General features: G+C 62.8%; 83 protein-coding genes. 49 read left to right on the top strand and 34 right to left on the bottom strand.

The features are described from left to right. The 4 genes from P3T43_RS31240 to P3T43_RS31225 all read right to left on the bottom strand — a co-directional run. Nucleotides 1–1,022, bottom strand: a 1,022-nt coding sequence (locus P3T43_RS31240; protein ID WP_429284863.1) for an efflux transporter outer membrane subunit, incomplete at its 3' end; no start/stop codon positions are given. A gap of 46 nt (nucleotides 1,023–1,068) precedes the next feature. Continuing rightward, nucleotides 1,069–2,631 carry a DHA2 family efflux MFS transporter permease subunit gene (locus P3T43_RS31235; protein WP_429284862.1) on the bottom strand — a complete coding sequence of 521 codons (1,563 nt, stop codon included), beginning with the start codon at nucleotides 2,629–2,631 and terminating at the stop codon, nucleotides 1,069–1,071. A 120-nt stretch (nucleotides 2,632–2,751) separates the two neighbouring features. Further along, entirely contained in the window at nucleotides 2,752–3,348 is a 597-nt protein-coding gene (locus tag P3T43_RS31230) for an FMN-dependent NADH-azoreductase (protein ID WP_429284861.1), read from the bottom strand. A 180-nt stretch (nucleotides 3,349–3,528) separates the two neighbouring features. After that, entirely contained in the window at nucleotides 3,529–4,410 is an 882-nt protein-coding gene (locus tag P3T43_RS31225; RefSeq protein ID WP_429284860.1) for a LysR family transcriptional regulator, read from the bottom strand. 327 nt (nucleotides 4,411–4,737) lie between these two features. Here P3T43_RS31225 and P3T43_RS31220 point away from each other — a divergent pair, with 327 nt between their 5' ends. Further along, nucleotides 4,738–5,379 (top strand): DsbA family oxidoreductase, encoded by a 642-nt coding sequence (locus tag P3T43_RS31220; protein ID WP_429284859.1) that lies wholly within the window; start codon nucleotides 4,738–4,740, stop codon nucleotides 5,377–5,379. 51 nt (nucleotides 5,380–5,430) lie between these two features. Here the strand turns inward: P3T43_RS31220 and P3T43_RS31215 are convergent, their stop codons facing one another. The 6 genes from P3T43_RS31215 to P3T43_RS31190 all read right to left on the bottom strand — a co-directional run bounded on the left by P3T43_RS31215 (nucleotide 5,431) and on the right by P3T43_RS31190 (nucleotide 12,298). Beyond that, the gene (locus tag P3T43_RS31215) at nucleotides 5,431–6,483 is read right to left on the bottom strand and encodes an ABC transporter ATP-binding protein (RefSeq protein ID WP_429284858.1); all 1,053 of its coding nucleotides are present in this window, start codon (nucleotides 6,481–6,483) and stop codon (nucleotides 5,431–5,433) included. Nucleotides 6,484–6,512: 29 nt separating this feature from the next. Beyond that, a complete protein-coding gene (locus P3T43_RS31210; RefSeq protein WP_429284857.1) occupies nucleotides 6,513–7,517 on the bottom strand; it encodes an ABC transporter ATP-binding protein in 1,005 nt (334 codons plus the stop codon). A gap of 1 nt (nucleotide 7,518) precedes the next feature. Next, the gene (locus P3T43_RS31205) at nucleotides 7,519–8,418 is read right to left on the bottom strand and encodes an ABC transporter permease (protein ID WP_429284856.1); all 900 of its coding nucleotides are present in this window, start codon (nucleotides 8,416–8,418) and stop codon (nucleotides 7,519–7,521) included. A gap of 50 nt (nucleotides 8,419–8,468) precedes the next feature. Continuing rightward, a complete protein-coding gene (locus P3T43_RS31200) occupies nucleotides 8,469–9,407 on the bottom strand; it encodes an ABC transporter permease subunit (protein ID WP_429284855.1) in 939 nt (312 codons plus the stop codon). 44 nt (nucleotides 9,408–9,451) lie between these two features. Then, complete coding sequence (locus P3T43_RS31195; RefSeq protein ID WP_429284854.1) at nucleotides 9,452–11,068, bottom strand: peptide ABC transporter substrate-binding protein; 1,617 nt, start codon at nucleotides 11,066–11,068, stop codon at nucleotides 9,452–9,454. 771 nt (nucleotides 11,069–11,839) lie between these two features. Next, nucleotides 11,840–12,298, bottom strand: coding sequence for an Lrp/AsnC family transcriptional regulator (locus tag P3T43_RS31190; protein ID WP_429284853.1), 459 nt, complete (start codon nucleotides 12,296–12,298; stop codon nucleotides 11,840–11,842). Nucleotides 12,299–12,585: 287 nt separating this feature from the next. Between P3T43_RS31190 and P3T43_RS31185 the strand changes: the two genes are divergently transcribed. Beyond that, entirely contained in the window at nucleotides 12,586–13,659 is a 1,074-nt protein-coding gene (locus P3T43_RS31185) for a Leu/Phe/Val dehydrogenase (protein WP_429284852.1), read from the top strand. Between the two features lie 40 nt (nucleotides 13,660–13,699). Here P3T43_RS31185 and P3T43_RS31180 read toward each other — a convergent pair whose 3' ends face one another. After that, entirely contained in the window at nucleotides 13,700–14,503 is an 804-nt protein-coding gene (locus P3T43_RS31180; RefSeq protein WP_429284851.1) for a hypothetical protein, read from the bottom strand. 316 nt (nucleotides 14,504–14,819) lie between these two features. Between P3T43_RS31180 and P3T43_RS31175 the strand changes: the two genes are divergently transcribed. Beyond that, nucleotides 14,820–16,457 carry a methyl-accepting chemotaxis protein gene (locus tag P3T43_RS31175; protein WP_429284850.1) on the top strand — a complete coding sequence of 546 codons (1,638 nt, stop codon included), beginning with the start codon at nucleotides 14,820–14,822 and terminating at the stop codon, nucleotides 16,455–16,457. A 52-nt stretch (nucleotides 16,458–16,509) separates the two neighbouring features. Here the strand turns inward: P3T43_RS31175 and P3T43_RS31170 are convergent, their stop codons facing one another. The 7 genes from P3T43_RS31170 to P3T43_RS31140 all read right to left on the bottom strand — a co-directional run bounded on the left by P3T43_RS31170 (nucleotide 16,510) and on the right by P3T43_RS31140 (nucleotide 23,156). Then, nucleotides 16,510–17,322, bottom strand: a complete 813-nt coding sequence (locus P3T43_RS31170) for a c-type cytochrome (protein WP_429284849.1) — start codon at nucleotides 17,320–17,322, stop codon at nucleotides 16,510–16,512. Beyond that, a complete protein-coding gene (locus P3T43_RS31165; RefSeq protein ID WP_429284848.1) occupies nucleotides 17,319–18,944 on the bottom strand; it encodes a b(o/a)3-type cytochrome-c oxidase subunit 1 in 1,626 nt (541 codons plus the stop codon). The genes P3T43_RS31170 and P3T43_RS31165 overlap by 4 nt, the downstream gene beginning before the upstream one ends. Next, entirely contained in the window at nucleotides 18,931–19,503 is a 573-nt protein-coding gene (locus P3T43_RS31160) for a cytochrome C oxidase subunit II (protein ID WP_429284847.1), read from the bottom strand. The genes P3T43_RS31165 and P3T43_RS31160 overlap by 14 nt, the downstream gene beginning before the upstream one ends. Before the next feature lie 2 nt (nucleotides 19,504–19,505). Continuing rightward, nucleotides 19,506–19,682 carry a hypothetical protein gene (locus tag P3T43_RS31155; protein ID WP_429284846.1) on the bottom strand — a complete coding sequence of 59 codons (177 nt, stop codon included), beginning with the start codon at nucleotides 19,680–19,682 and terminating at the stop codon, nucleotides 19,506–19,508. Between the two features lie 99 nt (nucleotides 19,683–19,781). Next, nucleotides 19,782–21,098: a c-type cytochrome gene (locus P3T43_RS31150; RefSeq protein WP_429284845.1), complete on the bottom strand. Its 1,317-nt coding sequence runs from the start codon at nucleotides 21,096–21,098 to the stop codon at nucleotides 19,782–19,784. Then, nucleotides 21,095–21,814 (bottom strand): c-type cytochrome, encoded by a 720-nt coding sequence (locus P3T43_RS31145; RefSeq protein ID WP_429284867.1) that lies wholly within the window; start codon nucleotides 21,812–21,814, stop codon nucleotides 21,095–21,097. The genes P3T43_RS31150 and P3T43_RS31145 overlap by 4 nt, the downstream gene beginning before the upstream one ends. 439 nt (nucleotides 21,815–22,253) lie before the next feature. Next, the gene (locus P3T43_RS31140) at nucleotides 22,254–23,156 is read right to left on the bottom strand and encodes a LysR family transcriptional regulator (RefSeq protein ID WP_429284844.1); all 903 of its coding nucleotides are present in this window, start codon (nucleotides 23,154–23,156) and stop codon (nucleotides 22,254–22,256) included. A 97-nt stretch (nucleotides 23,157–23,253) separates the two neighbouring features. Here P3T43_RS31140 and P3T43_RS31135 point away from each other — a divergent pair, with 97 nt between their 5' ends. From P3T43_RS31135 to P3T43_RS31110, 6 genes are all read left to right on the top strand, one after another. After that, nucleotides 23,254–24,546: an MFS transporter gene (locus P3T43_RS31135; RefSeq protein WP_429284843.1), complete on the top strand. Its 1,293-nt coding sequence runs from the start codon at nucleotides 23,254–23,256 to the stop codon at nucleotides 24,544–24,546. A 221-nt stretch (nucleotides 24,547–24,767) separates the two neighbouring features. Next, a complete protein-coding gene (locus P3T43_RS31130) occupies nucleotides 24,768–25,418 on the top strand; it encodes a response regulator (RefSeq protein ID WP_429284842.1) in 651 nt (216 codons plus the stop codon). A 164-nt stretch (nucleotides 25,419–25,582) separates the two neighbouring features. After that, nucleotides 25,583–26,263 (top strand): response regulator, encoded by a 681-nt coding sequence (locus P3T43_RS31125; RefSeq protein WP_429284841.1) that lies wholly within the window; start codon nucleotides 25,583–25,585, stop codon nucleotides 26,261–26,263. 125 nt (nucleotides 26,264–26,388) lie between these two features. Next, the gene (locus P3T43_RS31120; protein ID WP_429284840.1) at nucleotides 26,389–27,033 is read left to right on the top strand and encodes a response regulator; all 645 of its coding nucleotides are present in this window, start codon (nucleotides 26,389–26,391) and stop codon (nucleotides 27,031–27,033) included. 239 nt (nucleotides 27,034–27,272) lie between these two features. Beyond that, on the top strand, nucleotides 27,273–28,025 hold the full coding sequence (aqpZ, locus tag P3T43_RS31115) for an aquaporin Z (protein ID WP_429284839.1): 753 nt from the start codon (nucleotides 27,273–27,275) through the stop codon (nucleotides 28,023–28,025). A 15-nt stretch (nucleotides 28,026–28,040) separates the two neighbouring features. Then, a complete protein-coding gene (locus tag P3T43_RS31110) occupies nucleotides 28,041–31,847 on the top strand; it encodes an ATP-binding protein (RefSeq protein WP_429284838.1) in 3,807 nt (1,268 codons plus the stop codon). Nucleotides 31,848–31,976: 129 nt separating this feature from the next. Here the strand turns inward: P3T43_RS31110 and P3T43_RS31105 are convergent, their stop codons facing one another. Next, a complete protein-coding gene (locus tag P3T43_RS31105) occupies nucleotides 31,977–32,894 on the bottom strand; it encodes a LysR substrate-binding domain-containing protein (RefSeq protein WP_429284866.1) in 918 nt (305 codons plus the stop codon). A gap of 494 nt (nucleotides 32,895–33,388) precedes the next feature. Between P3T43_RS31105 and P3T43_RS31100 the strand changes: the two genes are divergently transcribed. The 3 genes from P3T43_RS31100 to P3T43_RS31090 all read left to right on the top strand — a co-directional run bounded on the left by P3T43_RS31100 (nucleotide 33,389) and on the right by P3T43_RS31090 (nucleotide 36,121). Then, complete coding sequence (locus P3T43_RS31100; protein WP_429284837.1) at nucleotides 33,389–34,510, top strand: porin; 1,122 nt, start codon at nucleotides 33,389–33,391, stop codon at nucleotides 34,508–34,510. Between the two features lie 178 nt (nucleotides 34,511–34,688). Beyond that, nucleotides 34,689–35,123 (top strand): CHRD domain-containing protein, encoded by a 435-nt coding sequence (locus P3T43_RS31095; RefSeq protein WP_429284836.1) that lies wholly within the window; start codon nucleotides 34,689–34,691, stop codon nucleotides 35,121–35,123. Nucleotides 35,124–35,149: 26 nt separating this feature from the next. Continuing rightward, nucleotides 35,150–36,121, top strand: a complete 972-nt coding sequence (locus tag P3T43_RS31090) for an alpha/beta hydrolase (protein ID WP_429284835.1) — start codon at nucleotides 35,150–35,152, stop codon at nucleotides 36,119–36,121. Here the strand turns inward: P3T43_RS31090 and P3T43_RS31085 are convergent. Beyond that, on the bottom strand, nucleotides 36,091–36,933 hold the full coding sequence (locus P3T43_RS31085; protein ID WP_429284834.1) for an EcsC family protein: 843 nt from the start codon (nucleotides 36,931–36,933) through the stop codon (nucleotides 36,091–36,093). The genes P3T43_RS31090 and P3T43_RS31085 overlap by 31 nt on opposite strands. Nucleotides 36,934–37,073: 140 nt before the next feature. On the opposite strand from P3T43_RS31085, the gene P3T43_RS31080 reads away from it, so the two are divergent. Both P3T43_RS31080 and P3T43_RS31075 read left to right on the top strand, forming a co-directional pair. Beyond that, nucleotides 37,074–38,669, top strand: a complete 1,596-nt coding sequence (locus P3T43_RS31080; protein WP_429284833.1) for an MDR family MFS transporter — start codon at nucleotides 37,074–37,076, stop codon at nucleotides 38,667–38,669. 29 nt (nucleotides 38,670–38,698) lie between these two features. Next, nucleotides 38,699–39,154, top strand: coding sequence for a MarR family winged helix-turn-helix transcriptional regulator (locus P3T43_RS31075; RefSeq protein ID WP_429284832.1), 456 nt, complete (start codon nucleotides 38,699–38,701; stop codon nucleotides 39,152–39,154). Nucleotides 39,155–39,193: 39 nt separating this feature from the next. On the opposite strand, the gene P3T43_RS31070 is transcribed toward P3T43_RS31075, so the two are convergent. Beyond that, on the bottom strand, nucleotides 39,194–40,471 hold the full coding sequence (locus P3T43_RS31070; protein WP_429284831.1) for an amino acid deaminase: 1,278 nt from the start codon (nucleotides 40,469–40,471) through the stop codon (nucleotides 39,194–39,196). A gap of 176 nt (nucleotides 40,472–40,647) precedes the next feature. On the opposite strand from P3T43_RS31070, the gene P3T43_RS31065 reads away from it, so the two are divergent. From P3T43_RS31065 to P3T43_RS31055, 3 genes are all read left to right on the top strand, one after another. Further along, nucleotides 40,648–41,538 (top strand): MurR/RpiR family transcriptional regulator, encoded by an 891-nt coding sequence (locus P3T43_RS31065; RefSeq protein ID WP_429284830.1) that lies wholly within the window; start codon nucleotides 40,648–40,650, stop codon nucleotides 41,536–41,538. A gap of 3 nt (nucleotides 41,539–41,541) precedes the next feature. Continuing rightward, nucleotides 41,542–43,023 carry an N-acyl-D-amino-acid deacylase family protein gene (locus P3T43_RS31060; protein ID WP_429284829.1) on the top strand — a complete coding sequence of 494 codons (1,482 nt, stop codon included), beginning with the start codon at nucleotides 41,542–41,544 and terminating at the stop codon, nucleotides 43,021–43,023. A 92-nt stretch (nucleotides 43,024–43,115) separates the two neighbouring features. After that, the gene (locus tag P3T43_RS31055; protein WP_429284828.1) at nucleotides 43,116–43,502 is read left to right on the top strand and encodes a RidA family protein; all 387 of its coding nucleotides are present in this window, start codon (nucleotides 43,116–43,118) and stop codon (nucleotides 43,500–43,502) included. Between the two features lie 795 nt (nucleotides 43,503–44,297). Here the strand turns inward: P3T43_RS31055 and queF are convergent. Genes queF through ilvA form a run of 3 tightly spaced genes read right to left on the bottom strand, consistent with a single transcriptional unit; the run spans nucleotide 44,298 to nucleotide 47,578 of the window. After that, nucleotides 44,298–45,122 carry an NADPH-dependent 7-cyano-7-deazaguanine reductase QueF gene (gene queF, locus P3T43_RS31050; RefSeq protein WP_429284827.1) on the bottom strand — a complete coding sequence of 275 codons (825 nt, stop codon included), beginning with the start codon at nucleotides 45,120–45,122 and terminating at the stop codon, nucleotides 44,298–44,300. Further along, nucleotides 45,119–46,036 carry a 5'-nucleotidase gene (locus P3T43_RS31045; protein WP_429284826.1) on the bottom strand — a complete coding sequence of 306 codons (918 nt, stop codon included), beginning with the start codon at nucleotides 46,034–46,036 and terminating at the stop codon, nucleotides 45,119–45,121. The genes queF and P3T43_RS31045 overlap by 4 nt, the downstream gene beginning before the upstream one ends. Before the next feature lie 18 nt (nucleotides 46,037–46,054). Then, complete coding sequence (gene ilvA, locus P3T43_RS31040) at nucleotides 46,055–47,578, bottom strand: threonine ammonia-lyase, biosynthetic (RefSeq protein WP_429284825.1); 1,524 nt, start codon at nucleotides 47,576–47,578, stop codon at nucleotides 46,055–46,057. A gap of 521 nt (nucleotides 47,579–48,099) precedes the next feature. On the opposite strand from ilvA, the gene P3T43_RS31035 reads away from it, so the two are divergent. The 18 genes from P3T43_RS31035 (at nucleotide 48,100) to P3T43_RS30950 (ending at nucleotide 70,421) form a co-directional block, all read left to right on the top strand. After that, nucleotides 48,100–52,194 carry a DUF3683 domain-containing protein gene (locus P3T43_RS31035; protein ID WP_429284824.1) on the top strand — a complete coding sequence of 1,365 codons (4,095 nt, stop codon included), beginning with the start codon at nucleotides 48,100–48,102 and terminating at the stop codon, nucleotides 52,192–52,194. A gap of 34 nt (nucleotides 52,195–52,228) precedes the next feature. Further along, nucleotides 52,229–52,657 carry an HIT family protein gene (locus P3T43_RS31030; protein ID WP_429284823.1) on the top strand — a complete coding sequence of 143 codons (429 nt, stop codon included), beginning with the start codon at nucleotides 52,229–52,231 and terminating at the stop codon, nucleotides 52,655–52,657. A gap of 8 nt (nucleotides 52,658–52,665) precedes the next feature. Beyond that, nucleotides 52,666–53,079: a gamma-butyrobetaine hydroxylase-like domain-containing protein gene (locus tag P3T43_RS31025; RefSeq protein WP_429284822.1), complete on the top strand. Its 414-nt coding sequence runs from the start codon at nucleotides 52,666–52,668 to the stop codon at nucleotides 53,077–53,079. Between the two features lie 67 nt (nucleotides 53,080–53,146). Then, the gene (gene ubiE / locus P3T43_RS31020; protein ID WP_429284865.1) at nucleotides 53,147–53,878 is read left to right on the top strand and encodes a bifunctional demethylmenaquinone methyltransferase/2-methoxy-6-polyprenyl-1,4-benzoquinol methylase UbiE; all 732 of its coding nucleotides are present in this window, start codon (nucleotides 53,147–53,149) and stop codon (nucleotides 53,876–53,878) included. A gap of 37 nt (nucleotides 53,879–53,915) precedes the next feature. Next, a complete protein-coding gene (locus P3T43_RS31015; protein WP_429284821.1) occupies nucleotides 53,916–54,917 on the top strand; it encodes a Tim44 domain-containing protein in 1,002 nt (333 codons plus the stop codon). 113 nt (nucleotides 54,918–55,030) lie between these two features. Then, nucleotides 55,031–55,675, top strand: a complete 645-nt coding sequence (locus tag P3T43_RS31010; RefSeq protein WP_429284820.1) for a ubiquinone biosynthesis accessory factor UbiJ — start codon at nucleotides 55,031–55,033, stop codon at nucleotides 55,673–55,675. 15 nt (nucleotides 55,676–55,690) lie between these two features. Beyond that, a complete protein-coding gene (ubiB, locus tag P3T43_RS31005) occupies nucleotides 55,691–57,268 on the top strand; it encodes a ubiquinone biosynthesis regulatory protein kinase UbiB (protein WP_429284819.1) in 1,578 nt (525 codons plus the stop codon). Continuing rightward, entirely contained in the window at nucleotides 57,258–57,908 is a 651-nt protein-coding gene (locus tag P3T43_RS31000) for a methyltransferase domain-containing protein (RefSeq protein WP_429284818.1), read from the top strand. The genes ubiB and P3T43_RS31000 overlap by 11 nt, the downstream gene beginning before the upstream one ends. Nucleotides 57,909–58,044: 136 nt before the next feature. After that, a complete protein-coding gene (locus P3T43_RS30995) occupies nucleotides 58,045–58,416 on the top strand; it encodes an FmdB family zinc ribbon protein (RefSeq protein ID WP_429284817.1) in 372 nt (123 codons plus the stop codon). A gap of 73 nt (nucleotides 58,417–58,489) precedes the next feature. Then, nucleotides 58,490–59,143, top strand: a complete 654-nt coding sequence (locus P3T43_RS30990) for a DUF502 domain-containing protein (protein ID WP_429284816.1) — start codon at nucleotides 58,490–58,492, stop codon at nucleotides 59,141–59,143. A 71-nt stretch (nucleotides 59,144–59,214) separates the two neighbouring features. Continuing rightward, nucleotides 59,215–61,014 carry an aspartate--tRNA ligase gene (aspS, locus tag P3T43_RS30985; protein ID WP_429284815.1) on the top strand — a complete coding sequence of 600 codons (1,800 nt, stop codon included), beginning with the start codon at nucleotides 59,215–59,217 and terminating at the stop codon, nucleotides 61,012–61,014. 205 nt (nucleotides 61,015–61,219) lie between these two features. Further along, nucleotides 61,220–61,696 carry a dihydroneopterin triphosphate diphosphatase gene (nudB, locus tag P3T43_RS30980; RefSeq protein WP_429284814.1) on the top strand — a complete coding sequence of 159 codons (477 nt, stop codon included), beginning with the start codon at nucleotides 61,220–61,222 and terminating at the stop codon, nucleotides 61,694–61,696. Further along, nucleotides 61,693–62,949 carry a cardiolipin synthase ClsB gene (gene clsB / locus P3T43_RS30975; RefSeq protein ID WP_429284813.1) on the top strand — a complete coding sequence of 419 codons (1,257 nt, stop codon included), beginning with the start codon at nucleotides 61,693–61,695 and terminating at the stop codon, nucleotides 62,947–62,949. The genes nudB and clsB overlap by 4 nt, the downstream gene beginning before the upstream one ends. A 247-nt stretch (nucleotides 62,950–63,196) precedes the next feature. After that, entirely contained in the window at nucleotides 63,197–63,796 is a 600-nt protein-coding gene (locus P3T43_RS30970; protein WP_429284812.1) for a TetR/AcrR family transcriptional regulator, read from the top strand. A gap of 97 nt (nucleotides 63,797–63,893) precedes the next feature. After that, on the top strand, nucleotides 63,894–65,681 hold the full coding sequence (locus P3T43_RS30965) for an acyl-CoA dehydrogenase C-terminal domain-containing protein (RefSeq protein ID WP_429284811.1): 1,788 nt from the start codon (nucleotides 63,894–63,896) through the stop codon (nucleotides 65,679–65,681). Nucleotides 65,682–65,851: 170 nt separating this feature from the next. Beyond that, nucleotides 65,852–68,287, top strand: coding sequence for a 3-hydroxyacyl-CoA dehydrogenase/enoyl-CoA hydratase family protein (locus P3T43_RS30960; RefSeq protein WP_429284810.1), 2,436 nt, complete (start codon nucleotides 65,852–65,854; stop codon nucleotides 68,285–68,287). A gap of 26 nt (nucleotides 68,288–68,313) precedes the next feature. Then, the gene (locus P3T43_RS30955; RefSeq protein WP_429284809.1) at nucleotides 68,314–69,513 is read left to right on the top strand and encodes an acetyl-CoA C-acyltransferase; all 1,200 of its coding nucleotides are present in this window, start codon (nucleotides 68,314–68,316) and stop codon (nucleotides 69,511–69,513) included. Nucleotides 69,514–69,650: 137 nt separating this feature from the next. Further along, nucleotides 69,651–70,421, top strand: coding sequence for an enoyl-CoA hydratase (locus P3T43_RS30950; RefSeq protein WP_429284808.1), 771 nt, complete (start codon nucleotides 69,651–69,653; stop codon nucleotides 70,419–70,421). 17 nt (nucleotides 70,422–70,438) lie between these two features. On the opposite strand, the gene fdhD is transcribed toward P3T43_RS30950, so the two are convergent. Then, nucleotides 70,439–71,260, bottom strand: a complete 822-nt coding sequence (fdhD, locus tag P3T43_RS30945; protein ID WP_429284807.1) for a formate dehydrogenase accessory sulfurtransferase FdhD — start codon at nucleotides 71,258–71,260, stop codon at nucleotides 70,439–70,441. Nucleotides 71,261–71,411: 151 nt separating this feature from the next. Between fdhD and P3T43_RS30940 the strand changes: the two genes are divergently transcribed. The 4 genes from P3T43_RS30940 (at nucleotide 71,412) to P3T43_RS30925 (ending at nucleotide 76,149) form a co-directional block, all read left to right on the top strand. Then, nucleotides 71,412–71,888, top strand: a complete 477-nt coding sequence (locus P3T43_RS30940; protein WP_429284806.1) for a nitrate reductase associated protein — start codon at nucleotides 71,412–71,414, stop codon at nucleotides 71,886–71,888. 240 nt (nucleotides 71,889–72,128) lie between these two features. After that, complete coding sequence (locus tag P3T43_RS30935) at nucleotides 72,129–75,233, top strand: sensor domain-containing protein (RefSeq protein WP_429284805.1); 3,105 nt, start codon at nucleotides 72,129–72,131, stop codon at nucleotides 75,231–75,233. A gap of 37 nt (nucleotides 75,234–75,270) precedes the next feature. Then, the gene (locus P3T43_RS30930; protein WP_429284804.1) at nucleotides 75,271–75,519 is read left to right on the top strand and encodes a hypothetical protein; all 249 of its coding nucleotides are present in this window, start codon (nucleotides 75,271–75,273) and stop codon (nucleotides 75,517–75,519) included. A 78-nt stretch (nucleotides 75,520–75,597) separates the two neighbouring features. Next, nucleotides 75,598–76,149 (top strand): GNAT family N-acetyltransferase, encoded by a 552-nt coding sequence (locus tag P3T43_RS30925; protein WP_429284803.1) that lies wholly within the window; start codon nucleotides 75,598–75,600, stop codon nucleotides 76,147–76,149. Between the two features lie 5 nt (nucleotides 76,150–76,154). Here P3T43_RS30925 and P3T43_RS30920 read toward each other — a convergent pair whose 3' ends face one another. After that, entirely contained in the window at nucleotides 76,155–76,550 is a 396-nt protein-coding gene (locus P3T43_RS30920) for an acyl-CoA thioesterase (protein WP_429284802.1), read from the bottom strand. Nucleotides 76,551–76,809: 259 nt separating this feature from the next. On the opposite strand from P3T43_RS30920, the gene P3T43_RS30915 reads away from it, so the two are divergent. Next, on the top strand, nucleotides 76,810–78,699 hold the full coding sequence (locus P3T43_RS30915; RefSeq protein WP_429284801.1) for an ABCB family ABC transporter ATP-binding protein/permease: 1,890 nt from the start codon (nucleotides 76,810–76,812) through the stop codon (nucleotides 78,697–78,699). Between the two features lie 4 nt (nucleotides 78,700–78,703). On the opposite strand, the gene murU is transcribed toward P3T43_RS30915, so the two are convergent. After that, the gene (gene murU, locus P3T43_RS30910; RefSeq protein WP_429284800.1) at nucleotides 78,704–79,429 is read right to left on the bottom strand and encodes an N-acetylmuramate alpha-1-phosphate uridylyltransferase MurU; all 726 of its coding nucleotides are present in this window, start codon (nucleotides 79,427–79,429) and stop codon (nucleotides 78,704–78,706) included. Nucleotides 79,430–79,441: 12 nt separating this feature from the next. Then, nucleotides 79,442–80,500, bottom strand: a complete 1,059-nt coding sequence (locus tag P3T43_RS30905; RefSeq protein ID WP_429284799.1) for an aminoglycoside phosphotransferase family protein — start codon at nucleotides 80,498–80,500, stop codon at nucleotides 79,442–79,444. A gap of 229 nt (nucleotides 80,501–80,729) precedes the next feature. Here P3T43_RS30905 and P3T43_RS30900 point away from each other — a divergent pair, with 229 nt between their 5' ends. From P3T43_RS30900 to rsmA, 4 genes are all read left to right on the top strand, one after another. Then, nucleotides 80,730–83,096: an LPS-assembly protein LptD gene (locus tag P3T43_RS30900; RefSeq protein WP_429284798.1), complete on the top strand. Its 2,367-nt coding sequence runs from the start codon at nucleotides 80,730–80,732 to the stop codon at nucleotides 83,094–83,096. A 67-nt stretch (nucleotides 83,097–83,163) separates the two neighbouring features. Next, complete coding sequence (locus P3T43_RS30895) at nucleotides 83,164–84,561, top strand: peptidylprolyl isomerase (protein ID WP_429284797.1); 1,398 nt, start codon at nucleotides 83,164–83,166, stop codon at nucleotides 84,559–84,561. A gap of 5 nt (nucleotides 84,562–84,566) precedes the next feature. After that, entirely contained in the window at nucleotides 84,567–85,592 is a 1,026-nt protein-coding gene (pdxA, locus tag P3T43_RS30890) for a 4-hydroxythreonine-4-phosphate dehydrogenase PdxA (RefSeq protein WP_429284796.1), read from the top strand. Nucleotides 85,593–85,625: 33 nt separating this feature from the next. Further along, on the top strand, nucleotides 85,626–86,483 hold the full coding sequence (gene rsmA / locus P3T43_RS30885; protein ID WP_429284795.1) for a 16S rRNA (adenine(1518)-N(6)/adenine(1519)-N(6))-dimethyltransferase RsmA: 858 nt from the start codon (nucleotides 85,626–85,628) through the stop codon (nucleotides 86,481–86,483). A gap of 21 nt (nucleotides 86,484–86,504) precedes the next feature. Here the strand turns inward: rsmA and P3T43_RS30880 are convergent, their stop codons facing one another. After that, the gene (locus P3T43_RS30880; RefSeq protein ID WP_429284794.1) at nucleotides 86,505–87,446 is read right to left on the bottom strand and encodes a DMT family transporter; all 942 of its coding nucleotides are present in this window, start codon (nucleotides 87,444–87,446) and stop codon (nucleotides 86,505–86,507) included. A gap of 157 nt (nucleotides 87,447–87,603) precedes the next feature. Between P3T43_RS30880 and gloA the strand changes: the two genes are divergently transcribed. Both gloA and P3T43_RS30870 read left to right on the top strand, forming a co-directional pair. Then, on the top strand, nucleotides 87,604–87,990 hold the full coding sequence (gloA, locus tag P3T43_RS30875) for a lactoylglutathione lyase (protein ID WP_429284793.1): 387 nt from the start codon (nucleotides 87,604–87,606) through the stop codon (nucleotides 87,988–87,990). A gap of 21 nt (nucleotides 87,991–88,011) precedes the next feature. Then, entirely contained in the window at nucleotides 88,012–88,410 is a 399-nt protein-coding gene (locus tag P3T43_RS30870; protein ID WP_429284792.1) for a nuclear transport factor 2 family protein, read from the top strand. A 42-nt stretch (nucleotides 88,411–88,452) separates the two neighbouring features. Here P3T43_RS30870 and P3T43_RS30865 read toward each other — a convergent pair whose 3' ends face one another. Genes P3T43_RS30865 through glyQ form a run of 5 tightly spaced genes read right to left on the bottom strand, consistent with a single transcriptional unit; the run spans nucleotide 88,453 to nucleotide 93,914 of the window. Then, nucleotides 88,453–89,316: a M48 family metallopeptidase gene (locus tag P3T43_RS30865; protein WP_429284791.1), complete on the bottom strand. Its 864-nt coding sequence runs from the start codon at nucleotides 89,314–89,316 to the stop codon at nucleotides 88,453–88,455. A 59-nt stretch (nucleotides 89,317–89,375) separates the two neighbouring features. Continuing rightward, the gene (locus P3T43_RS30860) at nucleotides 89,376–90,134 is read right to left on the bottom strand and encodes a lysophospholipid acyltransferase family protein (protein WP_429284790.1); all 759 of its coding nucleotides are present in this window, start codon (nucleotides 90,132–90,134) and stop codon (nucleotides 89,376–89,378) included. 40 nt (nucleotides 90,135–90,174) lie between these two features. Next, complete coding sequence (gmhB, locus tag P3T43_RS30855) at nucleotides 90,175–90,735, bottom strand: D-glycero-beta-D-manno-heptose 1,7-bisphosphate 7-phosphatase (protein WP_429284789.1); 561 nt, start codon at nucleotides 90,733–90,735, stop codon at nucleotides 90,175–90,177. 50 nt (nucleotides 90,736–90,785) lie between these two features. Next, complete coding sequence (glyS, locus tag P3T43_RS30850; RefSeq protein ID WP_429284788.1) at nucleotides 90,786–92,891, bottom strand: glycine--tRNA ligase subunit beta; 2,106 nt, start codon at nucleotides 92,889–92,891, stop codon at nucleotides 90,786–90,788. 15 nt (nucleotides 92,892–92,906) lie between these two features. After that, nucleotides 92,907–93,914 carry a glycine--tRNA ligase subunit alpha gene (gene glyQ, locus P3T43_RS30845; RefSeq protein ID WP_429284864.1) on the bottom strand — a complete coding sequence of 336 codons (1,008 nt, stop codon included), beginning with the start codon at nucleotides 93,912–93,914 and terminating at the stop codon, nucleotides 92,907–92,909. Between the two features lie 324 nt (nucleotides 93,915–94,238). On the opposite strand from glyQ, the gene P3T43_RS30840 reads away from it, so the two are divergent. The 3 genes from P3T43_RS30840 to P3T43_RS30830 are packed head-to-tail and all read left to right on the top strand — an operon-like array spanning nucleotide 94,239 to nucleotide 98,721. Continuing rightward, a complete protein-coding gene (locus P3T43_RS30840; protein ID WP_429284787.1) occupies nucleotides 94,239–94,577 on the top strand; it encodes an RHS repeat domain-containing protein in 339 nt (112 codons plus the stop codon). A 37-nt stretch (nucleotides 94,578–94,614) separates the two neighbouring features. Then, entirely contained in the window at nucleotides 94,615–98,310 is a 3,696-nt protein-coding gene (locus P3T43_RS30835; RefSeq protein ID WP_429284786.1) for an RHS repeat-associated core domain-containing protein, read from the top strand. 15 nt (nucleotides 98,311–98,325) lie between these two features. Continuing rightward, nucleotides 98,326–98,721 (top strand): hypothetical protein, encoded by a 396-nt coding sequence (locus tag P3T43_RS30830; protein WP_429284785.1) that lies wholly within the window; start codon nucleotides 98,326–98,328, stop codon nucleotides 98,719–98,721. Nucleotides 98,722–98,879: the final 158 nt, after the last annotated feature.

Raw genomic sequence — 98,879 nt, 5'->3', positions numbered from 1 at the left:
AAGCCGAACGATTCCAGGCCAATTGCGGCAGTCAGGTTGATGTCCGGATAGAACTCGGCCTTGGTTTCCTTCACCTGATGCGTGATCGCATCGACACGCCAGCGCGCCGCGACGATATCCGGGCGGCGGCTCACGAGATCCGCCGGCAGGTTGTCCGGCAAACGCACCGGGTCGCCGACGCCCAGCGTCGGCCGCGCAATCGAGAGTCCACGGTCCGGGCCTTCGCCCATGAGCGCGGCGAGCTGGTAGCGCGTCGTCAGGATGCTGCCGTCGAGCGCGGCGAGCGCCGAGCGCGCGGTGGCGAGATTCGCCTGCGCGGTCTTGCGTTCGACGGCGGTATCGAGCCCGGTGGCGATACGTCCAGCGGTAATGCTGTCGATGTGTTCGCGGCGCTCGACTTCCTGCTGGGCGATATCGTGCAGCACGTAAAGCCGCGCGAGCTGGTTATAGGTGCGGGCGAGGGCAGTCGTGAGCGTGAGCTTGACGACTTCCGCATCGGCTACGCTCGCCTGCACCTGCGAGACGGACGCCTTCAGGGTTTCGCGATTCTTGCCCCACAGGTCGAGATCGTATGAAAGGCTCAGCAGTGCGCTGTTCTGGGTTTGCCAGCTGCCCGCGTAAGGCGGCGGCACGTCGAAGGTGCCGCTCAGCTGCTGGCGGTTCAGGGAGTAAGTGGCGTCGACGCGCGGCAGCGTGGCGGCCTTTGCCGTGTCTGCATAAGCCTCTGCGCCGGCGATGCGGGCGCGCGCCTGGGCAATCGTCGGGCTGTCCTTGAGGGCTTCGTCGATCAGCGTCTTCAGTTGTGCGTCGCCGAACTGGTCGGCCCAGTCGGCGGCCGGCCAGTGACCGCTTTCGGCCGGCAGGCTCTGGGTGGTCTGGAACTGTTGCGGCTGGGCCATCTGCTGGTCGCCATGAATGCCGGCATAGTTGACGCACGCCGAGAGCACCGCCATCAGCATCACCGACAGCCCCGTTTTTATCGCACGGGTCCCGCTGCCGGTTTGGGTAATCTGCGCTTTCATTTTCTGACCTGTTGCATGGATAGTTGAACTCAGCACGGAATGCGCTTCAGTGACCACCGGCGCCTGCTGCTTTGGCCGCGCCGTCCCGGTTGGGCTTGGTGATCCAGATAAGCGGAATGATGACGACGAAGGTCACCGCCGAGAGCCAGAACACATCGTTCAGCCCAAGCATCGCCGCCTGCGCGCCCATCTGCGTTTCGAAGAAGGCCTGCGCTTTGAGCAGACTCACATGGAGCGTGGTCTGAATCGCGGTGAGTGCGTGGATGTAGCCCGGGTTGGTCAAGCTGGTCTGTTCGGCGAGCTGGGAGTGATGCTGGATGGTCCGGTCGTTCCAGATCGTGTTCATGATCGAGGTGCCCGCCGCGCCCGCGAAAATCCGCGCGAAGCTCGACAGACCCGCGGCGGCCGGGATCTTTTCAGGCGGCAAGCCCGACAGGATGATCGCTGTGAGCGGCGTGAAGAACAGCGCGACCGGAATGCCCTGCAGCAGCGTCGGCAGGACGAGCGTGTAGACGTCGACGTCGGTCGTGTACCACGAGCGCATCAGGAACACGCCCGCAAAGCAGAAGAAGCCGAGTGTCGCCAACACCCGTATGTCCGACTTCGGGATGATCTTGCCCATCACCGGCGCGAGGAACACGGAGAAGATGCCGAGCGGTGCAACCACGAAGCCGGCATCGACGGCTGGGTAACCCAGGTACTCCTGAATCCACGTCGGCAGGATCACGAGGTTGGCGAAAAAGACCGCGTACCCGATCGAAATGGCAATCGTGCCGCCGGAGAAATTGCGTCCCTTGAACAGGCGCAGATCGACAATCGGTTTCGCCTCGGTCAGCTCCCAGATCAGGAAGAACACGAACGTGACCAGCACGACGATCGTGAGCGCCCAGATCACCGGCGAGTTGAACCAGTCGAGATCCTTGCCCTTGTCGAGCATGATCTGCAGCGCGCCCACCCAGACGACCAGCGAGATGAGTCCCACCTTGTCGACCGGCAGCTTGCGCGACGGTGTTTCGCGTTTGCGGTACAGCGCCCAGATCACCGCGGCGGCGAACAGGCCAATGGGTACGTTGACGTAGAAGACCCACGACCAGCTGTAGTTATCGGTGATCCAGCCACCGAGAGCCGGCCCGGCAATCGGTCCAACAGTGGCGGTCATCGCCCACAGCGACAGCGCGCTGGAGCTTTTATTCTTCGGAAACGAGGAGAGCAGGAGTGCTTGCGAAAGCGGCACCAATGGACCCGCCACCGCGCCTTGCACGACACGCGCCAGCAGCAGTAAAGGCAAGGTCGGCGCGAAGCCGCACGCCGCGGACGACAGCACGAACAGCACGATGGCGACCACGAATAGCTTGACCTGGCCGACCCGTTGCGTGAGCCAGCCGGTCAGTGGAATCGACACCGCGTTGGCGGCGGCGAACAGCGTGATGACCCACGTGCCTTCATCGACCGACACGCCGAGGTCGCCGGAGAGGGTCGGAATCGCGACGTTGGCAATCGACGAGTCCATCACCGTCATGAAGGTGGCGAGGGCGACCGCGAACGTGCCGAGCGCGAACTGCCAGCCGGTCAATGGCGCCGGCGGGTTCGCCTTGTTGGGCGGGTTCATGTTGGATCCTTTGAGAGGCTTGATGACCGGCCGTGATCAAGCCCGTCGCCGGGTATCTGATTTGTCAGATACCCGGTTAAAAAAGAGGCGCATCGAACGTGCGCCTGCCGCCAGGGTGCGCTACGCAGCCGCGATGGCTTCTCGTGCGCCGGCGAGGGCGGCGTTGGCGACATCCGCACCCATGGCGAGGCCTTCGGCGTAGATGAAGGTCACATCGGTCATGCCGAGGAAACCGAGGAAGGTCTGCAGATACGACGTGTGGGTATCGTCCGGCGTGCCGACATACTGACCGCCGCGTGCCGTGACGACGAAGACCTTCTTGCCCGTCACGAAGCCTTCCGAACCCTCGGCCGTGTACTGGAACGAAAGACCCGCGCGCGAGATGAAGTCGAAGTACGTCTTCAGTTGCGACGAGATGCCGAAGTTGTACATCGGTGCGCCGATCACGATGATGTCGGCCGCTTTCAGTTCGTCGATCAGCGCCTCGCTGCGCGCGGAGATCGCAGCTTGTTCCGGCGTGCGTTGGTCGGCCGGGGTGAAAAATGCGCCGAGGATCGAATCGTCGAGATGGGGCAGCGGTTCAGCTTGCAGGTTGCGCACGACGAGGTGCGCGCCCGGATTCGATTGTTGCAGCTTCTCGGTCAGCTCGTTGACGAGCAGGGTCGATTGCGCGCCTTGCGAGCGGGCGGCGGAGTTAACTTGGAGGATGGTGGTCATGATGGGTCCGATATCTGGCGAGTGGCCGTTGACGACAGGAGTTGCCACACTACCCATGTCCCGCGCGTTGCGGTAGCTCCGTCCCGGGCGAATCTGTGTCGCCGAATCAGCAACGCCACTTGCAGATCGCGCCTTCAAGCCAGTCGCTACGGCCGCCGCGCGTCCATCATGACCCGCAGTTTACGGACGGTTGTGGGTGCCGAAATGTTCGATCAACATGTCGATGAGCACGCGCACCTTGCGAGGCGGATGCGCGCCAGGAGGGCGGACCACATAAATGCCAGCCTCCGGAACGGGGAAATTGCGCATGATCGGAACCAGCGCGCCGGAGGCCACGTGCTCGTCGGTCAGAAAATCGGGCAGTGACGTAATGCCGAGTCCGGCGACCGCAGCAGCGACCAGCGCGTGACCATTGTTCGCGTTGAAGCGCCCGCGCGGATTGACGGTGACGACCTTGCCGTCGTCAATGAATCGCCATGTTTCGGCGTGCTGGAACAGCGACTCGTGATTCATGATGTCGTCGGGAGTCTGAGGTTCTCCATGCGTTTGAATATAGCCCGGGCTCGCCACCAGCTTGCCGAAGATGGGACCGATACGCCGCGCGATCAGATTGGAATCGGCGAGATGGCCGATGCGGATGGCGGCGTCGAAGCCTTCGTTGACGACATCGACGAAATGATCGCTGAACGAAGTCTGAAGATGCAAAAGAGGATGCCGTTTTGCCAGCTCGGCAAGCAGCGGCGCCAGGTGGGTTGCGCCGAACGACACGGGTGCCGCGATTCTAAGGCGTCCACGCAGTTCGCCAGCGGGCAGGATCGTTTCTCGCGCCAGATCCATGTCGGTGCAGATACGTGCGGCGTATTCACGAAACGTGGCGCCGGCTTCCGTCAAGGTTGCGCCGCGCGTAGTGCGCGACACGAGTTGCACGGACAACTCGCTTTCCAGCCGCGCGAGCCTGCGACTGACGACGGATTTGGACAGGCCCAGCCGCCGCGCAGCGGGCGTGACACCGCCAGCGTCGGCGACCTCAACGAACGTTTGCAGATCTTCAATGTCGAGCATGCTCGTTCTCGTGTTGTGCTCAAGCGGTCTGGCGTGACGCGCGCCGATCCCTTTTCCTGAGCATGATCGGGACAGTCTACGTTCTATGGATTCGCAGTGACGCGCGGGTAGTGACGGTTTTGGGACATTTCCAGCCTGTTTCAAGCCATCGTGCGTCAATCCTCAAATTTTTGTGTATACGTGAGGTCCAACGGCTTTTGCCGCGCAAAGCTCTGCAATCAGGGCAGCGGTCGGGCAAGAATTCGCAAATCCGGCTACGCTATGTGCGACTGTTGCCCTCGTATCGAACCGGTGATGCAACAGATCGTCATCATCAAGAGGAAAGCAATGAAACAACCCATCAAAATCGATTTTGTCTCCGATGTCGCGTGCCCTTGGTGTGCTGTCGGTTTGTCCTCGCTGCAGCTTGCGCTGTCGCGACTGGGCGATGTGGTCGAGCCCGAACTTGTCATGCATCCGTTCGAACTGAATCCGCAGATGGTCGACGAAGGCGAAGACCTGATCGAACATATCGGCAAGAAATATGGGCGCACGCCCGCGCAGGTCCTGCAGGCGCAAGCCGAACTGCGGCAGCGCGGCGCGGATGTGGGGTTCGCCTTCGGCACGCGTAAGCGCATCTATAACACCTTCGACGCGCATCGCCTGATGCATTGGGCCGGTATCAAAGGCAAACAGGTGCAGCTCAAGGAAGCGCTACTGAAGTCTTATCATGGCCAGGGCAAGTCCACGAGCGACCATGACGTTCTGGTCGAAGCGGCGGAATCCGTGGGACTGGACGGCGCCGAGGCGCGCGCGATTCTGCAAGGCGGCGACTATGCCAATGAGGTGCGCGCAGAAGAAGAGAAATACCAGGCAATGGGCATCCATTCAGTGCCGTCGATCATCTTCAATGGCCAATACCTGCTGACTGGCGCACAACCTGCCGAATCGTTCGAGAAGGCCATCCGGCAGATTCTGGCCGACGCGTAATGTGACCCGGCATCGTCGCCGCACTGTGTGGTGCGACGCTGCCTAAGCGGGCTACGCCCCCACGCGAATACACGCCACCCTGCGCTCACCGGTCCCGCGCGAGATGGATTGCGGCACCGCCTCCGCGCACGCGCCGATCGCCTCAGGGCAGCGCGTGCGAAACGCACAGCCTGAAGGCAGATTCAACGGCGAGGGCATCTCGCCCGTCAGCACCGCATGCTTACGCGTGCGCTCGGTGGCAGGATCGGGCCTCGGCACGGCCGACAACAAAGCCCGCGTATAAGGATGCTGCGGCGAGCCATAGACTTCTTGCCGCGTGCCAAGCTCCATCACGCGCCCGAGATACATCACCAATACGCGTTGACTGATGGCTTTGACGACAGCGAGATCATGCGCGACGAACAGCAACGAAAGCCGCAACTCGCGCTGCAGATCGCGCAGCAGATTCACGATCTGCGCCTGAATCGAAACATCCAGCGCCGACACCGGTTCATCGCAGATCACCAGTTGCGGTTCACCCACCAACGCCCGCGCAATTCCGATCCGTTGACACTGTCCGCCTGAAAACTCGTGCGCATAGCGCGCCAGATGATGCGCGCCGAGCCCTACGCGTTCGAGCATCGTCACCACACGCGCGTGCGTCTCGTCGCGGCCAAGCCCGGGGCGTTGAACCTTGAGCGGTTCGGTGACGATCTGCTCGATCGTCATGCGCGGATCGAGCGACGCGAGGGGATCCTGAAACACCATCTGCACGTCCTTGCGCAGCCGCTCCATCGCCGCAGCCGGCCGCCGCCCCTCACTGACCGTCTCGGTATCGCGCCAACGCACGCTGCCTTGCGTCACAGGTGTCAGCCCGATGATGGCGCGCGCCAGCGTCGACTTGCCGCAACCCGACTCACCCACGAGCCCGACCGCCTCGCCACGGCGAACCTCGAACGACACGCCGTCCACCGCGCGTAACGTGGCCTTCGACGACCACGGATACGCGCCGCGCGGCACGCGGAAGTTGACCTTCAGATCGCGCACCGTCAGCATGGGTTCGGCCACCGCGCCGCCGCGCATATCGGCGCTGCCCAGCGGCTGTTCAGCCGTCACATTATCCATCTCCACCGTCCTTTGCGTCGCCGTCTCACTCACCGCACCACCTCCATCATTTCGCCGACCGGCATCAGACACGCGCGCCAACCTGCCGTCTTGCCGACAATCGGTTCGAGTTCAGGACGCGTGCTGCGGCAGCGGTCGTTCGCCAGCGTGCAGCGCGGTGCAAACGCGCAGCCTTCGATGGCCTCGCCCGGCGCCGGCGGATTGCCCGCAATCGTGCGCAGCGGCGCGTCGATGTCGTGGCTGCCGCCGTCGTCGATGCGCGGCAGGGCGTCGAGCAGCCCGCGCGTGTACGGATGGGTCGGATGCCCGAACAGCGCCTCAGCACTCGCGCGCTCCACGGTGCGGCCCGCGTACATCACCATCACGTCGTCAGCGAGTCCTGCTACGACGCCCATGTCGTGAGTGATCAGAATAATCACCGTCCCGAGGTCGCGATTCAGCTCGCGCAGCAATTCGATGATCTGCGCCTGCACGGTGACGTCGAGCGCGGTGGTCGGTTCGTCGGCGATCAGGATTTCGGGTTCGGTCAGGAGCGCCGTGGCGATCGTCACGCGCTGACGCATGCCGCCGGAAAACTCGTGCGGATAGCGGTCGATCCGTCGCGCGGCATCCGGAATCCACACCCGTTGCAAGGCCTCGATGGCCTTCTGGCGTGCTTCGCGCCGCGAGACGCCGCGGTGCAGTTGCAAGGCCTCGGTCATCTGGCGCTCGACCGTCAGAAACGGGTTGAGCGAGGTCATCGGATCCTGAAACACCATGCCGATGCGATCGCCGCGAATCTGGTTCAGTTCGCGCTGGTTCAGCGTGAGCAGATTGCGTCCTGCGTAAAGCGCTTCGCCGGAGCTCTGGCCGTTGCCAGGCAGCAGACCGAGCAGCGCCATCACCGTCTGACTCTTGCCCGAGCCCGATTCGCCGACGATGCCCAGCGTCTTGCCCTTTTCCAGCGTGAACGACACGCGTTGCACCGCATCCACGGGCGAGGCGTCGCGTCGCGTGAAACGCACGCCCAGATCTTTTACTTCAAGCAACGCCATCTCACCGCTCCTTGGTATCGAGCGCGTCGCGCAGCCCGTCGCCGACAAAGTTCACGCAGTACAGCGTGACGCACAGCATCACCGCCGGGCACAGCAGCAGCCACGGCATCGACTCCAGTTTTTGCGCGCCGTCGTTGATCAGCACGCCCCAGCTCGTCATGGGTTCCTGCACGCCGAGGCCGAGAAACGACAGCACGGATTCGGTGAGCACGATGCCCGGCACCGTGACCGTGGCGTACACCACGACCACGCCGAGCAGGTTCGGCACGATGTGCCGCAGGATGATCCCAGGGGTGCTCACGCCGGTGGCGCGCGCGGCGTCGATGAACTCGCGGGTGCGCAGCGACAGCGTCTGGCCGCGCACCACGCGCGCCATGTCGAGCCACGAGAACGCGCTGATCGTCAGCACCACCAGGTAGAAGGAGCGGCCAAGCAGCGTCATCATCAGGATGGCGATCAGCATGTAGGGAATCGCATACATCATGTCGACGATACGCATCATCACCGCGTCGGTGCGTCCGCCGATATAGCCGGACGTCGCGCCCCACGCGACGCCGATCAAACCGGACACCAGCGTGCCGAGCAGCCCGACCTCGAGCGACACGCGTCCGCCGGCGAGCGTGCGCACCAGCAGATCGCGGCCCAGCTCGTCGGTGCCGAACCAGTGCTGGCCGAGCAGCGTCGGCGCCATGCTGATGGCGCCCCAGTCGTTGGCGGCCGGGTCGTTGGACAGAAACAGCGGACCCGCGAAGCAGGCCACGATAATCAGCGCGAGGATCACCAGACTGGCGAGCGCGGCGCGATTGCGCAGAAAGTGCCGGCAGGCCAGTTCAAACGGACTGCGCGAGCGCCGCGGGGCGGCACTCGCCGTGGACGCCGCGGCGGAAGAGGAAGTGTTCATGAGGTCTCTATCGAAGTTCGAAGATCAAGGCGGGATCCGTTCACGGGATCTCAGTAGCGGATGCGCGGATCGAGCCACGCATACGCCAGATCGACGAGCAGGTTGAACACGACAGCCGCGACGGTGGTGAGCACCACGAGCCCAAGCACCAGCGTGTAATCGCGGTTGATGGCGCCGTCCACCACCAGTTGCCCGAGACCCGGCAAGGCAAATACCGACTCCGTGACCACCGCGGCGGTAATCGACGAAATGCAGATCGAACCGAGCAGCGACACCACCGGCATCAAGGCGGGCTTGAGCGCGTGGCGCAGCACGATCACATGACCGGGTATGCCCTTCGCGCGTGCGGTCCGGATGAAGTTGCCCGACAGCACTTCGATCATGCTGCCGCGCATCACTCGCGCAATCGACGAGACGTTGATGATGACCAGCAGCGCCATCGGCAGCACGCGATAGTGCCAGCCGCCGTCGCCCCAGCCGCCCGCGGGCAGCCAGCCGTGACCGTCCGAGCGTTTCAGCAGGATCGCGAACACCCACACCAGCACCGGACCGAGCACGAACGGCGGAATCACATTGCCGATATTGCCCAGCAGCATGACGATGCGATCGGTGATGCCGTTGCGGCGAACCGCCGCCGCCGTGCCGAGCAGCACGCCGATCACCAGCGCGATCGGCACCGACAGCCCGCCCACGCCGAGACTCACCGGCAGCGCCTTGCCCACCAGATCGTTGACGGACCAGTCGACGTAGCGCACCGACGGCCCGAGATCGCCATGCAGCAGTGCGTTCAGATACAGCAGGTACTGCTTCCAGAGCGGCTGGTCGAGGTGATATTTCGCATTGAGGTTGGCGAGCGTGGCCGCGGACAGGTGCTTTTCCGTGTCGAACGGACCGCCTGGGGTCGCGTGCAACATCAGATAGCAGACCGTAATGACGGCCAGCACGGTCGGAATGACCCACAGGGTGCGGCGCAGAGCGTAGGCGAACATGGCGGATCCGGTTACTTCGTTAGTCGGCAGTCGGTAGTCGAGGTTTAGTGAGCCAGCAGGTACATGTCCTGCGAGGCACGCTGGTCGACGTAGTTGGTCGCCTGGTAGCCGCCTACATAAGGCTTCACGAGCCGGTCGGCGCTGTACTGGAACAGCGGGATCAGCGGCGTTTCGCTCATGGCCAGATTGTGTGCCTGCGTCAGCAGCGCGGTGCGCTTCGGGTCGTCGATCTGGGCGTTGCCCTGATCGATCAGCGCGTCGACCTTCGGGTTGCAGTAATGCAGGTCGTTCTGCACGCTGCTGCAGCGAAGCTGATCGAAGTACGACATCGCGTCGTTATAGTCGACGAACCAGCCATCGCGCGAGGCTTGCACCTTGCCCGCATGGCGTTCGCTCAGCAGCACCTTGTATTCGACGTTTTCCAGCTTCGCATTGACGCCCAGATTGGTGCGCCATTGCGAGGTCGTGAAGAGTGCCACCTTCTTGTGCAGATCGTTCGTGTTGTACGTGAGCGTGAAGGTGAGCGGGTGGGTATCCGAATAGCCCGCTGCCTTCAGCAGGCCGCGCGCATAGTCCACCCGTTTGGCCATCGGCCAGCTCGCCCACTCCGGGGTATAGACGGCGGCGCCCTTGGTGCCATTGGCGATCAGGCCGTACATCGGCACTTCCCCGGCCTGAGTGAGTTTCGAGGTGAGCAGGTCGCGGTCGATCACCATCGAAAGCGCCTGTCTGACACGCGGGTCATGGAAGGCCGGATCGCTGTTGTTCAGGCTATAGAAGTACGTTGCAATCTGCACGCCGGTCTGGAGTTCCTTGCCGAACTGCTTGCTGACCTGCGCGTAGATGCCCGACGGAATCGCATACGTGTAATCGATCTGGCCGGACTGATACATGCGCATCGCCGTCTCGTCGCTTTCCACCGGCACGTAGGTCACTTTCGTGATCACGACGTGTTGCGCATTCCAGTAGTTGTTGTCCTTGACGAGCACGATGCGGTTATTCGGCTCCCAATCGGTCAGCGAGTACGGACCGTTGCTCACCATGTTGCCCGGGCGCGTCCAGCTATCGCCGAACTTGTCGACGGTGGCCTTGTTCACAGGTGCCAGGGCCGGCATGGCGGCCAGTTCGGTGAAGAAAGCGGTCGGCACTTCGGTCTTGACCTCGAGCGTGTACGGATCCACCGCCCGTGCGCCCAGCGACGTGAGCGGCGCCTTGCCCGCGAGGATCGTCTTCGCGTTCTTTACGAACTCCAGCAGGATCGTATATTTCGAGCCCGTTTTCGGGTCCAGCACGCGCTGCCAGGCGTAGACGAAATCTGCGGCGGTGACCGGCTGGCCGTTGCTCCACTTCGCATCGTGACGCAGCTTGAACACCCAGGTGTCGGGCGCCGTGCGCGTCCACGATTCCGCCACGCCAGGCACCACCGCGCCCGAGGCGCTGATGCGAGTGAGACCTTCGAACAGGTCGAGGCCGATGGTGTCGCCTGTCCACGATTCGATATGGGCCGGATCGAGCGATTCGACTTCGGTCGGCACCTGCCGCGTCATTTCCTGCTTCGCGGCGAGCGTGGTGCCGGGCGGCACCGTGATCGCCATCGCCGCGCCGGCAAAGGTGAGCGTAATCGCTGAGAACACCGCGGTAAGGGAATGCGACAGTTTCATGGCCTGTTCAGGAAGAAGAAGGTTAAGGGGAGTCCGCGCTTCGTGACTCAGCACGAAGCGCCCTGGAAAAGAAAAGCGCGCGGTCGCAGCCACACGACGGCAATCACCGGCAATCAGCGGGCGATGAACCGTCCCGGCCCGCAAGCGGGCGAGGCTGTCTGGAAGGAAAGGGCGTGTCAGGCGGCAGGGGCGGACGCGCAACTGCGCGGCTCGCGCGGCGGGGCGCTGCAGTGGGCACCGGCGGCTGGCTCGTGGATGAGTGCCGCGTTGCCATCGCGTTCATGGATGACTCGAAGTCTTGCCACATCACTATGGGCGTTCCGCCGGTTCGTCGTCCGGCGGCCGATACCACTTGCATACGTTTCACTTACGATTCTTCCTGTCGTTGAAGCCACAACCCGGGATGAACTGCGCCTCGACGCACGAGCCATGCGTCAGCAGTCATGCGCGTGGTCCGGCAAGCGTGTTGCCGTTGACGCGCAGCATTCGTGATCGAAAGTCCCATCAGCAGGTCGCGCCGATTGTGTCGGCAGCCTGCAGGTTTGAGGCGACGGCCCACGCAACAGAACATGGGCCAAAGCGCGACTCGTTCCCCTTCGCGTGGTGCGGGTCTGCAAAGATGACCGCGCGGTCGAAAGGGTATGGCGCTTATATCACGCCGAAACACTCTGCGTTTTTGTAAACACGGAAACTAGAGGGAATCATCTATCGCTTCCTCGCGCAGTGCGTGAAGCGGTTCGAGCCGGAGGTTTCAGTGGGCCTTCAGCGCCCTTACGGCTCGACTGAAACTGATCGCTTCAGACAGCGCAGCGCAAAGATCGAGCGGCTGTTCTGAAAGCCAGGTAGCCGGTAAAGCTTGCGACGCAAGAATGATTCGTAGCCTTCGGTGCCGGCCACCGCCACCTTGATCAGATAGTCGTACTCGCCCGACACGAGGAACGCCTCGACGACCTCCGGCAGATCCGCGAGCGCGTCGCCGAAGCGCTCGAGGGTGCGTTCGTCGTGCTTGTCGAGCGTCACCTCGATGATGACGGTATCGGGCAGGCCCAGCGCTTTCTGGTTGAGCAGCGCCGCGTAACCTTCGATCACACCCGCGTCTTCGAGCGCGCGCAGGCGGTTCCAGCAAGGCGTCGCCGACAGGCCGACACGCTCGGCCAGTTTGGCGTTGGACAGGCGGCCGTCGCTGCGCAGTTCGCGCAGGATTCGCTGATCGATGGCGTCGAGTTTCATGTCGTCCTCCAATGGACTCGCCCAGCGCGTCACCGGGCAGACGATTCATCTTTGATTTTCGCTTTCAGTAGTCGTTGCTTCTGGCGTGGCTCGCATGATGCCAGATAAACAGAAGAAATCCCCAGAATTGGCCACATACACTCTTGCGGTCGAGGCGCCGCCATCACGCAAGCGCTGCGCCTCGCCCTGACTCCGCATGCTGCCGCGATCCGGACAGCATGCGGTGAGGCGCGAAGCCATCGCTTCGCGTTGACGCTGAACTCTCCGCCCACAAGGAAGGAATACTGATGGACCGACTGACGACCACCGCCGCCGGCACGCTTTTCGGATTGCATGGCGAACCTGCCCACGAACGTATCGTGCTCGCCACCGACGCCGCTTCCGGACTGCAAGCCATTGTCGCCGTCTACAGCACGGCACGCGGCCCTGCATTCGGCGGCTGCCGCTACTGGCAATACGCATCCGACCACGAGGCGTACAACGACGCCCTGCGTCTGTCGCAAGGCATGGCGTTCAAGAACGCGCTCGCCGATCTGCCGTTCGGCGGCGGCAAGGCCGTGATTCTGCGCCGCCCGGAAGCGCTCGATCGCGCGGCGCTGTTCAAGGCGTTCGGCCGGCTGGTGGACTCGCTGGAAGGCATCTACATCACCGCTGAGGACGTCGGCACGACCGCCGACGACATGCGCGCCGTGCAAGGCGAAACCCGCTACGTGAGCGGCATTCCGCGCGCCAACGACGTGTATGGCGGCAACCCGTCGCCGCGCACCGCGTACGGCGTGTTTGTCGGTCTGCTGGCAGCCGTTGAAGCGGCGCTCGGGCGCACCACGCTCGACGGCGTTTCGGTGGCCGTGCAAGGGCTCGGCTCAGTAGGCTGGGATCTGTGCGAACGTCTGCATCAGGCCGGCGCGCAACTGATCGTGGCGGATATCGACGCCGCCAGAACCGCCCTCGCGCAACAACGCTTCAACGCGCGCGTGGTAGGGACCGCAGAGATCACGGGTGTCGAGGCTGACGTCTTCGCGCCGTGCGCGCTGGGCGGTTCGATCACGGAATCGGTCGCCGCGCACTGCCGGTTCAAGGTGGTCGCGGGCGGCGCGAACAACCAGTTGCTGTCGCTTGCCGAAGGCGACGTCCTGCATCGGCGCGGCATTTTCTATGCGCCGGACTTCCTCGTGAACGCGGGCGGCATCATCAGTTGCGTGCGGGAATACGAGGGCTCGGGAGAAGAGCAGTCGGTACTCGCCGAAGTCGCGAAGATCGGCCCGCGTGTCTTCGAACTGGCTGAACGCGTGAAAGCCACCGGCATTGCGCCGGCACGCGCCGCGGTGGCGTGGGCACGCGAAAAGATGGTGACTGGCTGACGTAAAGCGTCGCGCCTGCAGCGCAATCCATGCGTTAGCGCTAGCGGCTCATATGCTGTAGCGCATCGCGCATCGGTTGACTCGAAATGATGATCGGGCCGGTGAACGGCGTATCCAGATCGACGATCACGTACACCGCCGACGCGATCGACAACGCCCCCAAGGTAATCATGACCAGCGCCAGCGCGTTGCGCGGCGCAATCAGCCCGAAGCTGAGGAAGATGGCGCACAGCCAGAATGTCAGCGTTTTGAAGAATGGCTGGGAAATCGTGCTGTGAGCCTCTTCGATCAGTTTCCAGCGCGCATGCACGATCGCGTCGAACTGGTCGAGGCTCTGATCCAGCAGCCGCTGGTGAAAGATGTCCGGCGCCGACATCTGCCGCAACTTCTGACCGGCGAGATTGAGCATGTCGCCAAGCCGCGTGTCCTCGAGTTTCTCCGAGTTGTTTTCCGCCGGCAGGTCCTTCGGATAGTAATCGCCGACAGGCTGCGGCTCGGACGGCCAGGTGCTGGCGATGGCCGCGGCCGTATACGCGCGCAGCAGTTGGCGCACCTCGCTCGCCTCCGGCCCGTATTGACGCAAGGTGCTGTTGAGCTGGATCAGGTCTGCGGCGTAGGTGCGAAAGTCGTTGCCGACGGTGTCGAAGCCGTTTTTCGCGGACGCCGTCATCAGTCCCAGCACGAGGGCGGCGAAGGTGACGAGCATGCCCATCACCAACTGGATCAACTGAACGGTTTCGTGGGCCTTGTGTTCTTCCGGCAGCAAGGGTTTCACCAGCACGCCGACTCCCGTGCCGATCAGAAGCAGCACGAACACCAGCAGGGCCGATCCAATCTCGTACATGGCGGGTGACTCCGCGGAACATCGCTTCGCTACTTTCCACCAACTCGAAAGCGGGGACAACCTCGGGGAGTCCCGGGCTATTCCTGTTCAGCGTCCCGCCTTTCACGACCTGCGGCGATCTGCGGCAAGACAAGATCAGGCGCAGGGTCCGGTCAAAACCATAAAGTTTTTTTTATATTGGCCGTAGACCATCTGTGTGGTGTTCGCTTAAATTTTAAACATTGAGTTGCGGACCTGGCCGATCGGCTTGGGCGCAGCATGTCTGACCGGACCTTCTCGCTGGCTACCGGTCAGGCCGCCCAACGGAGATCTGTCCATGTTGAACAAGCTGTCGATCCGCGCCTGTCTCACCCTGATGGTCGCCTTTTTCGGGGTCGTCCTGTTGATCGGGGCAGCGGCTGGATTGCTCTCGCTGCGCGCCAGTAACGCCTCCCTGCAGCAGATGTACACGGTGGATACCCCCGCAGTCGCCGATCTGGAAGGCAGCGCCGGTCAGTTGCTGCGTTTGCGCCTGGCGTTGGCGACCTACGCGTCGCTGGTCGACCTGAACGATCAGGACGGCGCCGCAGCGGTTTTGCAGCGCTTCGACCAGTATAGGAAAGTATCGGACGAGCGCCTCGCCCACTATCTGAGCCGCGCCGGTTCGGACAACGAAGAGCAGCATCTCATCAAGGATATGCAGGACAAGCGCGACATCTTCCTGCACGAAGGGATCGAGCCGGCGATGGCCGCGTTGAAGTCCGGCGACAAGACGACCTTCCAGCAACTGCAGGCGCATAAGATGCCTTCGCTCTACAGCGCGTATGAGAAGGCGATGCTCACGCTGGAGCAACTGCAACTGGACCATGGCGCACAACGCTATCAGGACGCGCAGGACCGCTTCTTTGCCGTCAGCGTCGCGGTTGCGGTGGGCATGGTGCTGGCACTGGTGCTGGCGTGCCTCGCGCGGCTGGTGCTGGTGCGGGCGATCGTCCACCCGGTGGATGCGACGATCGGACAGTTTCAGCGGATCGCCGAGGGTGACCTGACCGGCCGCATCGAAGTGATCAGCGACAACGAAATGGGCAAGCTCGCAGCGGCGTTGCGCAAGATGCAGGACTCGCTGATCTCGACGGTCAACACCGTTCGTCAGGGCACCGAATCAATCGACACCGGCGTCAGCGAGATCGCCGCCGGCAACGCCGACCTGTCGCAGCGTACCGAAGAGCAGGCGGCGTCGCTCGAGGAGACCGCGGCAAGCATCGAAGAGCTGACGTCCACCGTTAAACAGACCGCCGAGAACGCCAAGCAGGCGAGTTCGCTGGCACAGGGCGCCTCGAGTCTGGCGGCGCAGGGCGGCGATCTGACCCAGCAGGTGGTCGGCACCATGAATCACATGGTCGACGATTCGCGCCGGATTGCGGACATCGTTGGTGTGATTGAAGGTATCGCGTTCCAGACGAATATTCTCGCGCTCAACGCCGCGGTCGAAGCAGCGCGCGCCGGCGAACAGGGTCGTGGCTTTGCGGTGGTTGCGAGCGAAGTGCGCTCGCTCGCCCAGCGCAGTGCGGGCGCCGCCAAGGAGATCAAGACGCTGATCGACGATTCGAATGCGCGCGTGCAAACCGGTGCGCAACTGGTCGAACGCTCGGGCTCGACGATGACCGAAATCGTCAACGCCATTTCGCGCGTGAGCGCGATCATGGGCGAGATTGCAGCCGCGGCGACGGAGCAGAGCACGGGCATCGATCAGGTCAATCTCGCCGTCGCGCAGATGGACGAAGTCACCCAGCAGAACGCGGCGCTCGTCGAGCAAGCAGCGGCGGCGGCCAGTTCGCTGGAAGATCAGGCGCGTCGTCTGACTGCGGCGGTCGCGGTGTTCCGCACGGATTCAACCGCAGCGGGCGCCCGCGCGCGTCTGGTAACAGGCAAGCTGCGTACGGACACGCGCCGGACAGAACCGGTCGCGGCGTAAGCCGACTCGCGCTGAAGGGCGGCGTGCTCACGCCGCCCGAAGGGTTTCGCCATCAAGGCTGCGCCGCGTAGTACTTCGCCAGCCCGTCAATTTCCTGCTGCGTCAGATGCCGCGCCACGTTGCGCATCTGCTCGTCGATGTCGTTGCGACGTTCACCGCTCGCGAAGTGCTGCAGTTGCGTGGCCAGATAGATCGACGACTGGCCGCCAAGCCAGGGTGCGGCGCCCTTGCGATCGAGCTGGCCGTGACACGCGGCGCACGGCGCGATGTTGCGCATCGGGTCGCCTTGCATGGCCAGCCTGACCGCGTCGGCATATTGAGCCGAGTCGGTCGCGCCGGGTTCGGCCGGCGCGGCGCGCGTCAGCGAGGCGTAATACGCGGCCAGATCGTGCAGGTCCTGATCGCTGCGGTTGCGGATGATCGGCTGCATGATGGCACTCGTGCGCATCCCGCTCTGATAATCGCGCAGCTCCTTGTAGATCACATCCGCGTACTGACCGGCGAGCGCCGGAGCCGTGACCTGCACGGTGCCGAGCACGCCGTGACACATCGAACAGTTCTGCGTCGCGATGGTCGCTCCGCGGCCGATGGAAACCGGATCGGCGCTCACACGGCGCGGCGGCGGCAATACCACCACCTCGCTCGGCGCCGGACCCGCGACATTGGTGCCGCCGCCGTACCAGCTCGACGGCGTCCCTGCCGCGCTGCAGATGGTCGCCCACAAGCCGCGTCCGCTGAAATCGCCGTTGACCGACGGTAGCCAGATAAAGCCGATCAGGATGGCAATCACCGCGAGCGCGAGTATGCCGCCCACGCTTCTCACGAACCATGGGTTGCTGACGCTGAAGACGGGTTCCTGATTCATCGCTGGGCTCCGACGGCGACCGCCGGCACGGAGGTCTGCGGCAGCCGCAATAACTGCACGATCGGCACGCTGTAGTTGACGACCGTCAGCGCGATCATCAGCGTGACCCACAACCCGAAGCTGTTCAGCGCGGCGGGGACGTGATCGACCGGATGGATGGCGAGACTGAAGCGGAATTCCTTTGGCGGCGCGGGCGGCCCGAACTGCGATTTCGCCAGAATGTAGACGAACAGCACGCCGGAGATCACCAGCAGGAATCCGCCGAACGCCGACATCGCCACCCAGATGGCCTGCTGATCGATACCGGGCGCGCTGTAGTCGTAATAGGCCATGCGCCGTGGCGCGCCGAGCAGTCCCACGTAGTGCCACGGCAGCGTCACGACCATCATGCCGATGAACCACAGCCACAGTTGCGTGCGCACCAGACTCAGCGAACACAACGCGCGTCCCGTCAGCTGCGGCCACAGTTCATAGGCGATGGCGAAATACATGATCACGATCGCGCCGCCGAAGATCAGATGGAAATGGCCGGTGACCCACTGCGTGTTATGGATGGTCGAATTCAACTGATAGCTCATGTTGATCAGGCCACCCGCGCCGCCCAGACCCAGCATCACGAAGGAGAACGCCAGCACCAGCATCATCGGATTACGCCACGGCAGCGCGCTCAGCCAGCCGAACGCGCCTTTACCGCCGCGCAGACGTCCGGCGATTTCCACCGACGCGCAGATCGTGAACACGGTGAGCAGCGTCGGCACCGACACCATCCCCGTGAAAACCGCGTGCAGGAACTTGAACCCTGCGCCCACCTGCGGATCCGCGAACAGATGGTGAATGCCGATCGGCATGGCGAAAATCAGGAACATGATGAACGACACGCGCGCCATCGAATCGCTGTACAGGCGCCCGCCGATCGCGCCCGGCACGATCGTGTAGTAAGCGATGTAGGCAGGCACGAGCCAGAAGTAGACGATGGCATGCAGCGTCCACGAGAACAGCACGCGCGAGAGGCCGGCATCGACGGTATGGGTCCAGCCAAACGCAACCGGCAGGATCTGCAGCAGGATTTCCACGGCCGCGCCGACGGCGGTCCATGCCCACAGATAGGCGCCCGCCACGTTGGCGAACATCGCCAGCGGCACGGGCTTGCCGGGATTGCCCCGCTTCCAGACGCGCAGGTTCACATGCATGAGCGCGACCCAGATCCACGAGCCCACCACCACCAGCACGACGCCGATGTAATAGAGCGCACTGCCGATCAGCGGCGGATAGAACGTGTAGAGCACCGACGCCTGGCCCATCGACACCGGCACCATCGCGACGACCGCGCCCACTGCCAGCACGAAGAACGCGGCCCATGCCCATTTGAGTCCCACCAGCGGCTGGCGCAGCGCGAGTTCGACGATGGCATAGCCGAAGCCCATCGCGACGAGCGTCGGCATCACGTAGCCCATCACCGTGCCGTGCGCCGTCACCGAACGATAGTAGTGCTCGGGATTGCCCACCCAAGGCAGCAACGGGCTGCGCACCAGCATCTGCCACGAGCCGAGAAAGAGCGCCAGCAGAAACGTAATGAAGGCGAGCCAGAAGTGCGCGAGAACGAGTCGCTTAGCGAGAAACACAGCTCAGCCTCCTTGATTGTCGTGCCTGCTCGAGGAAGGCGGCCTTGTCGATCACCTTCACGTGCGCCCACATGGTCTGATGACCCAGACCGCAGAATTCATGACAGGGCATCAGATGATCGCCAGGATGCGCGAAGCTCGTGGCGAGCGTCGAGATGTAGCCAGGCACGACCATCGTGTTGATGTTGGTGTCCGTCACCAGCAGCCCATGCACGACGTCCGCGCTGGTGGTGCGGAAAGTGACCGGCGTGTCGGTGGGGACCAGCAGGCATTGCGGCGTGAACGAATACTGCTGCGCGATGAAGCGTACGACGACCGAGCCGTCCGCTTCGACTGCGGAACCCAGGTTGTCCTCGACGAATTCGCCGGAGAGTTGCAGGCGGGTGGGATCGACGGTTTCGACGCGCGACGGCGGCATCATGGCCCAATGCAGGCCCGAAAACACGACCACGACCAGCATGAACAGGATCAGCCCCGACGCGAAGATCGCCCAGCGCCGTTCGGCGCGCAGCGCGACCGCATGGCCGCTATCCGGATCCTCAGGAGAAGGAGTGGCCATGATCAGTGAACGACCCCGCGCGGCAAAAACACGAACAGATAGAAGCCGACCCAGATCGCCATCACGACCAGGGTGGCAACACCGGCTACCGCTATCGCGCCGTGCGGTCCGGCCGCCACCACGCGTTCGATCTCCTCATCGGAGGGCGGCGCGGCGTTCAGGTTGTCCTTGTCTTCCATTTGACCCCTCTGCGCTACAACGGCTACAACGTCTGGAAAGGCTTACGCCGGCGCGTGGCTGGCCGGGTGCATGACCCCACGCATGGTCACGCGCATGGCTCAATGCAGCGGCGCCTTGCGCAGTTCGTTGACCTCACGATCCGTCACGGGCGCGCCATGATTGCCCCACGCAGTGCGAATGTAGGTCACCACGGCAGCCGCGTCCGTGTCGCTCAGTTCCTGGCCGAACGGCGGCATCCCGTACGGTTCGGGATTGCGTTGCGTCCCCGGCGGAAAACCGCCGTTCAGGACGATCCGGATCGGATTGACGGCCGAATTCATTTCAATCGACTGGTTGCGCGCGAGCGGAGGGTAATGCTGCACGTGACCTTCGCCATTCTGGCCGTGACACAGCGCGCATTTGTTCGCGTAGATCTGGCCGCCGAGTTCGAACACGCGGGTGTTGGTCGGCGCGGACGGTCCGCTCTTGCGGCCGGGGTCGTTGTCCGGCAGTGTCTTCAGATAGGCGGCCATGGCCTTGATGTCGTCGTCGGTCATGTACTGCAGGCTGTGATAGGTGACCTCGGCCATCGGACCGTATACGGCGCCGCGATCGGAGATCCCGGCCTGCAGCAGATCGACGACGTCCTTCACGCTCCAGTCGCCAAGGCCGCCGTCCTTGTCGGAGGTGAGCGACGGGGCGTACCAGTTCTGTACCGGGATCAGTCCACCGGCGAACTGGTCGCGCCGCGACGAGCCGCCGAGCAGGTTGATCTTCGTGTGACATAACGTGCAGTGACCGAGGCCTTCCACCAGGTAGGCGCCACGATTCCATTCGACCGAGCGCGTAGGGTCAGGCTTATATTCGCCTTCGCGGAAATACAGCGTGCGCCAGCCGAGCAGCAGCTTGCGCTGGTTGAAGGGGAATTTCAGCGCCTGCGGGTGGCTGGGTTCGCGCACGGGTGGCACAGAGCGCAGATACGCGAAGATTGCATCGGAGTCCTCGCGGGTGACCTTGGTGTATTGCGCGATGGGCATGGCCGGGTAGAGCAGTTTGCCGTCCGGAGTGATGCCGGTGCGCATCATGTGAAAGAACGCGTCCGCGCTCCAGGCACCGATGCCGTACTGCGCGTCCGGACTGATGTTCGGCGAATAGAGCGTGCCAAACGGCGTCTCCATGGCGAGGCCGCCGCCGAACATCTTGCCGCGCGGCGCGGTGTGGCAGGCAATGCAGTCGCCGGCGCGGGCGAGATATTCACCGCGCTTGACGATGTCGGGGTGGGTGTCGGGCGCTGCGGCTACCGGTGTTGCCGTTGTCGTCGCCGCCGCTGACGCGCTGGCTGCCGTGTCGGTTTGGGCGAACGCGGCGGGCGTCGATGACATCAGCGCGGCGCCTAGCGCCAGCACGACCACGCAGCGAAACAGGTTCGGCCTCATTGCGGTTGACTCCCGCATGCCAACGGCAACGCAGCGACGCTTACCGGCGCGGGTCGCGGATCGTCAGGTCGCGGCTGGCGGGCCAGCCAGCTCGAAACGGCGGTGATGTCCTTGTCAGTCAGTTTCACGGCAATCGAATGCATGCAATCGGGTGCGATGGCATGCCGTGTCCCTGAGCGCCACGTTCCCATCTGCCCGGCAATATAGCTGGCGTGCAGACCGAGCAGGCCGGGGATGCCGGGCTGCGTGCCGGTCAGCCGTGCACCGTGGCAGGCCGCGCAAGCGGGCAGCTTGCGGGCGGGGTCGCCGTGCGTGACCAGCCGTTCGCCGTACGCGAGCACGGCGGGCGAAACGCTGCCGGTGTCGGCGTTCGGATAGGCCGGCTGCAGATCCGCGAAGTACTGGCTGATCTTGCGCAGATAATCGTCGGGCAGGAAGGCAATCAGATAGCCCATGGGCGGATAGGTGCGACCGCCGTCGCGAAACGAAGACAACTGGTTGAACAGGTAGTCAGCGGGTTTGCCGGCGATGCGCGGGAAGTAGTCGTTGTTGAGCCCCTGGCCCTGCACGCCGTGACAGGAGGTGCAGGCGCGTACGCGCTCGTCCATGGCCGATGGCATGGACGAGCCTGCATCACCGGCGGCGGCGAGCGTCGTGCACGCCCACACGCTGCACACGACAAACAGAATGGACGATCCGATAGTTCTGCAATGCACGCCAAGCCTCGTCGGGGTGAACGCGTGGGTCACGCATATTTTTCATGCACGCAAACGTCGATGCATGACAGCCCTTCAAACCTGCTTTAGAACGCAACAGCGAAACTGGGAACCATCAACGGATGGGTTCAACATAATGCGCAGTGCAAAATAACACCGCAGAATGTTTACTTTTCTGAATAGTTGCCCGCTCGCAGTGGGGGTGCGATCAAGGCTTTGGTTTTGCACGTCCGATTGTGTCGCGCAGCTTCACGAGAGCGGCGATCGCGGCAATCAAGTACGGCGAGATTACCCGCGTTTGCCGCCAGCGGCAACCGGCGTTGCCGGGCCGCTTCTGCGGACACCGGTTAATCATAGGCGGCATCGGGAGCGCTTTCAAACTGGTATTCACGCGCCTGCCTGATGCAGGTCAATCTGGCGCACGCGTACGTGAGACCGCTCAGCTGAACGGTCGTACCAGAGCATTGCGGGCACTGCTGACGCGTTCGCTTTCGCCGGCGCGTCCGGGCAACAGATGAAACTCGACCGACGGCAGCGCAGGCAAGCCGACGCCCGGTGCACACGCAACGACGCCGGGACCGATGGAGGACTCGTTCAGGCAGCCAATGCCGAGCCCCGCTTTCAACGCGAGCTGCAGACCTGCGACACCGGACGCCGAATGGGCGATCAGATAAGGGACTTTGAGTTCGTCGAGCCGTTTGACGACAAAGCGTTGCAACTGGCAGGTGGAAGGCAGCAACACCAGCGGAAAAGGCGTGCTCACATGCGGCGGCGCCTCGGCCGAGATGGCCCACAGCAACTTCTCGCGCCGCACGACGGTGCCAGACGCACGGGCGCTGCCGGTTCCGCTGCCGTTGCCGTGGCGGCGGCTGCCGGGCGTCACGAGGCGCAACGACAGACCGATGTCGAAAGCGGCGTCGGCGCCTGCACTTTCGTCGATCGTGGCGCTTGGTAAAACCGTGACGTGCAGCTTGAGCCGCGGATATTGCTCCGAGAACGTTTTCAGAATGCGGGCGATATCGTGCGGACGATAGTAGTCCGTGATGGCGATACGCAATTCGCCGTCGAGCGAATGGCCTTGCAGGTCTTCAAACGCGGCTTCACTCATGGCGAGGATGCGGCGCGCATGGTCGAGGAGCCGCGCGCCGGCTTGAGTGGCCGTCACACCTTGCTTGCTGCGCACGAACAAGGGCTGACCCGCGCGCGCCTCAAGCTTCTTCAACTGTTCGCTGACGGACGACTGCGACAGGAACACCCGTTCCGAGCCCGCCGACACGCTGCCCGCCTCGGCAACGGCGACAAAGCTGCGCAATTGACCTAAATCGAATCCACGCCAGTTCATGATTCGGAGTTTCCGATGGAAGTGATCTGATCTTCCGTCTTTTCCGATGCTTAGTCCAGCCGTACGATGGCCTCAATTCATCTTTGCTGGAGTCGTCATGGAAGGCACATCCTGGTCCGCTGCACGAGGTGGCCGCCCGCGCGGCGACAGGCACAGGTGGAAGATCCTGGGCGTGGGCTTTGCAGCCAACGCCAGCTTTTCGGCGGCGTTCTCCGGCATCCCGACCACGGCGGTATTCCTGCGCGGCGGTTATCACGTTGGCAACGGCGGCCTTGGCCTGGTGCTCGGAATGCTCGGACTCGGCATCGCCGTCAGCGAATTGCCGTGGGGACTGCTCACCGACCGATGGGGCGACCGGCGCGTTCTCCTGCTCGGCCTGGGCGCGACCGCTGCTGCGCTCGCCGGCATGGCGCTGCGGGTCGTGCCGCGCGGTGCCTATGTTCCCGGTCTGCCCATGCTGGCGCTCGGCCTGTTGCTGGTCGGCCTGCTGGGCGGCAGCGTCAACGGTTCGAGCGGCCGCGCGGTGATGGCGTGGTTTCGCGAGGGCGAACGCGGACTGGCGATGAGCATTCGTCAAACGGCGGTGCCCGCCGGCGGCGGTCTCGGTGCGTTGATGTTGCCGGCGCTGGCTTCGCACTTTGGCTTCGGCACGGTTTATGGCGTGCTGGCATTGCTTTGTGCCGTGACGGCGGCCTTCGCCTGGTGCTGGCTGCATGAACCGGCGGCGTACGAACATGGGGACGCCGCGCGTAACGACGGCGGCGCTGACACCGCGACGATTCGTGCGAACGCCGGTCCGCTGCGCGATATCAGCGTGTGGCGGGTCGCGTCGGGCATCGGCGCGTTGTGCGTCCCGCAACTCGCGGTGCTGACGTTCGGCACGGTCTTTCTGCACGACTTCAACCACGCCGGCGTGCTGCTGATCAGCGCGACGATGGCGTCCGTGCAAACCGGCGCCGCGTTCGCCCGCGTCTGGAGCGGCGCCTGGACCGACCGGCGCGGCAACCGTCGAGCGTATATGCGAGCCTGCAGCCTCGTGACGGCGTTGCTATTTGCGTTGCTTGCCGTGGTGACGGACCTGGCCGGCCCGCACCACGCGGCAATGACGGCGGCGTTCGCCGCACTGGTCGTGCTGGGCGGTGTGAGTGCGTCAGCCTGGCACGGCGTAGCGTTCACCGAACTCGCGACGCTTGCGGGCACGCGCCGGGCCGGTACCGCGCTCGCGATGGGCAATACGTTCGCGTTTCTAACCTTGTTCCTGACGCCGCTGGCGATTCCGCCACTGCTCGCCGTCGGCTCGTGGCCGATGGTGTGGGCAGTTGCCAGCGTGTGTGCGTTGATTGCATTACCGGTTTTCCCACGCGCTGCGTTCCGTTATTCCCACATATAAATTCTGTATTCCTTATGGATTAAGCGAAGTGCTTGATATTAACGAGGTTGATTCAGAAAGCTCCGATTTCACTTTTATTGGGTAAATGATTTTATTGGGCGCCTGGCGTGCCGATTCGACCCTGTGATGAAGCCGTGAGCCTGGCCCGACGAGTGGCGTCCCTGACAGCGCTCCATCGAGACAATCGGCGCGCGAATACCTACAACAAACGAGACATCATCATGGTGAACCTTCGAGTCATCCTGGCAGACGATCATCCGTTCGTTCTGCGCGGAATCCGCGGCGCACTTTCTGCGCATACCGACCTCATGATCGCCGGCGAGGCCACGCATCCCGCTGCCTTGATCGCCCTGCTGCAACGCGTTGCTTGCGACGTGCTCGTCACCGATCTGACCATGCCCGGAGTGACCGGCACAACGGAGGACGGTTTGGCGCTCATTCGCCGGATCCGTCATGACTGGCCGGCGCTGCGTATCGTGGTGCTCACCAGTTTGACGCATGCCGCCATGCTTCGCTCGGTCGCCTCCGAAGGCGTCGTCAGCATGCTCGACAAGACGGAGCCCATGGCCGAACTGGTCGCCGCAATCCGCTCCGCGAGTATCGGACGCATCCACGTCAGCCGATCGATCATCAAGGCGCTCGGCGAACCCGGCAGTGAACCGGGCACCCTCTTGCAGATGCAACGTCTGTCGGCGCGGGAGTCCGAAGTGATCCAAATGTTCGCGCAGGGCAAGTCGATTTCTGAAATCGCACGAGATCTCGGACGCGATGTCCGTACCGTGAGCCGGCAAAAACGCTTTGCCATGACGAAGCTCGGTGTCTCCAACGATCCAGGTCTATTTGCGTATGTCAGGGTTCATGGCGCAATCTGACAATCATGTCGGATTGCTAAGTAAAATTAATTTGAAGGTTGTGAACATAAGGGCATTTCGGAGCAATCTTATGTTTGTGTAACCGCAAATGTTTGATGCTCGCCGATAGGCAAATTGCCCCGTAAGAGAGCGGTGCAAATCCAACAAACGAGTGGGCCAACACAATGAACGAATGCGTCGACATAAGCACGCCGATCAGAGCGATTATCGCGGATGATCATCCGCTTGTCCTGCTGGCGGTCGAGAATCTGATGACGGGTTTCCCCAACATGCAGATCGTGGGGCGCGCCAGCGATTCGACCGAGTTGTTTGCCGAAGCCGATCGTGTCGACCATGATCTCGCCGTGATCGATCTGCACATGCCGGGAAGGGTCGAAGCAGACGCGTTCGGCACGCTCAGGCAGTTCCGCAAGCGGCACCCCAAAGTGGCGCTGGTGGTGCTGACCATGGAGACGGAGCCGAAGGTATTGGAGCAGTTGATTTCGCTTGGGGTCGACGCGGTGATGAGCAAGCGCGACCGGATCGACCTGATCCATGTGGCAATCGTCACTGCGCTGGCCCATGAGCGTTATGTTGGACCTTCGGTGCGGGCGGTGCTCGCGGATGCGACCGTTGCGCGACGGCTCGCATTCGTTCACGAGTTGTTGTCGCGCCGCGAAATGGAGGTCCTCAGGCATTACGCGTCGGGCATCGGCGTGACGGAAATTGCCAACCGGCTCGGTCGCAGCGTCAAGACGATCAGTGCACAGAAATGCAAGGCGATGCGCAAACTCGCTTTGCAGAGCGATACCGAGTTGTTCAGATTTGCGGCCGACCACGGCTTGCTTCCGGACGACCCGCTCTAAGGGCGCAGATGTGGTGGGGCGTCGCGTACGGCGAGCTGGCGCGGCGGTCAGCAATATGACGGGCAATTCCTGGGGACGCACGGTGTGCAAGGAATGCCGGTTAATAAAAATAGAACAACAACAGAATGAAACCCGTTACCCGAGTGATTGTGGCCGACGACCATAGCAGTGTGCGTCTTGGCGTGCGGCATCTGCTGGAAGCCATGCCGTCCGTGTCGATCGTCGGCGAAGCGTCCGACGCGCACGCCCTGGCTGAACTCGTCGATGCATGCGCGTGCGACGTCGTCGTATCCGATATTGGCATGCCTGATATCGACGGCCTGAGAAATGCCACGCCGATCTTGCGGCGCATATTGCGCTACCCACCCCATCCACGCGTCGTGGTGCTGACGATGATCTGTCATCCTCCGACGCTGTCAGGTCTATTGCACCTGGGGGTGTCGGCCATTGTCGACAAGCGCGATACCGTCGAGGCGCTCGCCGACGCGATCGATGCTGCGGTGGCGGGGCGTCGCTATCTGTCAGCGTGCGTGCAGTCGGCCTTCGACGAAATGGATTCTTTCCCACCCCCGCTTGCGGGTGTGCTGAGTGCCCGGGAGTGGGAGGTGTTCTGTCTATACATACAAGGTATGACGATCAGCGAGATTGCAGTGAGACTCGACCGCAGCGGTAAGACAATCAGCACGCAAAAGCGTAGTGCGATGCGAAAACTAGGATTGGATTCCGACACTGCGCTGATCAAATACGCACAGCAATTAGGACTGACCTGAGCGTGTGCGAGAAATGTTCTTCCTATCTGTCGGGCATCTTCGCTGATTTCGGACTCGTCTGATTAGTGTGGCGTCGCCGCCGTCTCATACTTTCCGATGGCATGCGGTTGATCGGTGGTTGCTGCACCTTTCGCGAATAAACGCTTCGGCATGCAAATTCAATCATGAAATCTGCATGGCAGCGGGCCGGCGCATCGTGCGCCCCTTTGCACCGTGTGACCCGAACTGGGAGGGGCGCAGTGATTAGCTTGGGTAAGCGACTGGTAGTAGAGGGTGCTGGCACGGCGTGGCTGGTGTTCGTGGGGTGCGGCAGCATCGTTCTGAACGCAACGGCGCCCTCGCCTGGGCCAGGTTATGGCGTGCTGGAGGTGGCACTTGCTTTCGGTCTCGCGCTCGCTACGGCCACATACGCACTTGAGCGCGTCTCTGGCGCGCACTTCAACCCCGTGGTGACGGTCGGATTCGCCGTTGCCAACCGCTTCCCGATTCGCGATCTGGTGCCGTACATTGCCGCTCAAATCCTGGGCGCGGTCGCCGGTGCCGCACTGCTCACCTACGTGGCGAGCGGACGGCCTGGGTTCGATCTTGCCGCCAGTGAGTTCGGTGCGAACGGTTTTGGTGACCACTCGCCTTCTGATTATCGGCTTCACTCCGCGGTGGCGATCGAACTGACCATGTCGTTTGCGCTGGTGACGGCCAATCTGTTGATGTCACGCAGAAGCGTCTCGCGTTCGGTTGCGCCTTTGGTCAAGGGCGGCTGCCTTGCGCTCATTTATCTCGTCGCGCTGCCGGTTACCAACGGTGGGGTGAATCCGGCTCGCTCTACCGGTCCAGCATTGTTCGTTGGCGACTGGGCTCTCGACCAACTGTGGCTCTTCTGGGCCGCGCCACTGGCGGGTGCCATTGCTGCGGGCGTCCTGCACGCGCTGCTGTGGGGCAAGCCGCGTGCAAGCCACTGCGCTGCAACGGCGAGACACGGTCAAGCCGTCTGAACGGCGTTCCGCGACATGGCCCACGCCTCCATCATGACCATTCCGGGTATCCGTCACCTGCATGCAGGAGTACGACGTTTTATTCAAAGCGTCGTCGTTCTGCTCATGTTGCTCGGGACGCAGTTCGCGTTTGCGGCAACCCCTGCGCCAGATGTCGCCGCGAAGTTTCCGGCGACGCTCGTGGTCGGCACGCTCGCGGGCGGATGGGCGCCCTTTGAAGAAGTCGTGGACGGCCGCCTGACTGGATTGAGCGCCGACTACCTGCGCGCGCTCGTCGGTCCGGACGTCGTAATTGAACCCGCAACCTTTCCCGACATGCCGCAGCTCCTTGCGGCCGTTGCGGCCGGCAGGGTCGACCTTTTGATGAGCGTGGCACGGACCCCGGAGCGGGAGCACACGCTCAGCTTCACGGCGCCGTATTTCCGGGCATCGACGTCCGTGGTTGTAAAAGCCGACAACCATGCCGTTAGCGGTCCCGCACAGTTGGTCAACGGACGCCTCGCAATCGAAACAGGATTCGCGCTCGAGCGTTCACTGCGTGAGCGCTTTCCGCGCGCGGAGATCGTGCTGTTCGCCGACACCGGCTCGGCGTTGCGGGCCGTCGCGCAGGGCGACGCAGATGCCTACCTGGGGTTCACGCCCGCGGTTCAACACGCGCTCTCGAACGAGGCGTTTCGTGGTTTGCGCATCGCCTTCGAGAATACGGCCAAGCCCAGCGAATTGCGGTTCGCCGTTTCGCGGGACCGAGGGGCGCTGCGCGACCGGCTCGACCGAGCGCTGGCAGCGATGTATTCCACGGACGAGACGGCCATCCGTGCACGCTGGCTCGACGCAAGCCTGAATTCGCCAACCCTCCAGTCCACAAATCGCCAGCAACGGGCGGTGCCGCCCGCAGAGAAACCGCGCATTGGTCAGAAACCGGTGACGGGGACTCCGGGCGAGGGTGGCGCCTGGAGCGTGACGGCGATACGCCTGCTGCCGTTGCTGATCGCCGCCTGCGTCGTGCTGGCGGTAACGCTGCGGGCCTATTTACTGTTGCAGCGCGAGGTACGTCTGCGCAAGCAGACCGAGTGGGAGCTGGCCGCGCAGCTCAACTTTCAGCAAACGATGATGGAAACGGTGCCGTATCCGCTCGTGGCCAAGGACCTAGAGGGACGTTACATCGCCATCAATCGCGCCTACGAGGAGTGTTCGGGCTTATGGCGCGAGCAGGTGATGGGACTGACCAGCGAAGAGGTGCAGGCATGGGGGCGCGAGAATAGCCGCAAACTCGAGAGTGCGACACGTGAAATGCTCAAAACTGGCGAGCGCGTCCAGCTCGAACTCGAGTTCGTGGACGCCAATGGCGAAGGGCGACATGGTCTGTTCTGGACCCGGCTTTGCCATGGCGTCGACGGCAAGCCCTCGTGTGTGATGGGGACGATGGTTGACATCACGGACATCCGGCGTGCCGAGATGCTTGCCCGTGAGAACGAGCGGCGCCTATTCGATGTGACGCGCTCACTGCCGGCGGTCGTATTTCAGTTGCGGCGCGATTCGCACGGGCGGTACTCGTTTCCCTATATTGGGGGCGACGCGCAGCACTTGCTGGGAGGCATTAGCAGCGCGTTCACCGGTCACGGGGCAATCGACTTCGAGCGTATCTGGGAGGAAGACCGGCCGCGGGTACTGTCCGAGCTCGAGCGGTCGGCCCGCATGGAAACTCCGATTCATCTGGAGTTTCGCTTCCTGGCAACTGAGGGTCTGAAATGGGTGCGGGCGGAACTGGTTCCGCGCCGGGAATCGGCCGGGAGTGTCGTTTGGAGCGGTTATTGGGTCGACGCCAGCGCCGAACACGCCCGCGCCGAAGAACTGGCACGTGCCCGCGATGTCGCCGAAGCCGCATCAAGGGCCAAGGACGACTTCCTCGCAATGATGAGCCACGAAATCCGCACGCCCATGAACGGGGTGCTTGGGCTCGTGGAGGTACTGGAGCGCACTCGTCTGAATGCCGACCAGGGCGAAATGCTCGGCATGATTCACGAGTCCGCCGGTGCCTTGCTGCAGATTCTGGACGACCTGCTCGACTACTCGAAGATCGAAGCCGGACGGCTCGCAATCGAAGCGGAGCCGATCGACCTGCGCGAACTGGTCGACAACGCCGTTGGTCTGCTTGCCGGCCGCGCGCATGAGAAGGGACTGAAAGTGCGCGTGGATATTGAACCGGAGGTTGCGGCGAGCTTGCGGGGCGACAGCGTGCGCCTCCGGCAGATTCTCTTCAATCTGTTCGGCAATGCGATCAAGTTCACCGCGGCTGGCGAGGTCAACGTACGAGTCGCGGTAGCCGAGCAGAGCCATGCAACACAGACGCTCGAGATGACGGTCGAAGACACCGGTATCGGCATCGCGCCTGATGTGCAGGCGCGTTTGTTCGAGCCGTTCGTGCAGGCCGAATCGTCGACAACACGACGCTTCGGCGGCACCGGGCTCGGTCTGACCATTTGCCGCAAGCTGATCGCGCTGATGGGCGGTGTTCTCGAGTTGCAGAGCACGCCGGGCATTGGAACCCGCATGACCGTGCGACTCGCGATGCCCATCGAGACGCGAAGCTATCAGGTAAGTGGTCTGCGCGGTAAGCGCGGCGTCGTCGCTGTAGCTGACGCCCATGTCGCTCAGGCGCTGGTACATTTTGGCCAGGCGCTTGGGATCGAATTTCGCAGGGTGGGACTCGGTACGGCGGAATGGAGCGATCCAGCAGTGCTGGCCGACGCCGACCTGATTTTTCTTAGCGAGGGGATCGAGATACCATGCGCCGCGCGTCTCAGGTCGCGTGTGATTTGCCTGACGGAAAAGCCCAAGCCAACGGGTTACCGCATTCTCGAAGACGTCGTGCGCGTCAGTATTAATCCCATTTCCTGGCGTGGACTGGGTGCGGCATGCGCGGCGGCCTTGACCGGCTTGCCGGCTCACCCACCTCGTTCACGTATTCTTGCCGAAGCCGGTTCGGCTCCGCCAGACCGGGAACGGGCTATCGCCAGCGGTCGTTTGATCTTGGTAGCGGAGGACCATCCGGTGAATCAGGAGCTGATCCGTCATCAACTGACGCTGCTCGGATTCGCGTGTGACGTCGTGAACGACGGCGCCGAAGCGCTCGCCGCGCTTCAGCAGACGAGCTACGGCTGCCTTATCACCGATTGTCATATGCCGAACCTGTCGGGCTACGAGTTGACGCGTCGAGTGCGTGAAGTTGCGACACAACCTGCAAGCACGCCACGCCTGCCAATCCTCGGCATCACGGCCAACACCGCGCCGGAGGATTTGAGCCAGTGCCGCGACGCCGGCATGGACAACTGCCTCGTCAAGCCCACCCGTCTGTCCACTTTGCGCGAGCATCTGAGTCACTGGTTTGGCGCAGACGGGACGCGCCAGGCAGCGATGTCGACCGAGCCGATCAGCGCCGTGCCCGCTGCCGAAGCGCACGGACTGGAGTCGGTTACGGCGTTCGTTCCGGTGGATCTGGATCACATGACGCAACTATGGGGAAGTGAGTCGACCGTGAAGGCACTCCTGGATTCATTTGTGACGTCTGTGCGGGACGACGTCCGGGCGTTGCCGCCCTTGCTGGATGACGCGAATGTTGCGCAGTTGCGCGACTGGCATCACCGGGTGGCGGGCGCGGTTGGCGTGCTGCAGTATCCGCCGCTTCTCGCCGTGCTGGAGCAATACCGCGCCGGCATGACCGTCAAGACACCCGACGCGCTTCGTGCGGACGGTCTCGCGCTCGCCAGAAAATGCCACGCCATGCTTGATGGGATCGAAGAGCAGGCTGCGCTACTCGCCTGACTAACTGGGCAAAAAAAAACGCGGCCGAAGCCGCGTTAAAGATTGGAGACATCCTTCGATGAAGGAGTCACTTCTCGCTGTCCGAAGCATAGCGCCCCAGTGCGGTTCGATTCAGTGCAAATTCCGCAATTAAGTATTTTGAAATTTTGTGGAAAGTGACGACACGGCTTCTGTCCGGAAGTAGTCGACCGTGAAATCGACGAACGATCGGGTTTTGGCCGAAACGTGCCGCCGGCTGGGGTAGACGAGCGACACTTCCTTGTCAGCCCCTTTGATCTCGTAACTGGCGAGTACTCGCACGAGCGTTCCATTCGACAAATCCGCGGCGACGTGGTTTTCAGGAAGAATCGTCACACCCATATCGGCGAGCGCCGCCTGACGCAGCATGACCGCATTGTTGACTGAATATGCAGGTTCGAGCGTCACTATTTCCTCGCGGCCATCTTCGGCAACAAAATTCCATTCTGAGTTGTGCAGATTCGCCGAGGGCGCAAGGAACGTGTGCGCGGCGAGGTTCGCTGGCGTCATCGGCACGCCGTGTGCGCCGAGATAGCCGCGTGAGGCGACCGCTATTGCGCGGACCTTGAAGAGCGAACGTTTGATCAATGTGCCAGTACTCACCTGTCCCGGCACCAGGATGCCGACGTCGAACCCTTCTTCGATCAGGTCGACTGGCCGGTGAAGCAGTGTCACTGACAGGTTCACCTTGGGATGCTGCACCCGGTATCGCTGCAACAAGGGCGTAAGCCCAAATAGCGAGAAGGACGCCACTGCTACCAGCTTCAGCGTACCTGCCGGATTGGCCGCACTTTCTGAAATGCTCGACTCCATCGCATCGAGCTGATCGAGGGTTTTTCTGCAACCTTCGGCATAAGCCAGTCCGGCTTCGGTCAGGGACACGCTGCGCGTGGTCCGGTTGACAAGACGGGTGCTGAGGTGCGTCTCCAGCAACGCGACATAGCGCGTCACGACTGCGTTGGACAAATCCAGACTCGCTGCGGCACGTCCGAACGAACCATTTTCCGCGACTTTCAGAAAGACGCGCATGGCCTGCAAATGGTTCATCTTCAATTACGGTTTAAACGAGAGCGAGCGGAGACGAGCGTAAGCGGAGCGCAATGCCGCGTGCTGCGATAGGTGTGCGGGGAATCGAAAAACTCTGGATGCCTTATGTTAGCCATTGTTGGCCTGTTCAGGCGTGAGACTGATCTGAATGCTCCCTCAGATACTTTTACCCACACATTGTGGTGGCCCGGCAACGCTTTAAATAGATAAGCAAAGCTAACTATATGGCGGGATGCGAAATGGCCTTGAAAATCAAGGCGTACAGCCCGATGACGTCGCTGTTTTTAAATTATTCAAAAACTCTTTTGTGTGAATGGCGCGACCGTCGCGAAAGTCGCGCACCTACACTTTGCGTTGCGGATCAAACCAGTGTCCGGTGAAGGCCCGCGTGGTGATGTCACCCACGCCCGGACTGCTGTTTCGCGGTTAATCAAATGAGTCTGACGGCTCAAATCACACGGTATTTAGGGAGCAACATGAAAAAGACGCTGATTCTCGCGGCTGTGGCCGCGAGCTTCACCAGTGCGGCCTACGCACAAAGCAGTGTGACGTTGTATGGCGTCGTCGACGCGGGCTTTACCTATGTGAACAACGAAGTCAACGCAAACGGTGGCCACAAGCCGTTGTATGCACTGACGAGCGGCAACGTGGATGGCAGCCGTTGGGGCCTGCGCGGCAAAGAAGATCTGGGCAACGGGCTTGCAGGGGTCTTCACCCTCGAAAGCGGCTTCAACATCGCGAACGGCAAGCCAGATGTGAGCGGCCGCAGCTTCAATCGCCAGGCTTTTGTCGGTCTTTCCAGTCCGTACGGCACGCTGACGCTGGGTCGTCAGTACGACTCCGTGGTCGACTACCTCGGTCCGCTGACGGCAACCGGAAGCTGGGGCGGCACGTTCTTCGCTCATCCCGGTGACAACGACAACGCGAACAACTCCGTGCGTATCAACAACGCTGTGAAGTATCAGAGCGCGAACTACGATGGTCTGTCGTTTAGCGGTTTGTACGGCTTCTCGAATCAGGCCGGCGGTTTCGCTAACGACCGCGCGTATAGCGTGGGCGCAGGGTATGCGAACAGTGGTCTCAAGCTGGCCGCGGGTTATCTGCAGGCACAGGGCCTCGACCGCAGCGCGAACGGTGCGATCCAGGACGGCACGCCGGACTTCGGCTCGACCGGTACCACGCAGAAGCAGCGTACGTGGGGTGCCGGCGGCAGCTACACGTTCGGGCCCGCTGTGGTCGGCGCGGTGTTCACGCAAACGCGCTACGAGTTCGCGCTGGGCGGCGGCTCGCTGCGCTTTAACAACTACGAAGTCAATGCACGCTATAACCTGACGCCGGCATTGGCTCTGGGTGCGGCCTACACATACTCGCAAGGCGTGCTGCGTACCCCTGAAACCGCGAACGGTTCGAATCACTGGAACCAGTTCGGTCTGCAGACCGACTACGCGCTGTCGCGTCGCACGGACGTTTATGCCGAGGGTGCCGTGCACCTCGGTGCGAACGGCAATGCGCTGGACACGCAGGTGTTCGGCACTGAGGCGCCGGCGTCCGGCCGGAATCAGGTGGTGGTGAGCACGGGTATCCGTCACCGCTTCTAACCGGTCACGGCGAGATCATGAAAGGCACCGTTCGCGGTGCCTTTTTTACTGGCTCGACAGGACCGTGAGATGACCGATCGAGTCGGCCAGACATCAGCGAGGGAAATTGCTCTAGTATGTGGTGGCCCTGTACGCAGCCTATCCATAGGTGCGGCGGTGCACCAAGTCCGGAGAAAATATGATTGCTATTCGCGAACTGAGTCTGGGCGTTGTGTTGTGGGCGCTCGCGTCAGGGATCGCCTTCGCTGATACGGTGGCGCTCAAGGCGGACCTTGAGCCGTCGAGCGAGGTGCCCCCGCGTGTGAGTCACGGGCACGGCATGGTGAACGCCACGTTCGATACTTCGACCAAGGCGTTGCAGTGGACGATCACGTACGAGAGTCTCTCCAGCGCCACTACCGCGGCTCATTTTCATGGGCCGGCACCGGTGGGCCAGAACGCCAAGATCCAGATTCCGATTGAGAAGGGCGCGCTCGCTAGCCCAATCAAGGGTTCGGCCACGTTGACGGAGCAGCAGGTGACTGACCTGATGGCCGGCCAATGGTATTTCAACATCCACACCGCGCAGAACCCCATGGGCGAGATCCGCGGTCAGGTGTTGCCTTCCAACTGACGGACGCGGCTGGGAGAGGGATTCCGATGAGTTGGCAAAGTGCTCTCGCTTGCTGGTATCTGCGCCGTCAGTTTCGGCCGGCCACACAAAAGACCGAGATCAATGTCGAGGCCGCGCGTGCCCTCACGGCAAAACGTGTCTGGTCGCCGAAAGTGCCCTCCGGGTGGCGCTTGCGTGAACAGTACGATGCCAGCGAGACATTGCGTGGCGAATGGTTGGAGCCCACCGAACCCGGCATGCTTGCAGGCGCAGATGCCGATGCCAGCGCTCCCACCATCCTCTATTTACACGGCGGCGGTTACTACTTCTGCTCACCGCGTTCGCATCGTTCGATCGTGTTCGGTCTGGCGACGCGGTCGCGCGCACCCATCTTCTCGCTCGATTACCGGCTCGCGCCCGAAGCACGTTTTCCCGCTGCGCTCGACGATGCGCTGGCCGCTTACCGGCGACTACTCGCGCGCGGGACGCCGGCGGAATCGATCGTGATTTCCGGCGATTCGGCGGGAGGCGGGCTTGCGCTGGCAACCCTCGTCGCACTGCGCGATGCAGGCGATCCGTTGCCCGCGGGCGGCGTACTGTTTTCGCCGTGGGCCGATCTGGGCGCAAGCGGCGCGTCGATCCGTACCAACGACGGCGCCGACCCGATGTTCAGCGGTCCCGCCATCGGCAGGGCCGCGAAGGTTTATCTTGGCGACACCCCAGCGACCCATCCCTACGCATCGCCGGTCTATGCGGACTTGCACGGTCTGCCGCCGCTGTTCATTCAGGTCGGCAGTACCGAGGTGCTGCTGGACGACGCGCGTCGGGTGGCCGAGACCGCACGCTCGGCGGGCGTTTCGGTTGAGTTGCAGATATGGTCGAACATGCCGCACGTGTGGCAGATCTTCACGCCGTTCATCCCCGAGGCGCGTCGGGCGCTCGACGATGCCGCCGACTTCGTGCGCGAGGTGATGGGCCCGCGCAGCAGTCAGCCGTCGAGCGCAATGTCGATGGTCTGATAGGTCGACTTGACGAGCTCCGTGCCGTATCGGCGCTCCAGTCGGCGCACCGTGAAATGGCCATGCGCCACCAGCTGGAAATGGTCCATGAACACCGTATTGACCATGGCGCCCAACACAGCGCCGATCGCCGGGATCGACTTGGCTGCAATCTGCTCGCTGACCTGGACGGAAAAGCGCGAGGCGATGGTGTTGAGCAGGCGTAACAGCGCAGCCGAACCATGCGCCGTAAAGCCTTTGGTGGCGATTTCCGATGACGCTTTCGAGACCGCCTGCGCCAGCGCCCCACGCATGATGAAATAGCCGAAGTCGGCGTCGTCATCGGCTTTCGACGTGCCGCCCATCCCCAGTACCGTCAGACATTGCAACTGCGTGTCGATCGACGACAGGTCTTCGCCCTCGCTGCGAGCGATGTCGCAGATCGAGCGGAACATCAGCGTGGTGGTGACCGGCAATTCCACTGGCAGCGCGAACAGTCCAAACGCTCCGCCTGCCGCGCCGGTCGTGGCTACCGCAAACTTGTGCAGCAGATTACTGGGCTTGTCCGGCGCCATGACCGGCGTGGCGGCGTCCTGACGCCCCAGTGTGCGCAAGGCGATCTGCAGACATTTGCGCAAGGCGAGCTGGGTTGCGTCCGCCACTTTTTCGTTGGCCATGGCCGGCATCCGCGACATCAGCTTTTCGAGCGGCGCACCGACGATGCTAGCGAGTTTCATCGCCAGCGCCGGGCTTTCCAGCTCGTGTTTCGCGCGGCGTAATGCGACAAGATCTTCGGCGGACAAGCTCTGTTCGGCGAGCGAAATGGACTCCATGTGCCTCCCTGGCGCGGTCGATTTCTGTATCTATGCGATCAGCGGCGCGGTGCAATGCGCGCCGACAGTCGCAGTTTAGAGCGACATAACATGGTATGATTCCCTATTGATTGTCGTATCAACTGTTGCGCTATCAAAAAATGGCCGTTCATACTGCGGCCCACCATTCGAGTGGGCAAGTCTTACCGTTCCGTGAATCGCTGATGGCGATGCTCGGCGTCTCTTTCGTGACGATGCTCGTCGCGCTCGACCAGACCGTCGTCGGCACCGCGTTGCCCACCATCGTCGCCGAGCTCAAAGGTTTCGAGCTCTACGCGTGGGTCGCCACGTCCTATCTGCTGACCTCGGTCATCACCGTGCCGATCTTCGGGCGGCTCGGCGATTATTACGGGCGCAAGCCATTCGTGATTGCGTCGATCGTGGTCTTCACGGCCGCGTCGGTGCTGTGCGGCATGGCCAACAGCATGCTGTTCCTCGTGCTGGCGCGCGGTCTTCAGGGTATCGGCGGCGGCATGCTGGTCGGCACCGCATTCGCCTGCATTCCCGATCTATTCCCCGACTCCGTCGTGCGCCTGCGCTGGCAGGTGATGATGAGTTCGGCGTTTGGCATCGCCAACGCCATCGGGCCGTCGCTCGGCGGCTTTCTCACGCAGTACTACGGCTGGCGTTCGGTCTTCTATGTGAATCTCCCAGTCGGTCTGTTGTCGCTGTTCTTCGTGTGGCGCTTCCTGCCGCATTTGCGGCATATCGAACACAAAGGCAAGATGCGCCTCGATTGGCCTGGTGCATTGCTGATCGCGCTCTCGCTCGGCTCGCTGCAACTGTTCGTCGAAATGCTGCCTAAACATGGCGTGACGGTGACGACTGCGGCGATGCTGGCAGCGAGCGTGGTATCGGCGTACTCGCTGTGGAAATGGGAGCGCCGCTGCCCGACGGCCATTCTGCCGGTCGACATGTTCCGCAATCGCAGTCTCGCCGCGTTGTTCACGCTCGCGGTACTCGGCGGCTTTTCAATGTTTTCGCTGCTGTTCTACGCGCCGCTGCTGTTCCAGGGCGGCTTCGGCATGTCGCCTAAAGAGGCGGGGCTGGTGATTACGCCGCTCGTCGTATTCATCACGATTGGCAGCATCGCCAATGGCCGGGTCGTCTCGCGTGTGCGCAATCCGAATCTGATGCTGTATATCGGCTTCACATTGTTTGCGCTGGCGTGTCTCGGCGTGGTGGTCGCGACTCGCGCCATGCCGGAATGGCTGCTGATGACGTTCATGGTGATCGGCGGCCTCGGCCTCGGTTTTGTGATGCCGAACCTGACGATCTTCGCGCAGCAAAGCGCGGGTCGTGAACATCTCGGCATTGCGACGGCGCTGCTACAGTCGCTGCGGATGATTGGCGGGATGATCGGCACGGCGCTGACCGGCACGCTCGTGACGCATATGTACGCGAGCGGCGTGCGCAGTGCGCTGGAGCGCGATCAGGCCTCGCACTGGTTCGCCGATCTCGGCGACCCGCAGATCCTGATCAATCGCGACGCGCAGGCAACCTTGCTGGGTCAACTGGCGCATGCCGGCCACAACGGTGCGATGCTGCTCGAATCGGCGCGCGAAGCGCTCGTCTCGGCGATTCATCTGGGACTTGCGCTGGCCGCCGTCATTGCCGTCGTGTCGATCTGGCAGAGCCGCCGCGTGCCGCCTATCAAGATCCGGCGTCAGGTCGAGCCGGTTGTCCACGCAGATTGATTGTCGAACACCCGCATCAACAACACACCATGGAAGAACAGGATCGCATCGCCATCCTTCAGCAATTCGGACGTACCTATCGGGCGTTCATGTCGGCGTTCGAGGCGCAGGTTGGGCATCCCATGCCGCGTTGGCGAGTGATGCTGGCTCTGTGCGACCAGGACGGCGAGTCGTCGCAGAAACGTCTGGTCGAGCGCCTGCGGGTCGACCCCGGCGCACTGACCCGGCAGTTGAAGGCGCTCGAAGTGCTTGGCTGGATTTCGCGCAGCATGGATGAGCGCGATAACCGCGTCACCAACGTGCGCCTGACGGAAACAGGGATGGCCGCGATTGCAGAGAGCCTGCCGCGCCGCAACGCTTTCCTGCACGACACGTTGGCCGCGCTGCCGGACGAGGCGCTCGCGGCGCTCTCCGGCGCGTTGGAAATGCTCGAGACACGCATTGGCGAAGTCGCGGCGGCGGCGCCCGGCGAGGAGAAACGCTGAGCGGCAAGCCTGTGTGCCTGCCGCTCGCGGGTACGGATCCTAGAAAAACGTTTCGATCACTTCCGTGACCTGATACGACGGATCGACCACCAGCAACTGGCGCCACTTGTCGAAGGTCAGGCAAGGGTGCGAGATGTCGAAGGCAATCATGTCGCCCACTTTCAGATCCGCTCCGGCGGGAATCCGCAGATATGCGTGCTGATCCATCATGCCGAAGATTTCCCAGCCCTCGCTAGTTGCGATCTCACGCGGCGTCTGATTGCCCGGACGGTAATGACGTGCCGGTTCGGGCATGCCCGCGTCGAAAGCGGAGTCGCGCTTGCCGAGTCCGATGATGGCGCGATCGGGCTCGGGGATCGACTGCACATAGGCCCACAATTGCAGCGCGGGCAGCAGACCTTCTCCCATCTGCTTGGCCACCGGATTGCGCGCAAAAATATCCGTCTGCGCTTTCCGGTAGACGCCGACGTCATGCGTCAGATAGCAGCCCGGCCTCAGCACCACTTCTACCAGTCCCGCCTGCGATGCCTTGACGAATTCTTCCGCGACCACGTCATACCAGGCTGAGCCGGCGCCCGACAGAATAGCCGGCGTGCGCGCAAAGCGTCCCTCGTCCGCCAGCGTTTGCGTGATCGCCACGGCGCTGCGCAGAAAGTCGCGCACTTCCTCTTCTTCCTTCAGCACGCCTTCGTATATTTCGACACCGGCGAGCTTGAGCGCGTCCGGGTAACGCGCGATGGCCTCGAGTACCGCGTTGCGCTGCGCTTCGTCGCGCACGCCCGTGCGCCCGCCCGGCACGCCGAGTTCGATCAGCACGTTCAGCGATTTGCGCACCGAACTGAAGAACTTGCCGAGTTGTTCGACACCCTCGGCCGAATCCACCAGACAGAAGAACTCGAACTCCGGATCGCTCAGCAACTCGGCGATCATCAGCATGTTGCGGCGGCCGACCAGTTGATTGGCCATCAGAATGCGCGACACACCGCCGTGATAAGCCGCCCGCACCTGGTGAGCCGTGGCGAGGGTGATGCCCCACGCGCCCGTTTCAAGCTGACGGCGAAACAGTTGCGGCGCCATGGTGGTCTTGCCGTGCGGCGCGAGCTTGACACCGTATTGCGCGACGAACGCCTGCATCCACTTGAGATTGTGCTCGATGCGATCCGCGTAGAGAACGGCGGCCGGCAGGCTCACGTCCTCGTTCAGCAGATTCCATTCAAGACGGCCGGCGTCCGTCAGCTGGATACTGGCGCCGGGAACCATGCCCAAGCCCTTGCTATAAGGATCAATCGTCGCGCCCTGATAGTTTGTAACTTTCATGTAATCCTGCTCCATCGTCCAGATAAATTGCTGCGAAGTTGACTTTCACATGTTACCGAAAGTAGGATGTTTCCTGAAATGTTATTTAGTACCACGGCGCTGTGGCTGGCTGGTACAGGGTGCCGCGTGCGGCGTCTCGGGCGGCGCAGTGCTCGCCACGATTTTTATGGTCCGTCATGAATTCCAGCGCTGAGCCGCTTACTTTCGATATTGTCGCTCGCATCGCCGAATGCGCGCCGGAACTGCGTTCGGCTGAGCGCAAGGTCGCAGCACTGATTCTCGACGATCTGACCGGCGCCTCGCGGGCGAGTATTGGCGCACTGGCGCAGCAGGCCGGCGTTAGCGTCGCGACGGTCACGCGCTTCGCCAAGGCCGTGGGCTGCCGCGACGTGCGCGAACTGAAGTTGCGGCTCGCCCAGGCAGCGGCAGTGGGGCAGCGCTTTTTGCAAAGCGGCGCGCTGGGGCAGGCGCCCGAGCCGCTTGCCACCCGCGTGTTCGACGAAGTGCAGACCGCGCTGACGCACAACCATCAGTTGCTGCGCCAGGCGCCGGTTGCCGAAGCCGCCGCCGCCTTGCGGGAGGCGCGCATGATCTACGTGTTCGGCATGGGCGGCGGCTCGACTGCGCTCGCCGACGAAATGCGTTTTCGGCTCGTGCGGCTCGGCCGGCCGGTCGCGACCTATCAGGATGGCTTGCTGCAACGCATGGTGGCGAGTACGGTATCGCGCGAGTGTGTCGTGATTGCTTTGTCGGCCACCGGGCGGGTGCCGGAGATGGTGGAAAACTGCCGCATTGCGTGCAGTTATGGCGCGACACTGATTACACTGACAGCGCCCGCGTCGCCGCTGGCAAAACTGGCCGACTGGGTGATTCCGATTGTCGCGTTTGAGACCGATTTCATTTACAAGCCATCGTCATCCCGTTACGCGATGATGATGGCGCTCGACGTACTCGTCACCGAACTTGCGGTCAGCCAGGGTGACGAGAGCCGCGAGTTGCTGCGCCGCATGAAACACGCGCTGGACGCGCATCGCGGCGGCGGCGACCGACAACCGCTAGGAGACTGACTCATGCATTCGCATCCCGAAGCCGCCGACACGCTGATTATCGACGCGCAACTGTACGACGGTACGGGCGCGCCGCCGGTCGAACGTGACGTGGCTGTGCGCGACGGCAAGATTGTGGCGATTGGCAATCTGTCGAACTGGCTGGCCGAAGAGATCGTCGAAGCGAACGGACGGGCGCTCGCACCGGGCTTTATCGACGTCCACACCCATGACGACACCCACGTGATTCGCGCGCCGCAGATGCTGCCGAAGATCAGCCAGGGGGTGACGACGGTGATCGTCGGCAATTGCGGTATCAGCGCATCGCCTGTGACGTTGAAGGGCGACCCGCCCGATCCGATGAATCTGCTCGGCGAGCGCGATGCGTTCCAATACCCCACCTTCGCGGCGTATGTCGAAGCGGTGAATGCGGCGCGCCCGGCGGTGAACGTCGGCGCGTTGATTGGGCATACGGCACTGCGCAATAACCAGATGGACCGGCTCGACCGCGCGGCAACGGCGCAGGAAATCGCAGGCATGTGTACGCAACTGGAAGAGGCGCTGGAGCACGGCGCGCTGGGGCTGAGTTCCGGGTTGGCGTATGGTTCGGCGTTTGCTGCGCCGACCGAGGAAGTGATGGCGCTCGCAGAGCCGCTGGCAGCGGCCGGTGCGCTGTACACGACGCATATGCGCACGGAATTCGACGCGATTCTCGACGCGATGGACGAAGCCTACCGCGTGGGCCGTCATGCGCGGGTACCGGTGGTGATTTCGCATCTGAAGTGCGCGGGGCCGTCGAACTGGGGGCGCAGTGTCGAGGTGCTGAAGTCGCTGGATGGCGCGCGGCGGTTGCAGCCGATCGGTTGCGACTGTTATCCGTACAACCGCAGTTCGTCGACTTTGGATCTCAAGCAGGTGACGGGCGATATCGACATCACGATTACGTGGTCGGAGCCGCATCCGGAGATGGCGGGCAAGCTGGTGAAGGAGATTGCCGCCGAGTGGGGGGTGACGCAGCAGGAGGCGGGCAAGCGCTTGCAACCGGCGGGCGCGGTGTACCACAACATGTCGGAGGAGGATGTGCGGCGGATTCTGTCGCATCCGGCGACGATGGTGGGCTCCGATGGCTTGCCGAACGATCCGTTGCCGCATCCGCGGCTATGGGGCGCGTTTCCGCGCGTGCTGGGGCATTACGCACGCGACGGGGGATTGTTGCCGCTCGAGGAAGCGGTGCGCAAGATGACGAGCTTGTCGGCGCGGCGGTTTGGTTTGACGCAGCGTGGCGAGGTGCATATTGGGTACCACGCGGATCTGGTGTTGTTTGACCCGGTGCGGGTGCGGGATGCCGCAACGTTCGAGAAGCCGCAACAGCCGGCGGACGGAATTGACGCTGTGTGGGTGAATGGCATGTTGTCGTATCGGGATGGACAACCGACCGGCGAGCGGGCAGGGCATTTTGTGGCACGTGGTGTGGCGTCGCAGGTCGATGCGCAGGGCGTGTTCTGATTTTTCTGTTTTGGGTTTATTGATGCGGTGCGCCTGGACGATGCGTTTTCGCATGGGCTGCGTGCCGCTGGATCTTATAGGGAGTGTTCGTAATGAAGCGTTATGGCGTTGAAGGTGGCAAGGGGACGGGTGGGCAACATATGCCGTTTGCACGTGCAGTTGAAGCGGATGGCTGGCTGTTCGTGTCTGGGCAGACGCCTATGGAGAATGGCGAGGTGATCGAGGGCGGGATTGTTGCGCAGTCGCACAAGGCTATCCAGAACGTTTTTGCGATTCTCAAAGAGGCTGGGTATGGCGCTGAACACGTGGTTCGGTGCGGAGTCTGGCTGGATGATCCGCGCGATTTCGCTTCGTTCAACAAGGTGTTTCGGGAGTATTTTGGGGAGAATCCGCCGGCTCGGGCGTGTGTGGTTTCCAGTATGGTGATTGACTGTAAGGTCGAGGTTGATTGTGTGGCTTATAAGGCGCCTGCGGCTTAGGGGGGGGGTGATTTGCCTGCGGCGCTTTGACTGTGTTTCTTGCGGCGTTGGCCTTTCCTTGTTTTGTTATCGGTCTATTAGCTTCGCCCCTGTGCGGGGCAGCACCTACTTTCTTTGCCGCCGCAAAGAAAGTAGGCAAAGAAAGCGGGCTCACACCGCCAGTCAGTAGTGAGCCATCTCGGTCTGCCAGCGGAAACGGCCCAAGACGAGACGTGTCCTCGCACCACCCACATTCGTGACAAAGGGCTCATCCATCCCACTCCGCACTTCGTGCGTCGCGGTCGGGTTTGCCTGGGAAGGCGCGCGCTGTAGTACGTAAAGCGCCATACAAATACAGTGCGCCAGATCGCGAGGCGTAGGCGTCAAGCCTTCAAGGCAGCCCTCAATATGGTTTGGATGCCTACATATCCCGCAGACGGGTTATGCCCGACGGCGGGGCGCGCAGCGCAACGCTGGAGCGGATGAGTGCTGTGTCACTGTGGATTGTGGTGCGAGAGACGGTCTCGTGTTGGGCCGTTTCCCGTTCAAAACAGAGATGACTCGCTAAGAGCTGGCGGTGTGAGCCCGCTTTCTTTGCCTACTTTCTTTGCGGCGGCAAAGAAAGTAGGTGCTGCCCCGCACAGGGGCGAAGCTAATAGACCGATAACAAAACAAGGAAAGGCCAAGGCCGCAAGAACATGGCCAAAGCGCCGCAGGCAAACCAGACCGATAACAAATCATGGAAAGGCCAACGCCATAAGAAACCAGCCAAAACCCAAAAACCAACCAAACCCCAAAGCGCCGCCGGCAAAAAAATCACTGCCGCGCCGTGCGCAAATTATCCGGCATAGGCAAATTAAAATTAGTCCGAAACGGATTGATATCAAGCCCGCCACGCCGCGTGTAGCGAGCATAAACAGCCAGCTTCAAAGGCTTGCAGATCTTAAGAACATCGACAAAAATCCGCTCGACACACTGCTCATGAAACCCAGTATGGTTTCGATAAGAAACGATATACCGCAGCAAGCCAGCATGATCGATCTGCGGTCCGACGTAATGAATCTGCACACTACCCCAGTCAGGCTGCTCGGTAACGGGACAATTCGACTTAAGCAGATTGGAGAACACCGTCTCCTCAACCGGAGATTCATCCAAAGCCGCCTTGAGCAAGGACGAATCCGGATGATAAACATCCGTATCCAGATCGAGCCGGTCAAGCGAAGTCCCTTCAAACTCCTCAAGTCCTAACTTGCCGAAATCCATCGGCCCGGTGAGATGCACCGAAACACTTGCGCCGCAGGCACCGGAGACATCCCGCTTGATCGTGTCCCGCACCGCTTCAAACGAGTCGAATGAAGTCTGCGCAAACGACCCCAGATACAGCTTGAACGATTTCGACTCGACGATATTCGGCGAATCCGCCGGCACGTAGAACGTCGCCACCGCAATCTGCGGCTTGCCGCGCGCATTCAGCCAGGAAAGCTCGTAAGCATTCCAGATGTCGGTCCCAAAGAACGGCAACTGCGCCCCAATGCCGATCGCCTCGCGCGCGGCCTTGCGCGCAATCGGAAAGAGCAGCGTCGCGTCGTATTGTTCGGTGTAGGCGGCAGGTTTGCCAAGCGGTGATTGTTCGGGTGTCATGATGCATTCACGATGCCACTCAGCACGTGCCCCGTCGCCGTCACGACGCGGGCCGATTCGCAGTGGCCAATTTGATCGTCGAAGAAAAAGTCCGGCTCGAACTCGCGCAAAAATGCGCTCTTGTCGAGCCCACCGAGGAACATCGCTTCGTCGATTTCGATGTTCCACGCCATCAGCGTGCGGATTGCCCGTTCGTGCGCCGGCGCCGATCGCGCCGTCACCAGCGCCGTGCGAATGTGCATCGGCGCGAGTTGAGTAGGCGCGGCTTCATCCGCCAGCTTCTGCAAGCGGTGCAGCGCGCCAAGCAACGGCTTGAGCGGCCCGTCGGCCAACGGCAAATCCTTGTTGTGGATCTCATGACCTACAAAGGCCCGCAAGCCATCCTTCTGAAACACCCGCTCGGCCTCGTCGGAAAACAGCACGGCGTCGCCGTCGAAGGCAATGCGGATTTCGTCCGGATACTTGCTCGCCATTTTCGCCGATTCCGGCAATACGCGTGCAGCCGGAAATCCCGCGGCCAGCGCATCGCGCACATCCTCCTGATTGGCGGAGAGAAATAGCGACGCATTCAACGGCTTCAGATAGCCAAACGGCGCTCGTCCGCGCGTAAACACGCCGCGTTCGATCGCGAGGCCATGTTCCCGGCACGAATGGAACGCGCGCAAGCCGCTGATGGGATCGCTGCGCGACAGGATCACCACTTCGACCCGATGCGCGCCAGCGTTCAGCGCCAGCAGCTTGCGGATCAGCGGAAACGCTACGCCCGGCTTGGCGGGCAGGTTCAGCCGGGCGCGCTGCAGCGTTTCGTAGGCGTGCAGGTCGCCTTCCTCGTACACGCGGTTCTCTTCCTCGAAGTCGAACAGCGCGCGCGAAGAAATCGCGACCACCAGCTTGTCCTGAAGCGTCAATGCCATCGGGCAGGTCCTGTCAGCCTATGCGAGGAACAGCCGGTACACCGGGTTCGTGGTCTCTTCCCAGTAGGGATAACCAAGCGTTGCAAGAAAGCGGTCGAACTCGGGGTTCTCCGTGCCCGGCACCTGGATGCCGACCAGAATCGAGCTGTAATCCGCTCCCTGGTTGCGGTAATGGAACAGGCTGATATTCCAGTTCGGCGCCATCGACGACAGAAACTTCATCAGCGCGCCCGGCCGCTCTGGGAACTCAAAGCGAAACAGGCGCTCGCTATGCGCGAGCGGCGAGCGGCCGCCCACCATATAGCGGATGTGTTGCTTGGAGAGTTCGTCGCCGGTCAGGTCGACCGTGGCAAAGCCGTGCGCTTCGAAAGCGCCGGCGATCTGCGCCGATTCGCTGCGGTTCCTGATCTGCACGCCTACGAAGATGTGCGCGGAGTTGGCGTCCGCGATCCGGTAGTTGAACTCGGTCACGCTGCGCGTGCCGACCAGTTCGCAGAAGCGTTTGAAACTGCCGCGTTCTTCGGGGATCGTCACGGCGAACACGGCTTCGCGCGACTCGCCGACTTCGGCGCGTTCGGCCACGAAACGCATCCGGTCGAAATTCATGTTCGCGCCGGAGGTGACCGCGATCAGCGTCTGATTCTCAATGCCTGAACGTTCGGCATACTGTTTTGCGCCCGCGACCGCCAGCGAACCGGCCGGCTCCAGCACGCTGCGCGTGTCCTGAAAGACGTCCTTGATTGCCGCGCACAGGGCGTCCGTGTTCACGATCAACACGTCGTCCAGATACTCGCGGCACAGGCGGAAGGTTTCTTCGCCGACGAGCTTGACGGCTGTGCCGTCCGAAAAGAGGCCCACTTCGTTCAGCGTAACCCGTTCTCCCGCCTTCAGGGACTGCGCCATCGCGCAGGAATCGTCGGTCTGCACGCCGATCACCTTGATCTCCGGGCGCACCGACTTGACGTAAGCGGCAACCCCGGCGGCCAGCCCGCCGCCGCCAATGGGCACGAAGATCGCGTGAATCGGCCCCTGATGCTGGCTGAGAATCTCCATAGCGACGGTGCCCTGGCCGGCAATCACATACGGATCGTCGAACGGGTGCACGAAAGTCAGGCCACGCTGTTCCTGCAACTTGACGGCGTGCGCGTAAGCATCGCTATACGATTCGCCCGCCTGCACGACCTCCACCGTGGGGCCGCCGTGCGCGCGCACGGCGTCGACCTTCACCTGCGGGGTGGTCACCGGCACCACGATGATCGCCTTGACGCCCATACGCGCGGCCGACAGCGCCACGCCCTGAGCGTGATTGCCCGCCGAAGCCGTAATCACGCCGCGTTGCAGCGCCTCGGCCGGAATATGCGCCATCTTGTTGTACGCGCCGCGTACCTTGAACGAGAACACCGGCTGGTTGTCTTCGCGCTTCAGGTAAATCGGATTGCGCAAGCGTGCCGACAGATTCGGCGCATGTTCGAGCTCGGTCTCGCGGGCGACGTCATAGACGCGCGCGGTCAGGGTTTTCTTCAGGTAGTCGTGAGAAGCCATGCGGGTGGCGCGGTGCGCTGTGTGAGACGGGAAAGGACAATGATAGCGCCAACGGCCCGCGCTCTGGACTCTACCGAACGGCCAGGTTCGGGAAAGGGCGCCCGCCCGACCGTCCGGTCGAAGAATTCTGGACTCACCAGATGGGACATAGTTAGGCGTTTGGTCCAGCAAACGCCCGTTTTCGGGCGATTCGCGCGTCAACGCGTGCGCGGATCATGCGGTAGAATTCCATTTTGGAACAAGGATCGGAAGATGCACTGGCAGCCTCGGATCGCCCATTTGATGCCCGTCCCGCGTGAGTCTCGTCCCGCGGCGCAGCGGCACATCTGTTGCGCACGATCGTGTAGCTGCATCTAAGCGCCGCGAAGCGGCTGGCGTGTGTGGTCCGCCGGCAGGTGCCTCGCCCAACTAGAAGATTTCCAGAATTGCGCCCCACGCGCACCGTCAGGCGGCGCCTCCTTAATCGTTGCTTAATTATCGATTGGCGAGTGCGCCCAACTGACTCACCGAGTCGTCCAAACATGAACGCACCTCAAGTATTCGATCCGCACGGAGCCGCCGCTGCGGTGGCTGCCGACCCTGAAGCGCGCCTGCGCGAAATTCCCTATAACTACACCTCGTTTTCCGACCGTGAAATCGTTATCCGCCTGCTGGGCAACGACGCATGGGATGCGCTGGCCGAATTGCGCGCCGAACGCCGCACCGGCCGCTCGGCACGGATGCTGTACGAAGTGCTCGGCGACATCTGGGTGGTGCGCCGCAATCCGTACCTGCAGGACGACCTGCTCGACAACCCGAAGCGCCGCGCGCTGCTGATCGAAGCCCTGCATCACCGCCTGTCGGAGATCGAGAAGCGCCGCCGCGCAGACCTGACCGAACATGGCGACGAAGCCGGTGTGGGCCGCGCCGCACGCGTCGAGACGCTGGTGGTGGCGGCGCGCCGTGCGGTGGACGACTTCGCCAACGAGTTCGACAAGACGGCTGAGTTGCGCCGCCGCGCCACCAAGGTGCTGGGCCGCGTCACGCAGAAAGACAACATCAAGTTCGATGGCCTCTCGCGCGTCTCGCACGTGACCGACGCCACCGACTGGCGCGTCGAGTATCCGTTCGTCGTACTGACACCCGACAGCGAGGCCGAGATCGCCGGCATGATCAAGGCCTGCTTCGAGCTGGGCCTGACGGTGATCCCGCGTGGCGGCGGCACCGGCTACACCGGCGGCGCCGTGCCGCTCACGCCGTTTTCGGCGGTCATCAACACCGAAAAGCTCGAACAGCTCGGCGCAGTCGAACTGACCGAACTGCCGGGCGTGCCGCGCAAGGTCGCCACCATTTTCTCGGGCGCGGGTGTCGTCACGCGCCGGGTCACCGAAGCCGCCGAACAGGCCGGCTACGTGTTCGCGGTCGATCCGACCTCGCTCGACGCCTCGTGTATCGGCGGTAACGTCGCCATGAACGCGGGCGGCAAGAAGGCGGTGCTGTGGGGCACGGCGCTGGACAATCTCGCCTGGTGGCGCATGGTCGACCCGGAAGGCAACTGGCTCGAAGTCACGCGCCTCGACCACAACATGGGCAAGATCCACGACGTCGAAGTGGCGCGTTTCGAACTGAAGTGGTTCGACGGTGAACACGCGCCAGGCGAAAAGCTGTTGCGCACCGAATCGCTCGACATCAAGGGCCGCGTGTTCCGCAAGGAAGGGCTCGGCAAGGACGTCACGGATAAATTCCTTGCCGGTCTGCCGGGTATCCAGAAGGAAGGTTGCGACGGCTTGATCACGTCGGCGCGCTGGGTGCTGCACAAGATGCCCGCGCATACGCGCACCGTCTGCCTCGAGTTCTTTGGCCAGGCGCGCGATGCCATTCCGAGCATCGTCGAAATCAAGGACTACCTGTTCGAAACGTCGCGCCAGGGCGGTGCGATTCTCGCCGGGCTCGAGCATCTGGACGAGCGCTATCTGCGCGCAGTCGGCTACGCGACCAAGTCCAAGCGCAACGCGTTTCCGAAGATGGTGCTGATCGGCGACATCGTCGGCGACGATGCGGATGCGGTGGCGCAAGCCACCTCGGAAGTCGTGCGCATGGCCAACGGCAAGAGCGGCGAGGGTTTCGTGGCGGTGGCCGCCGAAGCCCGCAAGCGCTTCTGGCTCGACCGCAGCCGTACGGCCGCGATCGCGAAGCACACCAACGCGTTCAAGATCAACGAAGACGTCGTGATTCCGCTCAATCGCATGGGCGAGTACACCGACGGGATCGAGCGCATCAACATCGAACTGTCGATCAAGAACAAGCTGCAACTGCTCGACGCGCTGGAAGCCTTCTTCAAGGCCGGCAAGCTGCCGCTCGGCAAGAGCGACGACGCCAACGAGATTCCGAGCGCCGAACTGCTCGAAGACCGCGTCCAGCATGCGCTCACGTTGCTCAAGCAGGTCCGCACGCGTTGGGAGTTCCTGCGCGACAAGCTCGATCTGTCCTTGCGTGAAGCGCAGCATTATCTGGTTGGACTGGGCTACGAAGCGCTCGCGGAGAAGTTTGCCGATCGCGCCGACGCGCAGCCTGGGGCCACGGTGTTCCATGTCACGCAGGACCGCACGATCCGCGTGTCGTGGAAACAGGAAATCCGCGCCGAACTGCGGCAGATCTTCAACGGCGGCGAATTCAAGCCGATCCTCGAAGAAGCGCAGGCCATCCATAAGCAGGTGCTGCGTGGCCGCGTATTCGTTGCGCTGCACATGCACGCGGGCGACGGCAATGTTCATACGAACATCCCCGTCAACTCCGACAACTACGAGATGCTGCAGGACGCCCATACGGCGGTTGCGCGCATCATGAAGCTGGCGCGTTCGCTCGACGGCGTGATTTCCGGCGAACATGGCATCGGCATTACCAAGCTCGAATTCCTGACCGAGGAAGAGATCGGCGAATTCCGCAAGTACAAGCAGCGCGTCGATCCGCATGGCCGCTTCAATGCGGGCAAGCTGCTGGAAGGCGCTGACCTGCGTAACGCCTACACGCCGAGCTTCGGGCTGATGGGCTACGAGTCGCTGATCATGCAGCAGTCGGATATCGGCGCCATTTCCGAATCCATCAAGGACTGCCTGCGATGCGGCAAGTGCAAGCCGGTGTGCGCGACTCACGTACCGCGCGCCAACCTGCTGTATAGCCCGCGCAACAAGATTCTCGCCACCTCGCTGCTGGTCGAGGCGTTCCTGTACGAAGAGCAGACGCGCCGCGGCGTGTCGATCAAGCACTGGGACGAGTTCAACGACGTGGCCGACCACTGCACGGTGTGTCACAAGTGCGTGACGCCGTGCCCGGTGAAGATCGACTTCGGCGATGTCACGATGAACATGCGCAATCTGCTGCGCAAGATGGGCAAGAAGAAGTTCAATGCGGGCAATGCGGCGGGCATGTTCTTTCTCAACGCCACCAATCCGCAGACCATTAATATCGCGCGCACCGCGATGATGGGCGTCGGCTACAAGGCGCAGCGCCTCGGCAACGACGTGCTCAAGAAGTTCGCGAAGAAGCAGACGGCGCACCCGCCTGCTACCGTCGGCAAGCCGAAGGTGGTGGAGCAGGTGATCCACTTCATGAACAAGAAGATGCCGGGCAATCTGCCGAAGAAGACGGCGCGGGCGCTGCTCGACATCGAAGACAACAAGATCGTGCCGATCATCCGCAATCCGAAGACCACCACGGTCGATACGGAAGCGGTGTTCTACTTCCCCGGTTGCGGTTCCGAACGTCTGTTTTCGCAAGTCGGTCTCGCGACCCAAGCCATGCTGTGGGAAGCCGGCGTGCAAACCGTGCTGCCGCCGGGCTACCTGTGTTGCGGCTATCCCCAGCGCGGCTCCGGCCAGTTCGATAAGGCCGAGAAAATCGTCACGGATAACCGCGTGCTGTTCCACCGCGTCGCCAACACGCTCAACTACCTCGACATCAAGACCGTGGTGGTGTCGTGCGGAACGTGTTACGACCAGCTCGCCGGTTACGAATTCGACAAGATCTTCCCGGGCTGCCGGATCATCGACATCCACGAGTTCCTGCTCGAGAAGGGCATGAAGCTCGATGGCGTCCATGGCATGCGCTACATGTATCACGATCCGTGCCACACGCCGATCAAGACGATGGACCCGGTCAAGCTCGTCAACCAGTTGATGGGCTCGGAGAAGGACGGCTACAAGATCGAGAAGAACGATCGTTGCTGTGGTGAATCCGGCACACTCGCCGTGACGCGTCCAGACATTTCGACGCAGGTCCGCTTCCGCAAGGAAGAGGAGATCCGCAAGGGCGCGGCGAAGCTGCGCGGCATTCCTCTGGTGGCCGGAGCAGGCGCCAGTGCGATCGATCCGGCTAATGCTTCCGCTGATGCTGCGGGCGCCCCGAACGGCTCGGTAGCCAAGGCTGGCGACGCTCCGACACCAGCGGGTGCCACCGACGTGAAGATCCTGACGAGCTGCCCGTCGTGCCTGCAAGGTCTGTCGCGCTACAACGAGGACGCGAACATCGAGGCGGACTACATCGTCGTCGAAATGGCCCGTCACGTGTTGGGTGAAGACTGGATGGCGGACTACGTGCAGCGGGCGAACAATGGCGGAATCGAGCGCGTGCTGGTTTAATGGCACGACTGACGCCTGACGCTTGAGGACGACGATGGAATGCGTATTTTGCCGTGAAGATGGCGGTGACGTGCTGTGGCAGGACGATACGATGCGTATCGTTCTCGCCGATGAACACGATTACCCAGGCTTTTGCCGGGTGATCTGGAACAGGCATGTTGCCGAGTTTTCGGATCTTGCCGAGTCCGACCGCGACCGCGTGATGCGCGCCGTGTACGCGGTCGAGCGTGCCATACGGCGCATCCTGCAGCCGGTCAAAGTGAACCTGGCGAGTCTCGGCAACCAGGTGCCGCATGTGCATTGGCATGTGATTCCGCGTTACTCGAACGACGCGCATTTTCCGCTGCCGATCTGGGCGCCGCGCCAACGCACGGTGTCGGAGGCGCTGCTGTCTTCGCGGCGCGCGCAGGCTACCTTGCTGCGCGACGCGGTGCGCCACGAAATCGAACAAACCTTGGCCTGAGGTCAAATATGAGTGGATTAACTCGCGACACGCCGGTGCCGACCGGCGTGGTGGTGCATGCCACGTCGCATGTGCTGGAACTGCAATACGCAAATGGCGAATCGTGGCGCGTGCCGTTCGAACTGCTGCGCGTCTGTTCACCGTCCGCGGAAGTACGTGGACATGGGCCGGGGCAGGAGACGCTACAGACCGGCAAACGCGAGGTGACGATCACCTCGATTGAAGGCGTCGGCAACTACGCGCTCCAGCCAACCTTCTCCGACGGTCATTCCAGCGGACTCTATTCGTGGGATCTGCTGTACGACATCGCCACCCGCCAGGACGAACTCTGGCGCGACTATCTCGACAAACTGGCAGCGGCAGGTGTCGACCGGGACGCCCCAATGCCTGCATCCGGCGCACCGCACGGTCATTGTCACTGATACGATTCGGCCTGACTGCCGCGATGATGCGGCGCAACAATCCAGAATACGCGAAAGGACGAACGCGATGAGCAAAACCCACTTCGGCTTTCAGACGGTCGACGAACAGGACAAAGCGCAGAAGGTGGCGGGGGTGTTCCATTCCGTTGCCGCCAACTACGACCTGATGAACGACCTGATGTCGGGCGGGTTGCACCGGGCGTGGAAGATATTCACGATCGCCCAGGCGAACGTGCGGCCGGGCTACAAGGTGCTCGATATCGCGGGCGGCACGGGCGACCTCTCCAAAGAATTCGCCAAAAAGGCGGGTTCGACGGGCGAGGTCTGGCACACGGACATCAACGAATCGATGCTGCGGGTGGGCCGCGACCGGTTGCTCGACAAGGGCATTATTACGCCGGCGCTGTTGTGCGACGCAGAAAAAATTCCCTTTCCCGACAACTACTTCGACGTGGTGACGGTGGCTTTCGGGCTGCGTAACATGACCCATAAGGACATCGCGCTGGCGGAAATGCGCCGCGTGCTGAAGCCGGGCGGGCGTCTGCTCGTGCTGGAGTTTTCGAAAGTGTGGGACCCGCTCAAAAAGGTCTACGACGTCTATTCGTTCAAGGTGCTGCCGTGGCTCGGCGACCGCTTCGCGAAAGACGCCGAGAGCTACCGTTACCTGGCCGAATCGATCCGGATGCACCCGGACCAGGAAACTTTGAAAACAATGATGGAACAAGCTGGCCTCGACGGCGTCAAATATTACAATCTGTCAGCTGGTGTGGTAGCTTTGCATGTGGGGACCAAATACTAGGGTCCCTAACCCGTCGTTTTTAAAGGAATATTTCATCATGTCCGATTCTAGGTTGTTATCTTCCCGTAAGGTGTCGAGGTCGTTGGCGAGGAGAATCGGACTGGCAGTCATGGTCGGTCTGATCGCGGTTGCCACGGTCGCGTCGCTCGACGCCGAGGCAAGACGCATGGGCGGCGGCCGTAGCATCGGCCGTCAGCAATCCAGCACCATGCAGCGTCAAACGACGCCACCGGCGCAGCCTTCACCATCTCCGCAGCAATCGGCGCAAGCCGCTCAGGCGCAGCGCGCGCAACCGGCGCCGACTCCGGCCGCCGCGCCTAACCGCTCGCGCTGGCTCGGGCCGATCGCGGGCCTGGCCGCCGGGCTGGGTATCGCCGCGCTGCTCTCGCATTTCGGGCTGGGCGAGGCGTTTGCCGGTGCAATGGCCAACATGCTCGTAATTGCCGCTATCGCGATGCTGGCAATCTGGCTGATTCGCCGTTTCATGGGCCGCAAGCGCGACGCAGCGGCGCCGGCTTATGCGGCAAGCGCGCCGAGTCTGAACAGCGGCCGTGATCCCTATTCGCAGGAACCCAGCTTTACGCCGGTGTCGTCCGGTTCGGGTTCCGGTTCGTACGCTGCGCCGGTGATGCAGGCGGCGCCGGTTGTCCCGGCCGGCTTCGATTCGGATGCCTTCGTGCGCAACGCAAAGGTGTACTTCGTGCGCCTGCAGGCCGCCTGGGACGTGGGCAACATCGCAGACATCCGCGAATTCACCACGCCGGAGATGTTCGCCGAAGTAAAGGTCGACCTCGATTCACGCGGCGCGGAAGCGAATCTGACCGACGTGGTGCAACTGAACGCGGAATTGCTGGGGGTCGAAGAGATGGCCAACGAGTCCGTCGCCAGCGTGCGCTTCTCCGGTCTGATGCGCGAAAGCTCGGGCGCGCCGGCCGCACCGTTCGTGGAAATCTGGAATCTGTCGAAGTCGGCGCGCGCTGGTGAAGGCTGGTTGCTCGCGGGCATTCAGCAGGTCGGCCAGGCCACGTCTGCGCACTAAAGTCGAACCCCGCCCATTAGCCGTTCGGCCGAGCAAGCCGGAAAGCGAACGGACGTTACAATAGGAACCCGCGTGGGCACATCGCCCGCGCGGGTTTTTTCTTGCCACTCTCAATGACCCTCGCCGCCAAGCCCTTCGCTGCTGCCGTCAATCACCTGCTCGCCCGCGAATCGTGGGCACGTGAGCGCCTCGTCCCCTACGCCGGCAAGACTGCCCGGTTGTCCTGTCCGCCTGTCGTTCTGATCCTGCTGGTCCAGCCGGACGGCTATCTGGCCGCGGTCGACGAATCGCAAACGCATCAGTTCGACGTCACCGTGTCCGTCCCGTCGGAGGCGTTGTCGGCCTTTGTGCAGGGTGGTCAGGCTGCCGTGATGAAGCATGTGAAGATCGAAGGCGACGCGGAGTTCGCCACGGCGATCGCCAAACTCGCGGAGCATTTGCGCTGGGAGCCGGAGGAAGATCTGGCGCGTCTGATTGGCGATGGTCCGGCGTGGCGGGTGGCCACGGTGGCGCGTTCGGTCGGCGAGCATGCGCGCCGCACCGGGCGCAATCTGCTCGATTCGGTCGCCGAATACCTGCTCGATGAAAATCCGCAACTGGTGCGCCGCGCTGCGCTAGGCGAGTTCAATGCCGAACTCGCTCGCGCCCGCGATGCGCTGGCTCGCGTCGAAAAGCGCCTCGAGCGCCTTGAACAGAAGGTCGAAGCCCGCGGCGTCAATGCGCCGGCCGGCGCCGCCACGTCGCGCGGCACGCGCTAGTCACAGGGCTCAACCATGCGTTTTCTGCGTTTTCTCAAGATTTTCTTCACAGTCATCCGCTTCGGTCTCGATGAAATGATGCTGGGCCGCATCAACGACCGTCGCGTGCGGTTTTTGCTGCGTATCACCACCATTGGCCGCAAGTTCGAGCAGCCGCCTGGCGTGCGTCTGCGCCTCGCGCTGGAAAGCCTCGGGCCGATCTTCGTGAAGTTCGGCCAGGTCCTCTCGACCCGGCGCGACCTGCTGCCCGTCGACATTGCCAACGAGCTTGCCAAACTGCAGGATCAGGTGCCCCCGTTCCCTTCGGATGTCGCGATCGGGCTGGTCGAGAAGTCGCTCGGTGCACCGGTCGACGTGCTGTTCGACGATTTCGAACGGGTGCCGGTGGCGAGCGCGTCGATCGCGCAAGTGCACTTCGCCAAGGTGAAGGCCGGCCAGCATGCGGGCAAGGCGGTTGCGGTGAAGGTATTGCGCCCGAACATGCTGCCCGTGATCGATTCGGACCTCGCGTTGCTGCGCGATATCGCCGTCTGGGCCGAGCGTCTGTGGGCGGACGGCAAGCGTCTTAAGCCGCGCGAGGTGGTGGCGGAGTTCGACAAGTACCTGCACGACGAACTCGACCTGATGCGCGAAGCGGCCAATGGCAGCCAGTTGCGCCGCAATTTCGCGGGCCTCGATCTGCTGCTCGTGCCTGAGATGTACTGGGAGTTCTGCACGCCTACCGTGTTAGTGATGGAGCGCATGGTCGGTGTGCCGATCAGCCAGGTGGAGACATTGCGCGCCGCGGGCGTGGACATTCCTAAGCTGGCCCGCGAAGGCGTCGAGATTTTTTTCACCCAGGTGTTCCGCGACGGCTTTTTCCACGCCGACATGCATCCGGGCAATATTCAGGTGAGTCTCGATCCGGCGCACTTCGGACGGTATATCGCGCTGGACTTCGGCATCATCGGCGCGCTGTCGGATTTCGATAAAAACTACCTCGCGCAGAACTTCCTCGCGTTCTTCAAGCGTGACTACCATCGGGTTGCCACGCTGCATCTGGAGTCGGGCTGGGTGCCACCCACCACGCGTGTCGAGGAACTGGAGAGCGCGATTCGTGCTGTCTGCGAGCCGTACTTCGACCGCGCGCTGAAGGACATTTCGCTAGGTCAGGTCCTGATGCGCCTGTTCTCTACCTCGCGCCGTTTCAACGTCGAAATCCAGCCGCAGCTCGTGCTGTTGCAAAAGACCATGCTGAACGTCGAAGGGCTGGGGCGTTCGCTCGATCCGGAGCTCGACCTCTGGAAGACCGCCAAGCCTTACCTCGAACGCTGGATGAACGAACAGATCGGCCTGCGCGGCTGGTATGAGCGGCTCAAGATCGAGGCGCCGCAGTGGAGCAAGACGCTGCCGCAATTGCCGCGTCTGATCCATCACGTGCTGGCGGAACGTCATGACAGCTCGCGCGGCGCGGGCGACGACATGATTCGCCAGATCCTGCTCGAACAGAAGCGGACCAACCGGCTGTTGCAGGGCTTGCTGCTGTTCGGGATTGCGGTTGGCGTGGGAGCGGTCGTGGCACGTGCGTGGCTGGCGCTGGCATATGGTGGATAAGACTCCGCCGGCCCAGCCGGCCAACCCTATAGGCGCGGACTTCACCACGCGGGACCCAAACTCCCCGGCGTTCTGGGACGAGCGTTTCGAGCGAGGTTTTATCCCATGGGATCAGGCTGGCGTGCCGGCGGCGTTTCAAGCGTTCGCCGCGAAGCATGTCCATGCGGCAGTGTTGATCCCCGGTTGCGGCAGCGCGTGGGAGGCGCTGTGGCTAGCCGCTCAGGGACGCCAGGTGCAGGCGATCGATTTCTCGCCCGCGGCGGTCGCGGCTGCCCGGGCACAATTGGGGGCACACGCGCAGGTGGTCGAGCCGGCGGATTTCTTTGCCTGGCAGCCGCCATTCACACCGGACTGGATCTACGAACGCGCCTTTCTGTGCGCGTTGCCAAAAGACCGTCGCACCGATTATGCGCAGCGCATGGCCGAGCTTCTTCCCGCCGGTGCGCTGCTGGCCGGCTTCTATTTCCTCGGCGCCAGCCTCAAAGGACCGCCGTTCGGTATCGAACGCGACGAGCTCGACACGTTGTTGACACCGTACTTCGATCTGATCGAAGACGAGCCGGTGAGCGATTCCATTCCCGTGTTCGCCGGGCGTGAGCGCTGGCTGACCTGGCGCCGCCGTGCTGCCCCCGGGACTTGATCCCACACGGAGCGCCCCCATTTAAGAAAACGGTGCCTGCGTCGGCCGCTCGCCCCAAAAACCGGGGATGGGTATTGTTTGCGGCTATAATTCAAGGCTTTGCAAGCGTTTATCAGATTACTGTAGGGAAAAGATCATGCCGATCTACGCTTATCGCTGCGAGTCATGCGGCTTCGGAAAGGACGTGCTTCAGAAGATGAGCGACGCTCCGTTGTCCAACTGCCCTGAGTGCGGAAAAGACACCTTTCGCAAGCAGGTGACCGCAGCCGGGTTTCAATTGAAGGGTTCGGGCTGGTACGTGACCGATTTCCGCGGCGGTAATAGCGCAAAGAGCGCTACGGCCCCGAACGGCGGCACGGAGGCCGCACCGGCCAAGACCGAAGGTGGTGACACGGCAAGCGGTACGTCGGACAGCGCAGCCGCGAGTTCCGCGAGCCCAGCCGCGGCGCCGGCGGGGCCAGCAGCACCTGCCGCACCCGCAGCCAACACGGGCTCCAGTAATGCCTAGCTAGCGTCGTCGCCTTTCGGGGCGGCACACTCGCCGCACCTGGCTTCGCCGGGGTGGCTTTCTGGCGATATACATGACGACGAAAAAAACGACGCTCAAATCCGTGTTTCTGACTGGCCTGCTGGTGCTGGTGCCGCTGGCCATCACGTTGTGGGTGCTCGGTCTGATTATCGGCACGATGGACCAGACGCTGTTGCTGCTGCCGGAATCCTGGCAGCCGGAGCGGGCGCTCGGCTTCCGGTTGCCCGGTCTCGGCGCGGTGCTGACGCTGGCGTTCATCTTCATCGTCGGTCTGTTGACGCAGAACTTCATCGGGCAGAAGCTCGTGAAGTGGTGGGAGCTCCTCGTCGGCCATATCCCGGTGGTGGGGCCGATCTACACGAGCGTCAAGCAGGTGTCGGATACCTTGCTCTCCAGCAGCGGCAATGCATTTCGCAAAGCGCTTCTGATCGAGTATCCGCGCAAGGGTTGCTATACGATTGCGTTTTTGACCGGAATTCCGGGCGGCGACGTGGTCAACCACCTGAAGGAAGATCACGTCAGCGTGTACGTGCCGACTACGCCGAACCCGACGTCCGGCTTCTTCCTGATGGTGCCGAAGAGCGAAGTGGTCGAACTCGATATGACAGTCGACGCTGCGCTCAAGTACATTGTCTCGATGGGCGTGGTGGCGCCGTCCGCGCCGCCAGCGCCGCTGCGCCGCTCCTCCATTGAGCCGCCGATGTAATGCCGGCGCGCATTGTTTCAGTTTCATGAGCAGCGCGCCGTTCAACTAATGCAAAACGAAAGACAAACATCATGTCGATGCGATCTGAATACTGCGGTCTGGTGACCGAACACCTGTTGGGCCAAACCGTGTCGCTGTGCGGCTGGGTGAGCCGTCGCCGTGACCACGGCGGCGTTATTTTCGTCGACCTGCGCGACCGCGAAGGCCTCGTTCAGGTCGTGTGCGACCCGGATCGTGCGGAGATGTTCAAGACCGCCGAAGGCGTGCGCAACGAGTTCTGCGTGCAGATCAAGGGTGTCGTGCGCAACCGTCCGGAAGGCACGACCAATGCGGCGCTGAAGAGCGGCAAGATCGAAGTGCTGTGCCATGAGCTGACCGTGCTGAACGCGTCGGTCACGCCGCCGTTCCCGCTCGACGACGACAACCTGTCGGAAACCACCCGCCTCACGCACCGCGTGCTCGACCTGCGCCGTCCGCAGATGCAGCACAACCTGCGTCTGCGCTACCGCGTCGCGATCGAAGTGCGCAAGTATCTGGACGCGCAAGGCTTCATCGACATCGAAACGCCGATGCTCACCAAGAGCACGCCGGAAGGCGCGCGCGACTACCTCGTGCCGTCGCGTACCAACCCGGGCCAGTTCTTCGCGCTGCCGCAGTCGCCGCAGCTGTTCAAGCAATTGCTGATGGTGGCGAACTTCGATCGCTACTACCAGATCGTCAAGTGCTTCCGCGACGAAGACCTGCGCGCCGACCGTCAGCCGGAATTCACGCAGATCGACTGCGAAACCTCGTTCCTCACCGAGCAGGAAATTCGCGACCTGTTCGAAGCCATGATCCGTCACGTGTTCAAGGTGACGATCGGCGTCGACCTCGCCGAAAAATTCCCGGTGATGGAGTACTCCGAAGCAATGCGCCGTTTCGGTTCGGACAAGCCGGACCTGCGCGTGAAGCTCGAATTCACCGACCTGACCGACGCGGTCAAGGACGTCGACTTCAAGGTGTTCAGCACGCCGGCCAACACCAAGGACGGTCGCGTCGCGGCGCTGCGCGTGCCGAAGGGCAGCGAACTGTCGCGTGGCGATATCGACAGCTACACGGAATTCGTGCGCATCTACGGCGCGAAGGGCCTCGCGTGGATCAAGGTCAACGAAGTCGCGAAGGGCCGTGACGGTCTGCAAAGCCCGATCGTCAAGAACCTGCACGACGAAGCCGTGAAGGCCATCATCGAGCGCACCGGTGCGCAAGACGGCGACATCATTTTCTTCGCGGCGGATCGGGCGAAGGTCGTCAACGACAGCCTCGGCGCACTGCGTCTGAAGATCGGTCATTCGGAATTCGGCAAGGCGAACGGTCTCGTCGAAACCGGCTGGAAGCCGCTGTGGGTGGTGGACTTCCCGATGTTCGAATACGACGAAGAGGAAAACCGCTACGTCGCCGCGCATCACCCGTTCACGAGCCCGAAGGACGAGCACCTCGAGTATCTGGAAACGGATCCGGCGCGCTGCCTCGCGAAGGCCTACGACATGGTGCTGAACGGCTGGGAAATCGGCGGCGGTTCGGTGCGTATCCACCGTGAAGAAGTGCAGAGCAAGGTGTTCCGCGCGCTCAAGATCAACGCGGAAGAAGCCCGCGCCAAGTTCGGCTTCCTGCTCGACGCGCTGCAATACGGCGCGCCGCCTCACGGCGGTATTGCCTTCGGTCTGGACCGCATCATCACGATGATGGCCGGCGCCGATTCGATCCGCGACGTGATCGCGTTCCCGAAGACGCAGCGTGCGCAGGATCTGCTCACGCAGGCACCGAGCGAAGTGGACGAGCGCCAGTTGCGCGAGTTGCACATCCGTCTGCGTCAGCCGGAGGCGAAGGCGTAAGGCTGCACAGGCTGCTGCAGCGGTTCACCGGGTCACGCATATAGCGGCCCGGCGAAGCGCAGTCAGGCAAAGGAAGAAGGCGCGTCATGCGCCTTTTTCCTTTTTTGCGTTACAGTCGTAGCAACACGCCACGCGATACGCGATACGCGAAACCATCGCCTCAACCGACATGTAACGCGCGCAGCCTGCGCCTAGTCTTATCGCCATGCCGAAACCGCCGAAGATTCCCGAATCCGTTCTTGTTGTGATCCATACGCCGGGGCTCGATGTGCTGCTCATCGAACGCGCGGACCGCGCTGGTTTCTGGCAGTCGGTGACCGGCTCGAAGGACGCGCTCGACGAACCGCTTGCGGATACGGCCATGCGCGAAGTGGCCGAGGAAACCGGTATCGTTGTCGGCAGTTCCAGCGTGCCGCGTGATGCGCTGTTCGACTGGCAATATCAGATCGAGTATGAGATCTATCCGGTCTGGCGTCATCGCTACGCGGAAGGTGTCACGCGCAACACCGAGCACTGGTTCAGCCTGCAAGTGCCGCAGCGCTGCGAAGTGACGCTCGCGCCGCTCGAACATACGGCGCATCTCTGGCTACCGCATGAAGAAGCGGCCGAACGCTGCTTCTCTTCGTCGAATGCCGACGCGATCCTGCAGTTGCCGCAACGCCTGAAAGGGCGGTCCCGATGACGGGCGGCGGTACACGGCATTTCGAACGACTTCGGCAGACGCTGTTCGGCCGCCGCTACTGGTCGAAGTACCGCTTCACGCCCGGTAACGAAGTCCAGCTGTTTCTGTCCGGCGAGGCGTTCTTTGCGTCCTTGATCGAGCGGATCGATGCAGCCGAGAAAGACGTCGTCCTCGAAACCTACATCTTCTGCAGCGACGACGCGGGCCAGGCCGTGAGCGCCGCCTTGCTGCGCGCGGCCGACCGCGGCGTGCGCGTGCGCGTGATTACGGATGGCATCGGCACCGCGCGTCTAACGCTTTTCAACGACTGGCCGGCGCGTGGCGTCGAGCACCGCATCTACAACCCGCATCTGTTTGGTCGCTTCGGCTTTTCGCGCACGCATCGGAAGCTGGCGGTGGTGGATGACCAGGTGGCGTGGTGCGGCGGTATCAATATCGTCGACGACTACGAAAACGACGGCATGCGTTTGCCCTATCGCCGTTGGGACTTCACGGTCGAATTGCGGGGGCCGGTGGTGGCCGACGTGCACGAGGCCTTCGAAACGCAGTGGCACCGGATTCGCTTCGGTCATCGTCCGGTCGAATCGCTGCAGCCCGATTTCTCGCTCAAGGACGATGCGAGCCTCGGTGCGCCGCGCCGCGGCCGCAACCACAGTGCCGAGCCGCGAGGCGCCGGCGAGCCCGTGGTGGCATTCGTCGCACGCGACAACCTGATCAACCGTCGCGCCATCGAGAAGGCCTATCTCTCGGCGATTGGCCAGGCGCGCTCGGAAGTGCTGCTCGCCAATCCCTACTTCATGCCGGGCCGCAAGTTGCGCCGGGCATTGACGTATGCGGCGCGGCGCGGCGTCGACGTGAAGCTCGTGATTGGGCGCAAGGAGTTCGCCGCGCTCGATTATGCCGTGCCGTTTCTATACCGCTCGTTGCTCAAGGCCGGCGTGAAGATCGCCGAGTACGAAAAGACCATGTTGCACGGCAAGGTGGCGGTGGTCGATTCGAACTGGGGGACGGTGGGTTCGTCGAACCTCGATGCACTGAGCCTGATGCTCAACAACGAGGCCAACGTCGTGCTGGTGGCGCACGAGCAGGTCGGCACGCTGCGCGAGGCGATCCTCAAGGCGTTCGACGAATCGCGCCGGATCGATCTGGCGCACTACGAAGCGCGTCCCGCAGGTGAGCGCGTGTTGAACTGGCTAGCCTATAACACCTACCGCGTCGTGATGAAGCTCCTGACGGTGGGCGGCTACGACTGACACGCTTCCAGCCGTCGGGATAAACCCGGGCTTGCATCGAGCCCAGCGCCGTCAGATCAGACAAGATTAGTACAACAAGGCAAACGCCTCTAAAAAATCTCCCTCGTCCGATTGACGTATGACGCAAAATTGATGCTCCGGTTAGAAACCGGTTTCTAATAAAGTCCTTGTTTCGCGGACGGCAGCACTCAATAATAGTACGGCCGTTCGATTTTTCTTTCGGTCACACAAGAACGGTAAAACAGCTATGCGAAAAGGCGAACAAACGCGAGCCGCGATTCTCGAAGCCGCACTCGATCTGGCAAGCCGCGACGGACTAGAAGGTCTGACGATTGGCCTGCTAGCCGAGCGCATGCAGATGAGCAAGAGCGGCGTGTTTGCGCACTTCGGGTCGCGCGAAGACCTGCAGGTCGAGGTGGTGCGCGAATATCACCGTCGTTTTGAAGACGAGGTGTTTTTCCCGAGTCTGCGTGAGCCGCGCGGCTTGCCGCGTTTGCGCGCGATGATCTCCCGCTGGATTGAGAAGCGCATCCAGGAAGTCACTACCGGATGCATCTACATCAGCGGTGCGGTCGAGTACGACGACCGTGCGGACAACCCGGTGCGCGAGCAACTGGTGTCGAGCGTGACGATCTGGCGTGCTGCGCTCACCCGGGCCATTTCGCAGGCAATGGAAGAAGGGCATCTGCGTGCGGATACCAACCCGCAACTGATGCTCTTCGAACTGTACAGCTTCACGCTCGGCCTGCATCACGACGCACGCTTCCTGCACTTGCCGGATGCCGTGCCTCTCACGTGGGCCGCGCTCGAAAAACTGATTGTTTCGTATCAGAGCGAAAGCCGTTAGCGGGGCGGCGGGATCCGGCGGATCCAGCGGCGCTAAAAAGTCCGGACCAAGGACATAAGCTGACGGCCTGGCTCCTTGTCAAACTTTGGAGAGAGTCATGGGACAGTACGCCGCGCCACTGCGCGACATGCAATTCGTGTTGCACGAGCTGCTTAACGTCGAAGGCGAAATCAGGCAGATGCCGAAGCACGCGGATCTCGACGCCGACACGATCAATGCGGTGCTGGAAGAGGCCGGCAAGTTCTGCTCCGAAGTGCTGTTCCCGCTGAATCAGAGCGGCGACCGGGAAGGCTGCACGTACGTCGGCGACGGCGTCGTGACCACGCCCAAGGGCTTCAAGGAAGCCTATAAACAATACGTTGAAGCCGGCTGGCCGGCGCTGGGCTGCGATCCCGAATACGGTGGCCAGGGCTTGCCGGCGTTCGTCAACAACGCTTTGTACGAAATGCTTAATTCGGCGAACCAGGCGTGGACGATGTATCCGGGCCTGTCGCACGGCGCGTACGAATGTCTGCACGCGCACGGCACGCCGGAACTGCAGCAGCGCTATCTGCCGAAGCTCGTCTCGGGTGTCTGGACCGGCACGATGTGTCTGACCGAGCCGCACTGCGGCACCGACCTGGGCATTCTGCGCACCAAGGCCGAACCGAACGTCGACGGCTCCTACTCGATCAGCGGCACCAAGATTTTCATCTCCAGCGGCGAACACGATCTCGCGGAGAACATCGTCCACCTCGTGCTCGCGCGTCTTCCGGATGCGCCGATGGGCACCAAGGGCATTTCGCTCTTCATCGTGCCGAAGTTCGTGCCGAACGAAGCCGGCGAGCCGGGCGAGCGCAATGCCGTGAAGTGCGGCTCCATCGAACACAAGATGGGCATTCACGCCAACGCCACGTGCGTGATCAATCTGGACAACGCAAAGGGCTGGCTGGTCGGCGAGGCGAACAAGGGCTTGAACGCCATGTTCGTGATGATGAACGCCGCGCGTCTTGGCGTCGGCATGCAGAGCCTCGGCCTGACCGAAGTCGCTTTCCAGAACTCGCTGACGTATGCGAAAGAGCGTCTGCAGATGCGTTCGCTGACCGGCCCGAAGGCGCCGGAAAAGGCCGCCGATCCGATCATCGTGCACCCGGACGTGCGCCGCATGCTGCTCACGCAGAAGGCCTACGCTGAAGCCGCCCGTGCATTCTCGTACTGGTCGGCGCTGCACATCGACAAGGAACTGTCGCACGCCGAAGAATCGGTGCGCAAGGATGCGGCTGACCTGGTCGCGCTGCTCACGCCGATACTGAAGGCCTTCCTCTCGGACAACGCGTTCGAAAGCACCAACCACGCCATGCAGATTTACGGCGGCCACGGCTTTATCGCCGAGTGGGGCATGGAGCAATACGTGCGCGACGCGCGTATCAACATGATCTACGAAGGCACCAACGCCATTCAGGCGCTCGACCTGCTGGGCCGCAAGATCCTCGGCGACATGGGCGCGAAGATGAAGAAGTTCGGCAAGCTGGTGACGGAGTTCGTCGAAGCCGAAGGCATCCGGCCGGAAATGCAGGAGTTCGTCAATCCGCTTGCCGACATCGGCGACAAGGTCCAGAAACTGACCATGGAACTCGGCATGAAGGCCATGCAGAACCCGGACGAAGTGGGCGCTGCGGCGGTGCCGTATCTGCGTACCGTCGGCCATCTGGTGTTCTCGTACTTCTGGGCCCGCATGGCTCGCGTCGCACTGGACAAGGAAGCGTCCGGCGATCCGTTCTACAAGGCCAAGCTCGCCACCGCGCGCTTCTACTTCGCCAAGCTGCTGCCGGAAACGGCGATGACGATTCGCCAGGCACGCGCCGGTTCGAAGTCGCTGATGGAAGTCGACGAAGCGCTGTTCTAACGCCTCATCACGGCGGCGTCAGGCGTGTTTGAAACGCGTGGCGCCGCCGCCAGCCGCACATAGCGAAACCCGTGCGCAATCGATGCGTGAGCGGTGCCTAAGCGATGCGAAGCCCGCACGAAACGCCCACCCCTATTCGCAACACCGCATAACTCCCCCGGAGGAACGACGTGAGCAATCTGATCATTCGCAAGGTAGCCGTACTCGGCGCCGGCGTGATGGGCGCGCAGATCGCCGCGCACCTGATCAACGCCAAGGTGCCCGTGCTGCTGTTCGACCTGCCTGCAAAGGAAGGCCCGAAAAACGCCATCGCGCTGAAGGCGATCGAAAATCTGAAGAAGTTGTCGCCGGCGCCGTTTGGCGTGAAGGACGACGCGCAATACATCCAGCCCGCCAATTACGACGACGATATCGGCAAGCTCGCCGAGTGCGATCTCGTGATCGAAGCCATCGCCGAACGGATGGACTGGAAGCACGATCTGTACAAGAAGGTCTCGCCGCATCTCGCGCCGAACGCGATTTTCGCGAGCAACACGTCGGGGCTATCTATCACCGCTCTGTCGGACGGTTTCCCGGATGAACTGAAGGCACGCTTTTGCGGGGTGCACTTCTTCAATCCGCCGCGTTACATGCACCTGGTCGAACTGATTCCGACCGCCACCACGCGTCCCGAAATTCTCGATCAGCTCGAAACGTTCCTGACGAGCGTGGTCGGCAAGGGCGTCGTGCGTGCGAAAGACACGCCGAACTTCATCGCCAATCGCGTCGGGATTTTCTCGATCCTCGCTGTCGTCACGGAAGCCGCGAAGTTCGGTCTGCGTTTCGACGAAGTGGATGATCTGACCGGTTCGCGTCTGGGTCGGGCGAAGTCCGCCACGTTCCGCACGGCGGACGTGGTCGGCCTCGACACCATGGCGCACGTCATCAAGACCATGCAGGACACCCTGAAGGACGATCCGTTCTTCCCGGTCTACGAAACGCCTGCGGTGCTCGCCGAACTGGTGAAAAAGGGCGCGCTCGGTCAGAAGACCGGTGCCGGCTTCTACAAGAAGGAAGGCAAGGCGATCAAGGTGCTCGACCCGAAAACGGGCGAGTACGTCGAAGGCGGCGCGAAGGCCGACGAACTGGTGGGCCGCATCCTCAAGCGTCCGCCGGCCGAGCGTCTGAAGCTGCTGCGTGAATCGGAACATCCGCAGGCGCAGTTCCTGTGGGCGATCTTCCGCGATGTGTATCACTACATCGGCGTGCATCTGGAATCGATCGCGGACAACGCGCGTGACGTCGATCTGGCCATCCGTTGGGGCTTCGGCTGGAACGAAGGCCCGTTCGAAGGCTGGCAGACGGCGGGCTGGAAGCAGATTGCCGAGTGGGTGCAGGAAGACATCGCAGCCGGTAAGGCGCTGTCGACTGCACCGCTGCCTGCGTGGGTGCTGGAAGGTCCGGTGGCCGAGAAGGGCGGCGTGCATACGAACGAAGGTTCGTGGTCGCCGGCTTTCCAAACCTTCGTACCGCGCTCGTCGCTGTCCGTGTATGACAAGCAGGTGTTCCGTGCGCCGCTCGCGGGCGAAACGGGCGCCGATCCGAAGACCTACGGCAAGACGCTGTTCGAAACGGATGCCGTGCGCGCGTGGGTCGACGACCGCACGGGCGAGAACGACGTCCTGATCGTTTCGTTCAAGAGCAAGATGAACACGATCGGACCGTCGGTGATCGACGGCCTGACGCAGGCGATCGAACTCGCGGAGAAGGACTACAAGGGCCTCGTCGTATGGCAGCCCACCTCGCTCAAGCTCGGCACGCCGGGCGGTCCGTTCTCGGCCGGCGCGAACCTGGAAGAAGCGATGCCCGCGTTCATGATGGGCGGCGCGAAGGGTATCGAGCCGTTCGTGCAGAAATTCCAGCAAGGCATGCTGCGCGTGAAATACGCGAATGTGCCGGTGATCGCGGCGGTGTCGGGCATCGCGCTCGGTGGTGGCTGCGAGCTGGCGCTGCATAGCGCGAAGCGCGTCGCGCACATCGAGAGCTATCTGGGTCTCGTGGAAGTGGGCGTGGGTCTCGTGCCTGCAGGCGGTGGCCTGAAGGAAGCGGCATTGCGCGCAGCGGAAGCGGCGACGCAGGTCGGTGCGACCAACGACCTGCTGAAATTCGTGCAGAAATCGTTCGAAAACGCGGCGACGGCCAAGGTCTCGGCTTCCGCGCTCGACGCCCGCGCAATGGGCTATCTGAAGCCGTCCGACACGATCGTCTTCAATGTGTTCGAACTGCTCGACGTGGCGAAGAAGGAAGCGCGTGCACTCTCTGCTGCGGGCTACCGTCCGCCGTTGCGCGTGACGCAGGTGCCGGTGGCGGGACGCTCGGCGATCGCCACGATCAAGGCATCGCTCGTCAATATGCGCGATGGCCGTTTCATCAGCGAGCACGATTACCTGATTGCGAGCCGCATTGCCGAAGCCGTGTGCGGCGGCGACGTCGAAGCCGGCAGCCTGGTGGATGAAGAGTGGCTGCTGAAACTCGAACGCCGTGCGTTCGTGGACCTGCTCGGCACGCAGAAGACGCAGGAACGGATCATGGGCATGCTGCAAACCGGCAAGCCGGTGCGTAACTAACGCGCGACGCCACATTGGAGCTCTAAATGACAAAGCAATTGCAAGACGCATACATCGTCGCCGCGAGCCGCACGCCGATCGGCAAGGCGCCGCGCGGCATGTTCAAGAACACGCGCCCGGACGAACTGCTGGTGCACGCGATCCGGTCGGCCGTGGCGCAAGTCCCCGGTCTCGATACGAAGGTGATCGAAGACGCCATCATCGGCTGCGCGATTCCCGAAGCCGAGCAAGGGCTGAACGTGGCGCGCATGGGTGCTCTGCTGGCCGGTCTGCCGAATACGGTGGGCGGCGTGACGGTGAACCGCTTCTGCGCCTCGGGTCTGACCGCGCTGGCAATGGCCGCTGACCGCATTCGCGTCGGCGAATCGGACGCGATGATCGCGGGCGGCTGCGAATCGATGAGCATGGTGCCGATGATGGGCAACAAGCCGTCGATGTCGCCGCACATCTTCGATCGCAGCGAAGACTTCGGCATCGCCTACGGCATGGGCCTGACCGCGGAGAAGGTCGCCGAGCGCTGGAAGATCAGCCGCGAAGCGCAGGACCAGTTCTCGGTCGAATCGCACCGCCGTGCGGTCGCCGCGCAGCAAGCCGGTGAGTTCAACGACGAAATCGCCGCCTACACCATCACCGAACGTTTCCCCGATCTCGCCACTGGCGAAGTGAAGGTCAAGACGCGTGAAGTGGCGCTGGACGAAGGTCCCCGCGGCGACACGTCGATGGAAGGCCTCGCCCGGCTGCGTACCGTCTTCGCCAACAAGGGTTCGGTCACGGCGGGCAACAGCTCGCAAACGTCAGACGGCGCCGGTGCGCTGATCGTGGTGTCGGAAAAGATGCTCAAGGAGTTCAACCTCACGCCGCTAGCCCGTTTCGTCAGCTTCGCCGTGCGCGGCGTACCGCCAGAAATCATGGGCATCGGTCCGAAGGAAGCCATTCCGGCTGCGCTGAAGGCCGCCGGCCTGAAGCAGGACGACCTCGACTGGATCGAACTGAACGAGGCCTTTGCGGCGCAGTCGCTGGCCGTGATTCAGGACCTCGGTCTGGATCCGTCGAAAATCAACCCGCTCGGCGGAGCGATTGCACTGGGCCACCCGCTCGGCGCGACGGGCGCGATTCGTGCGTCGACGGTGGTGCACGGCCTGCGTCGCCGTAACTACAAGTACGGCATGGTGACCATGTGCGTCGGTACGGGCATGGGCGCAGCGGGCATCATCGAGCGTCTGTAAGCCATGCATACCATGGTCCGCCATGGATGCCAACGCGGACTCCGTTGAGGCGCGCAGAACGGTTCGCCGGCCGCGAGGCTTGCGAACCGTTTTTCCATTCAGTTGAAGCAGACAGTTTCGAGCAGTACAACGAGGAGATGACAATGGACATTCTGGTCGAGCGCGCGAATGGCGTGCTGACGATTGCCTTCAACCGGCCGGACAAGAAGAACGCGATTACGGCCGCGATGTACCAGACGATGGCCGACGCGCTGGTCGAAGCCCACGGCGACGCGTCCGTGCGCGCGATCCTGATTCGCGGCAGCGTCGGGATTTTCAGCGCCGGCAACGATCTGGAAGACTTCATGAAGACCCCGCCGATGGGCGAGAGCGCGCCGGTGTTCCAGTTCCTGCGCGCGATCAGCTCGGCGGAGAAGCCGGTGGTGGCGTCGGTGGCGGGCGCGGCGGTGGGCATCGGCACCACGCTGTTGCTGCATTGCGATCTGGTCTACGCCGCCGATACCGCGATGTTCTCGCTGCCGTTCGCGCAGCTCGGCTTGTGCCCGGAAGCGGCGTCGAGCCTGCTGTTGCAGCGCATTGCCGGATATCAGGCGGCCGCTGAAAAGCTGCTGCTCGGCGAAGCTTTCGACGCGCGTGAAGCGCAGCGCATGGGCTTCGTGAACCGCCTGCTGCCGGTGGCGGAAGTCGATGCCTTTGCGCTGGCGCAAGCCGCGAAACTGGCGGCGTTGCCGGCTTCGTCGCTGCGCGTCACCAAGTCGTTGATGAAGCGGGCGAGCCATCACGAGTTGCAAACGCAGATGAGCGAGGAAGCGGTGCACTTCGGCAAGATGCTGCTCGCGCCGGAAGCACGCGAGGCGTTCAAGGCGTTCTTCGAGAAGCGCAAGCCGGATTTCCGGCAATTCGATTGAGTGGACGGGCTACGCCGCTACACCGTCTCGTAGTCGACGTAGCCCGCTTCCCGGCAGAAGCTCACTAGCCGCACACCGGCCTGGCGCGCAATCGCAATCGCCAGCGACGACGGCGCGGAGATGGTCGCGAGCATCGGCACGTCGACGCGCGCGGCCTTGCGCACCAGCTCGTAGCTCGCGCGGCTCGACAGGAACACGAAACCGTCGCGCGTATCCGCGCGGTCGAGCACCCGTTGGCCGATCAGCTTGTCCAGCGCGTTGTGACGGCCCACGTCCTCGAACGCGAGGCGAATGGCGCCTGTCGCATCGCACCATGCCGCCGCGTGCAAGCCGCCCGTGAGCCGGGTCAGCGCCTGATGCTCCGGTAATTCCCGCGCGGCGCGGGCGATGGCGTCCGGTGCGAGCCTTGTCAGAAAGCCGGTATCGGGCACGCGCTCCGGCTTCAGATCCAGCAAATCGATGCTTTCGATGCCGCATACGCCGCAGCCAGTCCGGCCCGCGAGCGCCCGGCGCTTTTCCTTCAGCGCGACGAAAGCCTGTTGCACGACCTGCAATTGCACTTCAGCATGCGGCAATTCACCGTCGTGGAACACGACCTCGATGTCCTGAATGTCGGCGCCACGCTCGACAATCCCTTCCGAAATCGCGAATCCGACTGCAAACGCTTCCAGATCGCGCGGCGTGCACATCATCACCGCGTGCGAAATGCCGTTGAATACGAGCGCCACCGGCCACTCCTGACCGACGTGATCCGTTACGGTGTGTACCGCGTCGCCGCGATGCCGGCGCACCTGCCGCTCGACGACGCCCGGCTGGTCGGCCGTATCCAGTTCGTTCACACTCTGACTCCTTTCGCCGTTCGGTGCGGGCGCAGCCCTCGGGTCAAGGGCCGCCGCTACTCGAATAAGGTTCTAAAATACCTCAAGGCGGCATTATTTGTTGCCGTGCCGGCCTGCAAGCGCCACCGAAGGTATCCACGAGGACACTGTCATGGGACTGAACGAAGCGCCCCTCCTGTTCGACTTCGAAGTCGAGTCGTCGGAGGATTTCACCTATATTCCGATGGCGGTACGTTTCAATCTCGACCGCTTCGGACTGCGCATCACGCTGGCTCAATGGCAGATGTTGCCGTACGAGGACCGCAAGCTGCTGGCACGTTTCCCGGTCGAGGAAGACGCGGAGATCGAGCCGAATTTCGACCATGCGCTGTTCGAAATGCTGCGCACGCACGCCAACGTCGAGCCCGACTGGTTCACGCCCGAAGACGTGCCGGCTTGGCGTCGCGCGGATGCGGTACCGGACGGGGTGCTGCACCAGGCGTCGCTCGCCAGTCTGCATGCGCCGAGCGCGGATCAATGGGCGCAACTCGACCTGTTCAGGCGTTATGTGCTCGCCAAGCTGTCCCGCAAGCCGGAAGCCAATCACGATTTTGTGCCCGCGATGAAGGAATTCGGGCTGGCCGGCTAGAACGGGCCGGCTTGCGCCCGCCGCGCAATTTTCGCCGGGAGCCTTTGCGAGCCACGCCTCCCGCGAATATTTTCAGGCTTGTCCCTCAAGCCGGTCCTGCGCCTGCCGTTAACCATGGGTTGGCGCGTAGAACACCCCGATGCCGGGCGGATGCAGGAAGATGCGCGTGCTACACGACGCATCGAAAGCGGACGACCCTCAACGCGCTCCCGCCCGCAGAACGAATGACGTTCGGAGCCCATGAATTCTTTCCTATCGAGGCGGCTGCTGATCAACCTGGCAGTCGTCGCCGCAGCGGTCGGCGCGAACGCGTTTGTCGCTTACACGCAGATCCGCGGTCAGCGCGACGCCGACGTGCGCACCCTGCGTTCGACCGACATCCGCCAGAATCTCGACGCCTATCGCAGCGCGCTCGACGACGGTCTCGCAGCGCTGGGGCGTTTCGAGGCCAGCGGACACGCTGAGCCGGCTGACGCGGCGTCGGTCATGACGGCGTCACTCGCCGGACTGGAACGCACGCTGGCCGGCGAGTTCGCCGGTGAGCCGGCGATGGACGTCTCGTTGGGCACGCTGAGCCGTGAGAGCCGCGGTCTGCAGCACGAAATCGAGGCCGCACTGGTGCGCGCGCACGCCAGCGCGCCCGACGAATCGCGCGCCTGGGCGGCGTCGTCCTATACGCAGTTGGGGATGGAACTGGACCGCGTGGACGCCGCGCTGGCGACACTGCGGCAACAGGAGAATCACGCGCTGCAGGCGTCGCTGGCGGAGTCGAACCGGCAGACCCAGCACGCCATGCTGCTGCTGATCCTCACCATGCTGGCGGGCAGTTCCCTCCTGATCTACACCTTCGGTGCCCGCGAAAGCGCGGCACGGGAACGGCTGCGGGTCGTGAGAGCACTGCGTCGCCACGACGAGCGCTTTCGCGGCCTGTTCGACAGCCATCCGGTGCCGATGTATATCTTCGATCGCGAGACGCTGCGTTTTCTGGCGGTCAATACGGCTGCCACGCAGCAATACGGTTATACGGAGAGCGAACTCCTCGGCATGACGATTCGCGCGATCCGGCCTAGCGGCGAGATCGGCCGCCTCGAATCGCACCTCTCGCGCAGCGAAGGCGCGCCCACGCAGGGCCGCATCATGGCGGGCGTGTGGCATCACCGTCGCAAGGACGGCTCGACCATCAACGCCGACATTTCGTATCACTACCTGACTTACCTCGCGCGTCCGGCGATCTTCGTGCTGGCCGACGACGTCACCGAGCAGATCAACGCCGAAGCCGAAGCGCAGCGCTCCAACCAGATGCTCGAAACGGTGATCGACAACATCCCGCAGCGCATCTTCTGGAAGGATCAGGCGTCGCGCTATATGGGCTGCAATATGGCGTTCGCGCGCGATGCCGGGCTGTCTTACCCGGAGCAGGTGGTGGGCAAGACCGATCACGATCTGCCGTGGCGCGGGCTCGCCGACGAGGTGCGGGCGCACGACATCGAGGTGATCAGCACCGGCGTCCCGAGAATGAACTTCGAAGTCGACGTGCTGATCGACGGCGAACACCGCACCACCGTGTCGAGCAAGCTGCCGTTTACCGATAGCGACGGGCGCGTGATCGGCGTGCTCGGTTCCTACACGGACATCACCGAACGCAAGCGCGCCGACCTCGCGCTGCGGCTGCAAAGCCGCGCGCTCGATGCGAGCGTGAACGCCATTCTGATCACCGGGCCCACTGCCACCGGCAATCTGATCGAATATGTGAACCCGGCTTTCAAGCGCATCACCGGCTACGACGCAGCCGAGGTGATCGGTCAGGACTGCCGCCTGCTGCAACGCGACGACCGCGATCAGGAAGGCATCGCCTTGATCCGGCAGTCGCTGGCCGCCAATCGCGAGGTAAGCGCGGTGCTGCGCAACTACCGCAAGGACGGCGCGCTGTTCTGGAATCAGCTCTTTATCGCGCCGGTGCCGGATCCGGATGGCGAGACGACGCATCACATCGGCGTCATCAACGACGTCACCGATCTGATGCGCTACCAGGAGCAACTCGAGTATCAGGCGAACTACGATAGCCTCACCCGGCTGCCGAACCGCAATCTGCTGCGCGATCGTCTGCAGCATGCGTTGATCGTATCCAAACGCCAGCACAAAGGTGTCGCCGTCGTGTTCATGGATCTGGACGGCTTCAAGAACGTCAATGACAGCCTTGGGCACAGTGTCGGCGACCGCTTGCTGACGGTGGTCGCCGAGCGGCTCTCGCGTTGCGCGCGGGCGAGCGACACGGTGGCGCGCCATGGCGGCGACGAATTCGTGATCGTCATGACCGATGTCGTCGACGAGCAATCGTTGATCGCATGGATGGAACGGGTGCGGGCGTCGATTTCGGAACCGGTGTGGCTCGACGGCACCGAGCTGTACGTGGGCTGCAGCATGGGCGCGAGCCTGTTCCCGCAGGATGGCGAGGACGCCGAAACGCTCATGAAGAAGTCCGATCTCGCGATGTATCGCGCGAAGGACATGGGCCGCAACAACTTCCAGTTCTATCAGCCGGAGATGAACGCGAGCGCGGGCGCACGGCTGAATCTCGAACGCCGTTTGCGGCGCGCCTTGCGCGACAATGAATTCCTGCTGCACTACCAGCCGCAGGTGGATATGGTGACGGGGCAGATCGTCGGCATGGAGGCGTTGGTGCGCTGGCGCGATCCGGAAGTGGGGCTGATCCCGCCGTCGTCGTTTATCCCGGTGGCTGAGGAATGCGGGCTGATCGGGCCGCTCTCCGAGTGGGTGCTGCGTGAAGCGTGCCGGCAAAACAAGGCCTGGCAGGATGAAGGGCTGCCGGCGGCGCGGGTGTCGGTGAACCTCTCGGCGCGGCAGTTCCAGCAGCACGATATCGTGAAGCTCGTGACTCAGGTGCTGGAAGAGACCGGGCTCGAACCGCAATACCTGGAACTGGAACTCACCGAAAGCACGATCATGCGCAATGCCGAGGAGGCCGTCTTGATGCTGAATGCGCTGCACGCGCTCGGCATTGGGCTGGCCATTGACGACTTCGGCACCGGCTATTCGAGCCTCAGCTATCTGAAGCGCTTTCCGGTGGACCGACTTAAAATCGACCGCTCGTTTGTATCGGATATCGGGGTGTCGGGCGATGATGAAACCATCACGTCGGCCATCATCGCGCTGGCGCATTCGTTGAAACTTCAGGTGATCGCTGAAGGCGTGGAGACGTCGGCGCAACTCGATTTTCTCAAGGAGCGCGCGTGCGACGAAATGCAGGGCTTCCTGTTTTCCAGGCCCATGCCGCGCGATGCGATTCCGGGCTTGCTGCAGGGTGGCGCGGCTGTGGTGGTTTAGGACGTCAAACGGAATCCCATTACAAGGAGTCTGAGCGATGAAGCACGCTGGAGCCGCGGCCCTCGACGCTCTCGCCGGTCTGATCGCTTCGATCCGCGAGCGCAGCGAACTCAAGGAGCCGCGTCCAGGCGTTTTTTATCGTAAGGGCAAGGCGTTTCTGCATTTTCATGAGGACGCAGCTGGCCTCTTTGCCGACCTTCGGGTGAGCGCGGAATGGGAGCGCTTTCGGGTGTCCGAAGAAGATGAGCGCGCAACTTTTCTGGCGATTGTCGAGCGCAGCTTGTGAGGCGGGTGGCCGTACCGCAGCTCCGAGATCCTGGGCTGTAAAATTGCCGCTCGCATTTCCCCATCTTTCAGGTGCCCGATGAGCGACTTCCCCACGCTCGAAACCAACCGTCTGTTGCTGCGCGAACTCATCGCCGAGGACGCGCCCGCGCTGTTTGCGATTCACGGCGACGGTCCCGCCATGCGCTGGTTCGGCGCTGATCCGATGATCGACGTGCGGCAGGCGCAACGACTGATCGGGGTGTTTGCCGGCTGGCGTCGCCTGCCGAACCCGGGCGTGCGCTGGGGCATTCAACGCCAGTCCGATGCGTCGCTGGTCGGCACCTGCGGGCTGTTCAAATGGAATCGCGGTCGGCGGAGCTGCACGCTCGGCTATGAACTGGCTTCACCGGCGCGCGGTGCGGGTCTGATGGCGGAAGCCTTGTCCGCCGCGCTCGCGTGGGCCTTTGCCGCGATGGAACTCAACCGGATCGAAGCGCAGATTCATCCGGACAATGCCGCCTCACTCAAACTGGCGCGCGGACTCGGCTTCGTCGAAGAGGGACGTGCGCGCGAAGCCGGTTACTGGCAGGGCGAGCATCACGACCTGCTGCATTTCAGCTTGTTGCGCAGGGATTGGCTGCGCGCCTAGGTGATTCAGTCGAGTGCGGGCAGGGCGCGCGGACGGCGGTCGCTATCGGTGGCGACATACGTCAGGGTCGCTTCCGTCACCTTCACCACTTCTTCCGCGAGACTCATCCGCTGTGCGTATACGGTGACTTCAATGGTGACCGAGGTATTGCCGGTCTTGACGATATCCGCGTAGAAACTGAGCAGATCGCCGACGAACACCGGCTGCTTGAACACGAACGAGTTGACCGCGATGGTGGCCACGCGACCGTTGGCGCGCCGGCTGGCGGGGATCGACCCGGCGATGTCGACCTGCGCCATGATCCAGCCGCCGAACACGTCGCCGTGAACATTGGCGTCGGACGGTTGCGGTACGACGCGCAGCGCGCAGTGCTTTTGCGGGAGTTGAAGTTGATCGGTCATCGGGGCACCCAGGAGAAACGGATTGGCTCAGCGAGCAGGCGGGTTCTTCACGACACCATGGCAAGCGGCCACCGTCAGCCCGTGAAAAGCGGCGCCAGCCAGCTTCTGCGACAATACAAAGATCAGGAATTGTACGGGAAAGCGCCCAGCCGGGTTGCGCACCAGGATGTCCGCCCGCCGGCTTGCCGGTAGCTGCAAACCGGTGAATGCACCGCGTGCTGTTGCCTCCGTCTTTTCCGCCCCACCCCAGCAGACCCCCATGCGCCGCTCTTCTTCCTCCTCAGAACCCTCACCGATCTCGACCCAGCCGCGCAACGACTGGCAAACCATCGTGTCGCTGTTGCCCTATCTCGCCACCTATAAGGGACGGGTTGGCCTCGCGCTCACTTGCCTGATCGGCGCAAAGGTCGCCAATCTCGGCGTGCCGATCGTGATGAAGCACATCGTCGACGGTCTCGCCTCGGTACGGCATCTGACGGCGCTCGGTCGCGCGGATCACGCGCCCGGCATCGTGCTGCTGGGCGGTATCGGCTTGCTGGTGGTGGCCTATGCCGTGGTGCGGCTGTCCACGTCGCTGTTCACCGAACTGCGCGAAATCCTCTTCTCGAAGGTCACGCAAAGCGCGGTGCGTCAGCTCGCGCTCAAGGTGTTCCGTCATCTGCATGGACTGTCGCTGCGCTTTCATCTCGAGCGCCAGACGGGCGGCATGTCGCGCGATATCGAACGCGGCACGCGCGGGATCACGCAGCTCATTTCGTATTCGCTCTACAGCATCCTGCCGACGCTGGTCGAAGTGGGCCTCGTGCTCGGTTTCTTCGTCGTCAAATATGAGGCCTACTACGCGATCGTCACGTTCGTGGCACTGGCGGTGTATATCGTCTTCACCGTGAAGCTGACCGAGTGGCGCACGCATTTCCGCCGCACGATGAACGACCTCGATTCGCGCGCCAATTCACGGGCGATCGATTCGCTGCTCAACTACGAAACCGTCAAGTATTTCGGCAACGAGGAATGGGAAGCGCAACGCTACGACGAAAACCTGAAGCGCTACCGGGCCGCGGCGATCAAGTCGCAGAACTCGCTGTCCGTGCTGAACTTCGGTCAGCAGGCGATCATCGGCACGGGACTGGTGTTCATCCTGTGGCGAGCAACTCAGGGCGTGATGGCGGGGCGCCTCACGCTCGGCGATCTGGTGCTGATCAATACCTTCATGTTGCAGCTCTACATTCCGCTGAATTTTCTGGGCGTGGTGTATCGCGAACTGAAGCAGAGCCTGACCGACATGGACCGCATGTTCTCGCTGCTCGGCGCGCCGCAGGAAGTGCCGGATGAGCCCGATGCGCAGGACCTCGCGGTGCGCGGGGCGCAAGTGCGCTTCGAACATGTCAACTTTGCTTATGAGCCGGAACGGCAGATCCTGCACGATGTGAGCTTTACGATCCCGGCCGGGACCACGACCGCGGTGGTCGGCCACAGCGGCTCGGGCAAGTCGACGCTCGCGCGCCTGATGTTCCGCTTCTACGACCTGGAGCGGGGCACGGGCGGCGCGATCACGATTGACGGCCAGGATATCCGTGATGTAACGCAGGATTCGTTGCGCGCCTCGATTGGCATCGTGCCGCAGGACACGGTGCTGTTCAACGACTCGATCTATTACAACATTGCCTATGGCCGGCCATCGGCGACGCGCGACGAAGTGATCGCGGCGGCGCGCGCCGCGCACATTCACGACTTTATCGAAGGCTTGCCGAAGGGGTATGAGACGCCGGTCGGCGAGCGCGGATTGAAGTTGTCCGGTGGCGAGAAGCAACGCGTGGCGATTGCCCGCACCATCCTGAAGAATCCGCCGATTCTGCTGTTCGATGAAGCGACCTCGGCGCTGGATTCACGCTCCGAGCGCGCGATCCAGCATGAGCTCGATCAGATCGCCCGCGAGCGAACCACGCTGATCATTGCGCACCGTCTGTCGACCGTGGTGCACGCGCAGCAGATCATCGTGATGGACAAAGGGCGCATCGTCGAGCGCGGCACCCACGCGGAACTGGTCCGCGCGGGTGGCCTGTTCTCGCAGATGTGGGCGCTGCAGCAGCAGCGTGCCGCGCAGGGTGAGGAGGCGCCGGAGGTGGAGGCGCACGAGGACGGGCGCTAGGCCGCTACGACTTCGTTGCGCAGGACCTCAACCGTTCATCCAGTGCCTGCAGCTGCGCGACGGTGCCGACGTTGTCCCACATGCCGTCGTATAACTCACCGCTTGCCAGCCCGCGCGCGATGGTGTCCCGATAGTACGGCGTGAGCGGCAGCCGTGTGCCGCGCGGCAACGCGCGAAACATGCGCGTGTCGTAGAGCGCGATGCTGCCGAAGGTTAGGCGCGGGGCTGCGTCGTGCGATACGACGCCACCCACGAGGCCGAAATCGCCCGCAGGATGGAACGGCGGATTCGGCACCATGACGAGGTGCATGCCGGGTTCGGGGAGCGTCGCAAGCCGCCCGGCGTGCGCATGCAGGGACGCGTAGTCGAATTCGGCGAACACGTCACCCGCGACACCGAGAAAGATCTCGCCCGTAGCGCCGTTGTCCAGCAGCGGCAGGGCCTGAGCGATTCCGCCGGCTGTCTCCAACGCTTCCTGTTCGGGCGAATAGCGCAGTTGCACGCCCCAGTGCGATCCATCGCCGAGCGTCGCTTCAAAGCGCTCGCCAAGCCACGCGTGATTGATCACGATGGTCCGGAACCCGGCGAGCGCCAGCCGTTCGATCTGCCACACGATCAGCGGTTTGCCGCCGGCTTCGAGCAGCGGCTTGGGGGTATGGTCCGTCAACGGACGCATGCGTTCGCCGCGCCCGGCGGCGAAAATCATCGCTTTGGTCAAAGACAGGGTCATGGGAGGGGACGCTCAGAAGGTGTAGCCGACTTCGTTGGCGCGGCCTTCCAGTTCGTCGAGCAGCTTCGCGAACGGCGCCAGCGGCCGGTAACGCGCGGCGACCTTGCGTGCATAGCCAATGAAGCGCGGCAGGTCTTTCATGTAATGCGGCTTGTGGTCCCGGTAGTTGATCCGGCAGAACAGACCCAGCACCTTGATATGCCGCTGCAGGCCCATCCATTCGAGCTGACGATAGAACTCGCCGAAATCGGCATCGACCGGCAGGCCGGCCTTTCTGGCGCGCTCCCAGTAATACACGAAGCAGTCGAGTTCGAACTCTTCGTCCCAGCTCAGGAAGGCGTCGCGCAACAGCGAGGCGACGTCGTACGTGATCGGCCCCTCAACCGCGTCCTGGAAGTCGAGCACGCCGGGATTGGCCGGATTGGGCGCGGGCATCAGCATCAGATTGCGCGGCATGAAATCGCGCAGCATGAAGACTTGCGGCTGGGCTCGCGCACTGGCGACGAGCAGCGCGAACGTGCGGTCGAGCACGCCACGGGTCTTCTCGTCCACTTCGCGGCCCAGATGGCGGCCGATGAACCACTCCGGCAGCAACTCCATCTCCCTGCGCAAAAAGGCCTCGTCGAAGGACGGCAGCACGTCCGGCTGTGAGGCGAGTTGCCAGCGGATCAGCGCATCGAGCGCGTCGCGCATCAGTCCACGGGCGTTTTCCGGGTTGAGCGCATTGAGGTAAACGCGGGTGCCCAGATCGGTGACGAGCATGAAACCGGCCTCGAAGTCGACCTCCAGCACGCGCGGCACATTCACTCCGGCCGAGCCCAGCAAGTTTGCAATTTGCACAAATTCGCGGCACTTCTCCGGCGGCGGAGCGTCGACGGCGATCAGCGTCGGACCGGCGGCGTCTTGCGCATCCTTGCCGGCGAGGCGGAAATAACGGCGGAAACTGGCGTCGCTCGAAGCGGGGACCAGCGTCGCAAGGTCGAGCGCATAGCGGTTCGCGTGACTGTGCAGCCAGGTGGTGAGCAGTTGCAGGCGGGTGTCGGGAGAGGTGGAAGCAGAAGGCAGCGTCATGAAAACCGGAAGGCAAATTCAGTGGGGGCAACGTCTTGCCATATAATACCCCACGACTTTTTTGACGCGACGCACGCCAGCTTTTCGCTCATCCCGCTTCACCGCCCGCCTCATCGTTCGACCGGTTGTGCATTTGATTGATGGGTGGCTGACCATCACGGTCGGGCTGCTCGGGCGGAGGATCGCGGTTGCAGGAGCTGGCGGTCGGGCCAATTCGCCAAACCGATACATGCCGCCAAGACAGCTTTCCCAAACGACCCCCTCTCGTGGCGGCGTGCCCCGCAGAAGGCGGCTCGTCGCGGCATTGATTGCCGTGCCGGGCCTGATGCCCGCGCTCTCGCACGCCCAGTTGTCGGGCGACGCCGCGCAGGCGCAGCCTATCGACGCGCCATGGGGCATGCGGCTCGATCCGCAGCTCCAGGAGCATCCGTTGAGGTCTGACCAGAAGGCGGCGACCTTCGTGCTCGGCGACAAGACGGACGGTACGTCTGACCAGGATCTCGCGGCCAAGGGTTCCGCCGAGGTGCGCCGTCCAACCTTCACGATCAAGGGCGACGCGCTGCACTACGATCAGGACACCGACATGGCCGACGCGTACGGCAAGGTGACCGTGATCAACAACGGTGCCACCTTCCAGGGTCCGGAAGCGCACATGCAGGTGGATTCGAGCGAAGGCTACATGAGTTCGCCGAAGTATCACTTCAACGTGACAGGCGGCTCGGGGAGTGCGGCACGGGTCGACATGCTCGACAACGAACGCTCGGTGTTCACGCAGGGCACGTACACGGCGTGCCAGTGCGAAAGCAATCCGGCGTGGTACATCCGCGGCAGCGAATTCGACTTCGACACGGGCGCCGACGAAGGCGTCGCGCACAACGGCGTGCTGTTTTTCCAGGGTGTGCCGATCTTCGGTTCGCCCTGGCTGTCGTTCCCGTTGTCGGGCGAGCGGCGCAGCGGCTTCCTGCCGCCCACCTTTTCGATCGACTCGACCAACGGCTTCGAACTGAACCTGCCGTATTACTTCAACATCGCGCCGAACCGCGACCTGTTGCTGACGCCGAATTACATCTCGAAGCGCGGTCTGGAGCTGAACGAGACATTTCGTTATCTGTCGCCGGATTACTCCGGCTCGATCAGCGGAACGTTCCTGCCGCACGACGACCTGACCAAGACGAACCGTTGGGCGCTGTTCGTCCAGCACAACCAGAACTTCGGTAACGGTTTCGGCGGCTACATTTATTACAACAAGGTCTCGGACAACACCTTTCCGGAAGACCTTGGCTCAGTCTCCAGCCAGATTCTCAACGGTACCCAGCTGCTGTACCAGCAGGAAGCCGGGCTGACGTACAACAACGGTCCGTGGTCGGTGCTGGCGCGCGAGCAGAACTGGCAGACGCTTTACCCATCCGTGGCGCCGTACGGGCGGGAACCCGAACTCAACGTCAAGTACACCAGGTACGACGTGGGTGGCTTCGACTTCGGCGCGGTAGGCGACTTCTCGCGGTTCCGCATTACCACTGCGGATGCAACCGAAGGCGACCGGATCACCTTCGATCCGTACGTGTCGTATTCGGTGGTCGGGCCGGGTTACTTCGTGACGCCGAAAGTGCAGTGGCACTTCGCGTCGTACGACCTGAGCAACATCGGCACGGGCTCGCCGGCCGGGCAACCGAAGAATTTCACGGAATCGGTGCCGACCTTCTCGTTCGATACCGGCCTGATCTTCGAGCGTTCGGTACGGCTGTTCGGTCAGGATTACATTCAGACCCTCGAGCCGCGCCTGTACTACGTGTACACGCCGTATCGCAATCAGACGTTTGCGCCGCTGTTCGACACGGCGGACGCCGACTTCGGGCTCGCTGAAATTTTCACGCCGAATACGTTCGTCGGCGACGACCGGGTTGCCGATGCCAACCGGCTGACCGCAGCGCTCACCACGCGCTTCATCGATCCGGCGAGCGGGGATGAACGCGCGCGCTTCGTGCTGGCGCAGCAGTATTACTTCCGCGATCAACGGGTCACGCTGCTGCCCACGCAGACCCCCGCGCAGGCCACCCATTCGGACCTGATCGCCGGGGCGTCGCTGAAGCTCGGGGCGGGTTTCGGGTCGGAAACCGCGGTCCAATATAATGCGGACAACAACCGGCTGACCCAGAGCAGTATCGGCTTCGGCTACAGCCCGGAAACGGGCAAGGTGCTCAACCTCGCCTATATTTACACGCGTGCCGATACGACGCTGGACAACACGCCGGTCAACCAGATCACTATTTCGGCACAGTGGCCGCTCACGCACCACGTGTATAGTGTGGCGCGCCTGAACTACGATCTGCAGGGGCACGCGATTATCGACAGCCTGATCGGCTTGCAATACGACGCCGACTGCTGGGTGCTCGGTGTGGGCGTGCAGCGTTACGCAAACGGGGTCAACCAGCTCGGATTGCCGAGCCAGGGCACGCGTTTCCTCGCGCAAATCACGTTCAAGGGTTTGTCGAGCGTGGATAACGGTTTGATCCAGGCGTTCCGCTCCGGCGTGCCGGGGTACACGCCGATACCGGCAGCGCCGCCGCCCGAGGCGCGTTTCACCAATTACGACTGACGATTGGTCGATCACCTATAAAATTTGCAAAGACGGGCGGGGCGCGCCCGACATCATTGGAGTATGTGTGGGAATCATGAAAAAGCTTCGCTTGGCATCGCTCGCGGCAGGTCTTGCCGCTGCGGTCTCCTTTTTGTCGGTCGCGCCAGCACAGGCGCAGGATCTTCCCAACGCGACTGCGCGGCAGGCCCAGGCGGCCGCCAGCAACGGCGTGACGGTCGACACGATCGCCGCCGTAGTCAATGACGGCGTGATCACGCAGCGCGAGCTCGACGAACGCACGGGCCTGATCGCACATCGTCTGCAGCAGCAAAACGCACCGGTGCCGCCGGCGGATCAGCTGCGCCAGCAGGTGCTGAACCAGATGGTGCTGGAGCGCATCCAGTTGCAACGGGCCAAGGAAGACAACATTACCGTCGACGACGCCGCAGTGCAGAAAACACTCGAACGGCTCGCAGCGGCCAATAACCTGACGCTCGACGTGTACCGCTCGAAGATCGAGGCGCAAGGCGTGGCCTGGTCCACGTTCCAGCGCGACGCACGCACGGAACTGATCTTGTCGCGTCTGCGCGAAAAGGAAGTGGACAGCAAGGTGACGGTGTCGGACGCTGAAGTGGCCAACTACATCGCCAGCCAGCGCGGGCCGAATGTCGGTCTGACAAGCGACCTGCACCTCGAGCATATTCTCGTGAAAGTGCCGGCCAACGCCGCCGAAGCCGACATTCTCGCCGCCGAGCAAAAGGCGCAAGGCATCCTGAAGCAGGCCGTGAGCGGCGATACGAAGTTCGAAAAGCTCGCCAAGGCGGATTCGCAGGCGGCCGACGCGTCGAAGGGCGGCGACCTGGGCTATCAGTCCACCACGCAACTGGCGCCGGAATTCGTCAAGGCGGCCGCCACGCTGCGTCCGGGCGAAGTGAATCCCGATCTGATCCGCACCGGCGACGGCTTCGAAGTTCTGCGCCTCGTCGAGCGTCGCGCGGGTCAGGGTGCGGCGACGTCGGATTCGACTCACCTCACGCAAACCCACGTGCGCCACATCCTGCTGCGCGTCGGGGACAACCTGTCGGAACCGGCGGCGCGTCAGAAGCTGCTCGAGATCAAGCGTGAAATCTCCGAAGGCGGCGACTTCGCCAAGTTTGCCCACACCTATTCGCAGGACGGTTCGGCTTCGCAAGGCGGCGACCTCGGCTGGATCAGTCCGGGCGAGACCGTGCCGGAATTCGAGCGAGCCATGAACAGCCTGCAGGACGGCCAGATCAGCGAGCCGGTGCGCAGCGAATACGGCTACCACCTGATCCAGGTGCTGGGGCGCCGCGAAGCCGAAGGGTCCGTGTCGCAACAGATGGATCTGGCGCGTCAGGCCATCGGTCAGCGCAAGGCTGAGCAGGCCTATGCTGACTGGCTGCGTGAATTGCGCGACACGGCTTATATCGACGTGAAGGTCGGCAAGCCGAACGTTCAATAAACATCATGACGAGCGCGGCCCGACCGTCCCACGCCCCGTTGCAGATCGCGATCACGACCGGCGAGCCCGCCGGCGTCGGTCCCGAACTGACTGCGCAGGCGCTGGCGGGGGCGGCTGCCCACTGGCCCGACGCGCAGTTCGTCGTGCTGGGCGATGCGGAACTGCTCACCGCTCGGGCCAAGGCGGTCGGCGTGGAGTGGGCGGCGTTGGCGGGGCACGGTCGCGGCGCTGGTCTCGAGCGGGTGCGCGTGCAGCATCAGACGCTCGGCGCGCCGTCGCAGGCTGGCAAGCTCGACGCGGCCAACGGCCGTTACGTGCTGGATCTGCTCGATAGCGCCATCGACGGGGCACTCGCCGGCCAGTTTGACGCGATCGTTACCGCACCGCTGCAGAAGAGCACCATCAACGATGCCGGCGTGCCGTTCACCGGTCACACCGAGTATCTCGCCGAGCGCACCCACACACCGCACGTGGTCATGATGCTGGCCGGCACCGGCCAGCGGCCGTTGCGGGTCGCGCTGGCCACCACGCATCTGCCGTTGAAGGATGTGTCGGCGGCGCTGACGATCGAGAGTATCGTCGCGACGCTGCGCATCATCGACCGTGACCTGCGTCAGTATTTCGGCTTGCCGGCACCGCGCATTCTCGTGACCGGCCTGAACCCACACGCGGGCGAAAACGGTTACCTCGGGCACGAAGAAATCGATGTGATCGCGCCCGCATTGAAGCAGGTGAACGACGCGGGTATCGACGCCCGCGGCCCTTATCCGGCCGACACGCTGTTCCAGCCGCGTTATCTGAACGAAGCCGATTGTGTGCTCGCGATGTTCCACGATCAGGGCCTGCCGGTTCTGAAATACGCGACCTTCGGCGAAGGCATCAACGTTACACTCGGGCTGCCGATCATCCGCACCTCCGTCGATCACGGCACGGCGCTCGACCTCGCAGGCACCGGCCGCGCAGACGCGGGCAGCCTGATTGCTGCGATCGACACAGCGGTCTCGATGGCGCGCCACCGTCGCGCCGCCTGATTTTTTCCCGTTCCTTTTTTGTAGCGTCTTTCGATGTCCACCAGCAGACAGCACCAGGGCCATTTCGCGCGCAAGCGTTTCGGACAGAATTTTCTGGTCGATATGGGCGTGATCGATTCGATCGTCAACGTGATTCGTCCGCAACGCGGCGAACGCATGGTCGAGATCGGGCCGGGACTCGGCGCGTTGACCGAGCCGCTGATCGCGCGCCTCGCCACGCCCGAGTCGCCGCTGCATGCGGTCGAGCTGGATCGCGATCTGATCGTGCGTCTGAAGAAAAAGTTCGGCGACCTGCTGGAGTTGCACTCGGGCGACGCGCTCGACTTCGACTTTGCCGCGCTGGCGGCGCCCGCAGCCTCCGGCACGCCGGATAGCAAGCCGACGCTGCGGATCGTCGGCAACCTGCCGTACAACATCTCAAGCCCGCTGCTGTTTCATCTCACTTCGTTTGCGCACTGCGTGATCGACCAGCACTTCATGCTGCAAAACGAAGTGGTGGAGCGGATGGTGGCGGAGCCCGGCAGCAAGGCGTTCAGCCGGCTATCGGTGATGCTGCAGTACCGCTATATGATCGACAAGCAGCTCGATGTGCCGCCCGAGGCTTTTCAGCCGCCGCCCAAGGTCGATTCGGCGATCGTGCGGATGATTCCGTTTGCACCGCACGAGCTGCCCGAGGTCGACGAACGCGCGCTGGGCGAAGTCGTCACCGCGGCGTTCTCGCAACGGCGCAAGATGCTGCGCAACACGCTGGCCGCGTTTCGCGACAGGGTGGATTTCGAGGCGCTCGGCTTCGATCTGCAACGGCGTGCTGAAGATGTGCCGGTTGCCGAGTATGTGCGAGTCGCGCAGATCGTGGCTGCTGCGCGCGGCGCGGCGCCGAAGCAAAGCTGAACGTCCGGGCGCCGCTGGACGTTACGCGGTGAGCCGCCGCGCCGGCGCATTGACGAGTGCAATGCCGGCGAGCACCAGCAACGCGGCAAGCAGAAACCGCCCGCTAAACGATTCGCCAAGCAACAGCACGCCGAAGGTGACGCCGAACAGCGGCGTGAGGAACGAAAACACCGACAGGCGCGATGCGATGTAGCGCGTCAGCAGCCAGAACCAGGTCAGATAGCTGACGAACGCGACCACGATCGCCTGATAGGCGAGGCTGACCAACGCAATCGGCGTGACGACAGCTACCTTGAACTGACCGAATCCGGCGGCGAGAGCGAGCAACACCACCGCCGAAACCGCCAACTGGTAGAACAGCGTCTTGCTGGCGCTGGAGTGGGCAAGGCGTGAGGCACGTACCACGACTGTCGTCGCAGCCCACGTAACGCCGCCTAGCACGCCGAGTGCATCACCCGTCAGGCCCGCGAGCATCGACCCGTGATTGGCGCCTGGTGCCTGCGTGAAGCCATCGGCAAACGCGAGCGCGATCCCCGCAAAGGCGACGATGATGCCGGCCCACTGGATGCGCCGCATCCGCTCGCCATCGACGAACCAATGCAGCCCCAACGCCGTAAAGCACGGCGCGGTGTAGAGAAACACCGCCATCCGCGACGCACTGGTCAACGTCAAACCCAGAAAGATGCAAACGAATTCGCTGGCGAACAGCACGCCCGCGAGCAGGCCGGCGCCCAGTGTTCCGTCATCGCGAAACAGTGGTGTGCCCCGAGCGCGCGCCCAGCCCCACACAAGCAGCGCCGCGATGACCGAACGCAGCCCTGCCTGGAACATAGGCGGCAAAAAGGAATTCGCGCTTTTGATCGCGACCTGCTGGAGGCCCCAGATGGCGCATAGCGCGAGCATCGTCAGGATCGCGAAGCCGTCGGGCGCGCGGCGGACAGGCAGGGCGGTGGTGGTGCTCATTGTCTCGGGTTTTGTTTGGGTTGCCGCTTGATCTGGCGCGGTCATTATCACCCCAGTCGGCGGGGCGGTCGAGACGATCGCCTGTTCGGACGGTCAGCACCGTCAAGCGATTCCGGGTACATTGTCGTCCTCGACACCAAGCAACGGGAAGTACACCATGCGCCTTCTACACACCATGCTCCGAGTGGGCAACCTGGACCGTTCCATTCAGTTCTACACTGAATTGCTCGGCATGAAAGTGCTGCGCCGTCACGATTATCCGGAAGGCAAGTTCACGCTGGCCTTCGTGGGCTACGAGGATGAGAGCGAGGGCACGGTTATCGAACTGACGCACAACTGGGACACCGAGTCGTACGATCTGGGCACCGCTTTCGGCCATCTGGCGGTCGAGGTCGACGATGCTTACGCAGCCTGCGACAAGATCAAGGCGCAAGGCGGCACCGTCGTGCGCGAAGCTGGCCCGATGAAACACGGCTCCACGGTGATCGCGTTTGTGACGGATCCGGACGGCTACAAGATCGAATTCATCCAGAAGAAGAAATAACCGCTACGCGAGCGGCGCGCGATGAGTGACGCGAATCCCTACTTCGAGGACATCCAGGCCGTCAACGCCGAGGTCGAGGCGTGGTATACCGGCGCGTCGCAAGCCGGTGCGCTTGACCAGTTGATGGCGCACTTTTCGCCGCAATTCTGCATGATCCTGCCGGACGGCGGAACGTTGGACTGGCCGATGCTGCGCGAGATTTTCGCTCGTCATGGCGGGCAACGGCCGAACTTCAAAATCCGGATTACCGACACCACCATCATCGCGCGTTATGCGGGCGGCGCGGTCGTGACGTATAAGGAAAGCCAGTGGGACGGCGGGCACGCCGCCAACGTGCGGCGCTCGACCGCGGTACTGGAGATCGACGCGCACGGCCGCGTGCAGTGGCGGCATTTGCAGGAAACGTTCTGCGCGGAATGAGCGTCGTTGGGCGAGACGTTTTTTACCCGTCTCGCTTCGACCTCACAACGTAGGCAACAACTCGGGTGGATGATGCTTGAGTGTTTGCCGCGCCTCACGGAACTCCGGAAAGATCGATTCGACCGTCTCCCAGAAACGCGGGCTGTGATTCATCTCGCGCAGATGCGCGAGTTCGTGCGCGACGACGTAATCGATAATCGACAACGGGAAGTGGATCAACCGCCAGTTGAGGCGGATCTTGCCGTCGCTCGAACAGCTGCCCCAGCGCGTTGCCGCGGACGACAACGCGTAGGCGCGATAACTTACCCCAAGCCGCTCCGCGTAGATCGCAAGGCGCTCGCCGAACAGACGCTTGGCCTCACCTTGCAGCCAGCCCTGCACACGATCCTTGATCTGCTGAGGATCGGCTTGCAGGGGCAGCGGCAACGCGAGTGCGGCCTGCGCGGCATCGAAGGCGAGCGTGCCTTGCGGCGCACCCAGCGTGACACGCACCGGCTGGCCGAGATACGGCACCTGGGCGCCGTCCTTCCAGTCAATACGCGGCAACGCGCGCTGCTCGACACGCGTTTGCCATTCGATCAGCTTCGTGAAGATCCAACGCTGCTTTTCGCTGATGGCGGTTTCGATATCGGCTAGCGTGACCCAACGTGGTGCGGTGATCATCAGGCCGCTGCTGTCGATCGCAAAGCCGATCGAGCGGCGCGACGAACGCTTGAGCTGGTAGTGAAGGGTCTGCGCGCCGAGCGTCAGGCTGCGCAACTTCGAGCCGTCGGGCGCGCGTGGCGCGTCCGGCTTCTGCAATGAAGGCGGCGTGGACGGCGGAATTGCCGGCTCGGCGAAGAGCGGCAGATCAAGTTGCCGGCTATCGAGCGCCGCAGCGGGCTGCGGCGTGGGAGACTTCTGCATCGGTTTCGGCTTCGGGCAATACGCCCCGGCGCAATGACGCCAGCGAGGGCGTGGGCGCGTCAGATACGGGCGGTGGCGGCCGTGCTATCCGCAGCACGATACGCGGCAGGATCAATGCGACGCATCTCCGCTTCGATCCACGTCTCGACGCGCGTGTTCACTTCATCGGGCGTAAGCCCCTTCGTCTCGATCGGCTTGCCGATCGACACTGTGACTATACCCGCATATTTGAGAAACGAGTTGCGGGGCCACACGCGTCCCGCGTTGTGCGCGATCGGCACGACGGGCGCACCGGTGCCTACCGCGAAACGCGCACCACCGGTTTTGTATTTGCCCTGCTTGCCCGTTGGCGTACGCGTGCCTTCCGGAAACATGATGACCCAGGCGCCTTCGGCCATGCGTGCCTTGCCTTGCCCGATGACCGATTCGAACGCGTACTTGCCGTCCTTGCGGTTGATCTGCACCATCTTCAGCAGGCCGAGCGCCCAGCCGAAGAACGGCACGTACAGCAGTTCGCGCTTGAAGACATAGCACAGCGGACGCGGCATCAGTGCCGGAAACGCGAGCGTTTCCCATGCCGACTGATGTTTCGACAGCAGCACGGCCGGACCGTCAGGCAGATTCTCGTAGCCCTCGATACGGTACTTGATACCGTTCAGCCAGCGCACCACGTGGAGCGTCGATTTGCACCAGCCGGCCGCCATCCAGTAACGGCGGTCGGCGCTCATGAACGGGAAAGCGATGAAGCAGGCGATCGCGTAGGGGACCGTGTAGACCACCAGGTAGATCAGCAGCAGCAGCGAACGGAGGAAGCGCATCGGCGTAGAAGGTGGGGGTTAAGTGCGCGTGCAGGTCGCGTCAATATTGTTCTGCGGAGAGAAAGTCGAGCGAGAAGGCGCGCAAGTCGTCGTGGATCTTCGTGCCTTCGGGCAGGCCGCCTGCATCGAGCGTTTTGCGGCCCTTGCCGGTCAGCACCAGATGCGCGGGAAAACCCAGCGCCGCGCCCGCTTGCAGATCGCGCAGCGAGTCGCCTACCACCGGTGTTGCGTGCGGATCGGCCTCGAAGCGCTCAGCGATCATCTTCAGCATGCCGGGCTTTGGTTTGCGGCACTCGCAGTGGTCCTGCGCCGTGTGCGGGCAGAAGAATACCGCGTCGATGCGTCCGCCGACTGCTGCGACCATCCGGTGCATCTTCAGATGCATTGCGTTGAGCGCGCTCATGTCGAACAGACCGCGTCCGATGCCCGACTGGTTCGTTGCGATCGCGACGCGATAGCCGGCCTGATTCAGCCGGGCAATCGCTTCGAGACTGCCGGGTAGCGCGACCCATTCGTCCGGCGACTTGATGAACGCGTCGGAATCGACGTTGATCACGCCGTCGCGGTCGAGGACAACGACTTTTTTTGGAGAGGTCGGCATGATTCGGCGGTTCAGTAGGGACGCTGGATGGAGTCGCTCGGTCTGGTCACTTACGCCGCCAGTCTGGAAATGTCCGCGACGCAGTTCATCTGCTGATGCAGTGCGCCAAGCAAAGCCAGACGGTTAGCGCGCAACGCGGGATCTTCGGCGTTGACCATCACGTCGTTGAAGAACGTGTCGACCGGTTCGCGCAGCGCCGCGAGCGCCGTCAACGCGCCCGTGTAGTCGTGCGCGGCCAGTTGCGACTGAACGCGCGGCGCGACCTGTTCCAGCTGGGCGTAAAGCGCTTTTTCTGCCGCTTCGATCAGCAAGGTGGGTTGCACACCACCCACCGGTGCACCATCCGACTTCTTCAGGATGTTCGAAATGCGTTTGTTCGCCGCGGCGAGCGAGGCCGCTTCGCTGAGCGCCGAGAATTCGCGCACGGCGTCGAGACGCGCCACGATGTCGTTCAGATGCGTGGGGTTCAGCGCCAGCACCGCGTCGATTTCAGCGGCCGCGTAGCCGCGCTCGCGCAGCAAACCGCGCAGACGGTCCATGCTGAATTCGTAGATGGCTTGCGTCGAATCGGTGACGTTCGGCACTGCTGCGAATTGCGTATACGCTGCGCGCAGCAGTTCGACGAGGTCCACGGACAGTTGCTTCTCGACGAGGATGCGCAGCACGCCAAGCGCATGACGCCGCAGCGCGAACGGATCTTTCTCGCCAGTGGGTTGCAGGCCGATGCCCCAGATGCCGACCAGCGTTTCGAGCTTGTCAGCGAGCGCGACGACGGTGCCGGTTGCCGTGGCAGGCAGGGCGTCGCCGGAGAAGCGCGGTTGATAGTGTTCCGTGCAGGCCAGCGCGACTTCTTCCGGCTCACCGTCGTGGCGCGCGTAATACGTGCCCATCGTGCCTTGCAGCTCGGGGAATTCGCCGACCATGTCGGTGATCAGATCGGCCTTGGCGAGGCGCGCCGCGCGTTTGGCGAGCGCGACATCCGTGCCCAGCAGGGCGGCAATCGCGCCGGCCAGTGCTTCGACGCGTTCGACGCGTTGCAGCGCCGAGCCGAGCTTGTTGTGATACACGACGTTGGCGAGCAGCGGCACACGCTCGGCGAGCGGCTTCTTCTTGTCCTGCTCGAAGAAGAACTTTGCATCGGCGAGACGCGGGCGCACGACGCGTTCGTTGCCTTCGATGATGTCGCCGGGCGTTTGGGTTTCGATGTTCGAGACGATCAGGAAGCGCGGACGCAGCTTGCCGGCGGCATCGGTCAGCGCGAAATACTTCTGGTTCGTCTGCATTGTCAGGATCAGACATTCCTGCGGCACTTGCAGGAACTCGTCCTCGAAGCGGCAGGTGTAGACCACCGGCCATTCGACCAGCGAAGTCACTTCGTCGAGCAGCGCTTCAGGCATCACGACCTGATCGCCGTCGGCCTGCGCGAGCAGATGCGTGCGGATGGTTTCCTTGCGCTCGGCGAAACTCGCGACCACGTGGCCTCTATGACGCAGCGTGTCGGCGTACGTATCGGCGTGCTGGATCTGCACGAACCCTTCGGACAGGAAGCGATGGCCGAGCGTGGTGTCGTCCGCATCGATGCCGAGCGCGGTGACCGGCACGACCTGCTCACCATGCAACGCGGTGAGGCGCTGCGCGGGGCGCACGAACTGGATGTTGGTGCCGTCCGGACGTTGATACGTCATGACCTTCGGGATCGGCAGCTTCGCAACCGTCAGCGTTTCCTCGAGCGCGGCTTGCAGGCCTTCGGCGAGCGTTGCGCCGGGTGCGGCATAGCGCAGGAAGAAGGCATCGGCCTTGCCGTCGGAAGCGCGTTCGAGGTCGTCCACCTTGAAGTCGGGGAAGCCGAGAGCAGCGAGTTTCTTCGCGAGCGGCGCGGTGGGCTGACCGTCTTTATCCAGCGCGACGGAGACCGGCAGCACCTTTTCGCGCACGTGCTTTTCCGGCGCGACGCTGCGCACGTTCCTGATGGTGACCGCGAGACGACGCGGTGTGGCATAGCGTTCGAACGACAGTTCGCCTTCGATCAGGTCGCGTGCCGCGAGGCGCTGGGCGATACCTTCGGCGAATGCATCGCCAAGGCGCGCGAGCGCCTTGGGCGGCAATTCCTCGGTCAGTAGTTCTACGAGGAGGGTGGCGTGTTGGGGATGAGTCATCGGTTCGTGTTCTCGTCAGTCCGGGTCGATCTTGCGTTCGACTTTGAGCGGCGGCGCCCAGGCGGGTTTCGCGGCATCCTGTTCGTCGGTCGTGAGGCCGGGCACGCCGTGGACCGGATTGCCGAGCATCGGGAAGCCGAGCTTCTCGCGCGATTCGTAGTAAGCCTGCGCCACCTGGCGCGACAGATTGCGAATCCGGCCGATGTAGGCCGCGCGCTCGGTCACGGAGATCGCGCCGCGTGCGTCCAGCAGGTTGAACGTGTGGCCGGCCTTCAGCACCAGTTCGTAGGCCGGCAGCGCGAGCGGCACTTCCATCATGCGTTTGGCTTCGGCTTCGTAGCTGTTGAACATCGAGAACAGCAGTTCGACATTGGCGTGCTCGAAGTTGTAGGTGGACTGCTCGACTTCGTTCTGGTGGTACACGTCACCGTAGAAAAGGCGACGCAGTTCCGGGCCTTCGGGGCCTTGCTCTTCCCACTCTGTCCAGACCAGGTCGTAGACGTTCTCGACCTTCTGCAGGTACATGGCGAGACGTTCGAGCCCGTAGGTGATTTCGCCGAGCACCGGCTTGCAATCCAGACCGCCCACTTGCTGGAAGTAGGTGAACTGGGTGACTTCCATGCCGTTCAGCCAGACTTCCCAGCCGAGCCCCCAGGCGCCGAGCGTCGGATTTTCCCAGTCGTCTTCCACGAAGCGGACGTCGTTCTGCTTCAGGTCGAAACCGAGCGCTTCGAGCGAGCCGAGGTACAGGTCGAGGATGTTTTCCGGCGCCGGTTTCAACACGACCTGGTATTGGTAGTAGTGCTGCAGGCGGTTCGGGTTCTCGCCATAGCGGCCGTCTTTCGGGCGGCGCGACGGCTGCACGTAGGCTGCCCGCCACGGCTCGGGGCCGACCGCGCGCAGGAAGGTGTGGACGTGGGACGTGCCCGCGCCGACTTCCATATCGATTGGCTGGAGCAGCGCGCAACCCTGCTTGTCCCAATAGGATTGCAGCGTCAGGATGATTTGCTGAAACGTGAGCATGAAGTGCCTTTCGGGCATGGTGGCCGCGCCGCAGGCGCCGGGGCGCGCGAGGTGGCCGTGGAGCGAAGTGCTAAACAGTGGATTTTAACGGAAAGGGCGGTGGGTGCGGATTTTCGGGGGCGGGGAGGGCGGGGGACGATTCGCTGCGGGTTTGAGGAATATACAAACAAACGGGAAGCGGCCTTGGGTACTGATCCAGCCTTGTAGTTGATGTACGAATTCTCCTATGCAATCTCGGAGCGGCCTGATACCCACATCCATCCCTGTTCGATATCTTTCGAAGATATTCAGTAAGCCTTACTGTTGCTTCTGGGGGAGATACCAATGGCTGCTGTCTGTGCCCGCGAGCGGGCTGGTTCCACGCATCCAGGCCGGGCGAAGGAAAGGGTTGCCAGACGGCTGGCCGGTGGATGTATTGCGGCTTGCGTGTTGCTGGTTTGGCCTCTGTGCCATGCCGATGACATCGCCTATGGCTATGACGCGGTGGGCCGTCTGGTGTCGGTGACTGTGGGGGGCAATAGCGCCTATTACGACTACGACGCGGCCGGCAATATCACCGCGATCCGCCGGCAGGGGAATGTCTCTGCTGCGTCTGGCAACACGTCCGCCACGCAGGCGGAGGCGATTTTGCCCGTTGCTTCCAATCCGTCCGTCGCACGCTGATCCGCCGGTCCCGCCTCTCCCGTTGCTCGTTTCTTCAATGCAAACCACTCACCGTGCTATCTCGCGCTGGCAATCCCTGCCGCGTCCGCTGCTTCTTTTGATGTTTGTCCTGCTGTCGTGGTTGCTTGCGCCGCGGGCGCATGCTGCCGAAGTCAATTGTCCGTCGAAGTACGTGGCTGCGGGCGCGTTTCCTGCCGATCCGATGTGTCCACTGAAGGCCGCCGGGGCCGATTTCGGCGGTCTGGGCGGTTACGTCTGTGGCGACCCGAATGTGATTGCGTCGTACTGCAGCGGCCCATCCGCTGGCGCGACGGTTGAGCCGGATGCGCCGGATGAAGCGGTGGTGATCGACGGCGACGGCGTGGAGGGAAACTCCGGCGGTGCAGGAGGTGCAGGAGGTGCAGGGGGGTGCGGTGGCGGCAATGCCACAGCGGGCTGTGGCAACAGTACGTCGGGCGCCGATCCCGTGCGGCTTTATACCGGCCAGTTCCATCTCGTCGCCCACGACCTGCATGTTGCGGACACGGCGGGCGCGCTGGACCTCGCGCGGGTTTATCGCAGCAGCGCCTACGACACGTCGGGCCGGCCGATGGCCGGCGGCTTCGGTGTCGGCAGCACGTTCAACTACGACAGCTATCTGGTGGTGGGCGCGGCGGATGCCAGCGGCGCGCGGCAGCGTATCGAGTTGTATCTGCCAAGCGGGATTCGCGTGCCGTTCACGCTGCGCGCGGACACGGGCACGACCTGGGACAATCTGACGAGCCCGGGCGACTACTACCGCGCCAGCCTCACCAGCAGCGGCTCTACACAGACGCTCGCGTTGCGCGATGGCCGGGTCCGGCAATTCACGATGATCGCGGGCCTTTACCGCCTGACCCGTGTGCAGGATCGCAACGGCAATGCGGTGGTGATCGCCCGCAGCAGCACGGGCGCGGTCACGGGCATCACGAGCCCGAGCGGGCGCGTACTGACGTTCACGTCCATCACCGGTAGCCGCGGCACACCCCTGGTCTCGCGCGTGACCGATCCCTTGAACCGGCAGGTGGCTTACCAGTACGACAGTTCGGACCGCCTGGTGCAGGTCACGGACGCGGGTGGTGGCGTGTGGAAATACGGCTGGGACACCAGGAGCCGTCTGGTGAGCGTGACGGACCCGGAGGGCAACCGGCAGGTGGCCAGCACCTACGACGACAGCGACCGGGTGGTGGCGCAGACACTGGCTGACGGCAGCACGTTTGCGATGGCCTACACGGTGACGGGCGGCAAGGTTGCACAGACAGAGGTGACGGACCGGCGCGGCAGCATCCGCCGCCTGACGTTCGATGCAAACGGGAGGGTGGTGCGCAACGCCTATCCGGCCGACAGGCCGGAGCAGCAGGTACAGACCTATACCTACGATGGTAACGGGCGTGTGACGAATCTGACGGCGGTGGACCGCCAGTACACATTCGGCTACGACACGAATGGCAACCGGATCACGGAAGCGGACCAGTCCGGCACGCTGCTCACCCGTACGTTCGACAGCTACGGCCAGTTGCTCACTGAAGCGCAGGCGGGCGATGCGCAGCGCGGCGTGAGCACGGTCTATACGTACGACGCGAAGGGCAACCTGCTGACGGTGACCGACCGGCTGGGCAACCGCACGACGTTCACGAACGACAGCCAGGGTCGGCCGCAGACGGTAACCGATGCGCTCAAGGGCGTGACGAAATACACGTGGAACGGTGCGGATCTGGCGGGCATCACCGATCCGCTGGGCCGGACCACGCAGTTCACAACCGATGCGGCGGGGCGAGTGACGGCGGTGCAGGATCCGCTGGGCAACGTAACGCGTCGCACGGTGGATGCGTTGGACCGGACCACCGACGTCACCGACGCGTTGGGCGGCGTGACGCGCTTCACGTGGGACCGCAACGGGCACCTGCTCAGTCAGGCCGATCCCAAAGGCGTCACGACACGCTACACGTACAACGCGATTGGCCGGCCGGTGAGCAAAACGGATCCACTGGGCCGCAGCGAGACTTACACGTGGAATAGCGCGGGACAACTGGCGACGCTGACCGACCGCAAAGGTCTGTTGCGCACATACGGCTACGACGCGGCGGGACAACTGATCACGGTCTATTTCTCCACGGGTGCAGGCTCGAAGCCAACTCGCTCGTGGAGCTACGGCTGGAACTACGGTCAGGATGGGTACGGGCGGCTGCAACTGACCTGGGACGCCAATTCGGGCGCGCTGCAACCCCCGGCGGCCAGATACCGCTACTACGACAGTGTGACGGGCTATCTCAGCGGCTGGTTCGATCACGCCAGCCAGCAGGGTACCGTATGGCTGCGTTATGCGGCGGACAGCCGGGACCTGTCGCGCATCGAGATGAAGGACGCGACGGTGAGTTACATCCGCGACGCGGAACACCGGGCCACGCAGATTCAATATCAGGTAAACGGCGAGGCACCGCGGACGTTCAGCTACGTGTACGACGCACTGGGCCGGCGCAGCCAGGCGACGCTGGCGAATGGCATCACGGCGACCTACGTGTGGGATGCAGCCAGCCAGCTGACCGGCATCACGTACAAACGGGCCGACGGCAGCGTGCTGGGTGACCTGACATACGGCTACGACCTGGCGGGGCGGCGCACGAAAGCGGGCGGGAGCCTGGCGAGGGTGGATCTGCCGCAGGCGGTAAGCGACGCGCAGTACAACGGCGCGAACCAGCTCACGCGTTGGGCGGGCAAGACGCTGGGTTATGACCTGAACGGCAACCTTGCGAGTGACGGGGCTAACGAATACAGGTGGAATGCGCAGAACCTGCTGGCGCAGATCAGTGGTGCGGTGACGGCGAGCTTTATCTACGACATGTACGGCCAGCGCCATGACCAGACGGTCAATGGGCACCGGATGCAGTCGTTCTGGATTGGCGACGAACTCAGCTTCACGATTCCGGATGACGACTGGGCGCATCGTATCCGCCAGTTCTCGCCTTACCCGGAGAGTGGTCTTGATGAGCTGACGTACCGGCGCATTGGGGATGATGCGGACGGGGATCGGTATGTGCTGCGCGATGGCAACAACAACGTGATCGCGCTGACCGATGCGAACCAGCAGAGCCAGACGCAGTACAGGTATCAGCCGTATGGGGCGACGACGGTAACGGGTGCGGGTGATTCCAATGCGCAGCAGTACACGGGGCGGGAGAATGATGGGACGGGGCTGTATTACTATCGCAATCGGTACTACGACCCAACGACCGCAAGATTCATCAGTGAGGATCCGGTTGGCTGGGCGAGTGGGCAGACGAATGCGTATGCTTATGTCAACGGGAATCCGGTTCAGTTCAGCGATCCGTCCGGGCTGCAGTGGGCAGTTCTTCCGGTTCCTGCTGGTCCGATGCCCGGTGGCGGGGCTGGACCGAGCAGGCCATCGTGGGTTTCGCCACCGTGGGGTGCTCAGGGGGTTAGCGACTGGATCAGGGATACCGTTGGCGGGAAATTTTCAAACGGTGACGCCGATGATCCTGTTGTTTATCCGAACAATCCCGGTAACGCTGAGAAGGGCACATTTAAACCCATTTTGGGAACTCCGGGAAAGCAATGCAATGACGATGGCTCCGTTTGGGAGAAGGACACATCTAGTCACGGTGGGGATCAGTGGAAGCGCTGGCCGAACAAAAAAGCATGGGAAAGCGGAAAGAAGCCTCAGAGCATCTGGCCCGATGGACGTATCCGGAAATAATGAGCGGAGAGCATTATGTCACTCAGGTTTAATGATCTACTCGCACGCGCTCTCTTGGAGTGGCCCACTGAGATTGATTTGAGAATCCTGTCGCGAAGTGATCCGGCATCGAAGCGTTACTCGATCGACGGACTTTATGACATCTCCGACGCCCTAGAGGCTCGATATATCGGTTCTGCCGAAGAGATGATCATGAGAAACCTACATTGGGTAATTTACGAAGTGCTGCACGAAGTGGCCGCCAACGTAACCCGTGTCAAGACGAGTGACTTGAGGTCTGATGCTATTCGAAGTGGTTTCGAGAAGAACCTTATGGACTGCATGAAAATGTCAGAACTAGGCGCTTCACCTCAAGACATTGAGTTAGGCAAGCGCTACTTCGCTGAGAACGGGGAAAGTGGCGAAAGCTAGTCCCTGGCATTGAGGCAACAGTCAGACACCAGAAGGGGCCGCGTGAGCGGCCCCTTCTGCATTGTAAGCGACATTTGGTGGCCGTCTTGACGATCAGAATTTGATCTCGAAGAGGCGTTCGTTGACGCCCTGGAGGTCAAAGGCAGCAGGATCGAAAT

The sequence above is a fragment of the Paraburkholderia sp. GAS41 genome, assembly GCF_050436545.1.
In the GTDB taxonomy this organism is placed as follows: domain Bacteria; phylum Pseudomonadota; class Gammaproteobacteria; order Burkholderiales; family Burkholderiaceae; genus Paraburkholderia.
Note: the sequence above shows the minus strand (reverse complement) of the source record. Positions and strands in the feature narration are given on the sequence as shown.

Bases quoted from the DNA above. Each gene is read 5' to 3' on its own strand.
- P3T43_RS31090 (WP_429284835.1), top strand. From the start codon at position 35,150: ATGAGTTGGCAAAGTGCTCTCGCTTGCTGGTATCTGCGCCGTCAGTTT.
- P3T43_RS31200 (WP_429284855.1), bottom strand. From the start codon at position 9,407: ATGTTCGCCTACGCTCTGCGCCGCACCCTGTGGGTCATTCCGACCGTG.
- P3T43_RS30940 (WP_429284806.1), top strand. From the start codon at position 71,412: ATGGGACTGAACGAAGCGCCCCTCCTGTTCGACTTCGAAGTCGAGTCG.
- queF (WP_429284827.1), bottom strand. From the start codon at position 45,122: ATGACACCCGAACAATCACCGCTTGGCAAACCTGCCGCCTACACCGAA.
- P3T43_RS31205 (WP_429284856.1), bottom strand. From the start codon at position 8,418: ATGAACACTTCCTCTTCCGCCGCGGCGTCCACGGCGAGTGCCGCCCCG.
- P3T43_RS30995 (WP_429284817.1), top strand. From the start codon at position 58,045: ATGCCGATCTACGCTTATCGCTGCGAGTCATGCGGCTTCGGAAAGGAC.
- P3T43_RS30935 (WP_429284805.1), top strand. From the start codon at position 72,129: ATGAATTCTTTCCTATCGAGGCGGCTGCTGATCAACCTGGCAGTCGTC.
- P3T43_RS31215 (WP_429284858.1), bottom strand. From the start codon at position 6,483: ATGGATAATGTGACGGCTGAACAGCCGCTGGGCAGCGCCGATATGCGC.
- P3T43_RS31180 (WP_429284851.1), bottom strand. From the start codon at position 14,503: ATGTACGAGATTGGATCGGCCCTGCTGGTGTTCGTGCTGCTTCTGATC.
- P3T43_RS31170 (WP_429284849.1), bottom strand. From the start codon at position 17,322: ATGAATCAGGAACCCGTCTTCAGCGTCAGCAACCCATGGTTCGTGAGA.
- P3T43_RS31190 (WP_429284853.1), bottom strand. From the start codon at position 12,298: ATGAAACTCGACGCCATCGATCAGCGAATCCTGCGCGAACTGCGCAGC.
- P3T43_RS31095 (WP_429284836.1), top strand. From the start codon at position 34,689: ATGATTGCTATTCGCGAACTGAGTCTGGGCGTTGTGTTGTGGGCGCTC.
- P3T43_RS31070 (WP_429284831.1), bottom strand. From the start codon at position 40,471: ATGAAAGTTACAAACTATCAGGGCGCGACGATTGATCCTTATAGCAAG.
- P3T43_RS30835 (WP_429284786.1), top strand. From the start codon at position 94,615: ATGCAAACCACTCACCGTGCTATCTCGCGCTGGCAATCCCTGCCGCGT.
- P3T43_RS30900 (WP_429284798.1), top strand. From the start codon at position 80,730: ATGCCGCCAAGACAGCTTTCCCAAACGACCCCCTCTCGTGGCGGCGTG.
- P3T43_RS31110 (WP_429284838.1), top strand. From the start codon at position 28,041: ATGGCCCACGCCTCCATCATGACCATTCCGGGTATCCGTCACCTGCAT.
- P3T43_RS31105 (WP_429284866.1), bottom strand. From the start codon at position 32,894: ATGCGCGTCTTTCTGAAAGTCGCGGAAAATGGTTCGTTCGGACGTGCC.
- nudB (WP_429284814.1), top strand. From the start codon at position 61,220: ATGCCGAAACCGCCGAAGATTCCCGAATCCGTTCTTGTTGTGATCCAT.
- P3T43_RS31185 (WP_429284852.1), top strand. From the start codon at position 12,586: ATGGACCGACTGACGACCACCGCCGCCGGCACGCTTTTCGGATTGCAT.
- P3T43_RS30915 (WP_429284801.1), top strand. From the start codon at position 76,810: ATGCGCCGCTCTTCTTCCTCCTCAGAACCCTCACCGATCTCGACCCAG.
- P3T43_RS31220 (WP_429284859.1), top strand. From the start codon at position 4,738: ATGAAACAACCCATCAAAATCGATTTTGTCTCCGATGTCGCGTGCCCT.
- P3T43_RS31080 (WP_429284833.1), top strand. From the start codon at position 37,074: ATGGCCGTTCATACTGCGGCCCACCATTCGAGTGGGCAAGTCTTACCG.
- P3T43_RS30905 (WP_429284799.1), bottom strand. From the start codon at position 80,500: ATGACGCTGCCTTCTGCTTCCACCTCTCCCGACACCCGCCTGCAACTG.
- P3T43_RS31160 (WP_429284847.1), bottom strand. From the start codon at position 19,503: ATGGCCACTCCTTCTCCTGAGGATCCGGATAGCGGCCATGCGGTCGCG.
- P3T43_RS31230 (WP_429284861.1), bottom strand. From the start codon at position 3,348: ATGACCACCATCCTCCAAGTTAACTCCGCCGCCCGCTCGCAAGGCGCG.
- ubiE (WP_429284865.1), top strand. From the start codon at position 53,147: ATGAGCAAAACCCACTTCGGCTTTCAGACGGTCGACGAACAGGACAAA.
- P3T43_RS31015 (WP_429284821.1), top strand. From the start codon at position 53,916: ATGTCCGATTCTAGGTTGTTATCTTCCCGTAAGGTGTCGAGGTCGTTG.
- P3T43_RS30880 (WP_429284794.1), bottom strand. From the start codon at position 87,446: ATGAGCACCACCACCGCCCTGCCTGTCCGCCGCGCGCCCGACGGCTTC.
- P3T43_RS31085 (WP_429284834.1), bottom strand. From the start codon at position 36,933: ATGGAGTCCATTTCGCTCGCCGAACAGAGCTTGTCCGCCGAAGATCTT.
- P3T43_RS30970 (WP_429284812.1), top strand. From the start codon at position 63,197: ATGCGAAAAGGCGAACAAACGCGAGCCGCGATTCTCGAAGCCGCACTC.
- aspS (WP_429284815.1), top strand. From the start codon at position 59,215: ATGTCGATGCGATCTGAATACTGCGGTCTGGTGACCGAACACCTGTTG.
- P3T43_RS31100 (WP_429284837.1), top strand. From the start codon at position 33,389: ATGAAAAAGACGCTGATTCTCGCGGCTGTGGCCGCGAGCTTCACCAGT.
- P3T43_RS31135 (WP_429284843.1), top strand. From the start codon at position 23,254: ATGGAAGGCACATCCTGGTCCGCTGCACGAGGTGGCCGCCCGCGCGGC.
- P3T43_RS31010 (WP_429284820.1), top strand. From the start codon at position 55,031: ATGACCCTCGCCGCCAAGCCCTTCGCTGCTGCCGTCAATCACCTGCTC.
- P3T43_RS31055 (WP_429284828.1), top strand. From the start codon at position 43,116: ATGAAGCGTTATGGCGTTGAAGGTGGCAAGGGGACGGGTGGGCAACAT.
- P3T43_RS30920 (WP_429284802.1), bottom strand. From the start codon at position 76,550: ATGACCGATCAACTTCAACTCCCGCAAAAGCACTGCGCGCTGCGCGTC.
- murU (WP_429284800.1), bottom strand. From the start codon at position 79,429: ATGACCCTGTCTTTGACCAAAGCGATGATTTTCGCCGCCGGGCGCGGC.
- P3T43_RS31025 (WP_429284822.1), top strand. From the start codon at position 52,666: ATGAGTGGATTAACTCGCGACACGCCGGTGCCGACCGGCGTGGTGGTG.
- P3T43_RS31030 (WP_429284823.1), top strand. From the start codon at position 52,229: ATGGAATGCGTATTTTGCCGTGAAGATGGCGGTGACGTGCTGTGGCAG.
- rsmA (WP_429284795.1), top strand. From the start codon at position 85,626: ATGTCCACCAGCAGACAGCACCAGGGCCATTTCGCGCGCAAGCGTTTC.
- P3T43_RS30950 (WP_429284808.1), top strand. From the start codon at position 69,651: ATGACAATGGACATTCTGGTCGAGCGCGCGAATGGCGTGCTGACGATT.
- P3T43_RS31120 (WP_429284840.1), top strand. From the start codon at position 26,389: ATGAAACCCGTTACCCGAGTGATTGTGGCCGACGACCATAGCAGTGTG.
- ilvA (WP_429284825.1), bottom strand. From the start codon at position 47,578: ATGGCTTCTCACGACTACCTGAAGAAAACCCTGACCGCGCGCGTCTAT.
- P3T43_RS31235 (WP_429284862.1), bottom strand. From the start codon at position 2,631: ATGAACCCGCCCAACAAGGCGAACCCGCCGGCGCCATTGACCGGCTGG.
- P3T43_RS30930 (WP_429284804.1), top strand. From the start codon at position 75,271: ATGAAGCACGCTGGAGCCGCGGCCCTCGACGCTCTCGCCGGTCTGATC.
- P3T43_RS31210 (WP_429284857.1), bottom strand. From the start codon at position 7,517: ATGGCGTTGCTTGAAGTAAAAGATCTGGGCGTGCGTTTCACGCGACGC.
- gloA (WP_429284793.1), top strand. From the start codon at position 87,604: ATGCGCCTTCTACACACCATGCTCCGAGTGGGCAACCTGGACCGTTCC.
- P3T43_RS30925 (WP_429284803.1), top strand. From the start codon at position 75,598: ATGAGCGACTTCCCCACGCTCGAAACCAACCGTCTGTTGCTGCGCGAA.
- P3T43_RS30860 (WP_429284790.1), bottom strand. From the start codon at position 90,134: ATGCGCTTCCTCCGTTCGCTGCTGCTGCTGATCTACCTGGTGGTCTAC.
- P3T43_RS31035 (WP_429284824.1), top strand. From the start codon at position 48,100: ATGAACGCACCTCAAGTATTCGATCCGCACGGAGCCGCCGCTGCGGTG.
- P3T43_RS31155 (WP_429284846.1), bottom strand. From the start codon at position 19,682: ATGGAAGACAAGGACAACCTGAACGCCGCGCCGCCCTCCGATGAGGAG.
- P3T43_RS31045 (WP_429284826.1), bottom strand. From the start codon at position 46,036: ATGGCATTGACGCTTCAGGACAAGCTGGTGGTCGCGATTTCTTCGCGC.
- P3T43_RS31000 (WP_429284818.1), top strand. From the start codon at position 57,258: ATGGTGGATAAGACTCCGCCGGCCCAGCCGGCCAACCCTATAGGCGCG.
- P3T43_RS31150 (WP_429284845.1), bottom strand. From the start codon at position 21,098: ATGAGGCCGAACCTGTTTCGCTGCGTGGTCGTGCTGGCGCTAGGCGCC.
- P3T43_RS31175 (WP_429284850.1), top strand. From the start codon at position 14,820: ATGTTGAACAAGCTGTCGATCCGCGCCTGTCTCACCCTGATGGTCGCC.
- P3T43_RS31130 (WP_429284842.1), top strand. From the start codon at position 24,768: ATGGTGAACCTTCGAGTCATCCTGGCAGACGATCATCCGTTCGTTCTG.
- pdxA (WP_429284796.1), top strand. From the start codon at position 84,567: ATGACGAGCGCGGCCCGACCGTCCCACGCCCCGTTGCAGATCGCGATC.
- P3T43_RS31140 (WP_429284844.1), bottom strand. From the start codon at position 23,156: ATGAACTGGCGTGGATTCGATTTAGGTCAATTGCGCAGCTTTGTCGCC.
- P3T43_RS30955 (WP_429284809.1), top strand. From the start codon at position 68,314: ATGACAAAGCAATTGCAAGACGCATACATCGTCGCCGCGAGCCGCACG.
- P3T43_RS30840 (WP_429284787.1), top strand. From the start codon at position 94,239: ATGGCTGCTGTCTGTGCCCGCGAGCGGGCTGGTTCCACGCATCCAGGC.
- clsB (WP_429284813.1), top strand. From the start codon at position 61,693: ATGACGGGCGGCGGTACACGGCATTTCGAACGACTTCGGCAGACGCTG.
- P3T43_RS30830 (WP_429284785.1), top strand. From the start codon at position 98,326: ATGTCACTCAGGTTTAATGATCTACTCGCACGCGCTCTCTTGGAGTGG.
- P3T43_RS31125 (WP_429284841.1), top strand. From the start codon at position 25,583: ATGAACGAATGCGTCGACATAAGCACGCCGATCAGAGCGATTATCGCG.
- P3T43_RS31075 (WP_429284832.1), top strand. From the start codon at position 38,699: ATGGAAGAACAGGATCGCATCGCCATCCTTCAGCAATTCGGACGTACC.
- gmhB (WP_429284789.1), bottom strand. From the start codon at position 90,735: ATGCCGACCTCTCCAAAAAAAGTCGTTGTCCTCGACCGCGACGGCGTG.
- ubiB (WP_429284819.1), top strand. From the start codon at position 55,691: ATGCGTTTTCTGCGTTTTCTCAAGATTTTCTTCACAGTCATCCGCTTC.
- P3T43_RS30870 (WP_429284792.1), top strand. From the start codon at position 88,012: ATGAGTGACGCGAATCCCTACTTCGAGGACATCCAGGCCGTCAACGCC.
- P3T43_RS31060 (WP_429284829.1), top strand. From the start codon at position 41,542: ATGCATTCGCATCCCGAAGCCGCCGACACGCTGATTATCGACGCGCAA.
- P3T43_RS30990 (WP_429284816.1), top strand. From the start codon at position 58,490: ATGACGACGAAAAAAACGACGCTCAAATCCGTGTTTCTGACTGGCCTG.
- P3T43_RS30965 (WP_429284811.1), top strand. From the start codon at position 63,894: ATGGGACAGTACGCCGCGCCACTGCGCGACATGCAATTCGTGTTGCAC.
- P3T43_RS30865 (WP_429284791.1), bottom strand. From the start codon at position 89,316: ATGCAGAAGTCTCCCACGCCGCAGCCCGCTGCGGCGCTCGATAGCCGG.
- P3T43_RS31065 (WP_429284830.1), top strand. From the start codon at position 40,648: ATGAATTCCAGCGCTGAGCCGCTTACTTTCGATATTGTCGCTCGCATC.
- P3T43_RS31195 (WP_429284854.1), bottom strand. From the start codon at position 11,068: ATGAAACTGTCGCATTCCCTTACCGCGGTGTTCTCAGCGATTACGCTC.
- glyS (WP_429284788.1), bottom strand. From the start codon at position 92,891: ATGACTCATCCCCAACACGCCACCCTCCTCGTAGAACTACTGACCGAG.
- glyQ (WP_429284864.1), bottom strand. From the start codon at position 93,914: ATGCTCACGTTTCAGCAAATCATCCTGACGCTGCAATCCTATTGGGAC.
- P3T43_RS31225 (WP_429284860.1), bottom strand. From the start codon at position 4,410: ATGCTCGACATTGAAGATCTGCAAACGTTCGTTGAGGTCGCCGACGCT.